Here is a 109,493-nt window from a genome sequence, read left to right on the forward strand (position 1 = left end):
TCTATCACAGCTTTAGGGAGCAGAAAGGCCAGAAGGTACTGAAGGGCCGTTTTTAAGTTCCTGAGAATCAGATAGACAGAGCGCACAATTTTTCTGAGGTAAGATATCCTGAAGATGTAGAGGGTCAGAAAGCCCCAGAGTATCAAAAAGATCCCAGCCGGAATGACGTGTCCAACAACGTCTATTCCATGCACCCCGGGGAGTATCAGGATGTGTCTCAGCTCATCCGATGGATAAAGCATTACCGCGCCCACGACGAGGAGGGACATGATGCCGTAGGTAACGAGAACAAGAAAAACCTGAACCCTGTTGAGCAGAACCCTGCCGAGGCCATCGAGGTAGGATTCGGTCTCGGCGTCAATGAAGAACACGAGAACAACGTAAAGGGCCGCTGCATAGGGCAGTATCGTAAACTTGGAAGTACTTCCAACTCCCGCCCAGAAGAGTGACCAGAGGGCATCCTTTCTGTTTCTATGCTTTACGTACCTGACGAAGTAGTAGAGGGAAAGCAGAGTGAAAAGCTCAATCGTGGTCTCGTGAAACACGAGGCCGTTCATATGAACCATTATGGGATCCATAGTAACAACGGCCGAGAAGAGAATTCCAGTTTTCCAATCGCGAAGCTCCCGGCCGACAAGGTAGGCGACTAAAGCAGCCAGAAGTCCCAGAAAAACGGAGAGGAGTCTTCCAACGACGTAGCTGTCTCCAAAAATGCGGAGCCAGAGGGCGAGAAGGTAGTAATAAAAAGGTGGATGAACAGCGTAAATATCGCGGTAAGGCAGCACTCCGTGGTTGATGAACCTGGCTATCATTAGGTATGTGCCCTCGTCGTAGTCGAAATACTCGTTCATAGCAGACGAGATTCCCCAGAGGCGGGTCACGAGGTAGTAGGCTAGAAGAATTGAAAGGAGCATCGCACTCTTTTTCCTGTCCTTCATTTCATCTCCTCCACACCGTGATGTAGAGCGCACATGGGAAGTCGTCCTCATGGAGGTGGACACCGTTTATCTTGTTTTTGCCCTCTATGCTTGATTGCCTCCTGCCCATCTGATACCCCCAAGAATCTGATATCGGAGAATAATAAACTTTTTCCAAACTTACGAATCGGCCAATAGTTTGATTTCCCTTATCAACAGGGGGCCACTTTCAACCGAGAGCGATACGAAGGTAAGCCTGTCCTCAGGCAAGGTAACGGGAATCTCCAGACGGTTTTCTCCGGCCTTAAGTTCAAAATCCTTTAGCACGGGTTTTCCATTTACGGTAACGTTTATGGCCTGCTCTGTGAAGGAGTAAAGTTCTATCAACAGACCCCGATAGTCTTTACAGGGGGCGAATCCCACGATACCTTTTCTACCACCCATCCAGGCATATTCAAGGCCTTCCAGATACATACTTCTCACACCAAAGTACTTCTTTTTAAAGCCGTAGACGAAGTACTTTCCGTATCTCTCAGTATTACCTGGTATGGAATCCTCACAGAGTCTCAGAGCCAAAGCCGCAGTTTTCTCGTTCATAGATGTGTCTAAAGATGAGAGATCAAAAATCCAGTTGTTTCCGTTTACTCTTAGAAGCCGATATTTTTGAAAGAAGTCAAGAGGGTTCAAACTGGGGGCGTTGGTGTCTATGTACGCTATATAGCCAGGAAGGATTTGACTTTCGTTCAACAGCTTTGCTGCAAATTTTGAAGGGGTCATATTCCAAATCCGGCATCTTTTAATCCTGCTGTTGAACATCACTGTTATGTTGCCCTGGGGCTCAAAGAAGGGCATCCACTGTGCTGAATCAAGGGTGCAGGAGTTCAACACGGTCACGTTGGGAAAGTTGATGGAAATCCAGCGGAAGTCCTCGAGGTTGTCGGCCCTGACGTAAAAGTTAGCCTCCGCCGCGAGGAGGTCATGAGCAGTGCCAACTGCGGGGATCAGGAAAAAGGCCCCTACAATGCTTAAATACAGAATTTTCTTGCTTATCTCTCTAACTGCGGGTTTGGATACAATCTCCCCAAACCAAAAAAGGCCCGCCCCGACGAAAAGGGGAAACACAGGGACCAGCCAGAGGAACATCCTCTCAATGGCCGCGGTGCTGTAGAAAGGTACGGGGACGTTTATTGTCAGTCTGTCAAGTATTAGAAACATAACAAAAGCGAAAAAGACCACGAGCGAGAGTCCCTTTCTCCTGAACTCTCTTTTGTACACAAGATAAGTTCCACCTAGGATCATGAAGAGCACTCCAAGGTAGTTGTCGTTTCTGACCGTTGCCCATCTGGTAAAGAGCTCGAAGTACCACCATGTGTCTCTAGGGTTCTTGCCTCGGAATACAGAAAGTTTAGAGACAACGACACTAACGGAAGAAGCCCATGGATACTCCAGTTTGACATGAGCCAATGAGGGGAACCAAACGTAGGGATTAATGACCGCGTGGATGAAAAGCGGGATGACAAAAAGAATGAAAGCACGTTTCAATAGGAAGATGAACCTGCGAACACTTAAACTTTCAGAGAGAAGCCTCAGGACAAGGTACACCAAAGCAACGAAAACGTAATTTTGGTAACTGTAAGGATGAACCAAGACGGCACCCACGCTTATGAGAACCAATATGAGGTATTTTTTCATATCGAGCTTTTCACCCATCTTGACGAAAAGAGCAAGGAGAACTGCGAAGAAGTAGAATCCCAGAAAGTTCGGCGCTATGTAAACGAGAAGGTAGTAGTGAAGCAAGTTCACACCGAGCATGGCTAAAAGGGTGTAATTGGCAACCTTTCGTCCGAGCCAGATGTACGAGAGGGCGTAAATACCCATGGCCAGAAAAGCCCACGCCCAGAGCCTCAGCTCCAGCATGATCTTGGGTATTACCTCCTCTCCACTTAGAATCATTACAAAAGACGCCAGAGAATGATAACCCGCCGGATATGTTAGAACATTGAAAATGGGAACCACTGGAGGATAAGTAGTGTCGTACCTCAGCATGTACTCGATTTTGGTTGCGTGGAAGAAGTTGTCAACGTTGTCCGTTGGATAAGTATAAACAGCCCAGTGTACAAGCACAATAATCAGTATTGGAACAGCCCACCTGAGAATATCACCCTTTTCGCGAACTGAACTCGTCACCAATTCCAAAAGCTCCGACCACGAACGAGCCAAAAGTATGATGGCCAGTATAACCAAAAAAACAGTCCCCGTTTTTATTCCAGCTCCAAACAGACTGAAGATATGGAAGGTTATTGCCAAAATCGATATTCCGACGGCCGGTGCAACTGAAAGCTTGATAGTCACTGGAAACTCAGGGAAAAAACAGTCCACCAAAGACAAACCAAGAAGCCAGACCAAGACAACCGCCCAGCAAGGGCAAAGAAAGCGAGAGAGAGCTACCATAGAAATCACTAGAAGAAAACTGACCGCAAGTGATCCCGGTGACTTTTTCAGTGTTTCACGTGCGACCATGGCGTGAGGTTAAGGAAGGAGAACCTTTTAAGTGTTAACATTGAAGCATTCTGATGGTGACCACAATGTCCTTCCTATCATTTGGCCCCAAAAAGGGTAAAGTCAGAAAGATGCTCGAGAGCGACCAGCTCCAGCTTGTGGTGGAGGAGGCAGCAAAGGACAAAAAGACGAGAGAGGCTCTCTTCGAGCTCCTCCAGGACGATAACCCCGGTGTTGTCGGTGATGCCCTTCTCACAATGGTCACACTGATGGACACTAACCCCGATGCAATCAGGCCCCACCTGAACGGGGGGGCCATCAAAAAGCTTCTGAGCCTCGTGGAGTCGAAGAACCCCTACGTCAGGGAAAACGCAATGATACTCCTCTACAGCCTAGCGAAGAGTCTCCCCGACCTGGCGTCAAAGTACCGCGGTCTTATAATAGAAGAGGCCGAAAGGGTCCTTGAAAGCGGCGACAAAAACCAGAAGGGCTTTATCTTGATCCTCATAGGCGAACTCGGCCTGAAGGAGCTCGAATCCAGGGTCAAGGAACTGGTCGGCGTGGAGGACAAGGTCATACTCCCCTTCGAGGGCAGGAAGTGGGTGAAGCTGGGGGACATAGCCAGCGAAACCCTTGAGAAACTATCGGAGGCATGAAAGTGCTGGAACTCTTGATCCTTCTCACCCTACTGGTGGCGGTTGGCTACGTAGTCCTAAAGCTGACACTGGCGGTTCTCAAGTGGTTAGCCGTCAACGCGATAACCGGGCTTCTGCTCATCGGGATACTGAACTTCCTTGGAATCACCCACATTCAGCTCAACCTAATCAACTTCCTGATAATAGCCGTTGGAGGCGTTGTCGGGGTTTTCATCCTGATCCTGCTCTCCCTCATTTAAACTCCAAACCTTTATAAATTCGCCTTTTCATGCTTTTACGGCGAGAGAATTTAGAGGTGATGCTCATGTCTCATAAATCCGCTGAGATGTACGAACTCAAAAAGAAGGTCGAGGAGCTCAAAAGCTATCGAGGTCGCGCAACGGAACTGGTGAGCCTCTACATTCCAGCCGGATACGACATAAACAAGGTCATGCAGCAGCTCCGCGAGGAGTACGGAACGGCCCAGAACATCAAGAGCAAGTCAACGCGAAAGAACGTCCTCGGCGCCCTCGAAAGGGCCATGCAACACCTTAAACTTTACAAGCAGACTCCAGAGAACGGTCTTGCTCTGTTCGTCGGCAACGTCAGCGAGCAGGAGGGGGTTAGCGACATAAGACTCTGGGCTATAGTCCCGCCCGAGCCGCTCAACGTCAGACTTTACCGATGCGACCAGACCTTTGTCACTGAACCTCTGGAAGAGATGCTCCGAGTTAAAGATGCTTACGGCCTCATCACGGTCGAGAAGAACGAAGCGACCATAGGCCTGCTCCGAGGGAAGAGGATTGAGGTAATCGACGAGCTCACATCAAACGTTCCGGGCAAGACAAGGGCCGGTGGTCAGTCGGCGAGGCGTTACGAGCGCATTAGGGAGCAGGAGACCCATGAGTTCATGAAGCGCATAGGCGAGCACGCCAACAAGGCCTTTCTCCCGCTCCTTGAGAAGGGCGAGCTCAAGGGTATAATAGTCGGCGGTCCCGGGCCGACCAAGGAGGAGTTCGTTGAGGGGGACTACCTCCACCACGAGCTGAAGAAGAAGATTATTGGTGTCGTTGACATAAGCTACAGCGGTGAGTACGGCCTCAGAGAGCTTGTCGAGAAGGCGAGCGATATCCTCAAAGATCACGAGGCTGTTAAGGAGAGGAAGCTTATCCAGGACTTCTTCAGGCATCTCGTAAAAGATACGGGCATGATAACCTACGGTGAGAAAGAGGTCAGGCAGGCCCTTGAGCTTGGAGCAGTAGATACTCTCCTGATCAGCGAGGGCTACGACAAGGTTCGCGTGAGGGTGAAGTGCAACAACTGTGGCTGGAGTGAGGAGAAGACCATGAGCGAGCAGGAGTTCCACGTCTACAGAAAGAAGCTCACTCACTGTCCCAAATGCGGCAGCCAGAACCTCACCTTCGAGAAGTGGGATGTTGCCGAGGAGCTCATAAAAATGGCCGAGGAGGCAGGCTCGAACGTTGAGATAATATCCCTCGATACTGAGGAAGGCCAGCAGTTCTACAAGGCCTTCGGTGGCCTTGGAGCGTTTTTGAGGTATAAGATAAGGTGACACCACTGCCCTCTACCCCTCTTTTCTTTGGGTGCCAAAATCAGCATGAACCACTTGTTTTTGGCCAGCATTTCATTAAGATTCAAATCTTCACGTTATCGCAACAGTTATATAGTTTGAAAACGGTTTCATAGTTTAGGTGTTCCCTATGGGCGATGAGGAAAGATTGTGGATTCTGGTAACCCCTGACAAGTGCAGCGGCTGCAGACTCTGCGAGATAGCCTGTTCCCTGGAGCACGAGGGAATAATATGGCCCGAGGCTTCCCGCATCAGGGTATACGAGTTCCTCCCCGGAGTCAACATCCCCCACACCTGCGTCCAGTGCCCGGATTATCCGTGCGTGAACGCGTGCAACTTCGATGCGCTGAGCGTGGACGAAGTGACCGGTGCCGTGCTGGTGAACGAGGAGAAGTGCACCGAGTGCGGAGCCTGCGTTCTGGCATGTCCCGGCAACGTCCCGAGGATTCCAGCAGGAAAGGGGAGCGTCGTGATATGCGACCTCTGCGGCGGGGAGCCGAAGTGCGTGGAGGTCTGCCACGAGGCCGGTCACGACGCTTTAACGCTCGTTAAGGGCAACTATCGCTCGATCTACAGGACATTCGCGAAGGATCCGGTCGAGAAGAGCGCCGAGCTTGCGAGAAAAATGTACGGGGAAGAGTTTCTGGGGTGATGGGAATGAAGGGCTACGCTGGAAAGCTCCTTGATGTTAATCTGAGCACGGGGAAGGTGAAAACCGTCGAGCTCGACGAGGACATGCTCCGCTTCTACGGCGGCAGGGGGCTCGGCACTTACCTCCTCTGGAGGGAGCTCGGCGAGAGGTGGGAGAGTATTGACCCGCTCGGCGAGGAGAACCTCCTCCTGATCCTCACCGGCCCGCTGACCGGCTACTATCCTGGAATGAAAACCACAGTGGTTTCAAAGTCCCCGGAGAGCAACGGTGTGGTGGGAAGCGTCCTGAGCAGCGAGGTGGGGATAGAGCTCAAGAGCGCGGGCTACGACGGGATAATAATCCGCGGAAAGGCCAGTGAGCCGGTTTACCTTTTCATCAACGACGACGAGGTGGAAATCAGGGACGCCTCAAAGTACTGGGGCATGGGGGGCCTTGAGCTCCACAAGACCCTGCTTAGGGAAGTCCACGAGGAGCTGAGGAAAAAGGGCAAACTGAAGGGAGTCCCGAAGGAGCCGGCGATGATGTACATTGGAAGAGGCGGAGAGGGGAAAGTGAGGTTCGCGGCGATAATGAGCAAGCTGATGCACGCCGCTGGTTACGGCGGCTTTGGGGCTGTCATGGGGAGCAAGAACCTCAAGGCGATTGTGGCTAAAGGCAACGGGCCGTTGCCTGAAGTCCACGACCCGGAGAGGTTCAAGGCAATGCTCCGCGAGTTCCAGAGGGAGCTTTTGACCCTCACCACCTTCCGCCAGTGGGGGACAGGGGCAGGCGGTTACAGCGTCGGTAAAGACCACTCAAGCCAGCCGATCAGAAACTGGCAGGAGGAGTACCACGACGACGAGAGGATAAGCGTGGTGAACTTTGAGCTCAAGGCCTGGGTGAAGAAGTACTGGGCCGACTACGGCTGTCCCGTCAACTGCATGAAGATATCCTACCTCCGCTACGGGCCGTATAAAGGCGCAATAACAGACGCGCCCGACTACGAGCTCATGGCATACATGGGGACCAACCTCGGGATATTCGAGCCCGAAAAGATTGTTTACCTCTCCTACCTAGTTGATGAGCTCGGCCTCGACGGGATAAACGCGGGCAACGTCCTCGGCTTCGCCGCGGAGCTCTACCAGAGGGGAATCCTCACGGAGGAAGACCTCGGCTTCAAGCTCGAATGGGGTGACGAGAAGGCCTTCGCGAGGCTCCTTGAGCTGATAGTCAGGGGAGAGGGCATCGGAAAAGTCCTCGCCGAAGGGACCTACCGCGCGGCGAAGCGCATCTCGGAGATGAAGGGCGTGGATGCTATGCGCTACGCTGTCCACGTCAAGGGGATTGGAGTGGGTGCCCACGGTGTCAGGAGCGGCCTTGACTACACTAGGGACATAAGCTACGCCGTCTCGGTCCAGGGAGGCGACCACACTGCAACCGCCGGCCTGCCCGCGAGGAGCTACGAGGGTGAGCTGGTGAATGCCTTCTACGACTCTGCCGTTATATGCATGTTCACGACGAGACCGGGCTTCGAGCGCATCATAGAGTTCGGAAACGCGGTTACGGGCTTTGAGCTGACGCCGGAGAAGTGGTTCAACGAGGTGGGTTTGAGAATAATCCACCTGCAGAGGATCCTTCTCCTCCTCGGAGGGCCCGACGTTTACTGGAACCCAAGAAAGGACGATGACAACCCGCCCAGGTTCTACGAACCACTGCCCAGCGGCCCGGTTAAGGGGGGTGCGCCTACCAAGGAGGAGATAAGGGAGAAGGTTCGCCAGTACTATGAAGAGGTCGGCTACGACGAGCACGGGATCCCAAGGGAGGACGTCTTGGAGGAACTCGGCCTGGGTGAGGCGAAGCGCGAGGTGAAGCGTATAAGAAAGCGCCTCGGCCTCTGATTTTCCTTTTGGTGGTTCTCATGAAGATAACTTTGATACTCTACGGCGAGCATGCCCTAAAACACGGCCCGCGAAAGGAGCTTGAGGTGGAAGAGGGGAAGAGCGTCAGAGAGCTGCTGCGGGAGCTTGGGGTAAGCCCGGCCGAGCACCACATCTTGGTGAACGAGAGGAAGGTCAATGACTGCAGGCTCAAAGACGGGGACGTCGTTAAGGTGCTCCCGGTTGTTTACGGGGGCTGAAAGGCTAAAAAAGAAGTAAGACGCTCAGCCCAACACCTCGTTCAACAATTCCTTTATCTTTTCCCTAACGGCCTCGCCGTCCATGGTGTAAGGCGGTCTCAGGACGGGTTTTATCGAGAAGCCCCGCAGAGACATTGCCAGCTTTATAGCCGAGCCGAAGGACGAAGCGAGGTCGTAAACCTTTGAGAGCTTCGCCAGCCTTCTCGCCCCTTCGAAGGCCTCTTCAAAGCGCTTCTCCTGGAAGGCCTTCCACACCGCGAGGTGTATCTCGGGGGCGAAGTTGGCGCAGGCCATTATCCCGCCGTCGCCGCCGAGGATGAGCGTGTTGAGGAAGTGCTGGTCAAGGCCCGTGAAGACCTTGAAATCCTTTCTCTCGCCTTTAACCTCAAGGATGACATCCCTGATGTGGTTTACACTGTCTATTGTCTCCTTCACGCCCGCGATGTTGGAGTACTCAAGGGCAAGGCGTTTGATAAGCGGGACGCTCAGGGGGTTGGCGCAGGAGGGGATGTTGTAGAGTATGATGGGGATGTCCGTTTTCTCGGCCACCATTGAGTAGTGTTTGAATAGCGCCTCTTCGCTCAGAGAACAGTAGTAGGGCGGTGCTATGACCGCGTAGTCCGCGCCTATGTCTTGAGCGTGCTTGGTGAGCTCGATGACCTCAAAGGTGTTTGAGGATGCCGTTCCCACGAGGTAGAAGGTGGAAGTGACCAGCTCACGGCCTTTCTCAGCGAGAAACTTCCTTTCCTCCGTGCTAAGGCTCGTGAACTCTCCGGTTGTCGCGTTGATGAATATCCCGTGGACGCCAGCCTTCTGAAGGTACTCAACGTGCTCCTCAAGTGCCGGGACGTCTATGGAGTAGTCCTCGTTGAAGGGGGTAACAAGGGGAACTGTAACACCGCGCATGGGACCACCGGAGGATTTAGGCGAAGGATGTATTTTAGGGTTGTCCATGGAAAGCCTTAAGTATCGGTACCGATACTTAGTATCGGGGGCGATACCTGTGCTGTTCGATCCGAGACCGAAGGAGAGGAGGAGTGAGATATTTGACAGGGATGAAGAAATAAAGGCTCTGCTAGAGGGTATGAAAAACTACCCAATAACACTCCTCATTGGAATACGACGAGTTGGCAAAAGCTCCATTCTCAGAGTGGCCCTAAACGAGTGCGAGGGGATTGGAATTTACATCGACGCTAGAAGGCTCTATTCCACAGGTGGAAGCGTGAGCCAGGCCGCATTGGTAGGGGAGATAAGAAACATTCTTGCAGGAAAGGGACACGTGGGTTTTTTGCGGGGAATCTCTGTGGAAAGGGTAACCATCGCGGGAGTGCAACTCAAACCAAGGGAGACCACCTTCGTTGACCTCTTGGAGTTCCTTAACTCCCTGGGAAGGAAAGCCGGCAAAAAAGTCATCATAGCCTTCGATGAGGCCCAGTATTTAAGGTTCTACGGTTCAAGGGGAGGAAAGGAACTTTTAGCTGCCATAGCGTATGCGTACGACTCCCTTGAGAGCCTGGGCTTCGTTTTCACTGGTTCCGAAGTTGGACTTCTTCACGACTTCCTGGGCCTCGAGGACTACTCCAGCCCGCTCTATGGGCGAATATACGAGGAAGTCGAGGTCAAACCTTTCCGAAGGGAGCTTTCTAGGGAGTTCCTCAGGAGGGGCTTTGAGGAGGTTAACATGAGAGTCCCCGCGGAGGAAATAGAAGCCGCCGTCGAGGAGCTTGACGGAATCCCCGGCTGGCTGGTCGAGTTCGGCTTCCATTACTGGAAGAGGGGGGACTTCGAGCGGGCCCTCGACATGACGATGAGAAAGGCCAGGGCCCTCATCAGGGAGGAACTCCTAGAGCTTGAGAAAAGGAGCGGGAGATACAAGCTCATACTCCATGCCGTGGCGATGGGGCTGACCAGCTGGAGTTCCATTAAAGACTACGTAGAGGCCAGGGCAGGCCCCATAACCAATGCACGGCTGAGTGAACTTTTGAGGAACCTGGAAAAAATGGGATGGATAACCAAGGAAGAAGGAAAATACCGGATTATAGACCCCATTGTGGAAAAAGTGCTGAAGGAGTAGCTCACATCCTCTCCGGTGCCTCGATTCCAAGTAACTCCAGTCCATTCCTGAGAACCTGCTTGACGGCCAGGACGAGCAGCAGACGCTCCTCCCTGATTCCCTCCTCGGCCTTGAGGACTGGGTGGTCCATGTAGAACCTGTTGAAGAGGCTTGCCAGCTCGTTGAGGTAGGCTGGGATCAGGTGGGGCTTGATGTCTCTTCCTGCTTGCTCTATGACCGTTGGGAACTTGGCGAGGAGCTTTATTAGTTCCTTCTCGCGGTTGGTGAGCTTCGAAAAGTCGGCTTTCTCAAGGAGGTTCTTCCAGTCTGTGTCTATGCCGCTCTCCTCGGCCTTCCTCATAATTGAGGCACAGCGCGCGTGGGCGTACTGGATGTATGGTGCGCTCTCTCCCTCGAAGTTCAGAACGTCGTCCCAGCGGAAGGTGATTATCTTGTCGGGACTGTACTTGACGAGGTTGAAGCGGACAGCGCCAACGCCAACCGCTTCCGCTATCTCGTCCTTCTCTTCCTCGCTCAGGTTCGGGTTCTTCTGCTCTACCAGCTCCCTTGCCCTCTGCACTGCCTCGTTGAGCACCTCGTCAACGGTGAAGCCGACCCACGTTCCCTTCCTGCCCGAGAATGAACCCTCCGGCCTTACCACGTGCTCGTAAGCCAAGTGGTGGAAGTTCTTCGCCGAATCCTCAAAGCCGAGGAGCTGGAGGGCGTACTTTATCGCCATCTGCGGATGCCTCTGTTCTGCTCCGATCACGTTTATGACTATATCTGCCCTCCCGAACTTACCGGGCATCTCTTTTCCATCTGGAGCGGTCGTCCAGGTCTCGTGGTTCTCCAGCTTATCCCAGAGCTTATAGAGCATGTCGGCTTTAACCTTGCCGAACTTCCAGAGGTGATAGGCTATGTCCTTGCCCGTGTAAGTTGCAGTTCCGTCGCTCCTCCTGAGCACCAAAAACGGGTTCTTCATGTCGGGGAAAAGCTTCCTCAAATCCATCACGAAGGCACCCTTATATTTGCCCTCCTCAGCCCAGAAGAAGTTCTCGTTGGCCTCTATAAGCTCGTAGGCCTCGTTGAAAATCCCGCTCTTCATTATGTCACTCTCCCAGCTGAGCAGGTCGTAGGCTATTCCCATGCGGTAGGTTGTGAGCATCTGGGCCTTAACAACCCTTTCGGCCAGCTTCCTGCCCATTTCTGCTATCTCGTTGTCCCCCTCTTCCAGCTTCTTCATGAGCTCGCGGACTTGCCTGTCCACGTCTGGATTCTCCTCTATGTGCTTGTTCACTTCAACGTAGAGCAGGCCCATCATGTGGTCTATGAAGTCCTCCTTGAGGCCCTTCTCCCTCAACTCGGCCTCAATCCTCTCGAACTCCTCCTTCAGGTTGAGGTAGCCCCAGAGGACTTGGGCAAACTGAACGCCAAGGTCGTCTATGTAGTTCTGAACCTCGACGGTGTAGCCGAGCTTTCTCATTATCCTCGCCATCGTGTCGCCCAAAACAGAGTTCCTCGCGTGTCCCATGTGGAGGGGCTTGGTCGGGTTTACAGAGGTGTGCTCGACGATGACCTTCTTGCCCTTCCCGATATCGCTCTCACCATAGGCCTCTCCCTTCCCAAGGATTTCCTCAACGAGGGCTTTTCCAAAGCGGTCGTAGTCGAGATAGAAGTTTATGTAGCCGTTCACGGCCTTGACCTCTGCAATCTCGTCGGGGAGCGTTCCTTTAAGCCTCTCCACGATCTCTTCCGCGATGAGCTTGGGGGCCTTCCTGAAGACTCTGGCCAGCTGGAAAGCAACTGCAGTTCCGAAGTCTCCGAGCTCAAGGCTTGGGGTATCGTCAAAGGTTATCTCGCCGTCCCACTCTTTTCCAGCCTCGATAAGCATTTCCTCAAGAGCATCCCGAAGGGCGGACTTTACCCTTTCCAGAACGTCTGTGTAGGCCATTCTCACCACCGGCCAAACTAGCACCGAACCTTTAAAAAGTTCTCCCGCAGAGTTACTAAGGGGGTGAGAACGTGAAACACCACATAGGTGAGCACAAGGCCAAGAAGGGACTCATAAGGATTGAGTTCGACGAGAAGAACGGTATCGCTGAGCACGTTAAGATAACGGGAGACTTCTTCATGCATCCCGAGGAGGCGGTTCACGAGCTGGAGAAGAAACTTGAGGGGCACAGGCTGGACGAGCTGGAGCACCTGATAGACGAGTTCTTTGCGATGAGGATGGACATTGAGATGCCCTACGTTAACGTCGAAGATTTTAAGGTAGCCCTCAAGAAGGCACTGGAAGGGTGAAGAAGTTGCCTTTCGCCTCCCATCGGACCAAAGATAAAGCAAAGGAGTACTTTGTTTTACTCACGCTGGGGTTTACTATAGCGATGGTCTTTGGTGTGATAACTGCCCTGACCGTACCCCAGAGAGCACTAGGGATTTTTGAGAACATCGGAAGGTCCATAGCCGGAAAAATCGACATCAAGAGCCAGTTTCACACGTTTCTTTCGATATACCTCAACAACCTAGGCGTTGCGACCTCGGCGTATGCCCTCGGAGTATTCTTCGGTATCGTCCCCTGGCTTGTAGTTATGTTCAACGGCTTCATTCTCGGTCTTGTCGTAACCTTGGTGATTTCCCAAGGACTCATGAGCCCGGTCCAGGCCCTTCTCGCCATAGTTCCCCACGGGATATTTGAAATACCTGCCATACTTCTCTCGGCAACGGCGGGCATAATGCTCTACAGAGGAGTACTCAAAAAAGAGGGTTTAGACGTAGTCTACTTCTCCCTAAGACTCTATGCCCTCTCGGCGGCAATCCTGCTCCTAGCGGCATTTATAGAGGCCTTCATAACCCCAGCAGTTGCTGGTATCGGGTGAGGGTTATGAGCCTTCCAGGAACTCGTTAAGCTGGGTCGCTATTTCCTTAGCTATCATCCTATAGGAATCTCCCTTTCTGAGCTTTCCTATCACGGCCCTCAGGTTCCACCAGTAGGCAACCGACATCGACTGGTTTAAAACGCGTTCCTCCTTCAGCCTCTCAACGCTTGAAGAACTGAGTTCGAGGGCCAGTTTTTCGATTGTTTCCCTGGTTTCCTCGGGAACGTTTCTGCTGCGCATAAGCTCGGCAAAGGTTTTGGCGTCGCCGGGGTAGGAGTAGTAAAGGATTCCCGAGACGCCGTACTCACTGCGGAGGAACCCGTCTTCCGAAAAGTCCATGGGGAGATAAACGATCACGATCCTTCCCTTAAGGTCGTAGTCGGCTATCGATCCGTTTACGTAAACCGGCTTCAGACCGTGGGAGCGGGTTACGTTGTCGAGGGCGCTTTTAATGGCTTCCCTGAGTTTGAGGTTTGGGACGACAATTGATATGTAAACGGTTTTGGGATCCTCTGGGGCACTTTTCCAGCCGGAATCACTCAGAATAGCGGAGGAGTACTGATGTTCCCCCGAAAGGTCCGAGAAAACACCGAGTTCACTGGCCAATGCCGCCGCAACGAGCGAAAGAACGATCACAACTGAGAAGCCGAGGACCGGGATCACGCGCCCCATGTTCTCACCTAAAATGAGATATTGGAAGATTACCTTTAAAATGGTTAAACCTCAGTCCCTATGTAAATCCCGTGCCTCGTCCTGACTATCCTGACCTTTATTCTGTCCCCCACTTCTGCCTTCGTGCCTATTACTTCAATGAGCCTGTTCCTAGCCTTGGCCAGCATTTCTCCCTCTATCCTCCCGGGCAGAACAACCTCGGCCTTGACGACTTCACCCGGCCTGAAGACGAGGGGTATGAATTCCCTCTTCTCCATTCCGAAGTGGCTCGGCTTGAGAACTAGGGGCCTCATGCCAGTTTTCTCTTCAAGGGCCCTTAGCCACGCGTAGAACTCCTTGAAGGGAACCACCTTTGCTATCGTCGGGTTTCTGCCGAACTTGTAGGGGACGTAGTTCTGGAAGCCAAGGGCGGGCCAGCGCTTTCCTGCCCCAATCTTCCTTGCGAACTCTATGAAAGCTTCGGCCTCATCGTCGTTGACCCCGAAGATTATGACAGGGGCTATGAGAACGTCGATTCCCGCGTTTACTAAGGCTTCGGCCATCTCGAGAACGTGCTCAAGGTCGTAGCTCTTCATCCCCATGAGCATCTTGGCCTTGTCTGGGTCGAGGGAGTGTATCGAGAGGTTCACCCTGTCGAGGCCAGCCTCCGCCAGCTCCTCAACCAGCTTGTCATTCAAGAGAGTCCCGTTGCTCTGCATCGAGATGACGGAGACGTTCGGGTGCTCGCGGAGGGCCTGAACGAGCTCGACGCGGAAGGGGTAGATGAGAGGCTCGCCCTGACCGTCGAGGTGAGCCTCAAGGCCTTTGCCCTTTATCCTGGCCACGTCATCAAACCACTTCATCAGGTAGTCGATGTCCACTACGTAGTCAAGCTTCCTTGTTCGCGAATAGGGGCCCTCATCGACGGAGCAGAAGACGCAGCTCAGGTTGCAGCCGCTGACGCCCCTCACCTGGATAAGGTTTGTCCCCCTGTCAATCAATCCAAAGGCGTTATAGCCGAGAAGAGGAACGTCCATGCCCTCATGGATGTAGAGGACCTTTCTGCCGGTGTAGCGGTTCCTCAAAAGTGCGCCGAGGTTGTTCTGGATATAGATAGCCAGGTACTTCTCGACGCCTGGATAGTCGGTATCAATGAAGAGTCTCCCGTCCCTAACGATTATCTCAGGTTTAACCCGATACTTTCTCCTCAAAATCCTTTGAAGCTCTTTCTTGTCGAAATCAGCGTAAAGAGTCTCCCTCCAGATGAGTCTCACGCTTTCATCCGTTTCCTCAAACTTTACATTGGGAAGAGAAACTTCTATCATGCCCAGTGATTTTTTGAAATCTCTTAAAAATTCGCCGATGGAGATTTTATCCATCTTAAGCTTTTTAAAGAATATTAACTGTCCCCATGCGGGCATGGAAACATTTTAATATTAGTGATGCAAAACGTCTAGTGATGGACTTAAGTGGGTGATGGATCATGTGGGGTAAGATTGAACACTACTTCGACGAATACCCGGTCAGAAAGCTCATAGCTAAGACCCTTCTCAAGTACGGCCTCAGGGTCTCCGATGACATGAAGATAAAGGCCGGAGACATAGAGGTTCCTTACACCAAGATAGCCAAGGCCCTCGACGTCGACAGGAGAGTCGTGAAAGAAACCGTTGGGATGATTCTCAAGATACCGGAGCTAAGGGAGATCTACACCAACCTTGAACCGACTGTCCACATGAAGTACGTGGGGAGACACGTTGGGTACGGTGTAATTGAGATCGAGCCTGAACCAAGGGCAGTTGGAATATTGGCAAAGATAGCTCAGAAGATAGCCGACAGGAACATAAACATCGTCCAGGTCGTTGCGGAGGATCCCGAACTATACCCCGAGGCTACCCTGACAATAATCACAGAGAAGCCAATTCCGGGTGACCTCATCAACGAGCTCTCGAAACTCGAAGGAGTCAAAAGGATATCGATCTATTAGTCGAATTTTTTCTGCTTGTACCTCTTCATTTTTAAAGATTTTTGGGAAACCAACCCCACAAGAATTCCCTAATGCTGTCTTTTTTGGAGTGATGGACAAATTAGGCCCCTCCATTTTAACCAAAAGTTCTGAACCTTTTTTCTTTGCAGATAACGTTTATAAGGTATCGTTGGGAACCTCCAGTTAGCAGTCTAGAACTGCTGAGACTCTCTGGAGGGTTGATGAATGGAGGAAGCAAGCAACGTTAGCAGGTACCTCTACACTCTTATAGTACTGTTTTTGATATGGCTGGCCCTAACAGCGAGCCTAGATCCTCAGGAGCTAACCTTTGGCCTCATTTTATCGGCGATAGTGGCAGCTATAACCTACCCAATCTTTACCACCAGGGGACTGGCAAACCTCCATCCAAAGAGGGTTACCTACGCAATAGCCTACGTGCCATATTTCCTCTGGGCAATGATAATGGCTAACCTTGACGTTGCCTACAGGGTTCTCCATCCCAAAAAGCCCATAAGGCCTGGAGTGGTCCACTGCAAGACGGTTCTCAAAACCAATCCAGGAAAACTCTCTTTAGCCAATTCAATAACTCTAACACCAGGTACCATAACCCTCGACGTCGACGGTGACGACTACTTCATACACTGGATCTGGGTTCCAGACGAGGTTCTTTCAGCTAAAAGCGAGGAGGAACACGTTGAAAGGGCTTCTGAAAACATAACTAGACCCTTTGAAAAATTCCTGAAGGTGATCTTCGGATGATAGGGATTGGGGTTTATCTGGCTCTAATAGCGATAGCAACCCTGCTAAGCATGTATCGGTTCATGGTCGGGCCAACGACACCAGACAGACTGGTAGCGGTGGACATAATGACAACGATAACGACGGGGCTAATGGTACTCTTTGCCCTCTACTACAGGCGCATGATATTCCTCGATGTTGCACTCGTCTACGCAATACTAGCCTTTGGTGGAGTTATAGCCTTCGCACGCTACATGGAGGGAGGCCTATGAACGCGCTCGCTGCTTTAGGTGAAGCACTCGTACTCATAGGAACGTTCTTCTACTTTCTCTCTGCATTAGGTTTAATCAGGATGCCCGACGTCTACAACAGAATGCAGACCTCAACAAAGAGCGCCACCCTTGGTTCGCTGGGAGTTCTCGTGGGAACCGGGCTCTGGGCTGTTGGAGACGGCCTCTCGTGGGCATGGTTCGTAAAGGCTACGGTCATCGCGGTTTTCCTTCTGCTGACAAACCCAATCAGCGCCCACGCGCTCATAAGGGCAGCCTACAAGAGCGGCATTCCCCTCTGGCAGGGCAGCGTTGTTGACAAGTACCGCGAGCACATTGAAGCCAAGGCCTCTCCCGGGGCCGCTGAGAGTGAAAGTACTGAGGAGGGTGGTGAGGAATGAACTGCGTTGCCTGCATTGAATACATTATAGTGGCGCTCATGGTAGCTTCAGCGATTTTTGCAGTGGAGTGGAGAGACCTCCTGGCGGCAGCCGTTGGAATGGCCGCGGTTAGTTTATTCGCCTCCATCCTGTTCTTCATCCTCCAGGCACCAGACGTTGCAATGACGGAAGCGGCCATAGGGGCAGCCCTAAGCGGTGCAGTTGTTGTTTTTGCCATTAAACGGACTAGGAGATTCGAAACCGAGGAAGAGGAGAAGCCCGGGTGGTGGGTGAGATGGTGAGCTTACTCAAGAGATCACTCGCGATAATCTCAATCCTGATAATAGGGTACTGGCTCGCCCAGGGATTGGCTGGAGTACCCTTCGGGCAGGATAAGATGTTGGTTGGTCACTATTACCTCCAGCACGTCAAAGAACAGACCGGAGCAGTCAACGCCGTCACCGCTATAGTTGTAAACTACCGTGGATTCGATACCCTTGGTGAGGTCACCGTTCTGTTCATAGCATCAACTGGCGTTGGAGCACTCCTCTGGAGAAAGAAGAGAGAACGGACTGCTAAAACTGAGGGTTCGGTAGTCCTCACCACCGGCGTCGAGCTTCTCTTCCCGTTCATAGTGATGTTCGGAAGCTACATCTTCATCCACGGACACCTGACACCGGGTGGAGGCTTTCCGGGCGGAGCCACCATAGCGACGGCATTCCTGTTGCTGTACATGGCCTTCATCAGCTACGAAATTCCGCACAGACTCTTTGAGAATCTCGAGGGCATTGCTGGAATGAGTTACGTCCTCGTTGGCCTCATAGGCCTTGCCATCGGCGGTTACTTCCTCTTCGACTGGATATGGCAGACCTGGCACTGGGGCACCAGCAACCTCGGTAGGCTCTTCAGCGGCGGATTCATACCAGTAATCTATACAATAATCGGCATTAAAGTCGGCACAGAGCTCAGCGGCATCGTTGATAACATGCTCAAGGAGGAGGTGGGAGAATGAGCCTTCCCAGCATAAGCGTTTACTACTTCGGGGCAATATCGCTGGTTCTCATAGGCCTCTACGGCGTTCTGGTAAAGAAGAACCTAATGAAGATACTCATCAGTCTGAGCATTATGGAAACCGGCGTGAATCTTCTTCTCATAAGCATAGGCTACGTTTCAGGAAAGAGCGCTCCAATACTCAGCGAAGGAATAGGGCCAGCTCAAGCAGTTGATCCCATCCCACAGGCGCTAGTCCTTACCGCAATAGTTATAGGCGTCGCAACAACGGCCCTCGCCCTTAGCACCGCCATGATAATCTATGAGAAGTACGGCACCCTCAATATCGAAGAGATAAGGAGGTTGAGAGGATGAACGGGCAGTACGCTTCACTCCTCATAGCCTTACCCCTCATAAGCGCTTTCTTTGTCCCTCTGATAAAAGGGCTGGGAAGAAAGGCTGTAATGGGATATCTCGTGCTGATAACTGCCATTCAAACGGGAATAGCTGGCTGGGTATTCAGCGAAGTATACTCCACCGGAAAGCCAATAATAGTCATGGCCGGCGGCTGGAAACCACCGGTTGGAATCAACCTCTACATCGGCCACTTCGCTGCGCTCTTCGTTTTAATAGTGGCTATAGTCAGCTTTTTCATGGCAATATTCAGTTACAAAGCAGTTACAGTTGAACCCATCGATAAGTACGCCATGCTGTTCCTGCTCCTCATGCTCGGAGCAACTGGAATGATAGCGACGGGAGACATCTTCAACCTCTTCGTCTTCATGGAGATAACCTCAATAACCGCTTATGCACTCACGGCCTATAACAAAACCGGTGAGGCAGCAGAGGCCTCAATGAAGTACATCGTTCTTGGTGGAATCGGCTCAAGCTTCTTCCTGATTGGTGTTGCCCTGATTTACGGTGCAACGGGAACCCTTAACATGGGCCACATAGCCCAGCTCGCCGGAACAATGAACGCCACTGCCGCTCAGGTTGGGCTGGCCCTGGTTATCTTTGGTCTGGCTGTCGAGGCCGAGCTGTTCCCGCTCAACGCGTGGGCGCCCGATGCTTATCAAGCCGCTCCACACCCGATAACGGCCATGTTCTCAGCATTTGTGGTCAAAGCTGGTCTATACGCAATGGCCAGGCTTATTTACATCCTCCAGAATGCAAACGGCTGGAGCGATATTTTAAAGCTCGTCATAGCCCTAGCCACTTTGACCGTTGTCGTCGCTGAGTTCTCGGCACTCAGACAGAGAGACGTCAAGAGGATGATAGCATATTCATCGATAAGCCAGGTGGGTATGATAGCCTTTGCCCTGGCCCTAGGAACACAGGCAGGAATCAGCGCAGGAGTCTTCCACATGGTGAACCATGCCATAGTCAAGGCTCTCCTTTTCCTCACCGTTGGCTACGTTGGGATAACCCTTGGAGGAACTAAAATTGAGAACTTCGCTGGGCTGGGCAAGAGAATGCCCCTAACGGCACTAACGCTGACAATAGGCTCTCTGGCCGCGGTGGGGATACCGCTGTTCAACATCTTCTGGAGCAAGGTCAGAATCCTGCTGGCAGGTGTCGAGGCGGGCTATTCGTGGAGCGTCGCATTAATCCTTGGAGCCAGTGTTGTCGAGGCCGTCTATTACCTCAGGCTCATTCACACCATGTGGTTCGTTGGAAATGGAGAAAGGATCAGGGAGAACTTCGCGATAGGGGTCATTGCGATATTCCTAGCAGCTTTGATAGTTGTAATAGGCATTTACCCTAACGACCTGTGGACCCTTGTACAAAAAGCCGGTCAGGACATCTTCAACGTGGCAAACTACATTAGCCACGTTCCCTTAATGGGGGTGGGATCATGAACGAGATTGCGGTTATGCTCTTCACTCCACTCATAGCTGGAATACTCGCTTGGATAATAAACGTCAAAGGAATTAGGGAAACGATAGGAGTTTTGGGAGCACTCGTGCCTTTTGCCCTCCTGGTGAAGGAATACTCCACAGTAGTCAACAACCTCTACAATCCACCAACATACCAGCTGACGGTAAGTGGCTTTAACATAACCTTCAAGCTGGGAACCCTCAACTGGTACTTTGCCGCGGTGGCTTCCTTGGTAGGAGTTGCCATGGCCTTCGGAATGATCTCGACAAGCAGAAACAGCTACGACTGGCTCTTCGCCATGATGAGCTACACCGGTGTCCTGGGAGTCTTCCTCAGCTGGGACTTTGTGAGCTTCTTCCTTCTCTGGGAGCTCATGACCTTTGCCAGCTTCATGATGGTGCTCAAGAGGAACAGGCACGAATCCCTCAAGTACTTCGTCCTCAGCGTCATAGGAGCCTACGCCATGCTCCTGGCGATAGCGCTCATATACGCCAAGACAGGCGCTTTAAACTTCGATGACATAAGACACGCCATGTACCTCGACGCCATAATGGGAGGAATGAGCAAGAGCGAAACGATACTCATCTTCGCCCTGTTTTTGACGGCCTTTGGCGTTAAGGCAGGTGCCTGGCCCCTCCACGTCTGGGCGCCTGGAGCTTACAGCGAGAACGACCAGAGCTACACAGCCTTTTTCAGCGGCGCCCTCAGCAAAGCTGGAGCCTACGGCTTTCTCCTGCTCTACATCCTGATGATGGTGAAGCTATACTACGTCATGGGACCCTTCCACGGTCACCTGACCTTCGCGTACATCATAGCATGGATAGGGGCCATAACAGTTGTAGTTGCAAGCTTCCTGGCAGTCCTTCAAGAAGACATCAGAAAGCTCTTTGCCTACTCCTCCATCGGACAGGTCGGCTACATTCTGCTGGCCTTTGGAGTGGGCACATGGATGGGATTCGCGGGTGGACTCTTCCACGTCCTCAGTCACGCGGTATTCAAGGGACTCTTCTGGCTTGTAACTGCTGCAATAATACTCCAGACTGGAAAGACCCGCTTTGAGGACTTTGGTGGATTAGCTGAGAAGATGCCAATAACGTTTGCAATGTCCCTTATAGCGGTGCTCAGTCTGGCTGGAATACCCCCGATGGCGGGCTTCGCCAGCAAGTGGCTCATCTACGAGGCAGCTATACAGGCACACATGCCGCTGGTTGCCGGTGCAATATTCCTCGGAAGTGCACTGGCATTCGCCTACGTCGTCAGGTTCCTCTATGCCGTATGGTTCGGACAGAGACCGAGCGACCTCGAGGACGTCCAGGAGGCCCCGCTACCGCTCCTCATAGGAATGGCTATACTGGCCATACCAAACGTAGTCTTTGGAGTCGCACCCGGCCTAGTTACGAAGTACATAAACAAGGTGCTCTCATACATGCTCTTCCTTTTCGGGGAGAGAAAAGTCGACGTAAGCATCGTCACCGGAAGCTACTATAAGCTGGTCACTCCAACTGGAACCTACAACGCCCTCACCGTTACCCTCATGCTGGTCGTTGGCCTCGCCATAGCCGGATTGATCTACATATACGGTGCTAAGGCCAGAAGAATACCCGTAACCAACACCTACCAGTCGGGTAACCCGGTTACAGAGGACTACAACCTCTCCATAAGGAGGAACTTCTACAGGCCTCTGGCGGAAGCCCTCGAGTTCTGGCTCAAGTACAGCTTCGACAGGTTCTACGAGAGACTAGCCGGCATAGCTGAAGACTTCGCCGACTGGCTAAGAGAGGGATTCTACAACGGAAACGTGCAGGCATACTCCTGGTACCTTGCAATAGTACTCCTAATCCTAGCTCTGTGGGGGGTGTTGTGAATGGTGGCATGGAAACTCATCCTTGAAGCCATAGGAATACTCATTTATGCCACGTTAATGGGCTTCATCTTCATGGGTATCGAGAGAAAGGCAATGGCGAGAATCCAGAGGAGGGTAGGACCTCCAATCTACCAGCCCCTCATCGATACCCTAAAACTACTCGGAAAGAAGGAAAGCGTCAGCCACGGCTTCATCTACGACTTCGGACCGGTCTTTGCTCTCGGAGCCAGCATAGCGGCGCTCCTCTTCATCCCGATAGCAAACTTCCAGCTCTTCAGCAGCAGCGCGGACTTAATCGTTGTTGCGTACCTCCTTGAGGTGCCAATGCTTGGAATAATGCTCGGTGCCATGAGCTCGGGCAACCCCTACTCGGCTTTAGGTGTCCAGCGTGGCCTTCTCACCATGGTTGCCATGCAGCTTCCCTACGGTCTGGCGATAATAGCACTCGTCCAGCACTGGGGAACCTTCAAGCTGAGCGAAATAGTGGCCCTCCAGCAACTCCACGGGTGGAGCATACTCGTTCCGGCCCTGCTCATAGCTATGATAGTCTTCGACATAGTCTTCCAGGCAATGCTAGGCCTCGAGCCCTTCGACATCATAACTGCACCTGCAGAAATCTCCATGGGTCCGATGGTCGAGTACGGCGGAAAGCACGCGGCTTTACTCTTCACCCAGCACGCGGTACAGCTCTTCGCCGAGACGGCCTTCTTCGCCGTGCTCTTCCTTGGTGGGGCAAGCAACCTCCTCGAGCTACTCATCAAGCAGATAGCCGTGCTCTTCATAGCGATATTCGTGGCCAGCATCTACCCGAGGTTTACCATCGATCAAGCCGCGAAGTTCTTCTGGAAGTGGCCGACCATACTCGGAATAATAGCCGTGCTCCTGACGATGTGAGGTGGTGGGGATGAGCGAGATGAATGAAATGAGAAACGAGAACGACGGAATCATAAGCTACGAGCTCAAGGAGTTCAAGCTCTTCGAGCCCCTCTTTAGATGGGCCCGGAAAAAGAGCCTCTGGATAGTGGCGTTCTGTACAGGCTGTGGCGGTATCGAGATGCCGCCTCTAGCCACTGCCAGGTACGACTTCGAGCGCTTCGGAATAATGCCCAACCCCGCTCCGAGGATGGCCGACCTGTTCCTCATCACGGGCTACGTGACGCCGAAGACGCTCAAGAGGATAATAATAACCTACGAGATGATGCAGGACCCCAAGTATGTCCTGGCCCACGGTTCCTGCCCGATCAACGGCGGTGTTTACTGGGACTCCTACAACGTGGTCAAACAGCTCGACAAGTACATACCCATCGATGTTGCCATAGCCGGCTGTATGCCGAGGCCAGAGGCGGTAATGGACGGCATAATGGAGATAATGCGCAAGATAGAGAGCGGTGAAGCCGACGGCTGGAAGCGCTACAGGGAGAACTACGAGTATTACAAGAAGAATCAGGACGAACTGTTTGGTGAAGGATGGCGCGAGAAGGAAGCCAAGAGGTGGTTGGCATGGATATGAACGAGAAAAAGGTTGAAGAAAAGATAGAGAACGCTCAGCCAGTTGAGGAGAAGCCGACCCTTCCTGACACCAAGGAGGGAAGGCTCGTAAAGCTCATCCTTGAGAAGGCCCCCTACGCTGAAGGCAACGTCAGGCGCGAGAGGCGCGTCGAGTTTAAAGTTCCGGCCGAGAGGATACACGAGTTCCTGGAGCTGGCAAGCGAGAAGTTTGAGATGCTCATGCAGATAAGCACCGTTGACTGGCTCAAGGAGGGCGAGTTCGAGCTCGTCTACCAGCTCTGGAGCGTCAGTGAGGGCGTCCACGCCTTCGTCAGGACGAGGGTACCAAGGGAGAACGCGAAACTCCCGACGGTCATGGACATATGGCCGGTCGCGGAGACCTACGAGAGGGAAGCCCACGAGTTCTTCGGGATAATCTTTGAGGGCAATCCACGCCTTGGACCCTTCATCCTCGAGCCGAGGGAGTACGAGAAGCACCCGCTCAGGAAGGACTTCAACACGCTCAGCTACGTCAAGACCATCTACGGCGAGGACTTCGACAGGTACGATGAGAGTAAGACGAACTACGTGATATGAGGTGATGATCATGGCTAACCTTGAAGTCCCAAAGGAATTGAGGGAAGAGGCAAAGAAGCATGACATGTATCTCCACCCCATAGCCAAGGACACCTACGAGCTGTTCTTCGGTCCACAGCACATGGCAACGGAGAACTTTAGCATAATCCTCAAGATGGACGGCAACAGGGTGGAGAAGGCCATAGTCAACCCCGGCTTCCTCCACAGAGGTTTCGAGAAGCTCGCCGAGCAGAGGCCCTACTTCACCAACATTGCTTTGCTCCTGCGTATCTGTGTCCCCGAGAGCGACGTTCCCGAGAACATCTACTCAATGGCCGTCGATGAGATCGTCGGATGGGAAGTACCTGAGAGGGCTATATGGATAAGGAACGTCGTCCTTGAGATGGCGAGGTTAAGTGCCTGGATGTTCTGGATAATGGGCTTTGGAAACGAGATAGGTCTCTACACAGCCGGTCAGTGGGCTGCCGCTTATCGTGAGAGGTTCATGCGTCTCTTCGAGGAGTTAACCGGTGGAAGGGTCTATCACATCTACACCGTCCCCGGTGGAGTCAGAAGGGACATACCAGGCGACCGCTGGCTTCGCCAGCTCCGCGACACCGTCGAGTATCTGAAGTCAAAGCTCAAGGACTTCGACGAGATACTCTTCGACAACTACGTCATGTTCGAGAGGACTGAGGGAGTTGGCGTTATGGACAAGAAGTTCGCCCTCAAGCACGCGGTAACCGGTCCAAACCTCAGGGCCGTCGGTGTCCCCTACGATGTCAGGAAGGACGACCCGTATTACCTCTATCCAGAGCTCGACTTCGAGGTTCCTGTCCTCAAAGAGGGCGACAGCCTCGCAAGAGTTCTCGTCAGGAGGTACGAGATGGAGCAGGACCTCTACATACTCGAGCAGCTGCTCGATATGGGACCGCCAAGTGGGCCCTACATGGTTCAGGACGCCAGACTCAAGGCCCTCCCGAGGTTCAAGCCGCCCAAGGGTGATGCCTACGCTCATGTCGAGAGCACGAAGGGTGACTTTGGAGCCTACGTTGTCAGTGATGGAACTCACAAGCCGTACAGGGTTCACATAAGGGGCCCGAGCCAGAGCCACGGCGTTACCGTACTTGAGGAGCTCCTGAAGGGAGCGCGCCTTGCAGATGTGCCGGTCATATTGAAGACCCTCGACAACTGCCCGCCTGACATAGACAGGTGATGAAGATGCCCGCGAGAGTTGTTGGCGAGGAAAAGGTCAAGCTCAAGAAGTCCTTCATCAAGCCCTGGATGGGCATCAAGTACCTGTTCAAGAAGCCGGTAACAATCAAGATACCCTTCGAGAAGATAGAGCCCGCGCCGAAGTACAGGGGTTTCCACACCCTCGACTGGAAGAAATGCATTGGCTGTAACTTCTGCGGCCAGATATGTCCTGCTAGAGCAATAGAGATGACGTGGATAGAGGGCGAGAAGAGGCCACACCCGAAGGTGGACTATGGAAGATGCACCTTCTGCCAGTTCTGCGTAGATGTGTGCCCGACGGGAGCGCTCGGCTTCAGCGAGAACTTCTACCTGACCACGGGTGGCCTGGAGGAAGACCTTGAGCTTTACGACTGGGTTCCCATCGATCCTCAGAAGGTTAGGGAGCTCAACGAGCGCTTTGGAGACTATCGCTTCCCTGTCGAGAGGATAAAGTTCAACAGGGAGACCAGGGAGGTAACGTACTACCTCAGGGACGGAACGGAGTTTAAGTTCAAGATCCTGGGCTACGGCCTCAAACCCCCTGCCGCCGCCAAGCCCAAGCCCGCTGCAAAGCCCGCGGCAAAAACTGCCCCCAAGCCAGCTGAGAAGAAAGAAGCCAAGACTGAGAAGCCAGCCGAAAAGCCGACCGAGAAGAAAGAAGAGCCCAAGGCCGAGGAAAAGAAGGAGTGAACCTTTTCCTTTTTTAACTTACTTTCCCAGAGTTTTTGAGGGAAAATAAAGAGAAGTTCAGAGGAGCCTGTCGAGGATTATAGCCGTTAAAGCTCCAACGGCCATCCCCGACTCAAGAATGCTGGCTATGAGTTTTGGAAAGTGCTCCAAGAACTCCTGCGGAAGTTGTGGTGCCCCGAGGCCCGCTATCAGCGCCGCAGCCAAGATGAGCGTGTTCCTGTCGGTGAACTCGACTTTCTCCTTTATCAATCTCAGCCCCGTGACGCTTATCATGCCGTAGAGGGCAAGCGTCAGCCCACCGAGGACGGGAGCCGGCATCGAGGCGAGTATTCCGGCGAACTTCGGCAAGAGGGAGAGGAATATCAGTATCACCGCACCCGCTTGCACTACGTGCCTGCTGCCAATCTTTGTGAGTGCAACGACTCCTATGTTCTCGGAGTAGCTTGTCGTTCCACAGGCGCCAAGGAGACCAGCTACCGAGCAGGCCAGACCCTCTGCACTTATACCCCTTGCGATGTGTTTTTCTGTTATCTCTGAACCCGTTACCGCGGCTATAGCATGGTAGTCTCCAACGCTCTCGATGATGCTCACCATGAAGGCAAACAGGAGTAGGACTATGGCGCTGGCATTGAAGACCGGTGTCCCCCACGGGAAGATAGAGGGAACACCAAGAACCGGCAGGCTCTTCACAAGGTCGAAGTCGGTTAGGCCGAGCGGGACGCTGATAAGGTAGCCGACGAGAGCACCCACCACTACGGGCATGGCCTTCAGGCTTCCCCTAGCCCTGAGCGCTACGAAGACAGTGGTGAGGAATGTTACCAGGGCCACAGCACTGGACTTCACAAGTGTTTCGCCGGCCGGATCGGCGTAGAAGTTGAAGAAGTTCTTTATCGCAACGTCTGCCAAGCTGAAGCCGATGAGGGTTATCGTTACGCCTGTAACCAGGGGAGTGAAGAGCTTCCTGACCTTTCCTATTATCCCGAGCCAGCCGATCATAGCCTCAATTAGACCGCCAATGAGTAGTGCACCCTGGACGGCGGCCATCCCGAGGGAAGAGCCTATCGATATAAGCCCCGGGATGAAGGCAAAGCTCGACCCCTGGACTATTGGATAGCGGGAACCTATCGTCGTCTGGAGCAGCGTCGCTATGCCCATCGCCAGCAGAACCGCCTGTATCATGAGGGCAATCTGGTCGCCGCTCAGTCCTATGGCCCCTCCGACAACGAGTGGCACTGTCACGGTCGCTCCAAACATCGCAAGAACGTGCTGAAGGCCAAAAACCAAAGCCTTCGCGGGCTCAACCTTTTCCTCAATTCCAACCTTCAAAACTGGATTTTCCACTACCTCGACGTTCTCCATTAAAGCCCGCTCAACCTGTGTAAAAGTTTGTTTAAAAAGTTTTCGATAGAGGGTAAGATTAACAGAAAAATGTTAAAAACGAGCTGCTTACCAGCCCTGAACCTTCTCCAGAACGCTGTCCGGAACCTTCCCCTCCTCGACGTCTTCTATTGCCTCCTCAAGCCTGTCAAGGCCTTCCTCCAGTAGTTCCTCCTCTATCGTTAGCGGTGGCTGAATCCTCAGGACGTTGCCCTGCAGGAAGGCAACTATGAGGCCCAGCTCGTAGGCCCTCCAGACGACCTTCTTGGCCTCGTCGTAGGCCCTCTCCTTGGTCTCCCTGTCCTTCACAAGCTCAACGCCGAGCATCAATCCAAGTCCCCTAACGTCGCCGATGAGCTCGTGCCTCTTCTTCATTTTCTCCAGCCTGCCCTTGGCTTTCTTGCCGAGCCTTTCGGCGCGCTCTAAGAGGTTTCGCTCCTCGATTTCCTCGATAACAGCCAAGGCCGCGGCACTCGCAACCGGGTTCCCGCTCAGGGTGAAGGCGTGGCCGAGAGGCGGCAGGGAATCCATTATCTCGCCTCTTCCGACGACGGCGCTTATGGGCAACCCACCGCCAAGGGGCTTGGCCAGGGTTATTATGTCGGGCTCAACTCCAAAGTGTTCTATGGCGAACCATTTTCCCGTCCTTCCGAGACCGCTCTGGACTTCATCCACGGCTAGGAGAATACCGTGCTCGTCTAAGATTTTCTTTAGCCTCCTAAAGTAGCCTTCGGGGGGAACGACCATCCCCGCATCGCCCTGTATAGGCTCCGCGAGGAGCAAAGCTACACCTTCAGCGTGAACTTCCCCTTCAAACTTCTCTTTGAGGTATTCCAAACACTCCATTCTGCACTTTCCAGGTTCCTTGCCAAAGGGACAGCGGTAGCAGTTTGGATACGGGATGAAGTGCACGTCGCTGAGCTGGCCGACCTTGGAGCGAACCTCGAAGTCGAGCCCGGTAACGCTCATCGCACCGTAGGTTGAACCGTAGTAGCTCCGCAGGTAGCCGATTACCGCTCTCCTGCCGGTGTAGGCCCTCGCGAACTTTATGGCCCCATCGTTTGCATCGCTTCCGCTCAGCCCAAAAGCCACCTTTGAGCTTTCTATGGGCGCTATTTCGGCCAGCTTTTTCGCCAGGAGGTAGGGCTCAACGGGAAAGCCGTAGATGAAAGTGAAGTGGAGCAATCTCTCTGCCGTTCCCTTCACGGCCTCCACAACGCGCGGGTTGTTGTGTCCGACGTTCTGAACGGCAGCATCGCTCAGGAAGTCTATGTACTCCCTCCCCTCAACGTCCCATACAAGGGCGTTCCGAGCTTTGTAGGGCACTATTGGGGCATAGGTAACATGCGAGGCCCTTGAAATGTAGAGGGAGTACCCTTCGATGACCTCCTCCTTTCGGGGCAACATGGGACCACCGTTGCTTATTTGCGTTTGAAATTAATAGATATTTCGGTTAATTTCTGCTGATTTTTTAGAAAATTTTAAAAATAACATGCTAAAAACTGAAAATTGGTGGATTAAAATGGCGGAAATAGAAAAGCTGGACGAGCTCGACAGGGCGATACTGCACATACTCCAGGAGGATGGCAGGGCGAGTTACTCTGAAATAGCAAGGCGCCTGAAAGTGCCCGAGTCAACGGTCAGGCTAAGGGTGAAGAAGCTCGTGGAGAAGGGAATCATAAGGAAGTTCGCCGCACTTATAAACCCCTTCAAAGCCGGCTATTCAATAGTGGCCTTCATAGCAGTTGACGTCGAGCCGAATAAAATCAAGGAGGCCGTTGAAAAGCTAAAGGAGTTGCCAGAGGTTGACGTCCTCGGCATAGCCACGGGTGCTCACGACATTCTAATGCAGGTTACAGTTAAGGATCTCCAAGAGCTTGAGAACTTCCTGATAGAAAAGCTCGGCAAGATTGATGGAATAAAGAGCACTGAAACGTCTATCCTCACGAGCGTCAAGAAGTGGGGCTACGCGAGGGTGTTCTGAAAAAGAGAAAAGTCAGCCGAGGAGGACCTGAAGGATTGCTTCCTCACCCGGCTTCAGCTCATCCACTTCCCATATCACTCTGGAACCCTCAATCCGGACTTTACCCCTCTTCGCCCTGACCTCGACGGCGTTCATGCCCCTCTCCCACCTGAAGTTCAGGAGCGGCCTCATCCTCGGCGCTTTCAGCTTGACGAAATAGTACCTGTCAAGTTCTTCCTCCACAACGTGGGGTCTAGCAAGGGCCAGATAAGAACTGCCTGCCAAGCCCATAAGAGAGAGTACAACCACGAGAATCGTCTTTAAATCTGGCAGTTGGGATTTTTCACCGCCTCCTCCAGGGAGAGTTGAAGTTGAAGTGGTGTTTTTTCCGGGACTTGTCGAAGTTTTTCCGAGGGTTGAGAGGTCAATTATCCTGCTGTACTTCAGGTAGCCCTTGGCCTCAGCGGTCAGGACGAACTTCTTGGAGCCCAGCTTATCGAGTGGGATGAAGATTTTGCCGTCATCATTGGTTCTGAAGGAAAGTGTCCCGTTGGAGAATGTTTCAATAACAACGGTGACGTTTGGAAGGGGGCTTCCGCTGGAATTGATGACCGTTAGGACGAGGACATCCGCGCTTACTTCGTGGACCACCAGCAGTTTATCCACCTTAACCGAAACCTTTTCAGTGCAGTGATTGAGATATAGCTCGGCTTCGTAAACGCCCGTTTGGTTGACTCTAAAGGCAGCCAGGCCATTTTCATCAGTGAACAGCGTCTGGCCAAGAAGATTGATCCGGATCCCCGAAACCGGGCTTCCGTTCTCATCGGTCACCCTGATCCAGACACTCCCGTTCTCGTACCAGGCCCGGTAGGAGTAGGAGCATTTAACATCGACGAGCTTTGTAACGATCACCCCATCCAGGTTTAATCTGACCAGATAAACTCCCTGCCTGGGAGGAACAAAAACCGCCTCACCGTTTTCATCGGTGTAGAGCGTTGTCCCGTTGATCCAGATTTCAATGTCTTTGGCTGGCCTTCCGTCAGCGAAAGAGACCTTAACGAGGATCACCCCTCCCTTAAATTCCGCCGAGTAGCTGTACTTCCTGGCCATGACCTTGAAGCTTTTCTCCAGTCTCTGGGAAACGTTTGAGAGATCCGCGAGTATAACCAGAGTATAATTCCCCGCGTCAAGGCTCGGTATCCTTATCATCTCGCTCCACTTCATTCCCGGATCAATGGAAACTGTGAAGTTCCAGGAGCTTACCACGGACTCGTTTCCGTTGAGAACAAAAACCCTGACTGTGCCTTGGATGGGCACGTTGGACTTCGAGATCACCTGGATGTGGGAGATTATATCCCAGCCAGCAGTGTAGAATCCACCGATATCTGAGCTTAGGGAGTAACGGATGAGCTTTTCAACCCTTACAGCAACACTGCGCTCAAGGGTGAAGTTTCCAAACTTCCCCTCGATCTTGACCGGGTACTCCCCCGGAGGTAAAAGGGGAACCTTCACCCTGAGATGTACTATAGTGCTCTCCGAGGGGCCCAGGGATAGCGTTTCATTGGCCGTTAAAGCCACATCCCCCGCTTTCCATACAAGGCTTACGGTCAAGCCAGAGAGGCTCTCGTTAAGGAGGTTGGTGACGTTGACCGGAACATCAAGTTCCTCGCCGGGGAAAGCATCAAAAACACCGATAACAGGGGCCATGCTGAAGGGGGGAGACTCTTCAGCAAATCCGGGAGAACTAAAGAATGCCCCTATGAGAACAACGATCATCAGGATCCTAGTCACTTTCATCCTTCAACACCTCCAGCAGGTTTCTCTGGACTCCCAGAAGTTCTTCAAGAGTCATTCCGCTGTTTGAGTACGTTATCTTGTAGTTTTTTCCAGATTTTACCAGATTGTCCAAGTCAAAAAAGCGCCACCCTCGATTTATGAACTTAACGGCCAGGACGGCCTTTCCGCCGAATCTTTTGGAGAACTCGGCAAGTTTTCTGACGTCTTCATCACCGAGGTAAACCCTGTCGGAGTGGGTACTCTTAACCTCGATGCAGAGGTAGAGCTTTCCGTTGCCCGCAATCACGTCAACCTTTTTGCTTCCTGCCGACCTAACGACTGCGAAGCCCTTCTCCTCAAGGGCTTTTATCAGCTCCCTTTCAGCGCTCGCTCCCCTGTGGTACCTCATAGTCCCAACCCCTCGTAACTTTGCAGGCCTGTATTTATCTTTTCCTGTCGTTCACGGTGGCCGAAGCATCAGAGTTCGTCGGGTTAACTTTTATAAAAGGGCCCTTCAACTTTAAATTGGTGATGATGAATGGCGATATACTCTCTAGGCGATAAAAAGCCGAAGATACACGAGACCGCTTACATTGACGAGAGTGCATCTGTTATAGGGGACGTTGTTCTTGAAGAGAACACGAGCGTTTGGCCCTCCGCGGTTCTAAGGGGAGACATCGAGCAGATATACATCGGTTGCTGCTCCAACGTCCAGGATAACGTGAGCATACACACCTCCCACGGCCTTCCGACAAAGATTGGCAAGTACGTGACGATAGGCCACAACGCCGTTGTCCACGGAGCGACCATCGGCGACTACACCATCATCGGCATGGGCGCGATAATCCTCGACGGGGCAAAGATTGGAAAACACGTCATCATAGGAGCGGGAGCGCTCGTCCCGCCGGGCAAGGAGATACCAGACTACAGCCTCGTCGTCGGCGTTCCTGGAAAGGTAGTCAGGCAGCTGAGCGAGGAGGAAATCGAGTGGACGAAGAAGAACGCCGAAATCTATATGGAGCTGGCCAAGCTGCACCGGGAAAAGAGAACGAAACTAGAGTGATCCCAATGCTCTACAGGTTAATATCCAAGGTTCCTCCCATTATTTTTAAGCCTGTCTATGACCTTTACGAGTCCTACCTACTTGAGAAGGTCAAATCTGGTGAGATCCCGAAGCACGTGGCCATAATTATGGACGGAAACAGGAGATGGGCCAGAAAGCTGGAGAAGCCCCCCTGGTACGGCCACCTGTTTGGTTCAAACAAACTGGAAGAGATACTGGAGTGGTGCAGAGAACTGGGCATAAGAACGCTGACAGCCTACGCCTTCTCCACAGAGAACTTCAAACGCTCCCCGGAAGAGGTTAACGCCCTCATGAACCTCTTCGAGCAGAAGTTTAAGGAGCTTATCAAAGACGAGAGGGTACACAGGTACGGTATCAGAGTCAACGTGATAGGCAGAAAAGAGCTCCTACCGGAGAACGTGAGAAAAGCAGCAGAAGAAGCAGAGAGAGTTACCAAAAAATACAACAATTACACTCTCAACCTGGCAATAGCCTACGGGGGAAGGAGCGAGATAACCGATGCGGTGAGGGAGATCGTTCGAGACGCACTTGAGGGGAAACTAAGCCCTGACGAGATAGACGAAGACCTGATAAAGCGCTACCTCTACCATCCCAACATGCCAGATCCCGACATCGTGATCCGAACCGGGGGAGAAGTGAGGATAAGCAACTTCCTCCTGTACCAGATAGCCTACAGTGAGCTCTTCTTCGTCGACGTCTACTTCCCCGAGTTCAGGAAGATAGATTTCCTGAGGATAATAAGGGAGTACCAGAAGAGGCAGAGAAGGTTTGGGAGATAAACAACCCCCGGTGATCTCATGAATAGAATAAAAGTTCTGGCGATTGTCTCCGCATTTTTAATAATCATATCAACGGGAATAGTGTGGCTGATCACGGCTGACATCAATATCACGCTGGCCGTGTTAACGTTGGCTTCAACGATAGCCACGGTGATGATGGCAGTCACGATATACGAACTCGACATAGCCATCAAAGAGCTCAACTTTGAAACAGTCTCAAAAACCTACGAGATGATGGATGAGAAACTGAAGAAACAGCTAGGAGAAATAAAATCCTGGAAACTAAAAAAACTTTCCGTCGAGGAGTTCCTGAGAGATTCAGAGAAAACGAAAACCGTGAGAGAAGCCAGTAAAACACTCAACAGGATTGGATACTTTGTCTACAGGGAGTTCATTGGAGATTGGTTCATCCAAGAACAGTACGCCGGGTTAGTACTCGATTCCTTCCTGGCCATGAAGGAGTACCTCAAGGCACTCCGTGATTCAGCTGAGTGTGAAAAAGACGGCCTCGGTAATAATGAAAAAGAGGCCTGTAAAAAAGGCCCCTGGTTCATGCGTCGTTTTTATCTTCTCCTCGTCGTAATCAGCTACGCTTACCTATGCGAGAGGTTTCCACAGCAATGTGAGGCACTCTTTAGAGGATACGGACTCGAACCAGACAACCCAGTCCCAAGTGAGTGGCTTGAAAAAGATGTAAAGAAGTGGCTCAAAAGAAAAGGGTACGGAAAGTACTTATGATTTCTCCACTCCCCTCCTCACCTTCACAGCTAAACCACTCTGGAAGACCTTAAGCTCCTCGCCGTTAAGGAGCGTCTGGCCCGTTGCTAAGAGCTCATCCTTCTCGTTCACAACCAAAACCTCGTCGTAGGGCCTTATCTCCGGGTCGGCATCTACCACGAACTTGGCGAAGACGTTCTTTCCCTTCCTCGCGAAGGGTTCGGCATCCTCATTGACCACGACGCGCATCCGTGGAAATGGCAGGAGTTCACGAAGCCTTCTCGCCCCTTCTATTCCGAGCGTTAATAGGCCATCCTCGGCCCTGAAGGTGGCGAGGTGCTTCCCCTTCGCCTTAACCTGCCTTGGCATGCCAGTTTTCCTCGAGAGCTCGACAAAGGCGTCTTTGAAGGCCTCACCAGCCCCCTCACCGAACTGGTATTCCGCAACGGCCATTACGTACTTTTTAGCCTCATCCTTCCGCGGCTTTTCTATCGTAAAGTCCTCCTCGCCCTCGCTCTGGGCGAAGGGGTAGCTCAGGCTCAGGTACTTAGGCACTTCATCGAATATCGGGTGCTCTACCGTCTCAGGGAACTTACCCTTAACGCGCTCCGCCCTCTCCTTAGCTCTCACCGCCGTCGGCCACCTCAGGGATTCCTCGCTCACCTTGAAGAAAGCGGAAGCCTTTGTTACCGGCTCGTTCTTCTCAAGGTAGTCCCTGTACTCAAGCAAGCGCTTGTAAGCAGCGAAGAGCTTCGGATGACTCCTCGCCCTCTCGTCCACCAGCTCCCAGAGGGTTCCCTCCTTTATGGCCTGCTTTACTCTGTTGAGCTCCTCTCTTATGACCCAGAGGTTGTGAATTGCGAGCAGTCTCGTTCTCTCTTCCTTCGGCATCTCCCTGAGCTCCTGGGGAGTGTAGCGCGAACAGACTGGACAGGAGCAGGGGAAGTACTCAAGCTCGTCCAAGCGTTTCGTTCCCTCTGGCGTTAGATAGCGGTCGTCTTTGGCATACAGGGCGTAGCTGGCAGAATCGAAGAGGTCTACTCCCATTGCCACCGCCAGCGCAAAAATCATGGGGTGACCAGCACCAAAGAGGTGAACGGGTCTGTCCGGCCTGAGACCCCGCTTTGAAGCGATTACGACGTCAACCAAGTCGCGGTAGCGGTAGCTCTCCATCAGCGGGACGACGGCACCGATGGGGTGAATTTCGAAGTTCATCTCGCTCAGCTTCTTTGCCGCGTAGGTTCTAAGGTCCGGGTAGGTAGAACCCTGCACCGCCGCGTTCATTGCTATTTTCTTTATCTCCTCCGCCTCCTTTGCCCTTTCCAGCGTTATCCTAAGGTCTTCCTCTGCCTTTTCCCTCGAGGCGCCTGGCGGAGTAGGTATGTCGAGAAAAGTCCCTACATCAACGCCTATGTCGTGCTGGAACTGGACTATCTCGCGGTTGGTGACCTCAACATCACCGTAGCGCATAAGCTGGAAAGAGCCGGAATCAACCTCGATTATTCCGTCGTAGTCGAGCAGCTTATGGATTCCAACCTCAAGGGCTCTCTCCCTCAGCTCGGGCGTCTTGTAAATTATGTAGGAGTTCGTGATGATCATACCAAAGCCCATTTCCTTAAGCTCTTTCGGCGTCACGATGAGCTGTTTCGGGTTGATGACCGGCATTATGGCCGGCGTCTCTATCGTCTTCCCGTTAACGGTCAGCTTTCCAATTCTTCCAGCCGCGTCTCTCGCCCGGATCTCGAACCTGAAGTCGGTCATTTTTCTCACCTCCAGGGGAGTTGGCACCTTTTGTTTAAAAAGCTTCAAAGGCTGGAAAAGAGCCTTATCAGGGCAAAAGCCAGAAGGCCAGCTCCTAGGGGAGCCGTTACCCAACCTCTCAGGATCCCCTCTAGGGCCTTTTTGTTAACCGGTTCTCCCTTGTAAACGCTCACCCCAGATATAGCCCCAACAATGGCCTGGCCCGAACTCACAGGTATTCCAAAGAAATTGGCCATTGTAACTGCTAGTGAGGCGCCCATCTGGGCGGAAAAGCCCGAAGTTGGATCCAGTGGTGCCAGATCCTTACCGACGGTCATCATGACCTTATAGCTAAAAGTCAACGTCCCCAGTCCCAGGGAAAGAGCCAAAAAGACCCTGCTGGAAAACCCTCCGTCTATAAGGCCAATAACGTTGGCAAGCTCGTTCGTTCCGAGGTTGAAGGAGGCGTAAGCCGCCGCTGTAAACGCCAGCCACTTTTGCGTCAGTTCCAGCACTCCCAGATGCTTTATTCTGTTGAGAACTCTTTTGTAGGCGATGTATATTGCAATTGAAAACGCCCCCGCCAGTACAGGTGATACAACCCAGGTCAGAGTTATTTTACCAGTTACTCCCCAGTTTACGGGGAGCCCTGACGCCAGGGAAGCCCCAACGAGGGCTCCTATTATGGCCTGGGTCGTTGATATGGGATTGCCCCACAGGCTGGCAAGGGTTACGGCAGAGGCGGCGCTGAAGAGAACGAGCCCAATCCTAGACCAGCCCATGCCACTGGCTAACCCGGCCACCGTGTTTGAAACGCTGGAACTGCCGATAAGGGCTCCTACGGTAACAAAGGCCCAGATCAGCAGGACTGCCCTTTTAAATCCGATTATTCCCGAACCAACGGCTGTTCCAACTGCCTTTGCACTGTCGTTGGCCCCTATCGCCCAGGCCATGAAGGCAGCTGTCAATAACACGAGCATAAGCTATCACTATAGTTCACTTGTCAATAAATAATCTATATAGTCTCAGTCCACATTGTTCAGCTCAAGTTTGTTTAAAAAGATTGCGGCCCCAACATTGGTTGAGTTCAGCACGAGTTGTTGAGCAATTAAAGAAGAAACAGAAACCGGCAAAATGAACAATAAAAGGACATAATCATCTGCCCAGTTCCTTGTGGGCCTTGGCTAGGTGCTTCGCCGCTATCGCCGCGAGGAGCGAGAGTTCCCCAGCGAGGACCGCACCTGCGACTATCTCGGCGAATTTTTTGGCGTTTGTTCCAGGCGGGTCCCCTCCGCCGGCGACGCCCATAATGCTCAAAGCCTCCCTCTGCGTTGGGACTCTCGTTCCACCGCCCACGGTTCCTATCTCAAGGCTCGGCATGGTTACGCTTATGTAGAGGTCCCCCTCTGGAGTAACTTCCGCCAAAGTTATACCGTGCGAGCCCTCGGTTATCTGGGCCTCGTCCTGGCCCGTAGCTAAGAAAATGGCCCCAACTATGTTGCCGAAGTGGGCGTTGAAGCCGTAGGAACCGGCCTGGGCCGAGCCGACGAGGTTTTTGCGATAGTTGACTTCGGCTATGAGCTCCGGCGTTGTCTTGAGCTTCCTCTCAACTATCTCCCTCGGTACTATCGCCTCGGCTATGACGGTCTTGCCCCTTCCAAGGATGAAGTTGGCTGCGTTCGGTTTCTTGTCCACGCAGAGGTTGCCCGAGAGGGCAAGGTACTTCACGTCCGGAAACTCTTCCTCTATGACCTTCATTATCTCCTCGCTCGCTATCGTCACCATGTTCATGCCCATTGCATCGCCCGTTTCGAATTCAAAGCGGAGGTAGAGGTTGTTGCCGACTATGAAGGGTTTAACGCCGCGGAGCTTTCCGTGCCTGGTAACCTTGCTTACCGCCTTCTCCTGGAGGTAGTCGAGGTTGTTCTTAACCCACTCCGCTACTTCCCTTGCCCTTCTTGCGTCTGGGCACTTGAGTAAAGGAGCGCGAGTCATTTTGTCATCTATGAGCGTCGTCTTAACCCCACCGGCTTCAGTTAAAGCGGAACAGCCGCGGTTTACACTGGCGACGAGCGCTCCTTCAGTTGTGGCAAGTGGGATGTAGAACTCTCCCTTCGCGTATTCACCATTAATTTTAAGCGGTCCGGCGACGCCCATTGGTATCTGAACGACACCGATCATGTTTTCGATGTTCTTACCTATGAGCTGGTTTGGATCTAGGGAGTAGTGTCCGATGTTGTCAAGCTTCACCCCAAGCTTCTTCTCGAGGGCTTTTCTCCTTATTTCAGTGGCGAGCTTCTTGTCGCCGTTGGTGTACTTCTCAACCTGGTGCAGTTTTATTTCGCCATTTGCAACTTTCTCAACAAGCTCTTCAAACTCCATTACAACACCCCCAGAAGTGATCATCCGAAGATCCAGCTTTCGAGAACTTCTCCGGCTTCGGCAAAAGCCAAAGCGGCGTCACTTTTCGGTTTGTACGCGAGAACTGGAATTCCGACGTTAATTGACTCTGGAACGGCCTCGTCAAAGGGAATCCAGCTCAAAACAGGAACCCCCAGCTCGTTTTCGATGATGTCGATTATCTTGTCGACAAAGTCAGCACTTTCCCTAACTTTGTTTAGTACCACACCGATTTTAAGGCCATACTCCTCGCCGAGGGCCTTTAGTTTGTTCACTTCGTTCTCAACCATGACTTCAAAGGAATATATCGGAGACCTCTCGATTTCAACCACTATTATCTGATAATCAGCAACCTCAAAAGTTGGAAGGGTATCAAACGGGACCCCTGTTGGAGAATCAACGAAGACAACACCGAACTTGTACTTTATTTCCTCAACAAGATCCCTGAGTCTTTGAGGAGAAATGCCAACTACATCCTTAAGGTTAGTACTCCCGGGCATTACGTAAACACCAGTTTCCTGGTGCCTGTATATAGCCCATTCCGGATTCAGACTTGGGTCTCTAAGAATTGAATGAACAGTGTACTTAACGTTGTCCATCCCAAAATGGAAGCCGAGATTGGGCAGATAGAGATCACCATCAATTGCCAGAACACGATACTCCCTTTGAGCCAGGTATGTGCTTAGATTGGCGGTTGTGGTCGTCTTCCCTGCCCCGCCTCTCCCGGTCATGACTATTACTGCCATCTGCTCCCCTCCACCCCTTAGGTTTTTGAAATTCGTTTTTATTAACTTTTCCTCTGCCTTACCCAACTCAATGCAAAAACTGTCCGGGAACAGATAGAAAAAAGAGAATAAAACTTAAAAAATTCATCCAACAACCTCGGCAAAGGCAAAACGCTCTTTCACGTTCTTTATCTCAATCTCCACCTCGTCCCCAACGTTGGTTTTGGGAACGAATATCACAAAGCCTTTAATCCTGGCGATGCCATCTCCTCCCCTGCCGAGGGATTCAATCCGAACCCTGTAGTGCTCCCCCCTCTTAACAGGGGGCTTCCTGCTTTGGAATCCACTCCTCTCCAACTTAGACACCACCCAAGCGATGTCTCTTAAGATAGAGAAAGAAGGGTATTTAACGTCTATGTCAGACTAATGAATGAGAAAAGGCAGAAATAGACGAAATTCAAACTTAATTTTAATTGAAAGTTCGAATCTCGATAAAATCTTAAGGGCGATGTCCAACAGAGTTCAACCGTAAAAAAGTTTATATCCACGACAAATCTATGCATCAGTGTAGGAGATGATAGCCATGACCGAAAAGATGCAGGCCATTATGAAGACGAAGCCGGCTTACGGAGCCGAGCTCGTCGAGGTTGACGTTCCAAAGCCAGGTCCGGGCGAGGTTCTCATAAAGGTTCTCGCAACAAGCATCTGTGGAACCGACTTGCACATCTACGAGTGGAACGAGTGGGCGCAGAGCAGAATCAAACCGCCCCAGATAATGGGCCATGAAGTGGCCGGGGAGGTCGTTGAAGTCGGTCCCGGCGTTGAAGACCTTCAGGAGGGCGACTACATCAGCGTTGAAACCCACATCGTCTGCGGCAAGTGCTACGCTTGCAAGCACAACCGCTACCACGTCTGCCAGAACACGAAGATATTCGGCGTTGACATGGATGGTGTTTTTGCCCACTATGCCATAGTTCCGGCCAAAAACGCCTGGAAGAACCCAAAGGACATGCCGCCGGAATACGCAACCCTTCAGGAACCCCTCGGAAACGCCGTTGATACAGTTTTAGCCGGCCCAATAGCGGGGAGGAGCACGCTCATCACCGGAGCGGGCCCGCTCGGACTCCTCGGAATAGCGGTTGCAAAAGCTTCGGGAGCTTACCCCGTCATCGTGAGCGAGCCGAGCGACTTCAGGAGGAAGCTGGCCAAGAAGGTCGGCGCCGACTACGTCATCAACCCCTTCGAGGAGGACCCCGTTGAGGTGGTCATGAGCATAACCGATGGTGCAGGCGTTGAGGTCTTCCTCGAGTTCAGTGGCGCTCCCAAAGCCCTTGAACAGGGCCTCAAGGCAGTAACTTCTGGCGGAAGGGTCTCCCTGCTCGGCCTCTTCCCGAGGGAAGTGACGATAGACTTCAACAACCTCATCATCTTCAAGGCCCTTGAAGTCCACGGCATCACCGGAAGGCACCTCTGGGAGACCTGGTATACTGTCTCAAGCCTCATACAGAGCGGAAAGCTCAACCTCGACCCGATAATCACCCACAAGTACAAGGGCTTCGACAAGTTTGAGGAAGCCTTCGAGCTCATGCGCGCTGGCAAGACCGGAAAGGTCGTCTTCTTCCCGCACAAGGGTTGAAGTCTTCCTTTACCTCGCAACCTTTTTTAGCATGAAGAACGAATAAGCTAAGCGGTGAGAACATGGCAGAGAGCATTCACGTGCTCATCAGTCGCATCGAGAGGATAGAGAAAGAACTCGAAGACCTAAAACAAGAGCTCCTCAAACTCAAGGCGGAAAAAGAGGAAGCCGAAATTATTCCAGAAGAAGAGTATCAGGAACTGAAACGAAAAGCCGAACACCTCAAAAACAACCCCTCGGAAGGACTAACCGCAGATGAGGCCATTCGAGAACTCATGGGTTAGGTGGGGAGATTGTACACGGTCATCGTGGACAAGAGAGTCATCAAGAAGGCCAAGAAATATCTCAAGCCAGCCCAGCGACAAAAACTGGCCGAGTTCATTGAGACCCTTAAAACAAATCCCTATCCAAAGCCCCCATACGACTTGAAACCTGTAAGAGGGGAGAGAACGGAACAAACCAACACCTATCGCCTTAGAATTGGCGACTACAGGCTTTTCTATACCGTGTACTGGGACGAAAAAATTATCATCGTAACGACCTGAAACCACGGGAAACCGCGTACAAGAGGTAAAACAACACCTCCCATAGAATTTCACGAAAGACTTAATCACCGCAATTCTCTTAAGCTCCCTTACCCACCCACACCGGGAGGTGGCACTATGGAGCTTAGCTATCAGGAAAAACTCACGCTCATAAAACTTGGAGAGCTCAAGAAGGCTAAATTCGAGGAGCTGGTGGAGAAGACGGGCCTCGACCAGGTCGCCGTTATGCGCTCCGTCCTAGGTCTGCAGGCTAAGGGTCTGGCAAAGCTCCACGAGAGGAGCGAGAAGGTCGTTAGACTCACCGAGACCGGGAAGGAATACGCCAGAATCGGTCTTCCCGAGTGGAGAGCCCTGAAGGTTCTGAAGGAGAAGAAAAAGGTTACGCTCGACGACCTTTCGGAGGTTCTCAGCGAGGACGAACTCAAGCCCATCGTTGGCCTTCTCCGGAAGGAAGGCTGGGCAAACGTGAGGAAGGAAGAAGGAAAGTTAATCCTTGAGATTACTGAGAAAGGCCTTAACGCCGAGGAGAGGCCCATTGATAAAGCACTAAAACTTCTGGCCGAGAGGGGAAGCGTCCCAGTGAGGGATATTGAAAAGCTTATCCCGGCCAAAGAACTCAAGAGAAGGAAGATAGCCGAGGAAGAAACCGTCACCGAGAGGGAAGTTAAGATAACCCCCTCTGGAGAGGAGCTGGTAAGGAAGGGCATCGAGCTGAAGAGGGAAGTTTCCGTTCTAACGCCCGAGCTCATAAAGTCGGGAAAATGGCGCGAGGTCGAGTTCAGGCGCTTTGACATCAAGACCCCCGTGAGGAGGATCTACCCGGGTAAGAAGCAGCCTTACCGCGCTTTCCTCGACAAGATAAGGAGAAGGCTCATCGAGATGGGCTTCATCGAGATGACCGTCGAGAGCCTCATAGAGACCCAGTTCTGGAACTTCGACGCGCTCTTCCAGCCCCAGAACCACCCGGCTCGTGAGTGGACCGACACCTACCAGCTCAAGTACCCGAAGAGCGGCTACTTGCCAGAGAAAGAGCTAGTCGAGAGGGTCAAAGAAGCACATGAGAGGGGTTTAGCTGGCTCGCGCGGCTGGGGCTACGTCTGGTCGCCGGAGAGGGCGATGCTCCTGATGCCCCGTGCCCATGGAACAGCCCTCAGCGGGAGACAGCTGGCTAAAGGCGTCGAGATACCGGGCAAGTACTTCACGATTCAGCGCGTCTTCCGTCCAGACGTCCTCGACAGGACACACCTCATCGAGTTCAACCAGGTGGACGGCTTCGTTGTCGGTGAAGACCTAAACTTCAGGCACCTCCTTGGGATCCTCAAGCGCTTCGCCGTTGAGATAGCTGGAGCAAAGAAGGTCAAGTTCCTGCCTGATTACTACCCGTTCACTGAGCCGAGTGTCCAGATGAGCGCCTACCACCCAGAGCTCGGATGGGTCGAGTTCGGCGGAGCTGGAATATTCCGCGAGGAGATGACAAAGGCCCTTGGAATAGACGCACCGGTTATAGCTTGGGGAATAGGAATCGACAGATTAGCCATGTTCAAGCTCGGAATAGACGACATCCGCTACCTCTTCAGCTACGACCTACGCTGGTTGAGGGAAGCGAAGCTGGTCTGGTGAGGTGATACCATGCCGAAGTTCGACGTTTCAAAGTCTGACCTTGAGAGGCTCATCGGGAAGAGCTTCACCGTCGAGGAGTGGGAGGACCTCTTCCTCTATGCGAAATGTGAGCTCGACGACGTCTGGGAGGAGAACGGTGAAATCTACTTCAAGGCAGATTCCAAGGACACAAACAGGCCCGACCTCTGGAGCGCCGAGGGGATAGCAAGGCAGATTAAGTGGGCGCTTGGAATGGGGAGGGGCCTGCCGAAGTACGAAGTTGAGAAAAGCGACGTTGTGGTTTACGTTGACGAGAAGCTGAAGGACATCCGTCCCTACGGTGTCTACGCCATAGTTGAGGGCCTTCACCTCGATGAAGAGGCTCTCAAGCAGATGATAAACCTCCAGGAGAAAGTGGCCTTAACCTTTGGAAGGCGCAGAAGGGAAGTGGCCATTGGTATCTTCGACTTCGACAAGGTTAAACCGCCGATCTACTACCGCGCCGCCGAGAAGACTGAGAAGTTCGTCCCCCTCGGCTTCACCGAGGAGCTAACGCTCGAGGAAATCCTCGAAAAGCATGAAAAAGGGAAAGAATACGGGCACCTGATAAAGGACAAGCCCTATTACCCGCTCCTCGTCGACAGCGAGGGTAAGGTCCTCTCGATGCCACCGATCATAAACTCAGAGATAACTGGACGAGTAACGACCGAGACGAGGAACGTCTTCGTTGACGTGACCGGCTGGGACTTGAGAAAGATTATGCTGGCCCTCAACGTCGTCGTTACAGCCCTAGCCGAGCGCGGTGGGAAGATAAAGAGCGTCAAGGTGGTTTATCCTGACTTTGAAATCGAGACGCCAGACCTAACTCCAAAGCCCTTTGAAGTCGAGCTGAATTACATAAGGAAACTGGCCGGCCTTGAGCTGAGCGACGAAGAAATCAAAGACCTCCTCGAGAGGATGATGTACGAGGTTGAGCTCGAAGGTGGAAAGGCAAAGCTCCTCTATCCGGCCTTCCGCGACGACATAATGCACGCAAGGGACGTTCTGGAGGACGTTCTCATAGCCTACGGCTACAACGAGATTGAGCCGGAGGAGCCGAAGATTGCCGTCCAGGGCAGGGGCGACAAGTTCGTTGAGTTCGAAGATGCCGTGAGGGAACTCATGGTCGGCTTTGGTTTGCAGGAGGTAATGACCTTCAACCTCACCAACAAGGAGGCCCAGTATGATAAAATGAATCTCAAATACGGCAACGATTACTTCAACCATCCCCCCGCTGAGCTCGTCGAGATAGCGAACCCGATAAGCCCCAAGTGGTCAGCCCTTAGGAACTGGTTGCTTCCGAGTCTGCTCGACTTCCTGAGCCAGAACACCCACGAGGAGTATCCGCAGAGGATCTTTGAAGTGGGCAAGGCTACACTGATAGATGAGAGCAGGGAGACCAAAACGGTAAGCGAGAGCAAATTAGCGGTTGCTCTGGCACATCCGCGCGTCACCTTCACCGAGGCCAAGGAGATACTTGACTCGGTAATGAGACATCTCGGCTTTGAGTACGAGCTGGAAGAAGTCGAACATCCGAGCTTCATCCCGGGCAGGGCTGGGAAAATAGTCGTTGGAGGGAAAGCGATAGGAGTTATAGGGGAGATACATCCTGCGGTGCTGGAAAACTGGGGTCTAGAGATGCCCGTCGCGGGCTTTGAGCTCTTCCTTAGGCCCCTCTATACAGAGCCCTACCTATGAGCCCTCCCCCAGATTTTTCTTTACTATTGTATACATCAACTCGAAATTTGTCAAGTTTACCAAGAGTTCTACATCGAGTGTCTCAACCATAGCTGATCACTGTATCAAGTTTGAGAGAGGAGTTTATCAATCTTCTGCTGGAAATGCTGAACAAGTGTCAAATAAGACAGAAAACTTCAGAAAATTTTGATGATGTGACAAAAATCGTCAACCTTTTTTTGCTGTGGAAATCAGCATCTTCCACTTCTCCCTCGTCCTCTTCCAGCAGCCAGGCGGCATGAGCTCGCCCTCCGGACAGTAACCGATTTGGATACACCGCGGTCCCAGCTTCGCCCACTTTATAATCGGCCTCAGCTCCTCGTTCTTCGCTATCTCCTCCAGCATCTTCCAAGCGACTTCCCTTATCTCCCACTGGGCCCTCTCGCAGGCTCTTAAACCGAGGAAGTGCTTGAGCTCGCGGAGGTTCATCGTGACGACAATCTTCGTTCTTACTGCTTGAGGCAGGATGAAGCGGGCGTCCTCCTGGTGAACACCGGCCTTATAACTCTCCTCGTAGAGCTCGATGGAGTTTTTCAGGAATTCCTTCCACTTTTGGTAGAGCTCGGGCTTTTCCTTAACGCTCTCAGGGATTACAAAGGTCTCTTCCACATCATTTGGGTTTAATTTGATATAGCGCTGTGACTGCTGGGTATAGCTCGCAAGCCTGTGGCGGACTAGTTGATGACTACAAACACGAGAACAGCCCTCAATTGCAAAGGTTAGCGTCGCGTGCTCAAGAATTGACTCATGGCCGTAGCCAAGAACCCTTGGCAGGTGCATCTCGACGTCATTCGTGGTCATCCGCTCAAAGGCCTCTGTTTCCCAGCTCTCCCAGTAGCTTATCAGGGCTGACCATGTGACAGTTTCGAGCGGTTTTTTTGTATAGTTGACAAGAGTCACGCGGATTTTATCGTTCATATTTTTCACCTCATCTCAAGGGGCCCCTCCCCCTTATTATGATTTCCGCTTCCATTTTTGAACCGCTGGCAGGAGTATCCGTACAATCGGATCTGATGTGCAAAACCATCACCTAAAACTTGCCGTACTGCCCTTACGTTTGGAAACATTATCGAACCTTTGACTTAAAACTCTCCAGTGCCAAGGTTATTTTGCCGACGAAAGGGTTATTAAATTCAGAAGACAGCTTTAGACGGTGATGCACATGGTGGTTAGCCTCGCAGGAAGGGATGTTCTCTGCCTCCAGGACTTCACGAGGGAGGAAATTGAAACTATTCTCAAGACGGCCGAGATGATGAAGATATGGAACAAGATTGGAAAGCCCCACCGCGTTCTCGAGGGCAAGACCCTCGCCATGATATTCCAGAAGCCCTCTACGAGGACGAGGATTTCCTTCGAGGTCGGCATTTATCAGCTCGGAGGCTACGGCCTCTACCTCAACGCCCAGGACCTTCAGCTCAGGCGCGGTGAGACCATCGCCGACACCGCCAGGGTTCTCAGCAGATACGTCGACGGGATAATGGCGAGGGTTTATGCCCACAAGGACGTGGAAGACCTCGCCAAGTATGCGAGCGTCCCGGTCATAAACGGTCTGAGCGACTTCTCCCACCCGTGCCAGGCTCTGGCCGACTATCAGACCATACTCGAAAAGAAGGGCAGGATTGCCGGCCTCAAGATCGTCTACGTCGGTGACGGAAACAACGTCGCCCACTCCCTCATGATAGCGGGAACCAAGCTTGGAGCTAACGTTGTTGTCGCCACACCGGAAGGCTACGAGCCCGATCCGAAGGTCATTAAGTGGGCGGAGCAGAACGCGGCCGAGAGCGGCGGAAGCTTCGAGCTCCTCCACGACCCCGTTAAGGCCGTCAAAGATGCGGACGTCATCTACACTGACGTCTGGGCGAGCATGGGTCAGGAAGCCGAGGCCGAGGAGAGGAGAAAGATATTCATGCCCTTCCAGGTCAACAAGGAACTCGTCAAGCACGCTAAACCTGACTACATCTTCATGCACTGCCTCCCAGCCCACCGCGGAGAAGAGGTCACCGACGACGTCATAGACAGCCCCAACAGCGTCGTCTTTGACCAGGCCGAGAACAGGCTTCACGCTCAGAAGGCCGTTATGGCCCTCGTCATGGGCGGGATTAAGGTTTAATCCGTTTATCCCCTTTTTCTCTTATGTGCACTGTAAGAATAAACAAAGATAGGAGTAGAATCAGCTTTTCATCACCTTCCAAACCAATATCGGGAACACCAATGTCGCATCGGCCCATATCTCGACGTAATCGGCTTTGGCCCTTATCTTGCCCCAGCTGACACCTTCGCTCGGCGGCGCGCCGCTCAGCGAGCCGTCCCAGGGAATGGCAGTGGTAACGTAAATCGCGTAGTCCGTCCCTCCACGGAAGAGGTTGGCGTTGATTATCGCGTGCTTCGGTAGTGAACCGCCGAGGATTATTGATGCCGTCTCCTTTGCCGTAACCGCGAGGTTGTTGAGCTTCACTATGTCGTTGGCGATGTCTATGATCAGCTCTCTATCTCCTCTCTCCTCCTTGAAGAAGTAGAGCATGTCTCCTATCGAGCCGTCTGTTATAGCTGGACAGAATATCGGCACGTTCCGCTTGTAGGCCCAGTAGATGATTGAGCGCTCTTTCTCCTCTCCGAGCTTCTCGTCCATGTAGCGGCCCATCTCATAGATGAACTCGCTTGCCGTGAGCGGTTTGCCTCTTTCACGCTCCATCTCCAGAACCCACTCGAAGAAGGGTATCATGTACTTCTCGAACTCGATATACCTATCATTGGGCACGAAAATGTTGCCTATCCTGTTTATCCCCTTCTCGCGCATTAAGGCGTCGTTAACGTTCCAGTCGCCCAGAATGAAGGGCTTGAGGGCCTTTATGAAGTCTTCCTCAACTCCTCCGGCCGTGGTTACGATTACGTCAACCTTGCCCTCCTTCACGAGCCACGCGATCAGTTCGCGCAGGCCGGAGGAGACTATGTTGGAGGTATAGCCGAGGAAGACGCGGACTTCCGTCCCTTCGGTGCGCTTCCGCTCGACTTTCCTCCAAATCTCTATCGCCTTCCCGAGGTGGGTAGCTTGAAAGCCTATTCTCTCGTAATAATCCAAAACCTCCTCAAGGCTCGAAACTTCATCCAACCACGGCCCCTCTATCGGCGTTCCCTCGACCTCTTCGCTCTCCTTAAGGACGATGTCTTTCGGCTCGGTCATGGAGGAAAGTTTTAGGGAGAGGCGTTTAAAGCTTTCGTCAGCACTTGCCGTTGACAACTGAGCTTATCAGCTTTGCCGTTACTGGGACGGGGAAGACCCTTCTCGGAGCTTTGTTGAAGAGCCACTCCTCGATTTCCTTCGCTTTTGCCCTGCCTTCCCTCATGGCGGTGCCGATGTTCCTCGGAGCAACAACGTCACCTGCAAAGAATATACCCGCCTCCTTCAGTATTTCCTCGTTGGCGCAGACGACCTCCCTTATTGGGCTCGTCGGTAGCTGACCAATGGCATAGGCAACTACGTCGGCATCGAGGATAAAGCGCTCGTCGGTGGTTACGACGCTCCCCTCGACTATTCTTGTCTTCGCGAACTCAACCCCCTGGGCTCTTTTCTCTCCGAGTATTCTGACTGGAGTCGCGTACTCTATAAATTCCACGCCCTCACTGATCAGCTTTCTGATTTCAGTCTTCGCGTAGCTGTGCTCAAGGGAACGGCGGTAGGCCATCGTGACCTTCTCAGCCCCGAGGAGCCTCGCTTCGATGGCCACGTCAACGGCGGTATAGCCAGCGCCGATTATCACGACGTGCCGTCCCTTGAGGTCAGGAACCCTCTCCCATGGGTAGTAGCCTATTCTGGCCATCTTTATGTGGTGGAGGAGTGTTAAGGCGTCGTAAACGCCGGGCAGTTCAACGCCAGGAACCTTGAGCTTCCTCGGCTTCCATGCGCCAGTTGCGATGAGGAGCGCATCAAACTCGCTCAGAAGCCTCTCAAGGGAGACGAAGTGCTCCGCCCACTCGTCACCGAGCTCTCTGGGTGAATCGTAGACCACCTTCGTCCTGAAGTGGAAGTGCACGCCGAGCCTTTCAAGGTCTTTCACGCCTTCCCTAACCGCTTTTATTGGAATTCTAACCTCTGGAATGGCAAAGGCCACCATCCCACCGCCTTCGGGCATCTTCTCATAGACATGAACCTCGTAGCCCCTGCAGGCAAGGTAGCCAGCGGCCGTTAATCCAGCTGGACCAGCGCCGATGATCGCTATCTTGAACGGCTTTGGTTCGGCCTTCTCCCTGCAGATGTAGAACTTCACCTCATCACCCCCAAAGTTTTTTGAGAAACCTGTTTAAAACCGAAGGTTTTACACTTTAAGTTTCTTTTCCTGAAGTTTTTGGCAAAACGACATGGATTCTCCAAATTCGGGAAGCCTAATTCGTCAACGGGACAAAAGTTATTAGCTGATTAAATAACTGAAATCCATGATCGAGATAGACCTGAACGGAATGGGAGTCCTCGTAACAGCTTCCTCCCGAGGGGTAGGCTTCAACGTCGCGAGGGAGCTTTTGAAGAGAAACGCGAGGGTTGTTATAAGCTCCTCCAGAGAAGGAAACCTCCAGAAGGCCGGGGAAGACCTCTCCCGGTTTGGGGAAGTTTATGGAGTGAAGGCAAACCTTAAAGAGAGAGAAGACCTGGAAAACCTCATCAGAGAGGCGTGGAATCTTTTAGGCGGTATTGACGCCCTCGTCTGGAACGCCCCGAACGTGCCCTGCGAACCCTGCCTTCTCCACGATGCTCGCTATAACGACTGGCTAGAAGCTTCCCTGCTACACACCGTCGCCCCGGGCTACATCACGACCCTGCTCGTTAAGAAGTGGCTGGAAAAAAAGATGGCCGGAGTTCTGGTTTACCTCAACTCCGTCTCGATAAAAGAGCCGATGCCTCCGCTGGTTCTGGCGGACGTTACGAGGGCTGGACTGGTTCAGCTGGCAAAGAGCGTTTCGAGAACCTACGGGAAGTTCGGGATAAGGGCCTATTCAGTTCTGCTGGGGAGCTTTGATACCCCCGGCGCAAGGGAGAACCTGAGAAAGGTAGCTGAAGAGAGAAGAGAACTCTTTGAAAAAGTCTGGGAACAGGAGGTTCTCGGCAGGACTCCGCTACACAGGACTGGAAAGTGGGACGAGCTGGGTTCTCTGATAGCGTTTCTTCTGAGCAATGAAGCCGAATACATGCTCGGTTCGACGGTTGTTATCGATGGGGCGATGACGAGGGGCGTTTTCCTCTGAGAATTTAAGAGAAACCTACCAAAAGCAGGAAAAATAGGGGGAATCAGAAGTAAATCCCCATCTCCTCGGCTATCTTCCTGAGCCTCTCTATTCTTGCCTCGGTCGGCGGGTGAGTTGAAAAGAGGTTCACTATGCTCATTCCTCTGAATGGGTTTACAATGAACATGTGGGCTGTCGCGGGGTTGCCGTTTCTCATCGGCCTGTAGCGAACCGCCTGCTCTATCTTCATCAGAGCGCTGGCGAGGGCGTGTGGCTTGCCGCTGATCTTTGCACCTCCTTCATCAGCTAAGAACTCCCTTGAGCGGCTTATTGCCGCTTGGATGAGCATTGCCGCTATTGGAGCTAAAATCGCCACGAGTACCGCCGCTATGACATCACCACCCTCGTCCCTGTCCCTGCTGAAGCCGCCGAAGATGGCTATCCATCTCGCCCAGTATGCGAGCTGCATTATCGCGCCAGCCATAGCCGCGGCTACCGTGCCTATCAGTATGTCCCTGTTCTTGATGTGGGTCAGCTCGTGGCCGATGACACCCTCAAGCTCGTCCCTGTTGAGTATCCTGAGGAGGCCTTGGGTTACCGCAACGACTGCATGTTTGGGATCCCTCCCCGTTGCGAAGGCGTTTGGTGTGTCCGTTGGGATTATCGCAACCCTGGGCGTTGGAAGGCCTGCCCTCTCCGCGAGCTTCCTGACTATAGCGTAGAGCTCAGGCGCCTCGTACTCGTCAACCAGCCTCGCGTTGTACCAGCTCAGCACGATTTTGTCACTGTACCAGTAAGTGATGAAGTTGAAGAACATGGAGAATAGGAACATGATGAACGCCACATTGGGGCCGCCGAAGAGGTAGCCTATCCCCATCAGCAGGCCCGTGAGTATGGCCATAAGCAGGCCAGTTCTGAGCCACATTACGAGTCCCATACCCTCTCACCTCCAACTTAAAATCACCGATTGATACTAAAACTTTTTGGTTGATTTTATACTGAAAGTTTTTTCCTGCACTCCTCGATCTTTTCCATGAACTCCTCTCTGGTTAGACATTCCTGACCGCGTTTTAGCTTCACCGCCGCCACCTTGTAGTTGCCCTTTCCAAAGAAGCGACAGGCCTTTTCGGGCTCATCGACAAGCCTTGCAACTGCCAGGACTTCTTTTCCACACTCGACGTAGTCTATAACAGTGTCCTGAAAGCCGGTGAATACCACAACGCATTTCCTTGAAGGGTTGAGCGGTTTCAGGTCTTCCTCTATCGGGGGAAGTTTCTTGACGACGCAGGACTCCGGATAATTCCCGGACTTAATGGCCTTTATCAAATCCGGAAGCTCTCCAATCTCTTCAAACCGCTCTATCTCCTCCTTAGAAACGTCCACAGGCTTTAATGAATAGCAGAGCGTCTTTTCATCGTGGTACATCAGGTAGGTGCCGTCCTTAAGGAACATAAACGCTATTCTCTCCCGGGGGAGGTCGAAGATGTAGCCAGCAGAGCTCTTCTTTACTTGATACATTTCATCACCCAATCAACGCTTGTAGAAACGACTTATAAGACTCTCTGGACAGAAAAGGGAAGTGGAAGGGGCATCACATGCCCATGTCCATACCGCCCATTCCACCCATGCCGCCAGGCATTCCGCCCTCGCCCTTCTCGGGCTTGCTTGCTTTGGCGGCAATAACGTCGTCTATGCGGAGGATCATTATGGCGGCCTCGCTGGCGCTCTTGATGGCCTGCTTCTTAACCCTCAGCGGCTCGATGATGCCCTTTTCGAGCATGTCTGCAGGCTTGCCCTCGAAGACGTCGATGCCTATCCCAACGCCCTTGTTCTTGTGCTCGCTGATAACTTTGACGAGCATCTCGACGGTGTCGAGACCGGCGTTTTCAGCGAGAGTCTTCGGGATTATCTTGAGGGCGTCTGCAAAGGCCTCTATAGCGAGGGCCTCCTTTCCGCCAACGGCTTTAGCATACTCGTCGAGCTTGATGGCCAGCTCGATCTCCGGGGCACCGCCCGCTGGAAGTATGTAGCCGTCTTCCATGACATCCTTGACGACCTTGAGGGCATCCTCAAGGGCTCTCTCGACTTCATCGATGACGTGCTCGGTGCCGCCGCGGATGAGTATGGTCACGGCCTTCGGGTTCTTGCAGCCCTCGACAAAGATCATGCTCTCGCCGGCGATCTTGCGCTCCTCAACGAGCTCGGCATAGCCGAGATCTTCAGGGGTGAGATCCTTGACGTTGGTAACGATCTTTGCTCCCGTAGCTTTCGCGAGCTTCTCCATGTCGCTCTTCTTGACCCTTCTAACTGCCATTATGCCCTTCTTGGCCAGGTAGTGCTGGGCGAGGTCGTCAATACCCTTCTGAACGAAGACGACGTTGGCACCCGTTTCTGCTATTTTCTCGACCATTTCCTTGAGCATCTTCTCCTCCTGCTCTATGAAGCTCATGAGCTGGTCCGGGCTGGTGATGTTTATCTTCGCATCGGTCTCGGTCTTCTTAACCTCAAGGGCCTCGTTGATGAGGGCTATCTTGGCGTTTTCAACCCTCTTGGGCATCCTCGGGTGGACGACCTCCTTGTCGATGACGACACCGCGGATGAGCTCGCTCTCCTCCACGCTCTCGCCGGCCTTCTTCTCGATCTTGATGTTGTCGATGTCAACCATGTATCTACCGTCCTTCTTCTCGGCAACCTGCTTGACGGCCTCAACGGCAAGCCTTGCAAAGAGTTCCTTGTGGCTCTCGGCGTTCTTGCCCGTTATTGAGGTCATGGCTATCTTCATGAGGGTCTCCTCATCGTCCGGATCAACCTCAATGGCTATCTCATCGAGTATTTCCTGGGCCTTCTCCGCGGCCAGTTCATAACCCTTGATGATTATGCTCGGGTGGATGTTCTGGTCGAGCAACTCTTCAGCCTTCCTGAGGAGTTCTCCAGCGATGACAACGGCAGTGGTGGTTCCATCACCGGCCTCCTTGTCCTGAGTCTTCGCAACCTCAACCATCATTTTAGCGGCCGGGTGCTGGAGATCGATCTTATCAAGAATTGTGGCACCATCGTTCGTAACAACTATATCTCCGAGGCTGTCGACGAGCATCTTGTCCATGCCCTTCGGGCCGAGGGTGGTTCTCACTGTCTCGGCTATTATCCTTGCGGCCAGAATGTTGAGCCTCTGGGCGTCCCTTCCGACGTACCTCTGGGTCCCCTCGGGCAGAATAACAACCGGCTGTCCACTAAGCTGTGCCATTTGACATTCCTCCTATCAGATTCCTTTTTGCAGAAACGCTTCGTCAGCGTTCTATAAAAAGTTTTGGTTCAAAAATTTCAAAAAAAAGCTTTAAAATTGTAATAATGACAAAAATTCTAGGAATTATGGGGGAAAGGACTAAAACCCTTTCCAGGAAGTTCTAATGGAGGAGAGAGAAAGGGGTGATATCGTGAAACTCATAGCTCAAGGAGCCGAGGCAAAGATCTACGAGGCCACTTTTGAAGAGGTGTTCGGTGCGCCTCTGCTAAAGGAGAGGGTAATAGTCAAGCACAGGATCCCAAAGCGTTACAGGATAAGGGAGATAGACCTCAAGCTGAGAAAAGAGAGAACTGTAAGGGAGGCAAGGATACTCCACAGGGCAAAAGAATTCGGCGTAAACTGCCCCCACGTGTACGAAGTTGACCTTAGAGACATGAAGATTATAATGGAATTCATAGAGGGACATCGCCTTAAAGAGCTGCTGGAAAAAGTCGAAATGGAAGAGAGGCTGAGCCTTTGCAGGGAAATCGGGAGGCAGATAGGAAGGCTTCACAAGGCAGGGATAGTCCACGGCGACTTAACGACAAGCAACATGATACTTAGGAATGGTAAAGTCTATCTAATCGACTTTGGTCTGGCGGATTTTGATTCAACTCTCGAAGCTAGGGGTGTTGACCTCCACCTCCTGAAAAGGGCAATGGAGAGCACCCACTACAACTGGTTCGAAAAGGGCTTTGAGGCTGTCTTAGAGGGCTATGCTGAGATTATGGGCGAAGACCTCAGGGACGAAGTGGAAGAAAAGATACGGGAAATAGAGAGCAGGGGACGCTATAGGGAGAGAAGCTGGATATCTGGGTGAATTTCTCAATTTTGAGTTTCGGTACTTCAGTTTATGGTGGAGAGGGAAGGTTTTTAAATGGAGTGAAAGAGAGGGCCCCAGGTGGTGGAGGTGAAGTTTAAAGGCTGGGCCTTCGGCTCAACCGCAAGGATTGAATTTGACATAATGACTCTGGGCGAGCTTAAAGTTGAAGACTTCCGGGACTTCGACATTGATTCAATTAGGCTAGAATTCAGGCCCAGCTCGTCCGGGATAAAGATAATCGGGATATGGGAAGGTCCCATTGAGAAAGCCGGTGAGGGCATTAAAAAAGCCCTCGAGGAGAGCTCGAAGTTAAGGGAGAGAATAATGCGCAGGATAAAAGCCAAAACCGATTCAATAAGAGGTACTATGCTTCAGCTGGGTTTCAAGGAAGAGGTTGTGGGGTATGGAAGCGCTCTTCGCTTCACAAAAAAGATAGGGTCGTATGAAATAGTAGTCGTTGTCTCAACAACAGACAACGTGGTTCGGGTTGAGGTCTACGGAAACGACAGAAAGGTCATCAGTCCCGAGCTGGAGAGTATATTTGGGGAAGTTGAAGTTGAGGAACTTGAGGTCTACGACTTGGAAGACAGCCGTGAAGAGCGCCTTGTAATAAACCTCGAGATCCCCAAAGACGATGAAAAACCTGAAAAGAAAATAGCAGAAGCTATCAAGATCATTGAAAACATGCTCATGACCTAAGACAAACTTTTTATGTTCAAAACCTTAACTTTTTTATAGATCGAGTTGCTAAAATATAGTAGTGGTTCCAGTGAACGTGGAGAAAATTGAAGACTTGTTTAAGACTATAACCCCTGGAACAACGGTCTCGTTCATCTATGAAACGTACTCAATGAGCTGGGAGCTCCCACTTGTTCTGATAAAATATCACATAGAAAATGGAAACGCCGCCGTGATCTCAAACTATTCACGGCCTGTCGGGCACCTTTTCAGAGATTTAAAAATCCTTGGGATGAACGTAAAAGAGGTTATTAAAGAGGACAGGCTATTCATAATTGATGTTTTTGGTTCAAGACATCGTATAATAGAGGGCGGAAAAAACATCTTCTACCTTGACAGTGTGGAGCCAGAAACTCTAAACCCCAAAATCTGGCGTATTTACGAGGAAAACATTATACCCAGAATCAAAGACAAATGGCTTCTACGGGTCATATATCCCCTCCATGGTGTTGTTCACTTTGCCGGAGAGGAACCCACAATCAAGATAATGAGTCAGGTAATAGCCAAATACTCTTTGAACCTCCCAAACAGCACCATGGTACTGGTCTTCAACAGGGACACCGTTTCGAAAAACTTCACGGCATGGACAGTAGAACTAAGCGACTACGTCTTCTTATCAAAGGTCTTCCTTGGGAAGGGGGCCATTGAGGAACATCTTTACTTCCTGAAGGCACCGGTTCCAGGATTTAAACCCAAAGAATACCGTCTGATAAAGACTGGAAAAAGGGGAAGTGGAATGTTCAGAATAAAGAAGGTGGGGGAATCATCCCCTGAACTTCGGCCTCCTGCTGATGAGAAGCGGTAGGGGCCTTGGTTTGTATGGGAAGCCCTCGGTTTTTTGCCTTATCTCCCTTATCAGGTCTTCCAGCTGCATCTCGAGTTGTTTGCCGTCCTCTCTTCTTCTCACCGTCACGGTGTTCTGCTCCCTCTCGTTCTTGCCGACGACGATGATGTAGGGAATCCACTCCTTCTCGGCCTTCCTTATCTTCTTGTTGAGCCTGTCGTTGGTGTCGTCAACGTCCACCCTTATCTTAGCGCCTTCGAGCTTGCCGGCGACGTAGAGGGCGTAGTCCATTACATCGTCGCTGACCGGTATAACCCTAACCTGTATCGGGCTGAGCCAGAGCGGGAACATCGGTTTCTTGCCCTGAGCCTGCAGCTTTGCCTGCTTCTCGAGTATCGCGTACATCACGCGCTCAATGGCACCGCTCGGGGAGCAGTGGAGTATGAGCGGGTAGCGCTCCTTGCCCTCCTCGTCGTAGTAGGTTATTCCGAAGCGCTCGGCGTTCTCGACGTCGATCTGGACGGTGCTCAGAGCTGCAGCTTTGTCGAGGTTGTCGACGAAGTTGAACTCAAACTTGAGGATGAAGTAGAAGAACCTCTGGTCCCACATCTCAATGAGGACGGGCTTGCCTATGATCTTGGCCAGCTCGACGATGAAGTCTCTGTTCTCCTCCCAGAAGTCTCTGGTAAAGCGTATAGCGACCTCGTAGTCATCTGGCGTTAGGCCAACTCCCTTAAGGACTTCCATGCTGAGCTTGTACTGCTTCTTGAACTCGTCCATGGCCTGCTTGAGGTCCTTCGCTACGGTGTGCATATCGGGCATCGTGAAGGCCCTTAACCTTCTCAGACCGCTGAGCTCACCACTCTTTTCGCGCCTGAAGGAGTAGCGCGTAAGCTCGTACATCCTGAGCGGCAGGTTGCGGTAGCTTATGGTCGCGTCCTTCTTTATGAGGAACTGACCGAAGCACGCGGCAAACCTAAGGAAGAACTTCTTGTCGCCGCTCTTAACTATGTACTGCCTCGCTGGGAAGCGGTTGAGATACTTCTCAAGCGCCGGGTGCTCGAAGTCGTACATGATCGGCGTTTCCACTTCCATTGCACCGTACTCAACGACTTTCTCAGTTACGTACTGCTCAAGGAGGCCCTTTATCAGTCTGCCCTTTGGATAATACCTGAGGTTGCCCTGATCGCTTCCGGGCTCATAATCAACGAGCTCGTGTTCCAGCATGAGCTTAACGTGCGGAGGCTCCCTGTCGGCAACCCTGTTCTTGCTTATCTCGTAGTTGGCGAACTTCTTGAGGTTCTCGTGGCCGGTGAAGTCGAACTTGTCAACCTCGATGAGCTCACCTTCAGGAGTGAGGATGTACCAGTAGCTCTTCAGCTCTTCCTCCTTCTCAAGGGCTATGTTGCGTTCCTCCTTGCTCACCTCTTCCCCGCTCGGGACTACCGTCCTGCTGAGCTCAGCGAGTGGGTGTCCCTTGCAGCTCAGCTTGAAGGCCTTGTAGTAGCCGAAGGGCGCTCTCTTAACCTCGAAGCCCTCTTCCTTGAGCTTCTCTTCGATCTTCTGGAGAACCTTGAGTGCAACGTCCGGCTTTGCCAGCTCACTGCTCAGGTGAGCGAAGGGATAGACAAAGACCCTCTCGGCTTTGACCTGCTCTGCTACGTCCTTGATCTCCTTCACGGCTTTCTCAACGACCTCGTCCGGGTTTGACTCATCGACCTTCTCGACGCTTATGAAAACCGCCAGAACTTCGTCAAGTCTTCCCTTCTTCTGCTCTTCACTTATTGGCTCGGGGTTCTTCAGGGCCTTGTCCTTGACCTCGTATTCGAGGTAGTCTGAGTGTATTAGAAGCATTCTCATCCTCAACCACCACCCATAGCTGGAGGTAAATTACTAAAAGTTTTCCCTTTGGCTTATAAACCTGTCCAAAGAGGAGGAAAAATGTTGCTCAGCTTTCCCCCTCCCCCTCGACCTTTATCCTTATGGGCTCCGCGAACCAGTTGACCCTCTGCGGGAACGGTATCTCTATGCCCTCTCTGTCAAGGGCTTCTTTGACCCTCTGGACTATCTGAGTCCTCACGTCAAACCACTTCTCGCTGGGCACCCATGCCCTAACGGCTATGTTGACGCTGTTGTCCCCGAGATTGTCCACGAAAACAAGAGGCTCTGGCTCTGCCAAAACGTAGGGCATCTCGTCAAGGGTTTTCTTTATCACGTCTATCGCTTTCCCCGCATCCTCTTTGTAGGCTATGCCAACTATAATATCAACTCTCCTCGCCGGGTACTTTTGCAGGTTTTTTATCTCGCTGTTGAAGAGCTTCTCGTTTGGAATCCTCACGAGAAGGCCGTCCCACGTCCTTATCCTGGTTGAGAGGATTCTGATGTCGTGCACTATTCCGGAATAGCCGGCCACCTCAACGGGGTCGCCTATCCTGAGGGGCTTATCAAAGTACATGAATATGCCCGAGATGAAGTTGGACACGACAGTTTGAGAGGCAAAACCGAGGACGATACCTGTTATACCAGCCGCCGCGAGGAGCGTTGTCAGCCTGCCCGTGAAGCCAGCAATGTTGAGGGCTATGAAGAACGCAAGGGTAACGAGGGTGTAGTAGAAGAGCTTCGCCTTGACCTGAACCTCCGGAAGATTTTTCGTTGAAGAACGCATTATCATGTAGTCTTTTGACTTCTTGGCAAGGAGGTAAGAGAAATAGAACACGAGGAAGGCCGTGAGGAGGTTGCTTATATTTACTCCCCCAATCTTAAAGGACGTAACCCCAAGGGCATCAAAGGCATAAACGAGGGTTATAACCACTATCAGGTTGTGGAGCGTTGATGCAGTGTCCTCGTTGATTATCCAGACGTACTTGGTACTCCTGGAGAGGTTGAGGAGATACCTCCTTACCAGCCTTGCAATTATGAAACCCGCGATGAGTATGAGCAGTGCTTTGGTGATCTCTCCGATGGTTATACCGAGGATTAGGGTCTGGCCAAAAGCACCCTGCTCCCAGAATGAAGTCGTGTTCTGAACCACTGTAGAGTTCATCCTCACCACCTCATCAGAAAGTTTGGAAGCGAAAGCTGGTTGCCCAAGGCGTTCAGCCCCTCCTTGGGTGGTTTCCCCGTGTTGTTGACCTCCGGAATGTGGTTTTTAATTGTAACAACAAGCAGGGGATAATACGCCTTATCCTCCGTATAATACATTGGGCTCCCTTTTATTGGGACTATAACCTTCTCAAGGGATTTCCACTCGCTTGAGGGATTCGAGATGATCAGCTTAACCACGCCTAAACTCTCGGGCTCTTCCAGGTAGAACGGGCTCACATGATAGCGGCATATAACCCCCGCCTCAAGCGTTCCGTAGAGGGCGTATTTTTCCTTTCCGACAATAAAGTGATCTACGCTCAGATCACCAACCTTAACATCAATCTCCACTGGGGCTTCAATAAACCCCACCAGAGAATCCCGAGGGGGAACCACAACGGGTTCCCTGAACTTCACCATGAGGAGCCTGACTCCATAACCCACCGCTGGGGAAGGCAGAATTTTGAGTTTTTCCCCGTTGCTCTTGATGAGTTTTTCAATTTCATCCCGCCTGTACCTGATGATACCACTTTTGTCCTCAAGCAGGTGTATCTTTTTATCGCCGATTTTTATGAACCCTGTTTTTAGTTCATGTTCTCCAAACATGGCAAAGGTCTATTCATCCAATATAAATTTAAAAGTATCGCCCTGGCAAAGGCTTAAAAAATCTCCCAGAAATTTCCTAAGTGGGTGAGGGGATGGAGGTTAAAAAGACACCAAAAGAAGGCGATTTAGTGCTCCCCGGGGATCACCTGGGAGTTATTGAAGAGTATCTCCCGGGTGAGGGCGTGAAAGAAGAAAACGGCGAGTTAATAGCTACAAGAGCAGGAAGGGTTAGAATAGATAAGGAGAAAATGGAAATCCACGTCGAGCCCGTGACGGATATACCACCCCTTCCAAAAGTTGGGGACATAGTTCTGGCACAGGTCATTGATGTTAAGCCCCAGGCGGTTATAGCCCATCTTCTTAGAATAGAGGGAGAAGGCGGAAGAGAAATCGCTACTTCAAAACTGGCCGGAATCCATGTCTCCCAGATCAAAAACGGTTTTGTCGAGGACATAAGCAACGAGTTCAAAATAGGCGATATAGTCCGCGCTAGGGTAATCTCTAACGAAAAGAGCCCAATTCAGCTTACTACAAAAGATCCAGACTTGGGAGTAGTTTACGCATTCTGCTCCAAATGCAGAACGCCTCTCATAAGAAGAGGGGACAAACTGATCTGCCCCAAGTGCGGAAACGTTGAAACAAGAAAGCTCTCAAGGCTCTACCGCAAGCTGGTGATCTGAATGTCCAGGGCAAAGAGGGTTATAACAATACACGTGAGGAGCGAGGAGGAGAAGGAGGAACTGCTTAAGGAGATTCAGAAGCTCAGACTGCCGGCTTTCATATACGTTCACGGAAAGCTGGATTCAATCAAGATAAACGTCCAGGGAACAAAAGATGAGATAAGAGAAGCCATAGGAAAAATAAGGGCCATCCACAATAGGGTCAGGGCGAAGCTCTACCCGGATAAGAGGGGACTCTACCACTACTCTCCCGATGACCTGTTCAGGGAAGCGGGAACCAGCGTCTCTCTGCCGGTTCTCCTCAGGACACTCCGGCTAAAGGGAGAAACCGTGATTTTCGATGAAGACAAGAAAGAGCTCGTAACATCGCTCCCCTGGACAGAAGCCCTAAGGCTAGTTAGAGAGCTGGGGCAAGCTCTGGCAGAGATATCCCTCCAAACAACCCGCCAGATAAGAGAGGTAGTCCTCCCTGTGTCTGTGGTCTACGGTATCCCGGCGGAAGACGTTCTTGAACTCTTGGTAGAGCTTGGCCTGGCAGAGTGGAAGGAGGATAAGTTTAAATACGAACTTATAAAGAACAAGGAGCAGGCCTTAGAAGAGGTCATCAAACACCTCTCCAAAGAGGGTGAGGAAGATGAAGATTGAGGTCATCAAAAGGGAAGACAACAAACTTGAGTTTTACCTAGAGGGTGAGGATCACACCTTCGCCAACCTACTGGTCGAGGTTCTCCACGAGGACGAACACGTTAAATTCGCGGCTTACTCAATAGATCACCCAATTCTCATGGCCAGAAAACCGAGGTTCAAGGTTGTAACGGACGGCAATGAAAGTCCCGAGGAAGCACTTGAAAAAGCTGCCCAGAAGATATTCGACAGGGCCAGGGAAGTTCTTGAGGCCTGGAAGAGCGCAATTTCCTCTTGAGTTTCTGGCGACAATTTTTTAAATTCTTAAAGTATACCACTCACCATGAGAAAGTTAAAATTAAGCCAGGGGAAAGAGCGTTCGTTTTACATTCTCTTGGTTATACTACTCCTGTCACTCTCGATCAGGCTTTATATAGCGCCCCACTCGACCGGAAGCGATATTACCCAGTTCTATGGCTTCGCCGGAACGATGCTCCACCACCCCCTTGACTTCTATTCCTACGCCGATGGGGAACACTGGCAAGAAGAAGGATGGCCCTACAACTGGCCCTACGTCTACGGTCCGGTTTTGGCATATTTGCTGGCCCTTCTGAGGATTATCGTGGGCGAGGGAGCCGTTAAGTTCTTCTGGGACGCCTCCGGCTATCATGTCTTCGCCTCCAGATCGTGGATTATGGCCGTAAAATCACTGTTCATCCTCGCTGATGCAGGGACAGGAATCCTTCTTTATATCCTCCTGAGGAAAAAATCGGAAAAGCTTGCTCTGGTTGTTTCCTCGCTGTACCTTTTCAACCCCATGGTTATCTACGTCTCCTCGGTATACGGCATGTTCGATGGGCTTGCACTTCTTCCCTTCCTGCTCGGGCTTTATTTTGTTGAGAAAGGAAGGAAAAACCTTGGTTATGGCCTGATTGGCTTCGGCCTGGCGGTCAAGCATACGCTAATTTTTCCAGCCCTGATAGTTCTCTGGGATGAACTACTCGACAGCTGGAAAAACCCGGAGGCACTCAAAAAATCCCTCAGGAGTTTTGTGGCCGGGATAGTTATTCCGTTCCTGCCCTTCCTCCTCAAACCATCATCTTTGCTTGAGATACCCGATCTGCTTCAGGGTATGAAGCCGGACTACACCTACCCAATAGCTTACAACCTCAACGGAATAGTTTCCCTCCTGACCTTCATTCACGAAATTGGAAACCTGGACACGCTTTTCTACATGAAGCACTGGGTTATTTTCTCAGTTTTAGCCCTAACAGTCGTTCTTTTCATCCACTACAGGCTAAGAAACCTGCGAGTTTCTATCGCCCTTGCCTATGCAGCGTTCCTCCTCACCTACTGGAGGGTTAACACCCAGTACACCCTTCCACTAATAGCGTTCCTCCTTCTTGCCCTGCCTGAACTTGACTGGCCGTCGAGGGTAGTAATGTTCCTCCCGATAATACCCCCCACCATCTGGCCCATAGCCTTCCCCACCAGCTTCTGGTTCCACGTTCACATTGAACATCCAAACTGGGACATGGTTAAGATGGTGGACAGGCTAACCTTCATGATCTTTGAGACGGGGCCCTTTGTGGTGATATCGGTTTTATTCACGCTTTCGCTCTTTGCCCTAATGGTCTGGATGCTCGCAATTTCGTTCGAACTGAGGAGGTGCAACGGTTGAAGGAAAGACCCAGGATAAATTACTCAAGGGATTTCAGAGACAAGGGACTCTCAACCCTCGGTGATTCGCTCGTGAACTTCATTTACTCCATAGCTCTCAGCGGATACACCGGAAAGCCAACCGGTGGAAGGGTTCCAAACGCTTCGCTGGCAATCGCCCTCGAGAGAGCAGGGTTAAGGCACCTTGTTCCGCCGAGGACGGACAAGCACGGCAAGGGCGATATAGCAGAGGCAATAATGGCCTACGCGTGGCTCGAAGGAGTCATAACGATTGAAGAATGCGTTAGAATCCTCATTGAGAACTTTGAGGAGGACGTTCTCCACCCCTACCGAAGAAAAGAGGCCCTTGGCAAGGCCTTCGGGGAGCTCCTCAAGGTTGTAAAGGATAGGCTTTCCCTCTGATCAAACCTTCGGCTCTATCAGTCCCCTCTTTCTGAGCTCCTCGTAGGCCCTTCGCAGGGCGTTTCTTATGAGATACCTTTTGTTTAACCCACCCAGCCGATAGGCAGCCTTTCTAAGGCTCCCGGTTTTCAAAAAGAGCTCTATCAGCTTTCTATCTTCCTCCGGAAGATCCAGGTATTTCAGGGCTTTCTCAGCTATCTCAACCGGGAGGTTCCCCTCGTATGCGTAGTCAGAACTCGTAACGGGCTTATCGAACTTCTCTATCAACCTAAAGACCACCACATGGGCCTTTGAGTCTTCGTTTACCCACTTGTAGTGTTCTTTGAGGGCATTTATGAGTTCCTCCCTGCTGGAAAAACCATCTAAAAAGGCGTCCTCATCGGTCAGCTCTCCAACGGTCTTGCTCTCGATACGCTCTATAATAGCCTTTCCCAGGACGTAGCCGCCCGAGTGAATGAGAACCACGTCCCCTTCTTTCAGGTTGGGCCTTTTACCGAGCCTAACGGTTGCCCGCTTCTTCCCCTTCAAGATAGCCCCGGCGTATTTTCCGTCGAACTCAAGGTGCTTCATTTTTCACCACCGATGAGCTTGAACTTTATGGCCATCACCCCATACCGGTTCTCCTTCCACTTTGGGTACATTCCGTGGAAACGCTTCAGGGCCCTCTCAAAGCTGGGCTCGTCTGGAAAGATCTTTTTTATGGGCTCTTCCCTCAGCACCTGCCTGAAGGTTTCGTACCTCTTAACCTCTGTAACAACGGCTGGGATGGAGTCGTTGAATATTATTCTGTCTCCTGGTTTGATGCCCCTCAGCTGGGGGTACGCTACCCTGACCTCAATTCTCTTCTCACCAGAGCGTATAAACTCGAGATACTCCTCGTGCACCTTTAATCGATAAACCCTCATGGTCCCTCACAGTTTAGAGGTGGGAATGATTTAAAAAGATTGGCAGGGAAACCCTTAAATCATGGGAACGCCAGAGATAGATGTAGGTGGATGATGATGAAGCGGGCTCAAACTGCCATAGAGTATCTCTTCATGCTCGCAGCTGCCCTGATTCTTGTGAGTATAGCAATGAAAACCGTTATTGACACAAGCAAACAGCTCGAGACTACGATTTCCAACTACACAAAGACCGTTAGAGAGAGGGTTCTGGAAAACCTTTGATACTGGAGGGAAAGGAATGGAGTGGTACAGTGTACTCATTATCCTAGTTGGATCACTGATGGGGATTTTTACTTCATACACTGACATCAAAACTGGGTTCATATTCGATAATCATGTCTTCCCCACCCTTTTTCTTGTGGAAAAGGCAAAAGGACTGGAAAACGAAGAGGAAGAAGTCCAGCTTCCGAAATGGATGGAAAAAATAATAATCCCTGCAACGGAGATCGGTTTTATAGTCTACCTCTACCTCGGGCTCATCAAAGGAGACTATCTGCTGGCAATTTCCGGAATCCTGGGCTTTTTCATCGGGCTGGTTCTTGGGCTGATTCTGTATTACACGGGAGCGTGGGCTTCTGGAGATGTCCTGATTTTGGCCGCATTCTCAGCTCTCCTGCCGTACCCACTAAGCTTAGCCAAGGTTGTTGCCCCTTACGAAACTTCTTACCCCCTCTATCCTATAGCAATCCTCTTTAACAGCGTACTCGCCGTTTTTCCGTTTCTTTTCGTCTACGCCCTGGGCGTGCTCCTGGTTAGAAAAAACACCAAGAGACTTAAGGACGTCTTCTCGGAGAAGGCATATCTCTCAGTTGAGGTAACCCTCTGGCTTTTGGTTGGAACTGCCCTGGCCGTCTTTCTAAATCAGATCGGCTTTTCAGTGGGGAGAATTTACCAGTACGTCCTCACGATTGTTCTTTTTGTGGTCTTTGGAAAGTACAGAAAAGCTGGAGACGTTGCGGGTCTTGTCTCTCTTGCCTACCTGGTTTACCTCGTAGGAACAGACGCCCTTTATGCATTTGTCAAACTACTGGCTGTGATGTATTCATTCAAAGTATTCTTCTCCGTAGTTCGGGTTCTTAGGGAGGAAGCCCTTGTTGAGGAAGTTCCCGTTGAGGAGTTGAGGGAATGGGACATACTGGGGGAGACCATATACATTGAGAGGGATGTTGTTAAGAGGGACAGGAGAGGCTTCTTTGAGGTTCTCAGAGATGCCATAAGAACCGGAAGCATCAAATCCCAGAACGTCTATAGAGGCGAGATAATAGCATCCCCAACGGCAGAAGGACTCAAGAAGGAGCAGATAGAGAAGCTGAAGGAACTCGTGAGGGAAGGAAAACTGGACAACAGATTCCTGAGGAAGAAAGCGATGCCCTTCGCACCAAGCATCTTTCTGGGGTTCCTAATCGCGGCCCTCTGGGGGGACGTGTTCTGGTGGCTTGTCCTAAAGACGGCGGGACTGTAGCGGGGGTCAGTGAAGGGCGTGGTCATCAACTTTCAGCAAAGCAAAAGCTCCTCATCCCCCCTGTGGGTTCGGCAGGAAGCCCCGCTTCATGTTTCTGCGGGGAGGGCGGGAGGCCGAACCCAGGAGGGTTTGGAGGAACCCATTAAAAACCTCACTCCTCTATCAGGCCCCTGATTATTTCGATCACTTCGTACAGGTTCTCAACAACATGATCTCCCTCAACCCCTTCGTGAGGGTTTATTGCTATACTAACATCTGCCTCTGCAAACATTGAAAGATCGTTGTACCCATCTCCGACAGCCACGGTTAGTTCAGGAGAGAGTTCTTTCTTGAGGGCCCTCAGGATCGACCCCTTTCCAACAAAATCCACCCTGGGGATAACTTTTCCTGTTATGACGCCGTTCTCGTCGAAAACTAGCTCGTTGGCGAACACATAATCTGCCCCAAGATCGTCCGCGATTTTTCTGGCCAGACACATAAGACCACTGCTCAAGATGGCCATTTTAAAATTGTTCTCCCGCAGGAAATCAAAAAGTTCATACGCCCCTTCCATGAGCTCCACTGATTCAACCCACTCGAGGATCTCTTCCTTTGTGTGTCCCTTCCAGAGGGATGCATCCAGTTCAGCCCAAGTGGCGTAGTCTATCCTACCCTCAAAGAACATTTCGGCGTATTCCTTTCCCTTTTCCCAAGTTCCGAACTTTTTGTGAAGTTCAACCCAGCCGGAAACTGATTTTACCAGCGTTCCCTCGAGGTCAAAAGCGGCCAGCCTTACCATAACACCCACCACCAACCAGATTAAATGCATCAATAAAAATGTTGCTGGAGAGGCAACTTTAAATACAAAAATTTCAGAATTAAAAGTCAGGGTGAATTAGATGTACGTTGGTGAGCTCCTCAAGAGCCTTGACAGAGTTCCCTCCGGTGTTCCGGGACTCGACGACATCATAGGCGGGGGATTCCTGCCCGGAAGGGTCTACCTTGTAACTGGCCCTCCGGGAAGTGGAAAGACTACCATCGGAATACAGTTTCTCGTTGAAGGTGCAAAAAACGGAGAAAAAGGGGCCTTCATCTCCCTGGTTGAAAACCCGAAAATAATAATCCAGGACATGCTCAGGTACAACTTTGGCCTTCTGGGATACGTGAAATCCAAGATGATAACGTTTCACGACCTTGGGAGCTACCTGCTAAGGGCTGAGTACAAGATGAGCTGGACCGAGCTCTTCAACGCCATTCTAAAGGCTATAAATGAGGAAGAGATAAAGAGAGTTGTGATAGACTCGTTCACCTCCCTAGAGCATCTCGTCAAGGATTCCGAAAACAAACGATGGGCACTTGGAAGATTCATCCGCGCACTCCAGGAGCTTGAAGTAACAACCATAATAACCGCCGAAATGCTCCAAGGCGACTCCTACACGGACGAGCACTACCTAGCCGATGGCGTCATAGTGATCCACCACTTCATGAGGAACTACCAGATGATCCGCGCCCTCCAAGTGCTGAAAATGCGTGGTGTCCCCCACGACAGCAACCTGAAGAGAATACACTTCACCGAGGACGGCATACAGGTCTACCCAGAAGCCCCCTTCTGAGGTGGTGGTTATGGGAGAGAAAAAATCCAGTGAAGATGTGAAGAAGGAGATAAAAGCCCTTCTTGAGGACGCTTACTCCTTCGGTTATTTTGTTGGCTACAGAGGACACAGTGAATGGGTTGGATGGGTCAGAGAAAGAAAGGAAGAACTATATCGAAAGGCGGAAAAGCTGGGCGTGTATGACCTGGTGAGGAGCGCATACAGACGGGGGAGAGAAGAAGGAGCCAAGAAAAGGGAGGAGGAAATAAACCTGGGACTTATCGAAAAGGGAAGAATAGAGGTAGAAGAAAAGCTCAGGGTAGAGACGCCACCGCAGGAAGAGGGTGAAAGATTTGAAGTCGAGTTCGCACGCTTTCTCCAGACCACTAAACTCCTCCTTCCCCCAGAGTTCTTAGACACTCTGAAGCATCTGGAAATTCCAAAAATGCTCAAGATGGGTGAAATGTGAATGTACGAGTCCGCAGAAAAACTTAAGCCGGAGAGGATTCTCCACCGGGTTGAGGAGCTAACCCAGTTCCACAGGATTCAAGGATCCAGAGGATTAGTCGATGCCGTTGAGTATCTCCGAGACGAGCTTTCAAACATTGGACTGTCCCCTAAAACACACTACGAAAAATACGACGGAAAGAGCTGGTATCTAACCCTTCAGAGCCCAATAGCCTGGGATCTCCTTGAAGGAGAGGTGAGGTTCAACGAAAAAACTCTTAGCTCGGAGGAAACCCCTCTTGTCGTTATGGCGCACTCCCCGCCGGGGGAAGGGGAAGCCGAGATAGTGCCGATTCTGAATGACTCCGACTGGGAGCAGGCCCACGAAAAGGTCGTTCTTGTGGGGAAGAACTGGAGAAAAGCCTACAGAAAAGCCAACGAGATCGGTGCCGTCGCTTTTGTCTCATACAGGGAAGGAACCGACAATGCAGTCCCGTACATAGGTCTCTTTCTCACTAAAGAGGATCTAAAATGGGCGAAAATTCCCGCATTTGCTGTTCCCGAGAGCTGGGCCAAGAAGATGATCTCAGACTACCTCTCAGGAAAGAAACCCCGGCTTAGTTTTAGAGCTGTAACTGAGATAAAAAGCTCGGAAAAACTTCCAATTTTGTACACTGAAATCGGGGAACCGCCTTTTATATTGCTCACTGCCCATGTCTGCCACCCAAAACCCGGGGCAAACGACAACGCAAGCGGTAGTGCGATGCTGGTTGAGCTCGCTGAAATACTTTCAAAGGTCTATAAGAGCGATTTCCGCTTTGGATTTGCCTTCCTGTGGATCCCAGAGTACTATGGAAGCCAAGCGTTTATCGGGAGGAAAGGAGAGTCCAATGACTACTACTCGGCGATAAACCTCGACATGGTTGGTGGGAGCGAAGACCGCTCAGGTTCCACTATAATGCTAGTAAGGACACCCCTTTCAAGGTTCTCTATTGTTTCCGGCGTATTGGAATACTTTCTCCAGAGACACAACGTCTCAAGCAAAAAGAGCCTTTCCGGTTCAGGAATCCCGGCAGTGAAAGTCAGAGCTTATCCTTACGAGATGGGAAGCGATCACGACGTTTTCAACTTTTTCGGAATTCCCGCAGTGATGCCAATAACCTGGCCGGACAGATTTTATCACTCAAATATGGACACGCCTGAGAAACTGAGCATGGAGTCTTTGGCGATAATAGGGAGATCAGTTCTCTCGTCCGTTATCTTCCTGGCAAGTGAGGATGAGAAGAAACTCAGGCGGTTTGCAAGAGGATACTCCCTCAAATACCTCGGCGAACTTGCTATGGAACGGGAGACGGAGACGGCAGAAAGGCTCGTTATGCTCGGCCTTTCCAGGGATTCAAAGTTCATAGGAATGGACATCGGATACGAATTTGAAAAAACTCCATGGCTCAGGTGGAGGCTGAGGGGAAGGATTAGTGAGGACGTAATAAAAAACAAAGCCCCAAGGAAGCTTGATGAGTTCGAAAAGTTAACGGAGGACAGAAAAACTCTTCTCCACCTCCACGAGCTCGTTATGCTGGGCGAACTCCTCCCGAGGGACGAAGCCTACAAAGCCCTTTCAGAGGAATACGGAGGAATCGAAAAGAGTAAGCTGGAGGTACTTATTACCCTCCTGGAAAAGGCGAAGATCATTGAAACTGTCTAGCCGGATTTCATTATCTCTTTTTCGAGCTCGTCTATCTTTTGTAGTATGTTCTCCTTTATACGCTCAAGCAGTTCCACGGGAGAAACGGCGGTGTAGGCGTATCCAAGCCATCCTCTCTCAATAAGCTTTCTTCTGAGAATACCCTTACGATAGAGGCTAAGAACGTACTCCCTAACCGATCTTTCACTCATCCCAAGTTCCTTCTGGATTTCCGTAATTCTCATGGGTCGTTTCTTTTCCAAAAGGAGACGGTATACCCTCAGCTCAGTTTTTTTGAGTCCAAGGTTCCGAAGGAAGCCCTCCAGCTTTTCGTAGAGCTCCTCGCCTGAAGCCATTAATTCCTCCCTCTGAACTATTATCTTCATAGGTATTTAAAAGTCTTGTGATCGAGCCTTATGCCCCAAAGAGGACGCAAAGTGTGGGCCGGGCACAGAGGCCCGCGTTCATTTGCTCGCGCGGGTGGATGCTCCCGGCCCTGTGGGCTCGGCGTGAGCACACTCCGCTCATTGAACCCGACAACCTTGCGGAGGCGGGAAAACCGAGCCCGTGCGAGGAGACTGTATTGTCCCCTCGCTGTCGGCATGAATAATAGGAAAACCGAGTTTAAAAAAATGGAGGTCACTCAATTGGAAGGTCAACCCCCTCCTTGTGTACCTTGAGAACCACCATGGTATGGGTGGATTCAACGCCTTCCACGTCACCGATCTTGTCTAGAAATTCGTTGAGCTCTTCACTGTCCCTGGCGCGGATTTTAACCACCATATCGTAGTCCCCAGTGGTCTCGTAAACTTCGACGATTTTTGGATTCTTTTTAAGCTCCTCGGCAACTTTAGAGTACATACCCGCCTTGGCCTTTATCAGGACGAAAGCCAGCATGTTGAGACCGAGGGCGTTGGGGTTGAGAACGACGCTGAACCTCTTTATTATTCCCTTCTCCCGCATTTTCTTTATCCTCTCATAGACCGTAGACTCCGCGAGGTCAACTTCCTTGGATATCTCTCTCAGTGGAGTTCTGCTATCCTTCTGAAGAATCATCAGAATCTTCTTATCAGTGGCATCCAGCGACCCACCCTTCAACGCCACCACCACTAAAAATTTTCGAACCAGTATATAAACCTGCCGATTACTCGTGTTGTGACAGAACATAGAATGCAAACTCCACCATACTTTTATAAAACTCATCCCCCGTGCATATTCTGGGAGCAGAGGGTGGTGCAGGATGCCAACGAACGTAACCGCTGAGTACCTTGCCGCAGAGGAGGAGTATAGAAACGCCAAAACGATCCCGGAGAAGATACGGGCACTTGAAAAAATGTATGCCACCGTTCCAAAGCACAAGGGAACGGAAAAGCTCAGATTGCAGATAAAGAGAAAGCTGGCAGAGCTCAGAAAGGAGCTTGAGAAGCAGCGCCAGATGAAGAAGGGTGGTGGCGGGCCCTCGATGGCCGTTAGAAAGGAAGGAGCGGCGCAGATAGTCTTAGCAGGCCTTCCAAACGTCGGCAAAAGCTCCCTCCTGAGGGCCCTCACGAACGTTGATGCAGACGTGGCCGACTACGCTTTCACGACTGTGGAGCCCATCCCGGGTATGATGCACCACAAGGACGTTCAGATACAGCTGGTCGAGGTTCCCGGCCTGGTTGAAGGTGCTGCCCTCGGGAAGGGAATGGGACCTCAGCTCCTGAGCGTCATAAGGAACGCCGATGCCATAGCGATAGTGGTTGATCTCTCGCAGGACCCGGTAAGGCAGATGGAAATCCTTCTAAGGGAGTTTGAGAGGGCAGGAATTAAGGTTAACAAGAGAAAACCCAGGGTCGAAATCAAGAGAACGGCCAGCGGTGGGATTGTGATCAACGGCCAGGAGAACATCAAAGGCGATATCCAGGAAGTCATGAAGATGCTCCGGGAGGAGAGGATTCACTCCGCGGAGATAACGGTCAAAGAGCCAGTAACCTTAGAGGAGTTTGCCGATGCAATAGATGACAGTCTGGTGTGGAGGAGAGCGATAATCATAGCCAACAAGGGCGATGCCCCCGGCAGTAAGGAGAACTACGAGAAGCTCGTCAAAGCCTACGGTGACCGATTTAAGATAGTTCCCGTCTCGGCAAGGAGGAAAATAAACCTCGACAAGCTCAAGGACGAGCTCTACGAGCTGGCTGGAATAATCAGAGTTTTTACGAAGAGCCCCGGCGAAGAGCCTGCTTATCCGCCGGTTGCCCTCAAGAAGGGCTCAACCGTTATGGATTTGGCGGAGAGAATCCACAAGGACTTCGCCAAGAACTTCAGATACGCTCGCGTCTGGGGCAAGAGCGTCAAGTTCCCCGGCCAGAGGGTCGGAGCCGACCACGTGCTGGAAGACGGCGATATAGTTGAAATCCATGCACGTTAGCGGCAGAACGGCCCCTTACAGCTTCTCCCGTTCTTTCCAACAATTGCGCTCAGGGAATACTCCTTCCCGTCGAGGCTGTCCATGATCAGCTTCTCCCCGTTCCTTTCGTATATCCAGAAGACCTTGTAGGCCATCTCCTGCCTCACGACCTCTATCCTGGGGAGCCACCAAGAGATTACCCTTGAGTTCCCCCACGTTATGGCGCTCTCAAAGGCCTTCTTTTCAGCCTCCTCGTAGCCGACAAGGGGTTCCATGAGTTTCCGCTCATCAACGTTCCACTCTTCAAGGGGTATGAAATCGTCACCTCTCTCTGCCCCCAAACGGTAGAGGTCAACGTAGGCAAAGTAGTCCATAACCCTGTCCTTCATGCCAAGGCGCCTGTAGAAGAGCCTTAGGTGAAAGATGTGGTACGGGTAGAGCACGAAATCTTTCTCCTCTGTGTCGGGATAGAATATTGGGCGCATTACTTTAACCTTAATCATTTCAAACACCGTTACAAATTGTTTTAATTGGATGTTTTTCTGACTTCAGCCAAAGTTTTCACATTTAGTTTAAAACGATAGGTTTATAACTTTTTGGCAACAATATACAGTGCTGACCATTGGCCAGCATATATATTCAGGGGGGTTCAAGATGGGGCTTAGCGGTGCAGCTTGGGCAACTCTGTTGGTTCCAACGATTTTGGGTTTTTTGACGATGCTCCTCTACGGTTTCTGGGACATAATAACGGGAAAGGAATACTATGTTGACGAAGAGATTCTCGCATACGACGAAGACCTGGTTGAAGAGCTGAGGAAGGAGGGTAAGCTATGAACGCGGGAGTGCTCTTTGGTTTTCTGGTGTACCTCGCCCTCCTGGCTTACATCGGCTGGTGGGCCAACAAGTACACCAAGACCGAGGACCAGTACTTCGTTGGGGGTAGAAAGGTTAACGTCTTAGCCGCGGCCCTCTCAGACAAGGCGAGCGACTTCTCCGGCTGGCTGATGCTCGGCTATCCTGGAAGCGCCTTTAAAGCCGGTTTGGGGGCATTCTGGGCTGGAATAGGCTGTCTCTTCGGTACGCTGGCTGACTACGTCCTCATAGGCCCGAGACTTAGAATATACGCAGGTAAATTCAGGGCAATCACAGTCCCGGACTACCTTGAGGCCCGTCTTAAAGACGACACCAAGCTGATAAGAATTCTGAGCGCCCTGATAATCATAATCTTCATGACCGCCTACGTCGCGGCACAATTTACAGCGGGAGGAAAGACCTTTGCGGAGGGCTTTGGCGTAAGCGTCAACACGGGAATACTCGTAACCGTCATCGTCCTCACGGCATACGTTATTACCGGGGGATTCTTTGCTGTCGTCTGGACGGACGTCGTTCAGGCCCTCTTCATGCTGCTGACGCTTATAGTGGTGCCATTCCTCGCCCTCGCGAAGATCGGTGGGCTAGATAAAGCTACGGAAATAATAGCCTCCGCCGACCCCACCAAGCTTCATCCCTTCGGAGGGGCTACCGGCTGGGCGGCTATAATCTTCGCCATCGGCTATGCTTCATGGATAGTCGGCTACCTCGGACAGCCGCACATAGTAACCCGTTACATGAGCGTTGAGGACCCGAGGAAGCTCAGAAGGCCGGGTATCTTCATCAGCGGTATCTGGACAACCATCGTCCTGTGGGGTGCCTTCTTCGCTGGGTTCCTCGGCTTTGCGCTCTACCAAGCAGGGATGCTCAATGTCAGCGACCCCGAGAGGGTTATCCCGGCAATTGCGGTTGAGCTCATGCCCAGCTGGCTCGCGGGATTCGTCATAGCTGGCATCATCTCGGCCGTCATGAGCACCGCCGATTCCCAGCTCCTCGTGGCTTCCTCGGCCATAGCGAGGGACTTCTACCACAAGGTTCTCGGCAAGGAGCTTGGTAAGAAGCAGATGGTCAACATCTCGAGGGTTGTAGTTGCCATCGTAGCACTCTTCGGCCTCTGGTTTGCCATAAGCGGTCCGGGAATCATCTATCAGATGGTGGCAACGGCCTGGGGAGGCTTAGCAGTCGGCTTTGGCCCGATACTCACGCTCAGCCTCTGGTGGAAGCGCGTTACCAAGGAGGGCGGAATCGTAGGAATGGCCTACGGTCTGGTCAGCGAGGTCATCTTCGAGGCCAAGATATACGGCTGGGCCTTCAACCCCGACGCACCGAGTATCTGGGGCACGATCGGTGGCTGGTTCAACGGAGTTCCAGTGTTCTTCATCAACTTCTTCATAACGCTCTTCATCATCATAATCGTCAGCCTCCTCACTAAGCCGCCGGAAGATGTGGTCAAGCTCCACGAGGAGTTATTCAGAAAGGTGCCCATCGAGACCGGCAGGAAGAGCATCACCGAGACCAGGGCCAAGAGCCAGGTCGAGAACGTCGCCGAGTTCGTCATGGCAAAGGGACTCGCCTGATTTTTGCCCCTCCTTATTTTTGGTTTCCCCGGCCGTCTTCTGTCCGGTGTTTTGAGTCATCGAGATACTGAACCAAAGGTTCTAAACCATCTTTGGTCAGCTTAACATTTATAAACATCGGTGTATAAGGAAGAGCGCCGATTGTAAAATTTTCGAGGTGGGAGCATGAGACCGCTCGACCTGACCGAGAAGGACCCTTCTAAGAAAGTCACGATTTATTTTGAGGGGAAGCCCTACGAAGCTTATGAGGGCGAGAAGTTCCCCGTTGCCATGCTCGCCAACGGCGTCTACTGGCTCACCACAAGCACCGAGGGAAGGCACAGGGGAGCCTTCACCTTCGGCCCGGTTCCCGTTAAGGTAAACGGCGTCAAGAACGTTAACGGCAGGAAGCTAAAGCTCAAGGACGGTATGAAAATCGAGAGGCAGCGCTACGATGAGTTTCAGGAGCAAGTTGAGATAGACGAGGGGAAGCCCGTTCTCCGCTATGTCGTTGACGTCGCTGTTGTCGGTGCTGGCCCAGCTGGACTTGGCGTAGTCGAAGAGATTGGAGGAAAGCTCACCGTTGCGCTCATTGAGGAAAAGGACTGGCTCGGTGGCGACATGTGGCTCAAGGGAGTCGAGCAGGAGGACTTTGGAAACCCGAGGGAGGCGATAGAAAGGCTCACGAACTTCCCGGAGAACGTCAGGGTTTTCCTCAAGACCACTGCGCTGGGAGTTTTCGACAAGGGGGAGTACTTCCTCGTTCCGGCAGTTAGAAACGACCAGCTGATAGAGTTCATGGCCAAGCGCGTTGTTCTTGCTACTGGGGCGGTTGATTCGATAATGCTCTTCGAGAACAACGATTGGCCTGGAGTCTTCAGGAGGAGTGACGCCCTCGAAGTCATGAACGTCTGGGGCGTCGCGCCCGGAAGGAAGGTCGCTGTAGTTGGGGCCTTCCCGGAGGAGATAACGGCCGAACTCGACCGCTGGGGCATAGAGTATGTGGTCGTTCCCAATCCGAAGAGGGTTGAGGGTAACGACAAGGTTGAGCGCCTCATAGACGAGAACGGCAACGTTTACGAAGTTGACGCGGTGATTATGGCCGACGGCAGGATTCCCGACATAAACCCGATAACTCAGGCAGGAGGAAAACTGTACTTCAAGCGCGGCTACTACAGGCCCGTCATAGACTCAAACCACAGAATCCGCGAGGGAATCTACGTCGCCGGAAGCGCGGTTAGCATAAAGCCCCACTACGCGAACTACCTAGAGGGCAAGCTGGTTGGTGCCTACATCCTCAGCGAGTTCGGTCTTGAGGCAGAACCCTGCATTTACGAGGGCAAACTTAAGGACTACGAACCGGTGGCGAGGCCGGTTCCAAAGCTTCCGCTCGACGGCTTCAACGGCGAAGACGTCCAGATATGCGGCTGTGGGGTCACGCTGAAGAAAGTGGACGACGTTGTAAAGAGCGGCATAACAGACCTGCAGATCATAAAGAGGCTCACTCACCTTGCGATGGGCTTCTGCCAAGGACGCTTCTGCCTCTTCAACGGAGCTTTACTTGTCTCTCAGAGAAGTGGAACGCCGATGGACAGGCTCGACATACCCGTTGCGAGGCCGCCCATAAAGAACGTCAAGATGAAGGTCGTTGCCGGGAGGGAGTGAATATGCCGACGAAAACTCTCCCAGAAAAGAGTGAGATAACGGTCATCGGTGGGGGAATAGTTGGAGTTACGATAGCCCACGAGTTAGCTAAGCGCGGAGAGGAAGTTACAGTCATCGAGAAGCGCTTTATCGGCTCGGGTTCCACCTTCCGCTGCGGGACGGGGATAAGGCAGCAGTTCAACGACGAGGCCAACGTTCAGGTCATGAAGCGCTCGGTCGAGCTCTGGAAGAAGTACAGCGAGGAGTATGGCTTCCCCTTCGAGCAGACGGGCTACCTCTTCCTTCTCTACGACGATGACGAAGTCGAGACCTTCAAGAGGAACATCGCGATACAGAACAAGTTCGGTGTTCCTACTAGGCTCATAACGCCAGAGGAGGCCAAAGAGATAGTCCCGCTTTTGGACATCAGCGAGGTCGTTGCCGCATCCTGGAACCCCACAGACGGAAAGGCCAGCCCGTTCCATTCAACGGCGGCATTTGCCCTCCATGCTGAAGAGTTTGGAGCCAAGTTAGTAGAGTACACGGAAGTGAAGGACTTCATCATAGAAAACGGCGAGATTAAGGGCCTCAAGACGAACAGGGGAACGATAAAGACAGGAATAGTCATCAACGCCACCAACGCCTGGGCCAAGCTCATCAACGCTATGGCGGGTATAAGGACAAAAATCCCGATAGAGCCCTACAAACACCAGGCGGTTATAACTCAGCCCATAAAGAGGGGCTCGGTTAAGCCGATGGTAATCTCATTCCGCTACAGCCATGCATACCTCACCCAGACGAACCACGGCGGAATAATAGGCGGCGTCGGTTACGAGGAGGGGCCGACATACGACCTGAACCCAACCTACGAGTTCATGCGCCAGGTGAGCTACTACTTCACCAAGATAATTCCCGCCCTGAGGGAGCTCCTCATCCTGAGGACGTGGGCAGGCTACTACGCCAAAACACCGGACAGCAACCCGGCCATAGGCAAAATCAAGGAGCTGAGCGACTACTACATAGCGGCTGGCTTCTCCGGCCACGGCTTTATGATGGCGCCGGCAGTTGCTGAGATGGTTGCCGACTTGATAACGAAGGGCAGGACAGACCTCCCGGTTGAATGGTACGACCCGTACCGCTTCGAGCGCGGCGAACTTCGCGGTCAGGCCCTCCAGATGGGCTGACTTCAACCCTTTTCTTATCCTTTCGACGGAAATTTTATAAAGCCTCCATCGTTCTTTCGGCTGATGCCGAAGCGTGAAAGGGTCGTCATCCAGGGAAAGCGCGAGAGGACTCTAAAACTCAAAAAGCTCCGGGTTAAGCGGAGAAATATTTTAATCCTGGCCATAGCGATGTTTATCGCAAACGTCGCCTTTGGCATGGCCTTTCCCTATCTGAGCGTTTATATGAGCCTCCTCGGCGCGAGCATGTTCATGGTCGGCCTTCTCAGTGTCGCCTTCAACCTAACCTCTACCGTCTTCCAGTACCCCTTCGGCTGGCTTTCCGACTCAACCGGCAACAGAAAGGCCTTCATAGCCTTTGGCGTAGCCTCGATCGGAGTTTTCTACACTGCAATAGCCTTCGTCAACTCTGCAACCGGCGTTTTGATTCTGAGAACCCTCCAGGGCATTTTCGGCTCGGCAATGACGCCCGCTCACTCGGCCCTCATTTCGGAGCTTTCAACGAGAGCTGGCTCGATATTCGGCCTCTTCAACTCGATAGAGAACGCCGGTTATATGGTGGGCAACTTTTTGGGGTCCTTCGTCGTCGAGTACTTCGGCATAAAAAGCGTTTTCGTCATCGCTGGCTTTCTGCTCTTCCTCTCCGCGGGTTTGGTTCTTTTGATAAGAGAGAGGCCGACCGGAAAGCGTTCCATCTTCGGCATGATACTCGTCCAAGAGGGCAGGGAAAGCTGGCGCGCGACCGTTAAGGGCTCGGCCTTTAAAAAACTCATGCGCGGCCACCTCGGCCTTTTCTACGTTACGGTTTTTCTTGTCATGATAGCGAGCGGGCAGTTCTACAGCGTCTCATCGGTTTACTTCAAGGAGGCCTTCGGCGAGTGGAGCGTTGGAGTTATTTTTGGGGTTGAAAGCCTTGCCGCGGCCTTAACCGGCTACTTCCTTGGAAGGCTAATAGACAGGTACGGTGCCAAGAGGTTCTACCTACTGGCCATAGCGGGCTACGGCCTGGCCTTCCTGCTCTACGCCTTCGTTAAAAACGTCTGGCTGGTCTTTGGAGTGGCTTTCCTCTCAGGTGTGAAGTGGATTCTAACGATAAACTCGACATCAGCCTACGTCGCCCAGAACGTTAAGGTTAGCGAGAGGGCGCAGGGGATGGGCCTGCTAAACGCCATGATGAGCCTCGGATGGGTTGTTGGCCCGCTCATCGGCGGCTACCTGTCCGGCATAAGCTTCCAGCTCAATTTCGTGAGCACGTTGATTCCTCTAGGACTGGCTTTTCTGCTTGCACTCAAACTGCCCGGGTAACTCCGTTAACCTCTTAAAAACCTCTACCACAATAACACGGGTGATAAAATGTCCCTGGAGGAGCTCTACTCGTACCTTAGGAGTTATATGGATCCCGATAGCGAAACCGCCAGGAAAAGGTACATGGCGCTGAAAGCCTTCTTCAACTGGACCGTCAAGAAAACCCTTCTCCCCGATGGAAGAAGGCTGAGGATACTGGATCTATGCGCCGGCACTGGAATAGCTGGGGCGGCTCTTCTCGAGGTCCTAACAGAGTGGGGCGTCGAGGCTTCTCTTACCTTAGTGGACAAACGAAAAGAGGACATCCTAAAAGTTGAGAGCTGGCTTAACGGCGAGAGGGAAGTTTACGGGGCCGTTATGGATTGCCTCGACGATCTGAGTAAGCTCGGGGAATTCGACGTTGTCCTCTTGTGGGGCTACACAATGCCTCACTTCGATCCGTATCAAGCGGCAGACCTCTTCACGAACGTTTCGAGGATTCTCACGCCCTCCGGAGTCTTCATGATCGAAGAAATGGACCGCTTCGGTACGTTCTTCTACAGGAAGGCATATCGGGAGATAGTTCCCGAAGTCAAAGGAGAAAACTACACGGTAGTTTCCCTCGATGAGGGCTACGACCCGCTGAGGGGAGTCATCATTAGGGGCTACTACCGGCTTCCTGGCTGGGAAAAAATAGGAGAGATAGAAACCCGTTATTGGGATCTCGCCGGACTGGCGGGCATGGGAAAACTCGTTTTTGAGAGGGTGAGGATAATACCAAGAAAAGAGCACGGCAATGCCGGCGTTGGCGATATTCTCTATTTCAGGGAACCAAAAACTCAACGGGCATAGTACTGGGGCCGTCTATCCCTGAAAATATCGTTGTAGTCGTTAAGCCGTTTGTTCCGCGCAAGGCTTAGATCTATCTCCGCTGTTCCAACCTCCTCTCCGTCTTCGCTCCCTTCCACCAGGGTCTCGGCCAGGGGGGAGTTTATCTGGCTCCTCCCTATGAACCTCAGGCCCCTCTCCTCGCCGACGCGGTCGGCCGTTATCGTGTACACCCTGTTCTCAAGAGCCCTTATCGGCATGGCCCTTGGAGCGTAGGGCATGACCAGGTTAGCGGGATGGGCTATGATCTCGGCTCCCTTGAGGGCCAGCGTTCTCGCGCTTTCGGGGAAGAACCAGTCGAAGCATATCATCACTCCAATCCTTGCGAAGCCAAGTTGAAACACCTCGAAGCCAAGGTTACCGGGTTCAAAGAACTCTTTTTCTCGGGCAAAGAGATGTATCTTACGGTACTTGCCCACGTAACCTTGCGGCCCGACGACGACTGCGGAGTTGTAAAGCCTTCCCAGGTTGTCCTTTTCTGCAGTCCCGGCAACTATGGAAATGCTGTATTTTTTTGCCACCTTAACAAGAAATCTGGTGGTTTTTCCGTTTGGAATGGGCTGGGCAACCGATTCGACTTCCTCTCTGTTCTCAAAGTTGTATCCCGTATCGAAGAGCTCAGGAAGGACTATAAGCTTGGCACCATTCTCCGCGGCCTTCTCGATTAGGCTTTCTGCCTTTAGGTAGTTCTCTTCAGGCTCCAGCAGTTTTGGGTACATCTGCCCGAAGGCAACCCTGATCACGTGTTCCACCTAACTGGGAACATGCAACAAAGGTACATAAGTATTATCGTTCAACGCAGGCGATTTTTACGGGATTAACCAGGCGTTATTTAAGAATTGCACGATTTGAAAACTGTTTTTTGTCAATGCTTTTTTATAACTAACGCATCAAGTCAAATTAACCTTTAAATCACATATAACTGGAAAAGAAACCCAAAGCCACAGTAATTTTTTGCAGGGCAAAACTTTTCCAGTTAGCAGGTTTTATCTAAAACCACCTTCAAAATCCGCTCACTAGCACTGGCAGGCAATCTCTTGGGAAAAACTTAAAAACATGCCTCTAAACTTCTCCAGGAATAGGAGGTGACGATCATGAAGAGGAGACCAAGGAAGTGGAAGAAAAAAGGGAGAATGAGGTGGAAGTGGATTAAGAAGAGAATAAGGCGCCTTAAGAGGCAGCGCAGAAAAGAGCGCGGCCTGATTTGATTCCATTCATTCTCTTTTTTGGTGATTCCAAGATGGACTTTATGGAACTCAGAAAGTTTTCGCTTTCTTTGAACACTTCCCTTGGCAAGACCCTTATAATGGCCGATCCTCACCTCGGGTTTGAGCTCTCCCGGGGCCTCAGGATAAGAACCCATTTTGAGGAAATCCTGTCCGAGTTCATCCTTTTAGAGGATCCCGATTTGGTGATAATCCTGGGCGATCTAAAAGAGCCCCTTGGATTGAGCTTCGAAATGAAATCAATTCTCAACCGTTTTTTCGAGAAGATCAGAGATTTTAACGTGGTGATGACAAAGGGAAATCACGACGGAAGACTGGAGGAGGTTACCTCAAAGTTCCCCAATGTGAAGGTTGTCGACCACTTTCTGCTGGATGGTCTTCTTTTTTTACATGGACACAAGCAGTTGCCAAGCGTGGAGTTTTTCGAGGGTTATTTGGGCCACGTTCATCCTGCTTACACCTTTAAAGGGGTAACCGCGAAGAAAATCAAGGTATTCGTCCGTATCGGGAAGTTCCTGATATTCCCCACGATAAACCCCTTCCTAGAGGGATTCGATATAAGAAGTGGAATAAAATTAGTCCCATTTTTAAGAGAAGCCAAGAACGCAGATTTGTTCCTCCCTGAGGGAACGTACATTGGAAGGATTGAGCTGTAGAGAAATTAAGAAGGCGGGCCTCAAGCCCACCGGACCCGCTTTGATTTCAACCCACGAAGAGGCCTATTTAAACCATTCATGACGTGATTTATATCATGGCTGCAAGTTAAGCTTTATTTGGATTTGAGCCGATTACTCAGGCATTAAAACATTCAAGAACCCCTATTTAAGTTTTTTCATTTGAATTCCGCAAAGATCATCTTAGGACATTGGTGATGACCTATTAGACATCCAAAATGTTTTCACGAAAAAACTGGAGCATTGTGAATTATGTAAACAAGAGTTAAACATCTCGGAAAATCAATAAATGGGTCAAAGTAAACGCCCAGAGTCACTTCTGAAGTTCCTGGGCTTTTTTAGCGAGCTCCTGAAGCTGAAGCTCAAGCTTCTTGAGGGCTTCTTGAGTTCTCGCTATGGCCTCATCGTACTCCCGGATTCTTCTCTCCAGGTAGGACACTGCATCCCTTATTTCCTTCTCCACAGCATAACCTGCCCCAACGCTGATTATGGCGTGTTCTTTATCCACTACGACCCCCTTAAGAAACGATCCCGCCCCGACTGGAACAAGAATCTCGGGTTTTTCATCTTCCACTTTTTCAAGCTTCTCCAGGGTCTCCTTGACAGCTAGGAACTCGTTTCTTCCCAGCGTCAAAAGTTCCAAGTTCTGGGCCAGCAGCTGTGCCTGTGCCTGGAGAAGCTGATACTCGTAAGCCAAACGCTCAAGCTTCTCGTTTCTCTCTGCCATTATCATCACCACGCTGCCATACTCCCAACCCTTTAAAGGGTTTTTCACCCCTTTCTTTTAAAGATATCAACCCTCGTGATTATGCCAACAATCTTTCCGTTTTTATCCTGAACAAGCACTGCCGGATGTTCTTCAAGGAGGTATTTGACAACCTCTAAGTCTTCATCCTCATTTACTATCGGGAAAGGCTCGTCCATAACCTCGATGACCTTCCTGTCGTAGATATCTTCGTACTCCAGGCTGCGCCTCACCAGGGATCGTTCTGTTACCGAGCCCACGACCTTATTGCCGCTTATTACCGGTATCTGGGAAATATTATGGGCATTCATGAGTTTTATAACGTCTTCGACTTTCTCATAGGGCTTAACTGAGATAACGGGGGAAGACATTACGTCAGCAGCCTTAGGCAGGGCCTTTTTACACTCCAGAAGAGCCTGAAGAATCCTGTTAAAGGTCGAAAGCCTCGGATCAACTTTACCGTTCTCGAGTTTGGCTATATAAGCCTGTGTAACCCCTGCCTTTCTGGCCAGCTCGTCTTGGGTTATCCCGAGTTCCTGGCGTATCTTCCTGATGATTGAGGGATCAATTGGACGGGGTATCACGACCGTAACTACCACCGGTTATATCAGGATCACTGAGGTTAATAAACCTTAGCTCGGAAGGGCTTTGATGAAGTGAAGATACGTCAACCAGATTATGAAAATCAGCCGGCTGATCTTATCGTACTCTGGAGAAGATCCTCAGCGATTTGTTCCTCCTGTGCTATGCCCTGACCTTCCTCCGTATAAGGCAAGGGTTCCAAGAGAAAAAGATAAAAACTGGTCTCCAACTTCACTCCCGCTGAGAATGGGTCCTAGCGTACCACTCCACCGTCTTCTTGAGGCCTTCCTCCAGCGACCACTCCGGCTCGAAGCCAAGCTTCCTTATCTCACTTATGTCCGCGAGGCTGTGCCTTATGTCGCCAGGCCTTGGCTTATCGAAGATTATCGAGCTCGTAGTTCCCGTTATCTCGATCACCTTCATTGCCAGCTCAAGAATACTTGTCTGCTTGCCCGTAGCCACGTTGAAAACCCTGCCGTTCGCCTTCCTGCTCTCCGCGGCGAGAAGGTTCGCCTTAACGACGTCCCTAACGTAGATGAAATCGCGCGTCTGCTTTCCATCGCCGAAAATTACAAGGGGTTCCCCAGCCAGGGCCCGGTTTATGAAGATGCTTATTACTCCAGCGTACTGGTTAAACCCCTGCCTCGGGCCGAAGACGTTGAAGTAGCGGAGGGCCACAACGGGCAAACCATAGAGCTCGTGGAAGACCCTGAGGTATTCCTCAGCAGTTGCCTTCGTGACGCCGTAGGGTGAGAGGGGCCTCGGTCTCTCTGTTTCTTTAAGCGGCAGGTTGGGGTTGTCTCCGTAGACTGCCGCAGAAGAGGCAAATATCAGCTTCCCGTGGCCCTCAATAAGGGCCTTGAGGATGTTGAGCGTCCCCAAAACGTTGACCTCCTCGGTAAAGATCGGATCGCGAACGCTCTCGACGACGCTGACCTGAGCCGCCTCGTGGAAGACGTAGTCCGCGTTGCTTATCAGCTCGGCTATGCTCTGATAGTCCCTTATGTCCGCCTTTATCAGTTTCGCCCCGGGCGGGACGTTCTCCTCCTTCCCGGTGTAGAGGTTGTCGATCACTATGACCTCGTTGTCCTTGACGAGCTCCCAGGCTATGTGGGAGCCTATGAAGCCTGCACCGCCAGTAACGACTACCAGCTTGTTTTTCACCTTTAATCCCCCACCTTTGGTTTTTGTCGCAAGTTTTAACCTTTTGGAATCTGGTCTGTTTTATTTTAACATTTTCATGCCAAACTCGAAACCATTATAAACCCCTTCTTGACTTAAATATGGGTAAGGAGCCATGCCGAGCTACATCGTTGTTGGCGGCCAATGGGGTGACGAGGGCAAGGGGTCAATAATAGCTTACCTCGCCCTGAAGGACAAACCGGACGTTATAGCACGCGGTGGAGTCGGAACGAACGCAGGACACAGCGTTTTTATAAACGGCAGAAAATACGCAGTGAGGCAGCTTCCAACGGGCTTCATGCAGACGAAGGCGCGGCTTTTAGTTGGTGCAGGCGTTCTGGTTGATCCCGAAGTGTTTTTCCAAGAGCTCGAAGCGCTTAAGGACTTTAAAGTTGCTGAGAGGGTCGGCATTGACTACCGCTGTGCAATAATCGAGGAGAAGCACAAACAGCTTGATAGAACGAACGGACACCTCCACGATAAGATAGGAACAACAGGAAGCGGTTGCGGGCCGGCGAACGCAGATAGGGTAATGAGAAGGGCAAAGCTCGCGAGAGATATCCCGGAACTTGAGCCTTACCTGACAGACGTTGCCGCCGAGGTCAACGACGCCCTGGATGAAGGCAAGCTCGTCCTAGTTGAGGGGACCCAGGGCTTCGGGCTGAGCCTCTACTACGGAACTTACCCCTACGTAACATCAAAGGATACGACCGCTTCAGCCATTGCGAGCGACGTTGGAATTGGTCCGACGAGGGTTGATGACGTCATAGTCGTCTTCAAGAGTTTTCCGACAAGGGTTGGAGCCGGCCCGTTCCCGACAGAGATGAGCCAGGAAGAGGCTGAAAAGCTCGGCTTGGTTGAGTACGGGACAGTTACAGGGAGGAGGCGCCGCGTCGGCTGGTTTAACTTCGAGTTTGCCCGCTACTCCGCCAGGCTCAACGGGGCGACGATGCTCGCTTTGACGATGCTCGACAAGTACGACAAAAGGGCTTTCGGCGTCACTGACTACGATAAGCTCCCAAAGAAGGCAAAGGAGTTCGTGGAGGAAATAGAAGAAAGGGTTGGCGTTCCAGTGGCTTTAATCAAGACCGGGCCAGAGCTGGAGCACATAATAGACAGGAGGGAGAACGTTTAGTCATTCATTCCAATTCAATAATCAACTAGGCAAGATTATTACTCTTCATTCTTCATGATCTCGGGAATTAACGAGGACAACCTCAAAGTGAGCCTCTTTACCAATGTCTCTGTGCATGGGAACGTCGATGACGAGCCTTATCCCGTACTTTCCATGTCCCATCAAGTACTCACCCATGCCGAAGAGCCTTCTGAAATCCTTTGGAGAGAAATCTTGGAGGGTCACAATAACGGTCTTTTCACCCGGCTTCAGCCATCTGAATGGGTTGAATGAAAAAGCATAGTTCAGTCCCTCAGCTATTTTAAAGCGATTGGAGGGGTAATCCTCATGATAAAGCTCCACCTTGCTCTTCCTGGCCTTTCTAATGAATGAACTTACCTTTCCCTCAAGGATGTTTCCCTTTCCTTCAAAATTTAATGTGGCATAGTCATCTCCATAGGTTACGGTTAAAGTTCCACTCCCCCTAACGGCCCCTCTGGGCTCGAGAACCATTACGATAACCCCTTCATACTTACCTCCCAGCTTAACTGCCGGAGCGGAGATGTAACCCTCGTCATCGCGTTTCACACTGACCACGAACTTCCCGGAGGGAAGTGGAACCCTTGAGGCCTTGCCCTTCTCGTTTTCCTGAAACTTTGAGTACACACGGTACGTCCTGTTCCTTCCCGAGCTGCTCCAGTAGCCCTTAGCGGAGTAAACCCCGGTTTCATAGTCAACTTCCTCCTGGAGGTAGATTCCATCATCCTCTATCCGGGCTTTTGAGAGGAAGGCATCAAGGTGGGCAAGGCGGCGCTTGACAATGGCTAAACCAAGAACGAAAGAAGCAACAACAAAGACCGCTGTGATTCCAAGCGCCAAGAGAACATTCTGGGAGATGTGAAGGGATATCTCAAGTCCCTTGTAAACGAATATCCCTGCAACGGCGCCAATTATTATGAATGGCCCGATAATGTTGCCCTTTGAGGGTTTTCCCACGATCACCTCAACCATTCTCAAGACCTCTGGAGGAGCCACTCAACTATCTTCCTGTGGAACTCCTCCCCCCACTCGGGGTCCTCGAATATCTCGTGGTAAGCTCCTGGAAACTCCTTTAGCTCTTTGTCTTCTACCTTGAGCTCCTCGAAGAGCCTCCTCGAGCCTTCTGGTGGAGTGATAACATCCCCAGTCCCAACGAGGAGTAGAACCGGGACTTTTATTCTCCCCGCCTCCCTGTGGGCAAGCTCCATGTTCTCGAAGATGCTCCTCCCAAGCTTGGCCGAGACTCTGTCGTGGACAAGCGGGTCCTCCACGTAGGCCTTAACGGCCTCTGGGTTCCTTGAGAGGAGTTCTGGCTTTATGCCGTTAGAGAGCGTCAGGCCTGGAGCAACCCTCCCGAGGAACTTTGCCAGAGCCACCATGAAGCCCGGCGTTTCAGGACTCTTGGCGAGGGCCGGTGAAGAAGCCACTACACCTCTGATTTTGTCGGGCCTCGTCTCGGCGTACCTTACAACCGTCAAACCGCCGAGGCTGTGGCCGAAGAGGAAGGGTTTTTCACCTAATTCTTCAATTATGGAATCAATTATTTCCATAGCCTCTTCGACGCTTGTGTGCCCCCTCTTGCCCGGGCTTTTCCCGTGTCCGGGCCAGTCGAAGGTGTAGACGGCGAAGCCGGCATCGTTCAGCATCCCTATCAGCTTTCCATACCTCCCGCTGTGCTCTCCGAGGCCGTGAACTAAAATGACCCAGCCCCTTTCAGGGGTTCCGAACTTGGCCTTGTAAACATCCATCCTCAACCCTCCAACCAGAGCCTTTTGATAGAAAGCCTAGCGGGAAATTTAGAAACAAAAGGAAATAGTTCACTCCTCAGCCCTTAGCTTCAGTGAGGTGTGCTCTTCCTTAAGGCGCTCAAGCTTTTCTATCAGTTCCTCAGAGAGGGCTTTGAGCCGGACTGCCACGTCCTCAAGTTCCTTGATTCTCTCCTCCAGCTGCTTTTCCCTTTCTTCAACCTCCTCCATAGCCTTGGCAAGCTTTTCTTCCTCGCTCTTTCTGTAAACCTCAACGTGAAGGTTTTCGTAGTCCCACGCTATTCTCCCGTCTTCAATTTTGAACGGCACGGTAATCCTGACAACGTCGCTCTTCTCAACACTGAGTTCCTGGAGCTTCTCGAATATTCTCTGGTTGAGCTCTCCGGCGGCCCTAACCACCTCCTTGGGCTCAACCTTTCCTCGCGTTAGTGCAAAGAGAACCCTTCTAACTTTGTGGGCGTAGCCTGAGGCTCGAACGTAGCCGGTACTCAGCTTCATGGACATCACCAAAAATTTATTCTACCTAGGTACATAAATCCTTATTGGTGGTCACCGGTGAACATATTGATCTTCGGACCTCCGGGTTCCGGAAAGAGCACTCACTCGAGGAGAATCGTCGAGGACTACGGCCTGACCTACATATCCTCGGGCGATCTGATAAGGCATGAGATAGAGCGAAAAAGCTCCCTGGGCCTTGAGATGGAAGCTTACCTCAGCAGGGGCGACCTGATACCGGACACGATAGTCAACACCCTGATAATATCGAAACTCAGAAGGCAGAGGGAAAACTTCATCCTCGACGGCTATCCACGAACGCCCGAACAGGTAATAGCCCTCGAAAACTACCTCTACGACCACGGTATAAAGTTGGATCTCGCTCTAGAGATCTTCATCGACGAAGAGACAAGCATTGAAAGGATTTCAGGGAGAAGGATATGTCCAAACTGCGGCGCCGTTTATCACGTGAAATATAACCCACCCAAGGTGCCGGGGGTCTGCGACCTCTGTGGGTCAAAGCTCATCCAGAGGCCGGACGACAGGGAAGACGTCGTTAGAAAGCGCTACAGGATTTACACGAAGAATATGGAACCCATAATAAAGTTCTACCGCGGAAAAGGCATTTACGTTCGCGTCGATGGAGACGGGTCAATAGAGGAGGTCTGGAAAAGGATAAAACCGTTGCTCGACTACATCAGATCCAGAGAGGAAAAGAGAAAAGAACACGAGTAATATGGAGGGTCAGCTGCCCTCCCATATCGTGTACTCTTTTTGGGCCAAGAATACCGGCTCGAGCCTCTTCCTGTAGACCACGAAGTTGTCACCGTACTTCTCCTTGAGCTTCTCTATGTATGTCGAGAAGACGTCTTCAGGGACGCTGACGTGGGCTTTTATCACGTTGTTGTTCCCTGCCTTAACGGCAAGACCCTCCTTGACCGGAATGTACGCCACGATCTCCTGATAAGGATCGAGGTAGAAATCATCCTTGTAAATGTCGTTGCCGTTCGGAGTGAGGTAGTAGACGATGCTGGCCCTCAGGGCGAGGGTCACATTGGCGTAGTCTTTCCTAAATGCCGCTGTAAGCTCCATGTCTCCGCTCTCGCCTGGAGCCACTGGAAAGCTCGGATTGACTTCCTTACCGTTCACCTTCACCGGCCCGTCCAAAACGCCAACGGGGCCCTCCTGAACAAGCACCAGCCTGTAATCGGTGGCGTTGGGAACGTCGATGCTGAGTGTGATCGGAGTCTCGTTGAGGTGGTTGATGTAAAGCCCGGTTGCAAGCGTTTCCCTCTCTATAAGGCTTCCGTTGTTGTAGGCCTCGAATATTAGCGTCCCGTCCTTAACGTCCCTTCCGAAGGCCGATATGTAGATCCTGAAGGTGTGGTTGCCGACCGGAAGCTTCGTGGGCAGGAACGTTGAGTAAACCTGCTGCCACGTCCCGTTCTCGACGGTTCCGTTGGTCAGCATGTCTATCCTGTAGACGGCGAAGGGCTGGAACCGGTAAGTGTTAACCCCGCCCTCGGCTTTAACGAGCTTGAAGTTGGCCCTGAGCTTCATGGAGTCGGTTATGTTCCTCGGGTCGAGGTAGTTGAAGGCGAGCTGGACGAAGTTGCTGAAGGCTATCTTGTCGTAGGCGAGTAGTCCAAAGTTCGGGGAGAACCTGTAGAGGACGTAAGGAACGTTGGGCTGCTTGTTCTGGTAGACAGAACCCGTAGAGAGGTCGACTATGGTGTCGGGCACGTACTGGAGCACCTGGCCGTTCCTGTTCACCACCCTAACGTAGTAGGTCTTGCTCTGGTTGTCGAAGACCATGGTGGAGCCGTACTGGGGCCCGACGGGCATGAACATCGGGTTGTGCTCGTACTCACCGTAGGTTATGGCACCGCCGAGATAGCTTATGGCGTTGAACTTGTATATGTCACTCTGCCAAGTTATGAGGTAGTTCAGGCCCCAGGCCTCAAAGTCCTGTTCCGCTTCGTTTCCGCTGTGCGAGAAGAAGTCCGCGAGGATGTACCTCCTGTCGTAGGCATGACCACCGTCCGTTGATGCCCTCCTGTGTGAAAGAAGGCTCGACTCAATCCAGTAGCCGTAGTCCCACCAGCTGGTCGCGCTGTCGAGGGGGTTCGTGTTGTCCTTCATCCAGAGGAGTGTGTTCTGCCAGCTCTCGGGAACCTGTTCGCCCGCGGCCATACTGTCGGCCATCTTGCCCATGTCCCTCGCGCCTATTACTGGGAGGGGCAGGAAGAGCAGTATCAGGACGAGGGCGTACATTGCCTTGGTTCCAAGTCTCTCATCCATCCTCTCGATGGCCACTATGAACTCCCCAAGGAGAAGACCTGCAAGGAGTATCACCGCACCCGAGGCCTGGAAGCTGAACCTAACGGCAGTCCAGAGGAAATAGGTGGCCGCTGCGTAGTAAGTAGCTAGGAAGACCTCCTTGTAGCCGGTTATGTCACCTCTGTAGAGCTTCCAGCCCATCCTGGACAGGAGAATGAGGAAGCCGACCAGCGAGAATATGTACAGAATGCCGTCCTGACCGGTCCCGTTGACGTAGTGGATGCTGAAGACGTTCTTTACGTAGGCCCAGTTAGGTCTGGCGAGTTCCGCAACGGTCTGGTAGAGCGGGTTCGACTGGTACGCACCTCTCAGGAACTTCCAGAGGTCTCTTCCGAAGTAGACGTACGCCGCTATGAGGCCGAGGAGGCCGATCCCTAAGACCGTCCCAAACCTATGCTTCTTATCGGAGTAGTTGAGGCCTACCTTTTCTCCGAAGAGCATCACCGCAGTCAGTGCCACTATGAAAAGGTAGACTTCAAGAGCGAAGATTATAAACGGTCTGTAGCCAATTAGGGGAATGCCCGTCATAGGCAGGGCGCCTAGGAGGACTATGAGCATCAGCGGGTAAAACTCGTAGGCGAACCTCTTGAGCTCTTTGATCCTTCCAAAGGTGAACAGGATTATCGGGTGGATCCCCATGAAGGCTATGAGCACACCAAGACCGAACTGGCTTCCATCCCAGCTCATCATAAAGAGCCAGCTGAAGAGTATGAAGAGCACTCCCCAGAGGAGTTTCTTCCAGGCCTTCCGGAGATCCCTCAAGTCAGCCCTCTCATCAAGGTAGTACGCCATAGCCAGGACAGCGAAGACGAAGAACATGAGGAACGGCGCCTCACCCCTGGCGTTGCCCGAGTAGGTCTTGGTATAGTTGGAGTAGGAGAAAGCAAGGAACACCGCTGCCCAGAAGCCTGCCCAATCGGAGTGGAGCTTCCTTCCCAGGAGGTACACTCCTATTATGGTTATGGCGCCAACCAGCGGAGTCCACATCTTGAAGAAGTCGAGCTCTGAGTAGCCCAGATGGCTGAATACAAGGTTGTAGACTTTAGCCGGGATGACGTAAAGACCGAGCGAGCCGCCGAGTTTTATTCCGGTCGGGGGATCTGCATAGGCGAAGTAGCTTGGTATGCCGTGCTTCACGGCCTCCTTAAAGATCTCGAAGTGATAGAAAGTGTCCGGATCAACCAGATACTTCAGTTTCGCCGTTTTCATTCTTATGATGTATCCGTAGTAAGCAACCAGCAGGACAATAAGTGCTAGCCCGTAGGCTTTAAGCTTAGGATAAATCCCTGCGAGCTTTTTAAGGAATTCCGACTCTTTCTGGGGGGTTTTGGTTTGTTTTATCTTTTCCTTCTTTTTCTTCTTATCAACGTTCTTCACCATTTCAGCAACCCCCTTTACTCAACTGTGACGGACTTGGCAAGATTTCTCGGTTTATCGGGATCGTTGCCCCTCAACACGGCCAGATGGTAAGCGAGAAGCTGGAGGGGGACAACGTAAATTATAGGGGTCAAAAGCTCATCGACAGGAGGCATCTCTATTAGAACGTCGGAAACCCTTTCAAGTTCTTTCCTGTCGGAGAGAGCTATTATCATGGCCCCCCTTGCCCTGGCCTCCTCCATGTTGCTGACCATCTTTTCGAAAACTCTGCCGCTTGGATTTATCGCGATCACGGGAACACCGTCCTCAAGGAGGGCCAGCGGGCCGTGTTTGAGCTCGCCTGCGGAAATGCCTTCGGCGTGGATGTAGCTTATCTCCTTTAGCTTGAGAGCACCTTCAAGGGCTGTGGGGACGCTTATCCCCCTGCCGATGTAGAAGAAGTCCTTCCTGTCCTTTAGTGTTTCAGCAAGCTCCCTGAGGGAGCTGTTATAGCCAAGAACCTGCTCCACCAGTTCTGGGGCCCTTTCAAGTGTCCTCTCAAGCTCTTCCAGATACTTTTCATCGGCCGTTCCAAGAATCCTGGCCAGCTCTATGGCGAGCATTGTGAGAACCGTGAGCTGAGTGGTGTAGGTCTTTGTTGCCGCAACACCTATCTCAGGTCCTGCATGGGTGTAGAGGGTTAAATCCGCTATCCTCGTCGCCATACTGCCAACAACGTTGACGATAGCGAGTACTTTGGCCCCTTTCCTCTTAGCGAGCTTCATCGCCGCGAGCGTGTCAGCGGTTTCCCCGCTCTGGGTTATGGCTATTACGAGCGTGTTCTCATCTATGAGGTCCTCGAACTCGTACCTGAACTCGCTCGCTTCTTCAACGAGGGGGGCTTTCTTAGCGAGCCGCTGGAGGAGGTATTTGCCCGCGAGGGCAGCGTGATAGGAAGTCCCCATGGCCACAAAGATGACCTTTTCATACTTCGCTATCTCCTCAGCAACCGACTTTATCACTTCCCTGTTGCCGTGTATGGCATCCCTTATGGCCCCTGGCTGCTCGTAAATTTCCTTCAGCATGAAGTGAGGAAAGCCGGCCTTTTCGGCCATCTCCAGCGTCCACTCTATCTCGTGGATTGGTTTCTCGACTATTTCACCGGTGTCAATCCGCTTCACGACGTAGGAGTCCTTAGTTATAACAGCGTACTCACCATCGTCCAGAAAAACGGCTTTGTTTGTGTACTCCAGAAAAGCGGGAACGTCGCTGGCGGCGAACATCTCGCCGTCCCCGATTCCGAGGACAAGGGGGCTCTCGTTTCTGACAACATAGAGCCTGTCGGGTTCATCAGCATACACTATGGCAAGTGCAAAAGAGCCCTTGAGCCTCTTTAAGGCCCTCCTAAGGGCTTCCTCAAAGTTTTCCGAGTTTTTGAGTTCCTCCTCTATAAGGTGGGCGATCACCTCGGTATCGGTGTCGCTCTCGAATCTGTGGCCCTTTTTCAAGAGCTCTTCCTTCAGCTCGGCAAAATTCTCAATTATTCCATTGTGCACGAGGACTATTTTTCCAGTGCAGTCCTTCTGGGGGTGAGCGTTAATATCGTTGGGAACGCCGTGAGTTGCCCATCTTGTGTGGCCGATCCCCCTGTTGCCATTCATTTCAAGGAAGCCAAGCCTCTCTGCGAGGTCATCTATCCTCCCGGCGCCCTTTCTAACATCAAGCTTCCCGCCGTCGTCAATTACAACGCCTGCAGAATCATAACCTCTGTATTCGAGTCTCTTTAGACCTTTCAATATGACTTCAGCCGCATTTCTATCGCCAATGTACCCTATTATTCCACACATGACCAAATCCCCCTTCGTCTTTTACTCTCTGAGTACATAAAGGTATGCCGTTAAAAGAGTTTCTGAGGAAAGGCGCAGAAAAGAGAAAGAAAAATCAGACCTTGAGCTCGCCTATATGCTCAAGGACTTTAACCATGAGCTTAACCCCAGCGTCTACATCCCTTTCATCCACAACTTCAGCGTTCGAGTGTATGTAGCGCGCTGGAACGCTTATCGCTCCCGTTGGAACGCCAGCCTTGTTAAGGTGTATCGCCCCGGCGTCGGTTCCACCGCCGAGGAGAATGTCCCACTGGTAGGGTATCTCGTACTTCTTAGCGAGCTCCTCCATCCATCTGACTATCGTCGGGTGGCAGATCACCGAGCGGTCCATAATCTTTATCGCCGTTCCCTTTCCGAGCTGGGTTACCTGTTTGTGCTCAGGCGTACCTGGAACATCGGCCGCTATGGTGACATCGATGGCAAAGCCGTAGTCGGGGTCGATTCCAAAGGCCGAAACCCTGGCACCGCGGAGGCCAACCTCTTCTTGGACGGTTGCGACGAAGTATATATCAGCGTCGCTCTTCTCAAGCTCCTGGGCGGCCTTAACGAGGGTGTAAACCGCTATCCTGTCGTCGAAGGCGATGCTAACGAGCCTGTGCTTTCCGAGGCGCTCAAGCCTGCCGTCCCAGGTGATAATGGTGCCTACCTTAACTCCCATCTCCTCGGCCTCTTCCTTGCTCTCTGCCCCGATGTCAAGGAAGACCTGATCCCAGGTCGGGGCCTTGCTCCTCTCCTCGGGCTTCTGGATGTGTGGCGGGACGCTTCCGCCGACACCGTAGATGTACTCGTTCGGTCCGATCCAGACTTTAAACCTCTGGGCTATCAGGGTTCTTGGGTCAACACCGCCGACCGGGGCGACGCGGAGGAATCCGTTCTTCTCGATGTGCGTTACCATAAGGCCTATCTGGTCCATGTGAGCCGCAAGCATTACCTTTGGCCCACTTCCCTTTTTGTGCGCTATAACGTTGCCGAGCTTATCGACCTTTATCTCGTCAACGTAGGGCTTGAAGGCCTCTATAACAACGTCCCTTACTCCAAGAAACTCGTAGCCGGAAACCCCCGGGGCTTCGACGATTTTCTTGAGAAGTTCAAAGTCCACCATTCTCATCACCTTCCGTTTAGATTTCCGTCTAAATGTTGTTCGCGAGATATTTAAGGTTTTCCAAAATCGAGACTAGTTCCCAGAGGCTAACAGTCGCTAATCTCATAAAAAATCCTCCTCATGGGTAGATCCTCACCCCCATGGCATCCTCGCTGTTGTCATAAATCTCGCGGATTCTGAATAGGTACGCTGGCGTTCTACTCCAGTCCCTTGGCTTTTTCGGCCTGTGGAATACGTCGTGGACGGCGTTGGTGTACTCCCAAATCTCATCCCCAGCGTGAACTTCGACCTCACAACGCACCTCGTATGAAGTGCTCGGAGGAGTGAAGAACAGTATAGTCGCTTCCCTGCTCCCCGAGATGACGTTTTCCCATGTGTGCTTCTTCGCGAGCTCAAGGGAGACGAACTTCGTGAAGTCTATCTTTTCGCGGACGTATATCTCGTTCAGGAGGAACTCAAGGGCTTTCCTTGGATTGTAGGGTTTTCTCAGCTCTTCTCTCAGCTTCTCTATCGTTTCGGACAAAAACTCCTCGCGGTGGACGAAGCCAATCCCCTTTATTGAACCGTTTACCCCGGCTTTTCCGCAGGTTATTATGGCGGCATTGTGCCGGGTGAAGCCTATTAACATCATCAGGGCCAAACTTTCCCTCCGCTAGCTTTCTTATTCCCTCAACCCTCTCCTCAAAGGCGTAACGGATGAACTCCTCCGGTATCATTGGACCACCTTTCAGAGTTCACCCCCAAAGTTAAAAACGTCTTTCGGTCTAATATCGTCCATGAAAAAGCCAGGACTACTCGAACTAGACACCGTCCCGTGCACCTTCATCGAGAGGCTCAACCGCTTCGTCGCTTTGGTGGAAGTTAAAGGGGAAACCAAAAGGGCCCTCGTCACGAACACTGGAAGGCTGGAGGAGTTCATGGTTCCGGGGAGGAAGGTTTTCTGTGTCCCAAAAACAGGCGGAAAGACGGACTTCATTTTGGTCGCCTTCGAAGACTTGGGAGGAAAAGGAGCTGTGATAGACACGAGAACTCAAGCCAAGGCTTTTGAGAGGGCTGTTGAGCTGGGTCTAATCCCATGGCTAAAGGACTGCTTTATAAAGAGGAAAGAGGTAACTGTAGGGAAATCCCGCCTCGACTACCTATTCGGGTGTCCCAATGAAGAGGTCTACGCCGAGATGAAGAGCGCGGTTCTGAGGGGTGGAGAGCGCGGGGAATACGCAATGTACCCGGACTGCCCTTCAACGAGAGGTCAGAAGCATATAAGGGAGCTGATAGAGCTAAGAAGAAGCGGGAAACGGGCGATGATATTCTTCATCGGTGCCATGCCGGGCGTGGAGAAGTTTAAACCCTACGAGAAAGGTGACCCAGAGATAGCGAGGCTTTTGAGGGAAGCGAGAAAAGCTGGCGTTGAGATCCACGCCCTAAGTATCTCCCTAATTCCAGGAAAGGGCATCGTCCTTGAGAGGCCCGAGCTTGAAATCGAAATATAGAGGTCAGATGGCTTTAACCCTTCTTGCAACCTTTGGCCTCGGCTTGTAGAGTATCTTACTGCCGCAGTACGGGCAGCGAACTTCTCTGGCTGTGGCGAGGTCAAGCTCAACCTCCCTACCACACTTGGCACAGCGGTAGATTGCCTTTACCATGGTCATCACCCTGCGAAAAAAGAAGAAGGGCCTCACGCCTTGGAGACAACAACACGCTTTGCGACCTTTCCGGCCGGAGTGGTCGGCAGGTATGCGCCGCCGGCGAAAGTGGCACCACACTTCTGGCACTGCCAGATTCCGGTGCTTATTCTCCTGACGGCCTTCCTTCCGCAGACCGGGCAGACGTGCTTCTGCTTCATCTTGGCTTCAACGGCGGCCACTCTTCTTCTTATCTTGAGACCGTACCTGGGACCAAACCTTCCGGCGGAACCGACCTTTGTGGTTCTTCCCATGAGCATCACCCCTAATTATCAACCTGTTTTCACGACTGTTGGGTTTTTTCGGGGACGTTTTATAAACCTTTGCATAGGGGAAACCCAGTCGGGTTTATAAGGTTTCTTTCTCAGATCAAACCGGTGGTAAGGATGATCAGGGTAAAAGTGCTCGGAAGGGGAATAGAGAGGGAGATAGAATGGAAAAAAGGCATGCTCGTCAAGGACGTGCTCAGAGAGATTGGCTTCAACACCGAGAGCGCAATAGCGAGGGTGAACGGAAGGGTAGCCCTTGAGGATGAAGCCGTTGAAGACGGGGCCAACGTTGAGGTAATACCCGTGGTCTCCGGCGGGTAGTTATTTCGCCTATTGACGAAAGCCACATTGGCAGTAAGCGAAAACCTTTTAAACTTTTGGATACCTACCATTCTCCAGGTGAACTGTATGAACGGGATAAACCTGCTCAGGAGGAAATTAAACGTCGTTAAAAAGCAGAAGGAGTTGCTCATTCTCGAGGAGGCAAAGCTTGTGAGGATGGCACGTCAGAGGAAGGACGTGGCCAAGAAGCTTGAAAAGGTCAAGAAAGAAAAGTTCAGAGTTCTTGCCGAGGAGGCCAAACTGATTCGCGTCATAAAGCAGAGTGCCAAACCTGCCTGATTCTTTTTTTGCTGTACTTTAATTCGCGGGGAATTCAACTCCCCCATTCAACAAGCTTAAAAAGGCCTTTCTCCTATGTGCTTGAGGAGTAAAAGGAGAGGTGATTCTCATGCCAAGGAAAGCCAAGGAGTATCCTGAGGAAGGGGAGTTCGTTGTTGCCACGGTTAAAAATATTCACCCTTACGGTGCGTTCCTCACGCTGGATGAGTACCCCGGCAAAGAGGGCTTCATGCACATAAGCGAGGTCGCTCCCACCTGGGTCAAGAACATAAGGGACTACATCAAAGAGGGGCAGAAGATAGTGGCGAAGGTCATAAGGGTCGATCCCAGCAAGGGACATATTGATCTGAGTTTAAAGCGCGTCAACCAGCAGCAGAGAAAGGCCAAGCTCCAGGAGTACAAGAGAGCCCAGAAGGCCGAGAACCTGCTCAAGATGGCGGCCGAGAAGATAGGAAAGGACTTTGAGACCGCCTGGCGGGAGGTCTGGGTTCCGCTTGAGGAGGAGTACGGGGAAGTTTACGCAGCCTTCGAAGATGCCGCCCAGAACGGAATAGAGGTTCTCAAGGGACTCATTCCCGACGAGTGGCTCAAGGCCCTCAAGCCCATAATCGAGGCCTACGTTGAGATACCGACAGTTACCATCGACGCCGAGTTTGAGATAACGGTTCCAAAACCCAATGGAATCGAGATAATCAAAGAGGCCCTGATAAAGGCCAGGGACAGGGCAAATCAGGAAAAGGACATCGAAGTAAAGTTCTCCTACCAGGGAGCACCGAGGTACAGAATAGACATCACGGCCCCAGACTACTATAAGGCTGAGGAAGTGCTGGAAGACATAGCCGAGGAGATACTAAGGGTGATTAAAGAAGCGGGCGGAGAGGCCACGCTGATCAGGAAGGAGAAGAGGATAAAGAAAGTCAAGAAGAGGGGTAAGTGATGAACTTCAGGATAAGGAAGTGCCCCAACTGCGGCAGATACACGCTCAAGGAAATCTGCCCGGTCTGCGGAACCAAGACCAAGGTAGCACACCCGCCGCGCTTCTCGCCGGAGGACCCCTACGGCGAATATCGGAGAAGGCTGAAGCGTGAGCTTTTAGGGATAACCAGGAGGGAGTGAGATGAAAGAAACCATGATTTACCTCCTTGAAAGGCCCAAGCTCAGGGACCCCGTGTTCATCGAGGGGCTCCCTGGAATAGGTTTGGTTGGAAAGCTGGCAGCGGATCATCTCATTCAGGAGCTCAACGCGGTCAAGTTTGCGGAGCTTTACTCGCCTCATTTCATGCACCAGGTTCTCATCAGGAAGAACTCAGTTGTCGAGCTCATGAAGAACGAATTCTATTACTGGAAGAATCCAGACGAGAACGGAAGGGACCTGATAATCATCACTGGCGACCAGCAGGTTCCGCCCACGGACAGCCCGGGCCACTATGAAGTTGTCGGCAAGATGCTCGACTTCGTTCAGGAGCTCGGTGTGAGGGAGATAATCACCATGGGCGGCTACCAGGTTCCAGAGCTCCAGGGAGAGCCAAAGGTTCTCGCTGCTGTAACACACGAGGAACTCATAGAGCACTACAAAGCAAAACTCGAAGGCTGCCAGGTTGAAGTTATCTGGAGGGAGGACGAGGGTGGAGCTATAGTCGGCGCCGCCGGTCTACTCCTTGGAATGGGCAAGCTCCGCTCGATGTACGGTATAAGCCTGCTCGGCGAGAGCCTTGGGTACATCGTTGATCCTAAAGCGGCTAAAGCCGTTCTCTCGGCTGTCACAAAGATACTGGGCATAGAACTCGACATGTCCGCCCTCGATGAAAGGGCAAAGGAAACCGAAGAGATACTCAGGAAGGTTCAGGAGATGCAGAGGGCGATGCTTGAGCAGAGCATGCCCCCACAGCAGGAGGAAGAGGACAGGGGCTACCTCTGACTTAAGTTCTCCTCTCTTTACTCAACTTTGAAACAAAAAACAGAAAAGCGAGAAATCAGCTCCTGAGAACTTCCTCTAACAACTTCAGTCCCAGCTCAAGGTATTCCCTCGCCTTCTCCTCACTTTTGGCTTCGCTGAAGACCCTTATTATCGGCTCCGTTCCGCTTGCCCTCACGAGAACCCAGCCGTCGTCGAAGATTATCTTGGTTCCGTCTGTCGTGTCCGTCTTGTAGCCCCTCTTTTCAGCGAGCTCGGCAACCTTGGCCACTATGGCCTTCCTGTCGCCCCCAACGTGCCTCTTTGTCTTAAACTGGTAGTACTTGGGGAGTTCATCAATCAGCTCGCTGAACTTCTTGCCCGATTTGGCAAATATCTCAACTATCTTGGCAGTAGTCATCGCACCGTCCCTGCCGAGAACGAAGTCCGGGAAGATAACGCCGCCGTTCTCTTCGCCGCCGATGGTGCCGTTGTTCTCCAGAAGGGCTCTGGCAACGATAAGGTCACCTACCTTGGTTCTCATCACTTTTGCCCCGTTACGCTTCGCTATGTCATCGAGCAGGTTTGAAGTAGCTATGGTGGTAACGAGAAGCCCACCGCTTTTCTCCCTCAGCACGGCGTCGGCAACGAGCGCAAAGGTCTTGTCTCCCTGTATAAAGCGGCCGTTCTCGTCTATGAAGACCGCCCTGTCAGCGTCGCCGTCTTGGGCAACGCCGAAGTCAGCACCAAGGGCTTTGACTATCTCCTTGAACTCCTTCAGGTTCTCTTCGTTTGGTTCAGGGTTTCTGGCCGGGAAGTGGCCGTCCGGGTGGGCGTTAACACTGACGACTTTACAGCCGAGCTCTCTGAGAAGGTAGGGAAGCGTAAGCGAGCCGGCGCCGTTGGAGGTGTCGACAACGACAAAGGGCCTTCTGGCCTTTATCGCCTCGACGTCCACTCTGCTCTTTATTGCCTCGATGTAGGGCTTTATGATGTTCTCCTCGCGAACCTCGCCTATCTCGTCCCATCTGGCCCTGTCAAAGTCCTCGTTGAAGAATATTTCCTCGACGACTGCCTCGCGCTCCTTCTTCAGACCCATGCCGTTTGGCTCGAGGAGCTTTATCCCGTTGTACTCGGGTGGGTTGTGGCTGGCTGTTATGACCGCTCCACCGTCGGCCTTGAAGTGGTTGGTGGCCCACTGTATTGCAGGAGTTGGAGCTATGCCGACGTCGATAACATCACAGCCTACACTCAGCAGGCCGCTGATTAAAGCGTCCTTCAGCATTTCACCGCTTACCCTGGTGTCCCTGCCGACAACGACGAGCGGTCTTTTCCTTCCCTCCCTCTTGAGCATCGTCCCAAAGGCCATGCCCATCTTAAGGGCGAACTCCGGCGTTATCTTCTCGTTCGCTATTCCGCGGACTCCGAAGGTCCCAAAGAGCTTTCCCATTTCAATCCCTCCCGAAATCGTCCTCAAAGCGGACTATGTCATCCTCACCGAGGTATTCTCCTATCTGGGTCTCGATAACCTCAAGAACAACCTTTCCAGGGTTTTCAAGGCGGTGGATGACTCCGGCCGGGATGAAAGTGCTCTCGCCGGGCCTTAGGAGTATCTCCTCGTCCCCGACGCGGACTTTGGCTGTTCCCCTCACCACGACCCAGTGCTCCGAACGATGGTAGTGCATCTGGAGGGAAAGCTTCTTGCCCGGCAGAACGGTAAGGCGCTTTATCTTGTAGCGCTCTCCTTCCTCAAGGACTGTGTAGCTTCCCCATGGTCTGTAAGCCGTTCTGTGGACAATTGCCCTCTCGTCGTTCTTCTCCTTTAGAACCTTGTAAATCTCCTTAACCTTCTGGCTCTCGCCCTTCTTCGCCACGAGGAGAGCATCGTCGGTGTCAATTATGATGAGGTCTTCAACGCCCACCGTTGCGGTGAGACGTTCGGATATTATGAGGTTGTTCTTTGAGTCAACCCCGATGTGATAAGCGTTTTTGCTCGTTATCCTTATGGCGTTCCCATCCTCGTCCTTCTCCAAAACCTCGTATATCGCGTCGAAACTGCCAAGGTCGTTCCAATAGGTGTTGAGCGGGACTACCGCCGCCTTGTCGGTCTTCTCCATGACTCCGTAGTCGATGCTTATATCCGGGGCCAGCTCGTAGGCCTTCTCTATGCTCTCCTCCTCGAAGGCCTTTACAACCTCGGGCGCGTGCCTCTCTGCCTCCTCAAGGAAGAGCGACGTCGAGAAGGCAAACATCCCGCTGTTCCAGTAGTAACCGCTCTCAACGTATTTTTTAGCCGTCTCAAGGTCTGGCTTCTCCTTGAACTCGGCAACGGTATAGCCGAGAACCTTCTCACCTTCCTTGATTGCCTCACCCGGCCTTATGTAGCCGTAGCCGGTGTGTGGCCTAGTCGGCTTTATGCCGAAGGTCACCAGATAATTCCTGGCCAGCTTCTCTGCCCTAACGAAGGCAGTCTCGTAGGCCCCGTTCACCTCGATGAGGTGGTCGCTGGGCAGTACCGCAACGACGGAGTCGCCAAAGATTTCATCTACCGTCTTAACCCCCCAGTAGATGGCCGGAAGGGTGTTTTTGCCAACCGGTTCAAGGAGAATGTTCTCGGCTGGAAGCTCAACGCCGAGCTCCCCCAGGTCGTCGAGAACCCTGAATTTGTACTCCTTGTTGGTAACGACGAATATTTCCGCCGGCCTTGAGAACTTAAGCGCTCTCTCGACGGTCTTCTGGAAGAGGCTTCTATCGTCAAGAAAGCGGACGAACTGTTTGGGCATCAGTTCCCTGCTGAGCGGCCACAGGCGGGTCCCCTTACCCCCAGCCAAGATCAGCATCTTCATAGTAACCACCTTTTAGCTTCTGCCCACTGTTTTGTTTTACTGGTTTTTAACTTTGGCGAAAGGAAAAAAATCAGCGAAGTGCAAACTCACCGACGAAGGCCGAGCTTGAGATGGTGTCTCCAATGCCAACTGTTGACTTTGGCTTCGCAACTATCTTCGTCGGGACAAAGGCAAGCTGATAGGCACCAACCTCAGCTATGCCATCTTTCATGCCATACTCCTTCACAAGGGCCTCCTCCACAGGCTTGGCCTTCTCGTTGACCGGAACGTCCATGGCCTTGACGACATCGTCTATCGAGCGCACATCACCTAGCTTCGCCTTTGCTGCAGCAGCTAAAGCCGCGAAGAGGAGGGCATCGCGGACGAAGTCGCCCTCGTATTCCGTTAGTGCAAGGTAGTAGCCGTAGGTGTGGAAGTGTATCCTCTTCACGCCGGTTTTTTCAGCGAGCTTGAGCATGGCCTCTGTAACCGCTATCGGATCAACGGGGTCGTGAGAGAGAAGCTTCTCAGCAAGGCCTTTCTCACCCATTACCTCCATTATCGAAGCCAGCTCAACTTCGTTCAGTCCAACGCTCCAGAACTTTCCGAGCAAATCAATGATGGCTTTTCTCACAGTCTCATCCGGTGTAAAGGCGAACTCAAGGTGGACGGGGATGCCCTTCTCATTCAGAACCTCCAGGTGTTGTTCAATGATTTCAAACGGCTCGCGGTAGTTTTCCTTCGTAAGCGCCTGGAGGCCGCTGATAATGGCAAGTTGGGCCTCTGAGGCTATCTCACCAAAGTGTTTGAGGAACTCGGGCCTTATGTAGACGTTCGGGTTGTAGTCGTCGGCCGAGCCTATGAAGCGGTTCTCCCTCGGTGCCTCAAGGTCAAAAACGGTAAAGCCCCTTGGAAACTCGTAGATGTAGTGGAGGCAGTTCTCCTCGTCTCCTCCGAAGTCCCTCGGGTGGACGAGCTTTAGTCTTCCCTCCTCAACCTTCGGAACGTATATTGGGCCGTCTTTGAAGAGGCTCGCCTGAAGGCCGGAAAGCTGGGGGACGTGCGCTATAACTGGAACGCCGTACACACCGCCGAGGAGGTTTGCCATTATGCCGACCTGACCGCCCATCCTGAGCTCGTCCCAGCCCCAGCGCTTCATGTAAAAGCGCGTTGAACAGCTCTCGACGAAGAGCTCGGCAGCTTTTCCCCTCTTTATGCTCCAGAGGATTGAGCCGAGCAACTGGGGGACGTTCTCTATCCTTTTGGGAAGCTCCTCAGCGTACTGGAAAACCTCCTCTTTACCGGCCTTCTCAACGCGCTCCTCCAAGTCTTTTCGCTCCAGATACTTGACGGCGTCGATGTTGGTGTTGTAAGCTAAGAGAACCCTTCCGGTGCTGCCAATCCTAGCCCTAACCTTCTCGAAGGCAGAAGCGTAAAGGTTATCCCAGGCCACATGTATCACCGGGAGTGAAAAAGATGGGAGAGCTAATAAGAGTTTCGCTGGCTTTTTCCGCGGAGGTATTTACGACCACCCACTTCCACAACTTTATAGATCTCCCCTTCAAGTACTTCAAAATCTGGCTTTTCTATCTCGTAGGTTTCGTAGCTCTCCATGTCCATAAGCTGGATTTCCTCACGGCCGATGCTTGTAACCATTGCCTCGCTCTCAGTGGCCTCGACCACGTCTATCTCCTCTCTCTTTACGGTTTTCCAATCAATGTGCTCGCTCTCCCCTGTGCTGAGGTTCTTTACCGACATTCCCCTTCCATCAACTCTCTCGACTTCGTAGACCCTGCCCGCTCTATCCGAAACTATGTCACCCTTCCTGAACTTTGGCAGTCTAACACTCACACTCGTACGGTAGACCTCTTTACTGGTCTGTCTGTCGAGGCCGACCAGCTCATAGGCCTCGCTGATCGTTCCGCCAAAGCGCTCCTTTATCGCCTGGGCCAGCTTTCTCGCGGCACTTGTGGAGCCCATGTAGAAGTCCAACCCTTCTTCCTTCTCGATGGTGTCCTGAATAAAGCCCATCCTGTCCTTCCTCATTATCTCGTCGACTTTTTTCTCAACGAGATCATCTATGGCTTTCCGCTCTTCACTGCTTAGCTCTCTGCCCTCTGCGCGAACCTGCAAAATGGCCTCGAAATAGCCACCAAGAAACTTTTGACAGCGGGGACACACCGTCTGGCGGACGTAAACAGTAACGTACTTTCTCTCATCGTGCAGCTCACGCTGAAGCTCGTGTATCCTCGCTTTAACCCGGACTTCATACGTTATTATGGCCGGGAAGTATTCAATGTGCCAATCAACCGGCTCAAAAGAAACCACCGCCTTTCCAACAGGGAGTTCTTGAGTTGATTCCAGCTCCTCGGGGGACACCAGCTCAAAGGTTTTGACCCTCTCATCGAGGGAATTTTCAATGGCCTCAAGCAAAGCGCTCTCCGCCACCTCAAAGATCAGCTCTTCGAGTTCGTAAGTTTTTGGATCAACCCAGACGCCCCTCTTTTTATAGCTCCCGCAGTTCTGACAGAGTTCCGTGTTGAGTTCATCATCGATGAGAAGGACCGGATTCTCCTTCCTAAAGCACACCTGGCAGAGGCCCTCAATTAAGGGACCACCTTCGCTCTCGCTTATACCACACCTGTAACAGAAGCGCTCACCCATAACCATCACCACATCAGCTTTGCCATCTGGGCGTGAGGTATTCCTTCAATCCTCAGAACCCTTTCGGGGTCAACGTAACCGAGTTCTATCGCCTTTGAGACGCATCTCTCCCCGGTCAGGTTGGCTATGGTGGCCTCTTCCAGGAGGGACTCCAGGGCGTCTTCATCCATCAGCTCGCCTTTGTAGAACCTCTCCCTGACCTCAAGCTTAAGCTTACCCTCCCTGAACGTCTTTCCAAGCAGTTCTTCATCACATGCTGCCAAGAGAACCTCGCCCTGAACACGATAGATTTTAACGTATATCATGACCCTTCCCGGACGCCCTAAAGGCGAAGGGTTTATAAACCCTGCCGGGCGAAAAGTTTAAAGCAATTTTTTCTAACATTATGTTAGAGAAGAAGGAGGTGGTAGAGATGGAATCAGATATGGGGAAGCTCCTCGATATCCTCGGGAACGAAACTAGGAGGAGAATACTCCTCCTGCTCACGAGAAGACCTTACTTTGTGAGTGAACTGAGCCAGGAACTTGGAGTAGGACAGAAGGCCGTGCTCGAACACCTCCGAATACTAAAGAGCGCAGGGTTAATCGAAGAACGGGTTGAAAAAATCCCCCGCGGGAGGCCAAGAAAGTACTACACGATAAAAAGGGGCTTTAGGCTGGAGGTGCTCCTAACTCCCTACACCTTCGGCACTGAAATTTACGAGCCCAGGAAACCCGGAACTAGAGAAGTTTACTCAAGGGCCAGAGCCCTAATCAAGGCCCATGAGCCAGTGGAAGAGAAGATAGGAGAGCTTGTGGATTTCCTGGGCGAGATAGAAGTAAAGCTGAACGAACTACTTGAGGCCAAGAGAGAACTGGAAGAGGTCAGGCTTCTGATTGAGACGTACATAGAGAACCTCCTGAGAAGGGTTGCACAGGAAGACGAGAAGCTCGTCGAGGAGATAATACACGAGATCGAGCCTAAGCTGCCGAAGAGAATACTGGAAAGAATCAACGACTTTTAGGAAGCGGGAAGAAAAGAAGGCTTAGGTCAGAGTATCTTGCCTTCTTCCTTCATCCTCACGAGCCTGGTTATGTAGCCCGCTATCCTGTTCCTGATGGTTTTGCTCTGGACTGTGGTGAGCTCCTGAACCATCCTCTTGTTGTGCTCAAAGTCCCTCGTGAACTTATCCGGATAGCGGTCAAACAGCTCGCGAGCAACCCTCTTGATGAAAGCCTGCTTGATGTTCCCCATTTCGATCCCTCCGTTATCTTGACTGAAACCATAGCCAAATTCAGGCACTCGTTTTAAAACTTTTCCCTCAAGGGAGAAGCTCCTCTATCCTCTTCCCAAGCCTCACAAAGTAGCCCCTCTCGTAGACCACCTCTCCATTAACAAGGACCGCCTCCACGTCGCTTCCCCTCGCTGAATAGACAATATGGGAGTACGGATTCTCCGGAGGTGTAAACCACGGCTTTCTGCCGTTTATCAGTAGAAGATCCGCGAGGTAGCCCGGCCTAATCAGGCCAACGGCAATACCCAAAGCTCTGGCCCCGTTAACCGTTGCCAGCCTCAGAACTTCCCTGGCGGAGATAGAACGAGGTTTCCCTGACATCAGATTCGAGAACAGGGCCATGCACCTCATCTCCGCAAACATGTCGATGGAACCAACAGGGTTGGGAGAATCTGTTCCAAGGGCCACGTTAAGGCCGAGCTCCACCAACCGGGGGAGATTTACCGTTTTTGCTTCGAGCTCAACGTTGCTGGAGGGGCAGTGGACAAGGGTAGAACCCGAGGAAGAAAGCGCTTTCATTTCGTTCTCTAACAGGTAGACCCCGTGAACACCAATGAGGCGCTCGTTGAGAACGCCCGCCCTATGCAGGAACTCAACGGGCTTCAGGTTGTATCTTCTGCGAAGTTCCCTTACCTCCCCTCTGCTCTGGGCCAGATGTATGTGAACCCTGCCATCTTCCTCTTCAGAAACTTTCGAGATCTCCGACATCAGTTCCAGGCTTACCGTGTTGGTTGCGTGGGGTGCAAGGGTTGGGACAACAAGGTCGCTCCTTCCGCGCCATCTCTTAAAAAACCTGAAACCCTCTTCGGGAGCAGCGTGTGGAAAATCCACAAGATCAATTATCGTGTGCCCGACAAAAGCCCTGATGCCTATCGTTTCGGCCGTTCGGGCTATTTCTTCCGCAAAAAAGTAGTGGTCGTTTATCGTAGTTGAGCCGTTTGCAATGGCTTCCGTCATTCCAAGGAGGGTCCAGTTCCGTATTTCCTCTCTGGTCCATTCCCTTTCCCTTGGCCAGATTATCTTCTCCAGCCATTCCTGAGTTGGCATGCTTTCACCGATGCCTCTAAACCTAGCCATCGCCACATGAGTGTGAGCGTTGATCAACCCGGGCATCACAAAGAACCCGTTCCCGCCGTAAACCCTCTCCGGGCCGAACTCTCCAACCCTCTCAGCGGGCACGACTTTGGCTATTTTGTTGCCCTCCACCAAAACGGCGTGATCCGGAAGGACCTTCTCGGCATCGACGATGGTTCCAACCAAGGCCAGCACTGTCCACCACCCTCTGTTGTATTGGCAATCCATTGATTAAACCTTTTGTCGTTTTGTCATCTAAAGACCCAAAGGATTTAAATCCCCGATCACAAAGGGAATACCATGCCCCCGGTAGTTGAGATAAACGACAGAATCACGGTACTTTTGCTCTGGCTTAATTGACGCTCTTCTCCAATACACTTGTCTGGACCAAATTAGTTAGCGTTATAAACTCGAGTTCAAAGCCTTTGGAGGTGGTAACTGTGATCGATAAGATTTACTGCGCCGATGTTAGGCCCGAACTGGAGGGTAAGAGGGTTAAACTCGCTGGCTGGGTTTACAGGAAGAGGGAAGTCGGAAAAAAGGTCTTCATAGTCCTCAGAGACTCCAGTGGAATAGTCCAGGTGGTCTTCTCAAAAGACCTGAGCGAAGAGGCCTACAGGGAAGCGAAGAAACTCGGCATCGAATCGAGTGTAATCATCGAGGGGACTGTTAAGGCCGACCCGCGCGCCCCCACTGGTGCGGAAGTTCAGGCAGACAAACTTGAGGTAATCCAGAACGTCGAGTTCTTCCCGATCACCAAGGATGCAAGCCAGGAGTTCTTACTGGACGTGAGGCACCTCCACCTCCGCTCTCCAAAGGTAGCGGTCATAATGAAGGTCAAGGCCACGCTGATGCAGGCAGCCAGAGAATGGCTCCTTCAGGACGGCTGGTACGAGGTCTTCCCGCCGATATTGGTTACGGGAGCGGTTGAAGGCGGTGCCACGCTCTTCAAGCTCAAATACTTCGACAAAACTGCTTACCTCAGCCAGTCCGCACAGCTCTACCTTGAGGCGGCAATCTTCGGCCTCGAAAAGGTCTGGTCGCTCACGCCTAGCTTTAGGGCCGAGAAGAGCAGAACGAGGAGGCACTTAACTGAGTTCTGGCACCTCGAGCTCGAAGCCGCCTGGATGGACCTCTGGGACATCATGAAAGTCGAGGAAGAGCTGGTAAGCTACATGGTGCAGAGAACCCTGGAGCTCAGGAGGAGCGAGATCGAACTCTACAGGAAGGACGACATCAAAACCCTCAAGAACACTGTCCCTCCCTTCCCGAGGATAAGCTACGACGAGGCGATAGAGGTACTCCAGAGCAAGGGCGTCAACATAGAATGGGGCGATGACATGGGAGCAGATGAAGAGAGAGTCCTAACTGAGGAGTTCGAGAGCCCGTTCTTCGTCTACGGCTATCCAAAGCACATCAAGGCATTCTACATGAAGGAAGACCCGAGCGACCCGAGAAAAGTCCTCGCGGCAGACATGCTGGCTCCAGAAGGCTACGGCGAAATCATCGGCGGTTCCCAGCGTGAGGACGACTACGACAAGCTGGTGCAGAGAATCCTTGAGGAGGGCATGAAGCCGGAGGACTACCAGTGGTACCTCGACCTCAGGAAGTACGGCTCGGTTCCGCACAGCGGCTTCGGTCTCGGCCTGGAGAGGCTCGTTGCATGGGTTCTCAAGCTCGACCATGTCCGCTGGGCCACGCTCTTCCCGAGGACGCCGAGCAGGCTCTACCCCTGATCTAATGTGTTACATCTTTTTGATTTTTCTTCTCTGCTTTTGTCGTCAGATCTTTTTTCGATAAAGGTCAAGGTGTTAAATTGATGAGGCAACAATCGGTTTCTAGTCCTCCCAAATTTATACCCCACTAGTACTACTAAGACCATGCCAAAGAGAAATAATATATAAACTCCCTTAACAGTTCCCACAGATATTAGATTTACAATTGAAGATCCTTGATTTGAGGTTATAGTCTTCAAAATAGTCCCAACCTCATCAATTGAGTGGGAAACAAAAGAATAAATTTTCTCAAATCTTAAACTGGGAAGGATTGCTATTAAAATAGTCAATACAGAAGAAAACACGTTCTTTTTTGTAAAAATTCCCCCCGATATAAATAACAGCAGTACCCATGATGTAAGAAAACCCAAGAAGATCCCAGTTAGAAAAATTAGCAACACAATCAACACCAAGGATGAAAGATTAAAATGCCTCACAACTCCTGAAATGCCTATTGCTACATATTCAAAAAGTTTCGCACTAAGAAAAACAGATGCCTCATAAATAAAAAGAAGCAGAATGATTTCACCAATAATTCCCATTTTAGAGTTTAACTTAAGGAGTAAACCCCATATCGTATTTTTAAGTAGTTCATTTCCTCTAGCTCTCCTGCATACTACTGGAGAGTTAGAGCGCGGTGCATAGTACCAGAAAAGTTTGCATAACACCCAAATACTCCCCAATAAACCCAAGATCCAACCTGCCAATACTGCTACCAACATTAGCCATCCATCATGTCCCATAACCATTAAATGTTATGCCTAGCTTATGGATATAAATAACTTTCTATTCCAAATCATTGTTAGAACCTCAAAAAGCAGTAGTCAACGACATTCCGCCAGCGCTTTCGTCAGAAAGGGCTGATTGGGGGGTGTGGGGGCGTCAGCCCCCCAGTGGTTTAAGAAAAACGGGGTTGCGGGGTGAAACCCCGCATCGGGGGTTTGAGAGTACAGGAAGCTTTTAGAAAAAGCTTCACCAAAGTTTGTGATTCCTAATTGAGATTCTACTCCCAGAGGATTTCAAGTGAATTCGTAGCATTAACGAGGGATTCTCTGGAGAGACTCCCATTGAAAGGGTTCACTCTCACCGCGCTCCTTTGGAGCGCTAAAAAGGCGAACCCACTTGAAAAACGCTCCGGATAAAGAATCCACTCTCAAAAAGCAACTTTAACGAGAAATCCTGCCAAAATTGCCATTTTAAACAAGAATCACAAATTTTCCGTCAACGCTTTGCGTCAGCAAAGGGTTGTATGGTGGGCCCGCGGGGATTCGAACCCCGGACCTCCGCCGTGTGAGGGCGGCGTCATAACCAGTCTAGACCACGGGCCCGTCCCGTCTAATGGAACGGGAACGCCGTTATAAATTTTTCGTCATCTCAACCGCGGAAACTTTTTAACCCTCCCGTCCATCCCCCGCCGGAGGTGAGAGCTTGAAAATACTGTGGGCACCATGGAGAATAGAGTACATACGCTCACCAAAGCATGAAGGCTGCATATTCTGCGACTTTCCAAAAGAGAACCGCGATAGGGAAAGGTTAATCCTCTACCGCGGGAAGCACAGCTTCGTGATAATGAACAACTACCCCTACAACCCGGGCCATGTCATGATCGCCCCATACAGGCACGTTGGGAAGTGGGAAGACCTCACTGATGAAGAGCTCCTCGAGATTATGAAGCTCTCCCAGCTCATGATAAGGGCCCTAAAGAAGGCCATGAACCCGGACGGCTTTAACCTCGGAGTTAACCTCGGTCGCGTTGCCGGGGCAGGTATAGACGACCACGTCCACCTCCACATAGTGCCAAGGTGGAACGGGGACACTAACTTCATGCCAGTAATAGCGGACACGAAGGTCATCCCCGAGTCCCTGCAGGAAGCCTACGACGAACTGAAAAAGGCAATAGAAGAAGTACTAAAGGAGTAATGGCCTCAGGAGTGGTGGCCCTCAGCACTTCTCAGTGCCGGGCCAACCGCTCATCATCGGCCTTTCCCTTTTAGCTAAGCCTCTTTCTCATGAACTCCTCGAACCTGCTCATTGCCTCCTCAAGTATCTCCACCGGCGGCAGGAAGACTATCCTGAAGTGCCATTCACCGGCCCTTCCAAACCCTGACCCGTGGACGAAGAGAACATGGGCCTCGTGGAGAACATCAAGAACGAACTCCTTATCGCTCTTCCACTTCGAGCGCTCCTCTATCCTCGGGAAGATGTAGAATGCTCCCTGGGGCTTCTGAGTGCTTACTCCGGGAATTTCTGTCAGGCGTTTGTAGATGTAGTCCCTCCTCTCACGGAGCTTTTTCATGTACTCTTCGAGGTAATCCATCGGGCCGGTCAGGCCGGCTATGGCAGCGAACTGAGCCGGTGTGCTCGGGCATATTCTTATACGCATGAGCTTGTCAATAGCTTCTCTGACCTCAGAGAGTTTGTCCTCGGGGTCAACGTAGTAGAAGTAGCCCAAACGCCAGCCGGTTGCGAAATAAACCTTTGAGAGACCGTTCATAACTATTACCGGGACGTCCTTAGTGAGCGAGCCGGGGGAAACATGCTTTCCTTCATAGGTCATGAGATCGTATATCTCGTCGCTTATAACGGGTAAATCGTACTCTCCTGCAAGATCAAGGATGGCTTTTACGGTTTTCTTTTCGTAGAGTGCACCCGTCGGGTTGTTGGGGTTTATCACAGCTATAGCCTTCGTCCTCTCGTTTATTCTCTTCCTCATATCGTCTATATCGGGCTGCCAGCCGTTCTCCTCTATTGTATCATACTCGTTGGGGATTCCCCCATAAAACTTAACCAAGCCAGTATACGGTGGATAGCTCGGACTCGGTACGAGGATGTTGTCACCGGGGTCAAGTAAACCACCGAATATGAGCTGAAGTGCTT

At 51.8% G+C, this 109,493-nt stretch carries 118 protein-coding genes and 1 tRNA gene (2 of these 119 cut by a window edge); 66 read left to right on the forward strand and 53 right to left on the reverse strand.

Going from position 1 to position 109,493, the window contains the following annotated elements:
* A protein-coding gene (locus tag A3K92_RS05250) for a glycosyltransferase family 39 protein (RefSeq protein WP_157722430.1) crosses the window boundary here: on the reverse strand, positions 1-938 show its 5' portion. It extends 1,270 nt beyond the left edge of the window; 938 of the gene's 2,208 nt are visible here — the first part of the coding sequence; its start codon is at positions 936-938; its stop codon lies off the left edge, out of view.
* A gap of 159 nt (positions 939-1,097) precedes the next feature.
* On the reverse strand, positions 1,098-3,437 hold the full coding sequence (locus A3K92_RS05255) for a DUF6541 family protein (RefSeq protein WP_157722431.1): 2,340 nt from the start codon (positions 3,435-3,437) through the stop codon (positions 1,098-1,100).
* Positions 3,438-3,502: 65 nt separating this feature from the next.
* On the opposite strand from A3K92_RS05255, the gene A3K92_RS05260 reads away from it, so the two are divergent.
* The 6 genes from A3K92_RS05260 to A3K92_RS05285 all read left to right on the forward strand — a co-directional run bounded on the left by A3K92_RS05260 (position 3,503) and on the right by A3K92_RS05285 (position 8,410).
* Entirely contained in the window at positions 3,503-4,072 is a 570-nt protein-coding gene (locus A3K92_RS05260; RefSeq protein WP_088885263.1) for a hypothetical protein, read from the forward strand.
* Positions 4,069-4,311, forward strand: coding sequence for a pro-sigmaK processing inhibitor BofA family protein (locus A3K92_RS05265; protein WP_088885264.1), 243 nt, complete (start codon positions 4,069-4,071; stop codon positions 4,309-4,311). The genes A3K92_RS05260 and A3K92_RS05265 overlap by 4 nt, the downstream gene beginning before the upstream one ends.
* A gap of 65 nt (positions 4,312-4,376) precedes the next feature.
* A complete protein-coding gene (prf1, locus tag A3K92_RS05270; protein WP_088885265.1) occupies positions 4,377-5,624 on the forward strand; it encodes a peptide chain release factor aRF-1 in 1,248 nt (415 codons plus the stop codon).
* 148 nt (positions 5,625-5,772) lie between these two features.
* Positions 5,773-6,294, forward strand: coding sequence for a 4Fe-4S dicluster domain-containing protein (locus A3K92_RS05275; protein ID WP_088885266.1), 522 nt, complete (start codon positions 5,773-5,775; stop codon positions 6,292-6,294).
* 5 nt (positions 6,295-6,299) lie between these two features.
* Positions 6,300-8,171: an aldehyde ferredoxin oxidoreductase family protein gene (locus A3K92_RS05280; RefSeq protein ID WP_088885267.1), complete on the forward strand. Its 1,872-nt coding sequence runs from the start codon at positions 6,300-6,302 to the stop codon at positions 8,169-8,171.
* Positions 8,172-8,191: 20 nt separating this feature from the next.
* Positions 8,192-8,410 carry a MoaD/ThiS family protein gene (locus A3K92_RS05285; RefSeq protein ID WP_088885268.1) on the forward strand — a complete coding sequence of 73 codons (219 nt, stop codon included), beginning with the start codon at positions 8,192-8,194 and terminating at the stop codon, positions 8,408-8,410.
* A gap of 24 nt (positions 8,411-8,434) precedes the next feature.
* Here the strand turns inward: A3K92_RS05285 and A3K92_RS05290 are convergent, their stop codons facing one another.
* Entirely contained in the window at positions 8,435-9,316 is an 882-nt protein-coding gene (locus tag A3K92_RS05290; protein WP_088885269.1) for a dihydrodipicolinate synthase family protein, read from the reverse strand.
* Between the two features lie 97 nt (positions 9,317-9,413).
* Between A3K92_RS05290 and A3K92_RS05295 the strand changes: the two genes are divergently transcribed.
* Complete coding sequence (locus A3K92_RS05295; protein ID WP_088885270.1) at positions 9,414-10,484, forward strand: AAA family ATPase; 1,071 nt, start codon at positions 9,414-9,416, stop codon at positions 10,482-10,484.
* Between the two features lies 1 nt (position 10,485).
* Here A3K92_RS05295 and A3K92_RS05300 read toward each other — a convergent pair whose 3' ends face one another.
* Positions 10,486-12,414, reverse strand: a complete 1,929-nt coding sequence (locus A3K92_RS05300; RefSeq protein WP_088885271.1) for an arginine--tRNA ligase — start codon at positions 12,412-12,414, stop codon at positions 10,486-10,488.
* Between the two features lie 71 nt (positions 12,415-12,485).
* On the opposite strand from A3K92_RS05300, the gene A3K92_RS05305 reads away from it, so the two are divergent.
* Complete coding sequence (locus A3K92_RS05305; protein ID WP_088885272.1) at positions 12,486-12,764, forward strand: lipoate protein ligase C-terminal domain-containing protein; 279 nt, start codon at positions 12,486-12,488, stop codon at positions 12,762-12,764.
* The gene (locus tag A3K92_RS05310; protein ID WP_232460837.1) at positions 12,761-13,339 is read left to right on the forward strand and encodes a stage II sporulation protein M; all 579 of its coding nucleotides are present in this window, start codon (positions 12,761-12,763) and stop codon (positions 13,337-13,339) included. The genes A3K92_RS05305 and A3K92_RS05310 overlap by 4 nt, the downstream gene beginning before the upstream one ends.
* A gap of 3 nt (positions 13,340-13,342) precedes the next feature.
* Here the strand turns inward: A3K92_RS05310 and A3K92_RS05315 are convergent, their stop codons facing one another.
* Positions 13,343-14,011 carry a hypothetical protein gene (locus A3K92_RS05315; protein WP_088885274.1) on the reverse strand — a complete coding sequence of 223 codons (669 nt, stop codon included), beginning with the start codon at positions 14,009-14,011 and terminating at the stop codon, positions 13,343-13,345.
* 44 nt (positions 14,012-14,055) lie between these two features.
* Positions 14,056-15,315 (reverse strand): radical SAM protein, encoded by a 1,260-nt coding sequence (locus A3K92_RS05320; RefSeq protein WP_088886046.1) that lies wholly within the window; start codon positions 15,313-15,315, stop codon positions 14,056-14,058.
* A gap of 158 nt (positions 15,316-15,473) precedes the next feature.
* Between A3K92_RS05320 and A3K92_RS05325 the strand changes: the two genes are divergently transcribed.
* The 14 genes from A3K92_RS05325 (at position 15,474) to nuoI (ending at position 26,083) form a co-directional block, all read left to right on the forward strand.
* Positions 15,474-15,974: an ACT domain-containing protein gene (locus tag A3K92_RS05325; RefSeq protein ID WP_088885275.1), complete on the forward strand. Its 501-nt coding sequence runs from the start codon at positions 15,474-15,476 to the stop codon at positions 15,972-15,974.
* A gap of 225 nt (positions 15,975-16,199) precedes the next feature.
* Positions 16,200-16,733, forward strand: a complete 534-nt coding sequence (locus A3K92_RS05330; protein ID WP_088885276.1) for a Na+/H+ antiporter subunit E — start codon at positions 16,200-16,202, stop codon at positions 16,731-16,733.
* Complete coding sequence (locus tag A3K92_RS05335; RefSeq protein WP_088885277.1) at positions 16,730-16,984, forward strand: monovalent cation/H+ antiporter complex subunit F; 255 nt, start codon at positions 16,730-16,732, stop codon at positions 16,982-16,984. Before A3K92_RS05330 ends, A3K92_RS05335 begins: the two co-directional genes overlap by 4 nt.
* Positions 16,981-17,382 carry a monovalent cation/H(+) antiporter subunit G gene (mnhG, locus tag A3K92_RS05340; RefSeq protein ID WP_088885278.1) on the forward strand — a complete coding sequence of 134 codons (402 nt, stop codon included), beginning with the start codon at positions 16,981-16,983 and terminating at the stop codon, positions 17,380-17,382. Before A3K92_RS05335 ends, mnhG begins: the two co-directional genes overlap by 4 nt.
* On the forward strand, positions 17,379-17,663 hold the full coding sequence (locus A3K92_RS05345; protein ID WP_088885279.1) for a DUF4040 domain-containing protein: 285 nt from the start codon (positions 17,379-17,381) through the stop codon (positions 17,661-17,663). Before mnhG ends, A3K92_RS05345 begins: the two co-directional genes overlap by 4 nt.
* A complete protein-coding gene (locus tag A3K92_RS05350) occupies positions 17,657-18,373 on the forward strand; it encodes a Na(+)/H(+) antiporter subunit B (RefSeq protein ID WP_088885280.1) in 717 nt (238 codons plus the stop codon). The genes A3K92_RS05345 and A3K92_RS05350 overlap by 7 nt, the downstream gene beginning before the upstream one ends.
* A complete protein-coding gene (locus tag A3K92_RS05355) occupies positions 18,370-18,726 on the forward strand; it encodes an NADH-quinone oxidoreductase subunit K (RefSeq protein ID WP_088885281.1) in 357 nt (118 codons plus the stop codon). The genes A3K92_RS05350 and A3K92_RS05355 overlap by 4 nt, the downstream gene beginning before the upstream one ends.
* The gene (locus tag A3K92_RS05360; protein WP_088885282.1) at positions 18,723-20,210 is read left to right on the forward strand and encodes a proton-conducting transporter transmembrane domain-containing protein; all 1,488 of its coding nucleotides are present in this window, start codon (positions 18,723-18,725) and stop codon (positions 20,208-20,210) included. The genes A3K92_RS05355 and A3K92_RS05360 overlap by 4 nt, the downstream gene beginning before the upstream one ends.
* Positions 20,207-22,093, forward strand: a complete 1,887-nt coding sequence (locus A3K92_RS05365; protein ID WP_198361926.1) for a proton-conducting transporter transmembrane domain-containing protein — start codon at positions 20,207-20,209, stop codon at positions 22,091-22,093. Before A3K92_RS05360 ends, A3K92_RS05365 begins: the two co-directional genes overlap by 4 nt.
* Positions 22,094-22,987 (forward strand): respiratory chain complex I subunit 1 family protein, encoded by an 894-nt coding sequence (locus tag A3K92_RS05370; RefSeq protein ID WP_088885284.1) that lies wholly within the window; start codon positions 22,094-22,096, stop codon positions 22,985-22,987.
* A 10-nt stretch (positions 22,988-22,997) separates the two neighbouring features.
* Complete coding sequence (locus tag A3K92_RS05375) at positions 22,998-23,603, forward strand: NuoB/complex I 20 kDa subunit family protein (RefSeq protein ID WP_394335173.1); 606 nt, start codon at positions 22,998-23,000, stop codon at positions 23,601-23,603.
* Positions 23,594-24,178, forward strand: a complete 585-nt coding sequence (locus A3K92_RS05380; protein ID WP_088885285.1) for an NADH-quinone oxidoreductase subunit C — start codon at positions 23,594-23,596, stop codon at positions 24,176-24,178. The genes A3K92_RS05375 and A3K92_RS05380 overlap by 10 nt, the downstream gene beginning before the upstream one ends.
* Positions 24,179-24,188: 10 nt before the next feature.
* A complete protein-coding gene (locus A3K92_RS05385; protein WP_088885286.1) occupies positions 24,189-25,373 on the forward strand; it encodes an NADH-quinone oxidoreductase subunit D in 1,185 nt (394 codons plus the stop codon).
* 5 nt (positions 25,374-25,378) lie between these two features.
* A complete protein-coding gene (nuoI, locus tag A3K92_RS05390; RefSeq protein WP_198361927.1) occupies positions 25,379-26,083 on the forward strand; it encodes an NADH-quinone oxidoreductase subunit NuoI in 705 nt (234 codons plus the stop codon).
* A gap of 57 nt (positions 26,084-26,140) precedes the next feature.
* Here nuoI and A3K92_RS05395 read toward each other — a convergent pair whose 3' ends face one another.
* Positions 26,141-27,442, reverse strand: a complete 1,302-nt coding sequence (locus A3K92_RS05395) for a uracil-xanthine permease family protein (RefSeq protein ID WP_088885288.1) — start codon at positions 27,440-27,442, stop codon at positions 26,141-26,143.
* Between the two features lie 87 nt (positions 27,443-27,529).
* Positions 27,530-28,867: a leucine/methionine racemase gene (locus A3K92_RS05400; RefSeq protein WP_088885289.1), complete on the reverse strand. Its 1,338-nt coding sequence runs from the start codon at positions 28,865-28,867 to the stop codon at positions 27,530-27,532.
* Between the two features lie 115 nt (positions 28,868-28,982).
* Between A3K92_RS05400 and A3K92_RS05405 the strand changes: the two genes are divergently transcribed.
* Positions 28,983-29,444 carry an Lrp/AsnC family transcriptional regulator gene (locus A3K92_RS05405; protein ID WP_088885290.1) on the forward strand — a complete coding sequence of 154 codons (462 nt, stop codon included), beginning with the start codon at positions 28,983-28,985 and terminating at the stop codon, positions 29,442-29,444.
* Between the two features lie 12 nt (positions 29,445-29,456).
* Here A3K92_RS05405 and A3K92_RS05410 read toward each other — a convergent pair whose 3' ends face one another.
* Both A3K92_RS05410 and hjc read right to left on the reverse strand, forming a co-directional pair.
* Positions 29,457-31,220 (reverse strand): hypothetical protein, encoded by a 1,764-nt coding sequence (locus A3K92_RS05410; RefSeq protein WP_088885291.1) that lies wholly within the window; start codon positions 31,218-31,220, stop codon positions 29,457-29,459.
* Entirely contained in the window at positions 31,207-31,608 is a 402-nt protein-coding gene (gene hjc / locus A3K92_RS05415; protein WP_088885292.1) for a Holliday junction resolvase Hjc, read from the reverse strand. The genes A3K92_RS05410 and hjc overlap by 14 nt, the downstream gene beginning before the upstream one ends.
* Positions 31,609-31,737: 129 nt before the next feature.
* On the opposite strand from hjc, the gene A3K92_RS05420 reads away from it, so the two are divergent.
* Genes A3K92_RS05420 through A3K92_RS05430 form a run of 3 tightly spaced genes read left to right on the forward strand, consistent with a single transcriptional unit; the run spans position 31,738 to position 33,800 of the window.
* A complete protein-coding gene (locus A3K92_RS05420; RefSeq protein WP_088885293.1) occupies positions 31,738-32,262 on the forward strand; it encodes a gamma carbonic anhydrase family protein in 525 nt (174 codons plus the stop codon).
* 5 nt (positions 32,263-32,267) lie between these two features.
* Entirely contained in the window at positions 32,268-33,062 is a 795-nt protein-coding gene (gene uppS, locus A3K92_RS05425; protein ID WP_088885294.1) for a polyprenyl diphosphate synthase, read from the forward strand.
* Between the two features lie 18 nt (positions 33,063-33,080).
* Complete coding sequence (locus A3K92_RS05430; protein WP_088885295.1) at positions 33,081-33,800, forward strand: hypothetical protein; 720 nt, start codon at positions 33,081-33,083, stop codon at positions 33,798-33,800.
* Here A3K92_RS05430 and tgtA read toward each other — a convergent pair.
* From tgtA to A3K92_RS05455, 5 genes are all read right to left on the reverse strand, one after another.
* A complete protein-coding gene (gene tgtA, locus A3K92_RS05435) occupies positions 33,795-35,540 on the reverse strand; it encodes a tRNA guanosine(15) transglycosylase TgtA (RefSeq protein ID WP_088885296.1) in 1,746 nt (581 codons plus the stop codon). The genes A3K92_RS05430 and tgtA overlap by 6 nt on opposite strands.
* 44 nt (positions 35,541-35,584) lie before the next feature.
* Entirely contained in the window at positions 35,585-36,499 is a 915-nt protein-coding gene (locus tag A3K92_RS05440) for an inorganic phosphate transporter (protein ID WP_088885297.1), read from the reverse strand.
* A 175-nt stretch (positions 36,500-36,674) separates the two neighbouring features.
* Positions 36,675-37,901 (reverse strand): hydroxymethylglutaryl-CoA reductase (NADPH), encoded by a 1,227-nt coding sequence (hmgA, locus tag A3K92_RS05445; RefSeq protein WP_088885298.1) that lies wholly within the window; start codon positions 37,899-37,901, stop codon positions 36,675-36,677.
* A 20-nt stretch (positions 37,902-37,921) separates the two neighbouring features.
* A complete protein-coding gene (locus A3K92_RS05450) occupies positions 37,922-38,665 on the reverse strand; it encodes a MinD/ParA family ATP-binding protein (RefSeq protein ID WP_088885299.1) in 744 nt (247 codons plus the stop codon).
* Between the two features lie 123 nt (positions 38,666-38,788).
* On the reverse strand, positions 38,789-39,001 hold the full coding sequence (locus A3K92_RS05455) for a TRAM domain-containing protein (protein ID WP_088885300.1): 213 nt from the start codon (positions 38,999-39,001) through the stop codon (positions 38,789-38,791).
* A gap of 226 nt (positions 39,002-39,227) precedes the next feature.
* Here A3K92_RS05455 and tdh point away from each other — a divergent pair, with 226 nt between their 5' ends.
* From tdh to pheT, 5 genes are all read left to right on the forward strand, one after another.
* Positions 39,228-40,280 (forward strand): L-threonine 3-dehydrogenase, encoded by a 1,053-nt coding sequence (gene tdh, locus A3K92_RS05460; protein ID WP_088885301.1) that lies wholly within the window; start codon positions 39,228-39,230, stop codon positions 40,278-40,280.
* A gap of 62 nt (positions 40,281-40,342) precedes the next feature.
* Positions 40,343-40,564, forward strand: coding sequence for a hypothetical protein (locus A3K92_RS05465; protein WP_088885302.1), 222 nt, complete (start codon positions 40,343-40,345; stop codon positions 40,562-40,564).
* Between the two features lie 9 nt (positions 40,565-40,573).
* On the forward strand, positions 40,574-40,825 hold the full coding sequence (locus tag A3K92_RS05470) for a type II toxin-antitoxin system RelE family toxin (RefSeq protein WP_232460838.1): 252 nt from the start codon (positions 40,574-40,576) through the stop codon (positions 40,823-40,825).
* A gap of 117 nt (positions 40,826-40,942) precedes the next feature.
* Positions 40,943-42,445 carry a phenylalanine--tRNA ligase subunit alpha gene (pheS, locus tag A3K92_RS05475; RefSeq protein WP_088885303.1) on the forward strand — a complete coding sequence of 501 codons (1,503 nt, stop codon included), beginning with the start codon at positions 40,943-40,945 and terminating at the stop codon, positions 42,443-42,445.
* A 9-nt stretch (positions 42,446-42,454) separates the two neighbouring features.
* A complete protein-coding gene (pheT, locus tag A3K92_RS05480; protein WP_088885304.1) occupies positions 42,455-44,161 on the forward strand; it encodes a phenylalanine--tRNA ligase subunit beta in 1,707 nt (568 codons plus the stop codon).
* Positions 44,162-44,368: 207 nt separating this feature from the next.
* Here the strand turns inward: pheT and thyX are convergent, their stop codons facing one another.
* Complete coding sequence (thyX, locus tag A3K92_RS05485; RefSeq protein WP_088885305.1) at positions 44,369-45,118, reverse strand: FAD-dependent thymidylate synthase; 750 nt, start codon at positions 45,116-45,118, stop codon at positions 44,369-44,371.
* 244 nt (positions 45,119-45,362) lie between these two features.
* Between thyX and argF the strand changes: the two genes are divergently transcribed.
* Positions 45,363-46,310 (forward strand): ornithine carbamoyltransferase, encoded by a 948-nt coding sequence (argF, locus tag A3K92_RS05490; RefSeq protein ID WP_088885306.1) that lies wholly within the window; start codon positions 45,363-45,365, stop codon positions 46,308-46,310.
* A 60-nt stretch (positions 46,311-46,370) separates the two neighbouring features.
* On the opposite strand, the gene A3K92_RS05495 is transcribed toward argF, so the two are convergent.
* Entirely contained in the window at positions 46,371-47,381 is a 1,011-nt protein-coding gene (locus tag A3K92_RS05495) for a deoxyhypusine synthase (protein ID WP_088886048.1), read from the reverse strand.
* A 37-nt stretch (positions 47,382-47,418) separates the two neighbouring features.
* Entirely contained in the window at positions 47,419-48,465 is a 1,047-nt protein-coding gene (locus tag A3K92_RS05500; RefSeq protein ID WP_088885307.1) for an FAD-dependent oxidoreductase, read from the reverse strand.
* A 190-nt stretch (positions 48,466-48,655) separates the two neighbouring features.
* Here A3K92_RS05500 and A3K92_RS05505 point away from each other — a divergent pair, with 190 nt between their 5' ends.
* Positions 48,656-49,435: an SDR family oxidoreductase gene (locus A3K92_RS05505; protein ID WP_088886049.1), complete on the forward strand. Its 780-nt coding sequence runs from the start codon at positions 48,656-48,658 to the stop codon at positions 49,433-49,435.
* Positions 49,436-49,478: 43 nt separating this feature from the next.
* Here the strand turns inward: A3K92_RS05505 and A3K92_RS05510 are convergent, their stop codons facing one another.
* The 3 genes from A3K92_RS05510 to thsB form a co-directional block, all read right to left on the reverse strand.
* On the reverse strand, positions 49,479-50,351 hold the full coding sequence (locus A3K92_RS05510; protein ID WP_088885308.1) for a zinc metalloprotease HtpX: 873 nt from the start codon (positions 50,349-50,351) through the stop codon (positions 49,479-49,481).
* Positions 50,352-50,407: 56 nt separating this feature from the next.
* Entirely contained in the window at positions 50,408-50,932 is a 525-nt protein-coding gene (locus A3K92_RS05515; RefSeq protein WP_088885309.1) for a hypothetical protein, read from the reverse strand.
* 73 nt (positions 50,933-51,005) lie between these two features.
* Positions 51,006-52,658: a thermosome subunit beta gene (gene thsB, locus A3K92_RS05520; RefSeq protein ID WP_088885310.1), complete on the reverse strand. Its 1,653-nt coding sequence runs from the start codon at positions 52,656-52,658 to the stop codon at positions 51,006-51,008.
* A gap of 190 nt (positions 52,659-52,848) precedes the next feature.
* Here thsB and A3K92_RS05525 point away from each other — a divergent pair, with 190 nt between their 5' ends.
* From A3K92_RS05525 to A3K92_RS05535, 3 genes are all read left to right on the forward strand, one after another.
* A complete protein-coding gene (locus A3K92_RS05525; RefSeq protein ID WP_088886050.1) occupies positions 52,849-53,517 on the forward strand; it encodes a Kae1-associated kinase Bud32 in 669 nt (222 codons plus the stop codon).
* A gap of 90 nt (positions 53,518-53,607) precedes the next feature.
* A complete protein-coding gene (locus A3K92_RS05530; RefSeq protein WP_088885311.1) occupies positions 53,608-54,219 on the forward strand; it encodes a hypothetical protein in 612 nt (203 codons plus the stop codon).
* A gap of 61 nt (positions 54,220-54,280) precedes the next feature.
* Positions 54,281-55,063 (forward strand): hypothetical protein, encoded by a 783-nt coding sequence (locus tag A3K92_RS05535; protein ID WP_088885312.1) that lies wholly within the window; start codon positions 54,281-54,283, stop codon positions 55,061-55,063.
* Here the strand turns inward: A3K92_RS05535 and A3K92_RS05540 are convergent.
* The 3 genes from A3K92_RS05540 to A3K92_RS05550 all read right to left on the reverse strand — a co-directional run bounded on the left by A3K92_RS05540 (position 55,022) and on the right by A3K92_RS05550 (position 58,729).
* Positions 55,022-56,902, reverse strand: coding sequence for a threonine--tRNA ligase (locus A3K92_RS05540; protein WP_088885313.1), 1,881 nt, complete (start codon positions 56,900-56,902; stop codon positions 55,022-55,024). The two genes, A3K92_RS05535 and A3K92_RS05540, sit on opposite strands and share 42 nt — an antisense overlap.
* A gap of 88 nt (positions 56,903-56,990) precedes the next feature.
* Positions 56,991-58,085: a mechanosensitive ion channel family protein gene (locus A3K92_RS05545; RefSeq protein WP_088885314.1), complete on the reverse strand. Its 1,095-nt coding sequence runs from the start codon at positions 58,083-58,085 to the stop codon at positions 56,991-56,993.
* 2 nt (positions 58,086-58,087) lie between these two features.
* The gene (locus A3K92_RS05550; RefSeq protein ID WP_088885315.1) at positions 58,088-58,729 is read right to left on the reverse strand and encodes a DUF432 domain-containing protein; all 642 of its coding nucleotides are present in this window, start codon (positions 58,727-58,729) and stop codon (positions 58,088-58,090) included.
* A gap of 92 nt (positions 58,730-58,821) precedes the next feature.
* Here A3K92_RS05550 and A3K92_RS05555 point away from each other — a divergent pair, with 92 nt between their 5' ends.
* From A3K92_RS05555 to A3K92_RS05575, 5 genes are read left to right on the forward strand one after another with little or no spacing between them, the layout of a single operon-like run.
* Positions 58,822-59,409, forward strand: a complete 588-nt coding sequence (locus A3K92_RS05555; protein ID WP_088885316.1) for an exosome complex RNA-binding protein Csl4 — start codon at positions 58,822-58,824, stop codon at positions 59,407-59,409.
* Positions 59,410-60,054, forward strand: coding sequence for a DUF2067 family protein (locus A3K92_RS05560; RefSeq protein ID WP_088885317.1), 645 nt, complete (start codon positions 59,410-59,412; stop codon positions 60,052-60,054). It begins immediately after the preceding gene.
* Entirely contained in the window at positions 60,044-60,331 is a 288-nt protein-coding gene (locus A3K92_RS05565; protein ID WP_088885318.1) for a DNA-directed RNA polymerase subunit L, read from the forward strand. Before A3K92_RS05560 ends, A3K92_RS05565 begins: the two co-directional genes overlap by 11 nt.
* 45 nt (positions 60,332-60,376) lie before the next feature.
* Positions 60,377-61,714 (forward strand): glycosyltransferase family protein, encoded by a 1,338-nt coding sequence (locus A3K92_RS05570; RefSeq protein WP_088885319.1) that lies wholly within the window; start codon positions 60,377-60,379, stop codon positions 61,712-61,714.
* A 14-nt stretch (positions 61,715-61,728) separates the two neighbouring features.
* Complete coding sequence (locus A3K92_RS05575) at positions 61,729-62,115, forward strand: ribonuclease III family protein (protein WP_088886051.1); 387 nt, start codon at positions 61,729-61,731, stop codon at positions 62,113-62,115.
* Here the strand turns inward: A3K92_RS05575 and A3K92_RS05580 are convergent, their stop codons facing one another.
* Together A3K92_RS05580 and A3K92_RS05585 are read right to left on the reverse strand one after the other, a co-directional pair.
* The gene (locus A3K92_RS05580) at positions 62,116-62,685 is read right to left on the reverse strand and encodes an ASCH domain-containing protein (protein ID WP_088885320.1); all 570 of its coding nucleotides are present in this window, start codon (positions 62,683-62,685) and stop codon (positions 62,116-62,118) included. It lies immediately after the preceding gene.
* Positions 62,682-63,020, reverse strand: a complete 339-nt coding sequence (locus tag A3K92_RS05585) for an ASCH domain-containing protein (RefSeq protein ID WP_088885321.1) — start codon at positions 63,018-63,020, stop codon at positions 62,682-62,684. The genes A3K92_RS05580 and A3K92_RS05585 overlap by 4 nt, the downstream gene beginning before the upstream one ends.
* Positions 63,021-63,116: 96 nt before the next feature.
* Between A3K92_RS05585 and A3K92_RS05590 the strand changes: the two genes are divergently transcribed.
* Positions 63,117-63,281 carry a class III signal peptide-containing protein gene (locus A3K92_RS05590; protein WP_088885322.1) on the forward strand — a complete coding sequence of 55 codons (165 nt, stop codon included), beginning with the start codon at positions 63,117-63,119 and terminating at the stop codon, positions 63,279-63,281.
* 16 nt (positions 63,282-63,297) lie between these two features.
* Positions 63,298-64,521 (forward strand): A24 family peptidase C-terminal domain-containing protein, encoded by a 1,224-nt coding sequence (locus tag A3K92_RS05595; RefSeq protein ID WP_088885323.1) that lies wholly within the window; start codon positions 63,298-63,300, stop codon positions 64,519-64,521.
* Between the two features lie 151 nt (positions 64,522-64,672).
* On the opposite strand, the gene A3K92_RS05600 is transcribed toward A3K92_RS05595, so the two are convergent.
* Positions 64,673-65,299, reverse strand: a complete 627-nt coding sequence (locus A3K92_RS05600) for an HAD-IB family phosphatase (RefSeq protein ID WP_088885324.1) — start codon at positions 65,297-65,299, stop codon at positions 64,673-64,675.
* A gap of 100 nt (positions 65,300-65,399) precedes the next feature.
* Here A3K92_RS05600 and A3K92_RS05605 point away from each other — a divergent pair, with 100 nt between their 5' ends.
* The 3 genes from A3K92_RS05605 to A3K92_RS05615 are packed head-to-tail and all read left to right on the forward strand — an operon-like array spanning position 65,400 to position 68,244.
* Complete coding sequence (locus tag A3K92_RS05605; protein ID WP_088885325.1) at positions 65,400-66,113, forward strand: RAD55 family ATPase; 714 nt, start codon at positions 65,400-65,402, stop codon at positions 66,111-66,113.
* A gap of 10 nt (positions 66,114-66,123) precedes the next feature.
* Positions 66,124-66,561, forward strand: coding sequence for a hypothetical protein (locus A3K92_RS05610; RefSeq protein WP_088885326.1), 438 nt, complete (start codon positions 66,124-66,126; stop codon positions 66,559-66,561).
* Complete coding sequence (locus A3K92_RS05615; protein WP_088885327.1) at positions 66,562-68,244, forward strand: DUF4910 domain-containing protein; 1,683 nt, start codon at positions 66,562-66,564, stop codon at positions 68,242-68,244.
* On the opposite strand, the gene A3K92_RS05620 is transcribed toward A3K92_RS05615, so the two are convergent.
* Together A3K92_RS05620 and A3K92_RS05625 are read right to left on the reverse strand one after the other, a co-directional pair.
* Positions 68,241-68,579: a transcriptional regulator gene (locus tag A3K92_RS05620; RefSeq protein ID WP_088885328.1), complete on the reverse strand. Its 339-nt coding sequence runs from the start codon at positions 68,577-68,579 to the stop codon at positions 68,241-68,243. The genes A3K92_RS05615 and A3K92_RS05620 overlap by 4 nt on opposite strands.
* Before the next feature lie 283 nt (positions 68,580-68,862).
* The gene (locus tag A3K92_RS05625; protein ID WP_232460937.1) at positions 68,863-69,279 is read right to left on the reverse strand and encodes an Lrp/AsnC family transcriptional regulator; all 417 of its coding nucleotides are present in this window, start codon (positions 69,277-69,279) and stop codon (positions 68,863-68,865) included.
* Positions 69,280-69,463: 184 nt separating this feature from the next.
* On the opposite strand from A3K92_RS05625, the gene A3K92_RS05630 reads away from it, so the two are divergent.
* Positions 69,464-70,630 carry an OBG GTPase family GTP-binding protein gene (locus A3K92_RS05630; protein ID WP_088885330.1) on the forward strand — a complete coding sequence of 389 codons (1,167 nt, stop codon included), beginning with the start codon at positions 69,464-69,466 and terminating at the stop codon, positions 70,628-70,630.
* Here A3K92_RS05630 and A3K92_RS05635 read toward each other — a convergent pair.
* Entirely contained in the window at positions 70,627-71,112 is a 486-nt protein-coding gene (locus tag A3K92_RS05635; protein ID WP_088885331.1) for a hypothetical protein, read from the reverse strand. The genes A3K92_RS05630 and A3K92_RS05635 overlap by 4 nt on opposite strands.
* 151 nt (positions 71,113-71,263) lie before the next feature.
* On the opposite strand from A3K92_RS05635, the gene A3K92_RS05640 reads away from it, so the two are divergent.
* The 6 genes from A3K92_RS05640 (at position 71,264) to A3K92_RS05665 (ending at position 77,996) form a co-directional block, all read left to right on the forward strand.
* Positions 71,264-71,443, forward strand: a complete 180-nt coding sequence (locus tag A3K92_RS05640) for a hypothetical protein (RefSeq protein ID WP_088885332.1) — start codon at positions 71,264-71,266, stop codon at positions 71,441-71,443.
* The gene (locus A3K92_RS05645) at positions 71,440-73,056 is read left to right on the forward strand and encodes a sodium/proline symporter (RefSeq protein ID WP_088885333.1); all 1,617 of its coding nucleotides are present in this window, start codon (positions 71,440-71,442) and stop codon (positions 73,054-73,056) included. Before A3K92_RS05640 ends, A3K92_RS05645 begins: the two co-directional genes overlap by 4 nt.
* 165 nt (positions 73,057-73,221) lie before the next feature.
* Positions 73,222-74,700, forward strand: coding sequence for an FAD-dependent oxidoreductase (locus A3K92_RS05650; protein ID WP_088885334.1), 1,479 nt, complete (start codon positions 73,222-73,224; stop codon positions 74,698-74,700).
* A gap of 2 nt (positions 74,701-74,702) precedes the next feature.
* Complete coding sequence (locus tag A3K92_RS05655; protein ID WP_088885335.1) at positions 74,703-75,863, forward strand: NAD(P)/FAD-dependent oxidoreductase; 1,161 nt, start codon at positions 74,703-74,705, stop codon at positions 75,861-75,863.
* Positions 75,864-75,926: 63 nt separating this feature from the next.
* Positions 75,927-77,165, forward strand: a complete 1,239-nt coding sequence (locus A3K92_RS05660) for an MFS transporter (protein WP_088885336.1) — start codon at positions 75,927-75,929, stop codon at positions 77,163-77,165.
* A 48-nt stretch (positions 77,166-77,213) separates the two neighbouring features.
* Positions 77,214-77,996 (forward strand): methyltransferase domain-containing protein, encoded by a 783-nt coding sequence (locus A3K92_RS05665; protein WP_088885337.1) that lies wholly within the window; start codon positions 77,214-77,216, stop codon positions 77,994-77,996.
* On the opposite strand, the gene A3K92_RS05670 is transcribed toward A3K92_RS05665, so the two are convergent.
* Positions 77,984-78,775, reverse strand: a complete 792-nt coding sequence (locus A3K92_RS05670) for a nitrilase (RefSeq protein WP_088885338.1) — start codon at positions 78,773-78,775, stop codon at positions 77,984-77,986. The two genes, A3K92_RS05665 and A3K92_RS05670, sit on opposite strands and share 13 nt — an antisense overlap.
* 563 nt (positions 78,776-79,338) lie before the next feature.
* Between A3K92_RS05670 and A3K92_RS05675 the strand changes: the two genes are divergently transcribed.
* Positions 79,339-79,914: a metallophosphoesterase gene (locus A3K92_RS05675; RefSeq protein ID WP_335755196.1), complete on the forward strand. Its 576-nt coding sequence runs from the start codon at positions 79,339-79,341 to the stop codon at positions 79,912-79,914.
* Between the two features lie 331 nt (positions 79,915-80,245).
* Here A3K92_RS05675 and pfdA read toward each other — a convergent pair whose 3' ends face one another.
* From pfdA to A3K92_RS05690, 3 genes are all read right to left on the reverse strand, one after another.
* Positions 80,246-80,659: a prefoldin subunit alpha gene (pfdA, locus tag A3K92_RS05680; protein ID WP_088885340.1), complete on the reverse strand. Its 414-nt coding sequence runs from the start codon at positions 80,657-80,659 to the stop codon at positions 80,246-80,248.
* 44 nt (positions 80,660-80,703) lie between these two features.
* Positions 80,704-81,276, reverse strand: a complete 573-nt coding sequence (locus A3K92_RS05685) for a CBS domain-containing protein (protein WP_088885341.1) — start codon at positions 81,274-81,276, stop codon at positions 80,704-80,706.
* Positions 81,277-81,490: 214 nt separating this feature from the next.
* Positions 81,491-82,423: an SDR family oxidoreductase gene (locus A3K92_RS05690; protein WP_088885342.1), complete on the reverse strand. Its 933-nt coding sequence runs from the start codon at positions 82,421-82,423 to the stop codon at positions 81,491-81,493.
* Between the two features lie 133 nt (positions 82,424-82,556).
* On the opposite strand from A3K92_RS05690, the gene A3K92_RS05695 reads away from it, so the two are divergent.
* Complete coding sequence (locus A3K92_RS05695) at positions 82,557-83,576, forward strand: adenylosuccinate synthetase (RefSeq protein WP_088885343.1); 1,020 nt, start codon at positions 82,557-82,559, stop codon at positions 83,574-83,576.
* 45 nt (positions 83,577-83,621) lie between these two features.
* Here A3K92_RS05695 and A3K92_RS05700 read toward each other — a convergent pair whose 3' ends face one another.
* From A3K92_RS05700 to A3K92_RS05710, 3 genes are all read right to left on the reverse strand, one after another.
* Positions 83,622-84,566 carry a hypothetical protein gene (locus A3K92_RS05700; RefSeq protein WP_088885344.1) on the reverse strand — a complete coding sequence of 315 codons (945 nt, stop codon included), beginning with the start codon at positions 84,564-84,566 and terminating at the stop codon, positions 83,622-83,624.
* 2 nt (positions 84,567-84,568) lie between these two features.
* Positions 84,569-85,342 carry an alpha/beta hydrolase gene (locus A3K92_RS05705; protein ID WP_088885345.1) on the reverse strand — a complete coding sequence of 258 codons (774 nt, stop codon included), beginning with the start codon at positions 85,340-85,342 and terminating at the stop codon, positions 84,569-84,571.
* A gap of 69 nt (positions 85,343-85,411) precedes the next feature.
* Positions 85,412-85,858: a single- stranded DNA-binding family protein gene (locus tag A3K92_RS05710; RefSeq protein WP_088885346.1), complete on the reverse strand. Its 447-nt coding sequence runs from the start codon at positions 85,856-85,858 to the stop codon at positions 85,412-85,414.
* 57 nt (positions 85,859-85,915) lie between these two features.
* Between A3K92_RS05710 and A3K92_RS05715 the strand changes: the two genes are divergently transcribed.
* Positions 85,916-86,590, forward strand: a complete 675-nt coding sequence (locus A3K92_RS05715) for an adenylate kinase (protein ID WP_088885347.1) — start codon at positions 85,916-85,918, stop codon at positions 86,588-86,590.
* A gap of 9 nt (positions 86,591-86,599) precedes the next feature.
* Here A3K92_RS05715 and A3K92_RS05720 read toward each other — a convergent pair whose 3' ends face one another.
* The 4 genes from A3K92_RS05720 to A3K92_RS05735 all read right to left on the reverse strand — a co-directional run bounded on the left by A3K92_RS05720 (position 86,600) and on the right by A3K92_RS05735 (position 93,170).
* Entirely contained in the window at positions 86,600-89,575 is a 2,976-nt protein-coding gene (locus A3K92_RS05720; RefSeq protein ID WP_088885348.1) for a glycosyltransferase family 39 protein, read from the reverse strand.
* Between the two features lie 14 nt (positions 89,576-89,589).
* Entirely contained in the window at positions 89,590-91,398 is a 1,809-nt protein-coding gene (glmS, locus tag A3K92_RS05725; protein ID WP_088885349.1) for a glutamine--fructose-6-phosphate transaminase (isomerizing), read from the reverse strand.
* A 94-nt stretch (positions 91,399-91,492) separates the two neighbouring features.
* Positions 91,493-92,539 (reverse strand): M42 family metallopeptidase, encoded by a 1,047-nt coding sequence (locus tag A3K92_RS05730; RefSeq protein ID WP_088885350.1) that lies wholly within the window; start codon positions 92,537-92,539, stop codon positions 91,493-91,495.
* 118 nt (positions 92,540-92,657) lie between these two features.
* Positions 92,658-93,170: a hypothetical protein gene (locus A3K92_RS05735; RefSeq protein WP_232460938.1), complete on the reverse strand. Its 513-nt coding sequence runs from the start codon at positions 93,168-93,170 to the stop codon at positions 92,658-92,660.
* A 145-nt stretch (positions 93,171-93,315) separates the two neighbouring features.
* Here A3K92_RS05735 and sfsA point away from each other — a divergent pair, with 145 nt between their 5' ends.
* Positions 93,316-94,029, forward strand: coding sequence for a DNA/RNA nuclease SfsA (sfsA, locus tag A3K92_RS05740; RefSeq protein ID WP_088885351.1), 714 nt, complete (start codon positions 93,316-93,318; stop codon positions 94,027-94,029).
* A gap of 3 nt (positions 94,030-94,032) precedes the next feature.
* Here sfsA and A3K92_RS05745 read toward each other — a convergent pair whose 3' ends face one another.
* Positions 94,033-94,182 (reverse strand): DNA-directed RNA polymerase subunit P, encoded by a 150-nt coding sequence (locus A3K92_RS05745; RefSeq protein WP_088885352.1) that lies wholly within the window; start codon positions 94,180-94,182, stop codon positions 94,033-94,035.
* A gap of 32 nt (positions 94,183-94,214) precedes the next feature.
* A complete protein-coding gene (locus tag A3K92_RS05750; RefSeq protein WP_088885353.1) occupies positions 94,215-94,475 on the reverse strand; it encodes a 50S ribosomal protein L37ae in 261 nt (86 codons plus the stop codon).
* A gap of 132 nt (positions 94,476-94,607) precedes the next feature.
* Between A3K92_RS05750 and A3K92_RS05755 the strand changes: the two genes are divergently transcribed.
* The 5 genes from A3K92_RS05755 to A3K92_RS05775 all read left to right on the forward strand — a co-directional run bounded on the left by A3K92_RS05755 (position 94,608) and on the right by A3K92_RS05775 (position 97,029).
* Positions 94,608-94,811, forward strand: coding sequence for a MoaD/ThiS family protein (locus tag A3K92_RS05755; protein WP_088885354.1), 204 nt, complete (start codon positions 94,608-94,610; stop codon positions 94,809-94,811).
* An 87-nt stretch (positions 94,812-94,898) separates the two neighbouring features.
* The gene (locus A3K92_RS05760) at positions 94,899-95,111 is read left to right on the forward strand and encodes a hypothetical protein (RefSeq protein ID WP_088885355.1); all 213 of its coding nucleotides are present in this window, start codon (positions 94,899-94,901) and stop codon (positions 95,109-95,111) included.
* Between the two features lie 109 nt (positions 95,112-95,220).
* Entirely contained in the window at positions 95,221-96,048 is an 828-nt protein-coding gene (locus A3K92_RS05765; RefSeq protein ID WP_088885356.1) for a translation initiation factor IF-2 subunit alpha, read from the forward strand.
* The gene (locus tag A3K92_RS05770; RefSeq protein WP_088885357.1) at positions 96,048-96,227 is read left to right on the forward strand and encodes an RNA-protein complex protein Nop10; all 180 of its coding nucleotides are present in this window, start codon (positions 96,048-96,050) and stop codon (positions 96,225-96,227) included. The genes A3K92_RS05765 and A3K92_RS05770 overlap by 1 nt, the downstream gene beginning before the upstream one ends.
* A gap of 1 nt (position 96,228) precedes the next feature.
* Positions 96,229-97,029 carry a proteasome assembly chaperone family protein gene (locus A3K92_RS05775; RefSeq protein WP_088885358.1) on the forward strand — a complete coding sequence of 267 codons (801 nt, stop codon included), beginning with the start codon at positions 96,229-96,231 and terminating at the stop codon, positions 97,027-97,029.
* Positions 97,030-97,084: 55 nt separating this feature from the next.
* Here the strand turns inward: A3K92_RS05775 and glmM are convergent, their stop codons facing one another.
* The 5 genes from glmM to A3K92_RS05800 form a co-directional block, all read right to left on the reverse strand.
* Positions 97,085-98,455 carry a phosphoglucosamine mutase gene (gene glmM, locus A3K92_RS05780; protein ID WP_088885359.1) on the reverse strand — a complete coding sequence of 457 codons (1,371 nt, stop codon included), beginning with the start codon at positions 98,453-98,455 and terminating at the stop codon, positions 97,085-97,087.
* A 1-nt stretch (position 98,456) separates the two neighbouring features.
* Positions 98,457-99,851 carry a mannose-1-phosphate guanylyltransferase/mannose-6-phosphate isomerase gene (locus tag A3K92_RS05785; protein WP_088885360.1) on the reverse strand — a complete coding sequence of 465 codons (1,395 nt, stop codon included), beginning with the start codon at positions 99,849-99,851 and terminating at the stop codon, positions 98,457-98,459.
* Positions 99,852-99,921: 70 nt separating this feature from the next.
* On the reverse strand, positions 99,922-101,283 hold the full coding sequence (locus A3K92_RS05790) for an ADP-specific glucokinase (protein ID WP_088885361.1): 1,362 nt from the start codon (positions 101,281-101,283) through the stop codon (positions 99,922-99,924).
* A 32-nt stretch (positions 101,284-101,315) separates the two neighbouring features.
* A complete protein-coding gene (locus A3K92_RS05795) occupies positions 101,316-102,494 on the reverse strand; it encodes a 60S ribosomal export protein NMD3 (RefSeq protein WP_088885362.1) in 1,179 nt (392 codons plus the stop codon).
* A 5-nt stretch (positions 102,495-102,499) separates the two neighbouring features.
* Positions 102,500-102,799 (reverse strand): DUF424 domain-containing protein, encoded by a 300-nt coding sequence (locus A3K92_RS05800; protein WP_088885363.1) that lies wholly within the window; start codon positions 102,797-102,799, stop codon positions 102,500-102,502.
* A 107-nt stretch (positions 102,800-102,906) separates the two neighbouring features.
* Between A3K92_RS05800 and A3K92_RS05805 the strand changes: the two genes are divergently transcribed.
* Positions 102,907-103,497, forward strand: a complete 591-nt coding sequence (locus tag A3K92_RS05805; protein WP_088885364.1) for an ArsR/SmtB family transcription factor — start codon at positions 102,907-102,909, stop codon at positions 103,495-103,497.
* Positions 103,498-103,523: 26 nt separating this feature from the next.
* Here A3K92_RS05805 and A3K92_RS05810 read toward each other — a convergent pair whose 3' ends face one another.
* Both A3K92_RS05810 and A3K92_RS05815 read right to left on the reverse strand, forming a co-directional pair.
* Complete coding sequence (locus A3K92_RS05810; RefSeq protein WP_088885365.1) at positions 103,524-103,727, reverse strand: 30S ribosomal protein S17e; 204 nt, start codon at positions 103,725-103,727, stop codon at positions 103,524-103,526.
* Positions 103,728-103,794: 67 nt separating this feature from the next.
* The gene (locus A3K92_RS05815) at positions 103,795-105,036 is read right to left on the reverse strand and encodes an amidohydrolase family protein (RefSeq protein ID WP_088885366.1); all 1,242 of its coding nucleotides are present in this window, start codon (positions 105,034-105,036) and stop codon (positions 103,795-103,797) included.
* A 245-nt stretch (positions 105,037-105,281) separates the two neighbouring features.
* Here A3K92_RS05815 and asnS point away from each other — a divergent pair, with 245 nt between their 5' ends.
* Positions 105,282-106,577 (forward strand): asparagine--tRNA ligase, encoded by a 1,296-nt coding sequence (gene asnS, locus A3K92_RS05820; RefSeq protein ID WP_088885367.1) that lies wholly within the window; start codon positions 105,282-105,284, stop codon positions 106,575-106,577.
* Here the strand turns inward: asnS and A3K92_RS05825 are convergent.
* Both A3K92_RS05825 and A3K92_RS05830 read right to left on the reverse strand, forming a co-directional pair.
* A complete protein-coding gene (locus A3K92_RS05825) occupies positions 106,568-107,365 on the reverse strand; it encodes a hypothetical protein (protein WP_157722432.1) in 798 nt (265 codons plus the stop codon). The two genes, asnS and A3K92_RS05825, sit on opposite strands and share 10 nt — an antisense overlap.
* Before the next feature lie 501 nt (positions 107,366-107,866).
* A tRNA-Val gene (locus A3K92_RS05830) sits at positions 107,867-107,944 on the reverse strand.
* A 100-nt stretch (positions 107,945-108,044) separates the two neighbouring features.
* Here A3K92_RS05830 and A3K92_RS05835 point away from each other — a divergent pair.
* Positions 108,045-108,536: an HIT family protein gene (locus A3K92_RS05835; RefSeq protein ID WP_088885369.1), complete on the forward strand. Its 492-nt coding sequence runs from the start codon at positions 108,045-108,047 to the stop codon at positions 108,534-108,536.
* Positions 108,537-108,606: 70 nt separating this feature from the next.
* Here A3K92_RS05835 and A3K92_RS05840 read toward each other — a convergent pair whose 3' ends face one another.
* Positions 108,607-109,493: the 3' portion of a pyridoxal phosphate-dependent aminotransferase gene (locus A3K92_RS05840; protein ID WP_088885370.1), read on the reverse strand. Its footprint extends 310 nt past the window's final position; 887 of the gene's 1,197 nt are visible here — the last part of the coding sequence; the start codon falls outside the window, past its right edge — the gene reads right to left on this strand; its stop codon occupies positions 108,607-108,609.

The organism is Thermococcus gorgonarius (genome assembly GCF_002214385.1).
Classification (GTDB): domain Archaea; phylum Methanobacteriota_B; class Thermococci; order Thermococcales; family Thermococcaceae; genus Thermococcus; species Thermococcus gorgonarius.

What these genes read in the sequence shown, in the direction of transcription:
- A3K92_RS05255 (WP_157722431.1), bottom strand. Translation starts at nt 3,437, where the DNA reads ATGGTCGCACGTGAAACACTGAAAAAGTCACCGGGATCACTTGCGGTC.
- A3K92_RS05260 (WP_088885263.1), top strand. Translation starts at nt 3,503, where the DNA reads ATGTCCTTCCTATCATTTGGCCCCAAAAAGGGTAAAGTCAGAAAGATG.
- A3K92_RS05265 (WP_088885264.1), top strand. Translation starts at nt 4,069, where the DNA reads ATGAAAGTGCTGGAACTCTTGATCCTTCTCACCCTACTGGTGGCGGTT.
- prf1 (WP_088885265.1), top strand. Translation starts at nt 4,377, where the DNA reads ATGTCTCATAAATCCGCTGAGATGTACGAACTCAAAAAGAAGGTCGAG.
- A3K92_RS05275 (WP_088885266.1), top strand. Translation starts at nt 5,773, where the DNA reads ATGGGCGATGAGGAAAGATTGTGGATTCTGGTAACCCCTGACAAGTGC.
- A3K92_RS05280 (WP_088885267.1), top strand. Translation starts at nt 6,300, where the DNA reads ATGAAGGGCTACGCTGGAAAGCTCCTTGATGTTAATCTGAGCACGGGG.
- A3K92_RS05285 (WP_088885268.1), top strand. Translation starts at nt 8,192, where the DNA reads ATGAAGATAACTTTGATACTCTACGGCGAGCATGCCCTAAAACACGGC.
- A3K92_RS05290 (WP_088885269.1), bottom strand. Translation starts at nt 9,316, where the DNA reads ATGCGCGGTGTTACAGTTCCCCTTGTTACCCCCTTCAACGAGGACTAC.
- A3K92_RS05300 (WP_088885271.1), bottom strand. Translation starts at nt 12,414, where the DNA reads ATGGCCTACACAGACGTTCTGGAAAGGGTAAAGTCCGCCCTTCGGGAT.
- A3K92_RS05315 (WP_088885274.1), bottom strand. Translation starts at nt 14,011, where the DNA reads ATGGGGCGCGTGATCCCGGTCCTCGGCTTCTCAGTTGTGATCGTTCTT.
- A3K92_RS05320 (WP_088886046.1), bottom strand. Translation starts at nt 15,315, where the DNA reads ATGATAGAAGTTTCTCTTCCCAATGTAAAGTTTGAGGAAACGGATGAA.
- A3K92_RS05325 (WP_088885275.1), top strand. Translation starts at nt 15,474, where the DNA reads ATGTGGGGTAAGATTGAACACTACTTCGACGAATACCCGGTCAGAAAG.
- A3K92_RS05330 (WP_088885276.1), top strand. Translation starts at nt 16,200, where the DNA reads ATGGAGGAAGCAAGCAACGTTAGCAGGTACCTCTACACTCTTATAGTA.
- A3K92_RS05335 (WP_088885277.1), top strand. Translation starts at nt 16,730, where the DNA reads ATGATAGGGATTGGGGTTTATCTGGCTCTAATAGCGATAGCAACCCTG.
- mnhG (WP_088885278.1), top strand. Translation starts at nt 16,981, where the DNA reads ATGAACGCGCTCGCTGCTTTAGGTGAAGCACTCGTACTCATAGGAACG.
- A3K92_RS05345 (WP_088885279.1), top strand. Translation starts at nt 17,379, where the DNA reads ATGAACTGCGTTGCCTGCATTGAATACATTATAGTGGCGCTCATGGTA.
- A3K92_RS05350 (WP_088885280.1), top strand. Translation starts at nt 17,657, where the DNA reads ATGGTGAGCTTACTCAAGAGATCACTCGCGATAATCTCAATCCTGATA.
- A3K92_RS05355 (WP_088885281.1), top strand. Translation starts at nt 18,370, where the DNA reads ATGAGCCTTCCCAGCATAAGCGTTTACTACTTCGGGGCAATATCGCTG.
- A3K92_RS05360 (WP_088885282.1), top strand. Translation starts at nt 18,723, where the DNA reads ATGAACGGGCAGTACGCTTCACTCCTCATAGCCTTACCCCTCATAAGC.
- A3K92_RS05365 (WP_198361926.1), top strand. Translation starts at nt 20,207, where the DNA reads ATGAACGAGATTGCGGTTATGCTCTTCACTCCACTCATAGCTGGAATA.
- A3K92_RS05370 (WP_088885284.1), top strand. Translation starts at nt 22,094, where the DNA reads ATGGTGGCATGGAAACTCATCCTTGAAGCCATAGGAATACTCATTTAT.
- A3K92_RS05375 (WP_394335173.1), top strand. Translation starts at nt 22,998, where the DNA reads ATGAGCGAGATGAATGAAATGAGAAACGAGAACGACGGAATCATAAGC.
- A3K92_RS05380 (WP_088885285.1), top strand. Translation starts at nt 23,594, where the DNA reads ATGGATATGAACGAGAAAAAGGTTGAAGAAAAGATAGAGAACGCTCAG.
- A3K92_RS05385 (WP_088885286.1), top strand. Translation starts at nt 24,189, where the DNA reads ATGGCTAACCTTGAAGTCCCAAAGGAATTGAGGGAAGAGGCAAAGAAG.
- nuoI (WP_198361927.1), top strand. Translation starts at nt 25,379, where the DNA reads ATGCCCGCGAGAGTTGTTGGCGAGGAAAAGGTCAAGCTCAAGAAGTCC.
- A3K92_RS05395 (WP_088885288.1), bottom strand. Translation starts at nt 27,442, where the DNA reads ATGGAGAACGTCGAGGTAGTGGAAAATCCAGTTTTGAAGGTTGGAATT.
- A3K92_RS05400 (WP_088885289.1), bottom strand. Translation starts at nt 28,867, where the DNA reads ATGTTGCCCCGAAAGGAGGAGGTCATCGAAGGGTACTCCCTCTACATT.
- A3K92_RS05405 (WP_088885290.1), top strand. Translation starts at nt 28,983, where the DNA reads ATGGCGGAAATAGAAAAGCTGGACGAGCTCGACAGGGCGATACTGCAC.
- A3K92_RS05410 (WP_088885291.1), bottom strand. Translation starts at nt 31,220, where the DNA reads ATGAAAGTGACTAGGATCCTGATGATCGTTGTTCTCATAGGGGCATTC.
- hjc (WP_088885292.1), bottom strand. Translation starts at nt 31,608, where the DNA reads ATGAGGTACCACAGGGGAGCGAGCGCTGAAAGGGAGCTGATAAAAGCC.
- A3K92_RS05420 (WP_088885293.1), top strand. Translation starts at nt 31,738, where the DNA reads ATGGCGATATACTCTCTAGGCGATAAAAAGCCGAAGATACACGAGACC.
- uppS (WP_088885294.1), top strand. Translation starts at nt 32,268, where the DNA reads ATGCTCTACAGGTTAATATCCAAGGTTCCTCCCATTATTTTTAAGCCT.
- A3K92_RS05430 (WP_088885295.1), top strand. Translation starts at nt 33,081, where the DNA reads ATGAATAGAATAAAAGTTCTGGCGATTGTCTCCGCATTTTTAATAATC.
- tgtA (WP_088885296.1), bottom strand. Translation starts at nt 35,540, where the DNA reads ATGACCGACTTCAGGTTCGAGATCCGGGCGAGAGACGCGGCTGGAAGA.
- A3K92_RS05440 (WP_088885297.1), bottom strand. Translation starts at nt 36,499, where the DNA reads ATGCTCGTGTTATTGACAGCTGCCTTCATGGCCTGGGCGATAGGGGCC.
- hmgA (WP_088885298.1), bottom strand. Translation starts at nt 37,901, where the DNA reads ATGGAGTTTGAAGAGCTTGTTGAGAAAGTTGCAAATGGCGAAATAAAA.
- A3K92_RS05450 (WP_088885299.1), bottom strand. Translation starts at nt 38,665, where the DNA reads ATGGCAGTAATAGTCATGACCGGGAGAGGCGGGGCAGGGAAGACGACC.
- tdh (WP_088885301.1), top strand. Translation starts at nt 39,228, where the DNA reads ATGACCGAAAAGATGCAGGCCATTATGAAGACGAAGCCGGCTTACGGA.
- A3K92_RS05465 (WP_088885302.1), top strand. Translation starts at nt 40,343, where the DNA reads ATGGCAGAGAGCATTCACGTGCTCATCAGTCGCATCGAGAGGATAGAG.
- pheS (WP_088885303.1), top strand. Translation starts at nt 40,943, where the DNA reads ATGGAGCTTAGCTATCAGGAAAAACTCACGCTCATAAAACTTGGAGAG.
- pheT (WP_088885304.1), top strand. Translation starts at nt 42,455, where the DNA reads ATGCCGAAGTTCGACGTTTCAAAGTCTGACCTTGAGAGGCTCATCGGG.
- thyX (WP_088885305.1), bottom strand. Translation starts at nt 45,118, where the DNA reads ATGAACGATAAAATCCGCGTGACTCTTGTCAACTATACAAAAAAACCG.
- argF (WP_088885306.1), top strand. Translation starts at nt 45,363, where the DNA reads ATGGTGGTTAGCCTCGCAGGAAGGGATGTTCTCTGCCTCCAGGACTTC.
- A3K92_RS05495 (WP_088886048.1), bottom strand. Translation starts at nt 47,381, where the DNA reads ATGACCGAGCCGAAAGACATCGTCCTTAAGGAGAGCGAAGAGGTCGAG.
- A3K92_RS05505 (WP_088886049.1), top strand. Translation starts at nt 48,656, where the DNA reads ATGGGAGTCCTCGTAACAGCTTCCTCCCGAGGGGTAGGCTTCAACGTC.
- A3K92_RS05510 (WP_088885308.1), bottom strand. Translation starts at nt 50,351, where the DNA reads ATGGGACTCGTAATGTGGCTCAGAACTGGCCTGCTTATGGCCATACTC.
- A3K92_RS05515 (WP_088885309.1), bottom strand. Translation starts at nt 50,932, where the DNA reads ATGTATCAAGTAAAGAAGAGCTCTGCTGGCTACATCTTCGACCTCCCC.
- thsB (WP_088885310.1), bottom strand. Translation starts at nt 52,658, where the DNA reads ATGGCACAGCTTAGTGGACAGCCGGTTGTTATTCTGCCCGAGGGGACC.
- A3K92_RS05540 (WP_088885313.1), bottom strand. Translation starts at nt 56,902, where the DNA reads ATGAGAATGCTTCTAATACACTCAGACTACCTCGAATACGAGGTCAAG.
- A3K92_RS05545 (WP_088885314.1), bottom strand. Translation starts at nt 58,085, where the DNA reads ATGAACTCTACAGTGGTTCAGAACACGACTTCATTCTGGGAGCAGGGT.
- A3K92_RS05550 (WP_088885315.1), bottom strand. Translation starts at nt 58,729, where the DNA reads ATGTTTGGAGAACATGAACTAAAAACAGGGTTCATAAAAATCGGCGAT.
- A3K92_RS05555 (WP_088885316.1), top strand. Translation starts at nt 58,822, where the DNA reads ATGGAGGTTAAAAAGACACCAAAAGAAGGCGATTTAGTGCTCCCCGGG.
- A3K92_RS05560 (WP_088885317.1), top strand. Translation starts at nt 59,410, where the DNA reads ATGTCCAGGGCAAAGAGGGTTATAACAATACACGTGAGGAGCGAGGAG.
- A3K92_RS05565 (WP_088885318.1), top strand. Translation starts at nt 60,044, where the DNA reads ATGAAGATTGAGGTCATCAAAAGGGAAGACAACAAACTTGAGTTTTAC.
- A3K92_RS05570 (WP_088885319.1), top strand. Translation starts at nt 60,377, where the DNA reads ATGAGAAAGTTAAAATTAAGCCAGGGGAAAGAGCGTTCGTTTTACATT.
- A3K92_RS05580 (WP_088885320.1), bottom strand. Translation starts at nt 62,685, where the DNA reads ATGAAGCACCTTGAGTTCGACGGAAAATACGCCGGGGCTATCTTGAAG.
- A3K92_RS05585 (WP_088885321.1), bottom strand. Translation starts at nt 63,020, where the DNA reads ATGAGGGTTTATCGATTAAAGGTGCACGAGGAGTATCTCGAGTTTATA.
- A3K92_RS05590 (WP_088885322.1), top strand. Translation starts at nt 63,117, where the DNA reads ATGAAGCGGGCTCAAACTGCCATAGAGTATCTCTTCATGCTCGCAGCT.
- A3K92_RS05595 (WP_088885323.1), top strand. Translation starts at nt 63,298, where the DNA reads ATGGAGTGGTACAGTGTACTCATTATCCTAGTTGGATCACTGATGGGG.
- A3K92_RS05600 (WP_088885324.1), bottom strand. Translation starts at nt 65,299, where the DNA reads ATGGTAAGGCTGGCCGCTTTTGACCTCGAGGGAACGCTGGTAAAATCA.
- A3K92_RS05605 (WP_088885325.1), top strand. Translation starts at nt 65,400, where the DNA reads ATGTACGTTGGTGAGCTCCTCAAGAGCCTTGACAGAGTTCCCTCCGGT.
- A3K92_RS05610 (WP_088885326.1), top strand. Translation starts at nt 66,124, where the DNA reads ATGGGAGAGAAAAAATCCAGTGAAGATGTGAAGAAGGAGATAAAAGCC.
- A3K92_RS05615 (WP_088885327.1), top strand. Translation starts at nt 66,562, where the DNA reads ATGTACGAGTCCGCAGAAAAACTTAAGCCGGAGAGGATTCTCCACCGG.
- A3K92_RS05620 (WP_088885328.1), bottom strand. Translation starts at nt 68,579, where the DNA reads ATGGCTTCAGGCGAGGAGCTCTACGAAAAGCTGGAGGGCTTCCTTCGG.
- A3K92_RS05625 (WP_232460937.1), bottom strand. Translation starts at nt 69,279, where the DNA reads ATGATTCTTCAGAAGGATAGCAGAACTCCACTGAGAGAGATATCCAAG.
- A3K92_RS05630 (WP_088885330.1), top strand. Translation starts at nt 69,464, where the DNA reads ATGCCAACGAACGTAACCGCTGAGTACCTTGCCGCAGAGGAGGAGTAT.
- A3K92_RS05635 (WP_088885331.1), bottom strand. Translation starts at nt 71,112, where the DNA reads ATGATTAAGGTTAAAGTAATGCGCCCAATATTCTATCCCGACACAGAG.
- A3K92_RS05640 (WP_088885332.1), top strand. Translation starts at nt 71,264, where the DNA reads ATGGGGCTTAGCGGTGCAGCTTGGGCAACTCTGTTGGTTCCAACGATT.
- A3K92_RS05645 (WP_088885333.1), top strand. Translation starts at nt 71,440, where the DNA reads ATGAACGCGGGAGTGCTCTTTGGTTTTCTGGTGTACCTCGCCCTCCTG.
- A3K92_RS05650 (WP_088885334.1), top strand. Translation starts at nt 73,222, where the DNA reads ATGAGACCGCTCGACCTGACCGAGAAGGACCCTTCTAAGAAAGTCACG.
- A3K92_RS05655 (WP_088885335.1), top strand. Translation starts at nt 74,703, where the DNA reads ATGCCGACGAAAACTCTCCCAGAAAAGAGTGAGATAACGGTCATCGGT.
- A3K92_RS05660 (WP_088885336.1), top strand. Translation starts at nt 75,927, where the DNA reads ATGCCGAAGCGTGAAAGGGTCGTCATCCAGGGAAAGCGCGAGAGGACT.
- A3K92_RS05665 (WP_088885337.1), top strand. Translation starts at nt 77,214, where the DNA reads ATGTCCCTGGAGGAGCTCTACTCGTACCTTAGGAGTTATATGGATCCC.
- A3K92_RS05675 (WP_335755196.1), top strand. Translation starts at nt 79,339, where the DNA reads ATGGCCGATCCTCACCTCGGGTTTGAGCTCTCCCGGGGCCTCAGGATA.
- pfdA (WP_088885340.1), bottom strand. Translation starts at nt 80,659, where the DNA reads ATGGCAGAGAGAAACGAGAAGCTTGAGCGTTTGGCTTACGAGTATCAG.
- A3K92_RS05695 (WP_088885343.1), top strand. Translation starts at nt 82,557, where the DNA reads ATGCCGAGCTACATCGTTGTTGGCGGCCAATGGGGTGACGAGGGCAAG.
- A3K92_RS05700 (WP_088885344.1), bottom strand. Translation starts at nt 84,566, where the DNA reads ATGGTTGAGGTGATCGTGGGAAAACCCTCAAAGGGCAACATTATCGGG.
- A3K92_RS05705 (WP_088885345.1), bottom strand. Translation starts at nt 85,342, where the DNA reads ATGGATGTTTACAAGGCCAAGTTCGGAACCCCTGAAAGGGGCTGGGTC.
- A3K92_RS05710 (WP_088885346.1), bottom strand. Translation starts at nt 85,858, where the DNA reads ATGAAGCTGAGTACCGGCTACGTTCGAGCCTCAGGCTACGCCCACAAA.
- A3K92_RS05720 (WP_088885348.1), bottom strand. Translation starts at nt 89,575, where the DNA reads ATGGTGAAGAACGTTGATAAGAAGAAAAAGAAGGAAAAGATAAAACAA.
- glmS (WP_088885349.1), bottom strand. Translation starts at nt 91,398, where the DNA reads ATGTGTGGAATAATAGGGTACATTGGCGATAGAAATGCGGCTGAAGTC.
- A3K92_RS05730 (WP_088885350.1), bottom strand. Translation starts at nt 92,539, where the DNA reads ATGGTGGACTTTGAACTTCTCAAGAAAATCGTCGAAGCCCCGGGGGTT.
- A3K92_RS05735 (WP_232460938.1), bottom strand. Translation starts at nt 93,170, where the DNA reads ATGATGTTAATAGGCTTCACCCGGCACAATGCCGCCATAATAACCTGC.
- sfsA (WP_088885351.1), top strand. Translation starts at nt 93,316, where the DNA reads ATGAAAAAGCCAGGACTACTCGAACTAGACACCGTCCCGTGCACCTTC.
- A3K92_RS05745 (WP_088885352.1), bottom strand. Translation starts at nt 94,182, where the DNA reads ATGGTAAAGGCAATCTACCGCTGTGCCAAGTGTGGTAGGGAGGTTGAG.
- A3K92_RS05750 (WP_088885353.1), bottom strand. Translation starts at nt 94,475, where the DNA reads ATGGGAAGAACCACAAAGGTCGGTTCCGCCGGAAGGTTTGGTCCCAGG.
- A3K92_RS05755 (WP_088885354.1), top strand. Translation starts at nt 94,608, where the DNA reads ATGATCAGGGTAAAAGTGCTCGGAAGGGGAATAGAGAGGGAGATAGAA.
- A3K92_RS05760 (WP_088885355.1), top strand. Translation starts at nt 94,899, where the DNA reads ATGAACGGGATAAACCTGCTCAGGAGGAAATTAAACGTCGTTAAAAAG.
- A3K92_RS05765 (WP_088885356.1), top strand. Translation starts at nt 95,221, where the DNA reads ATGCCAAGGAAAGCCAAGGAGTATCCTGAGGAAGGGGAGTTCGTTGTT.
- A3K92_RS05770 (WP_088885357.1), top strand. Translation starts at nt 96,048, where the DNA reads ATGAACTTCAGGATAAGGAAGTGCCCCAACTGCGGCAGATACACGCTC.
- A3K92_RS05775 (WP_088885358.1), top strand. Translation starts at nt 96,229, where the DNA reads ATGAAAGAAACCATGATTTACCTCCTTGAAAGGCCCAAGCTCAGGGAC.
- glmM (WP_088885359.1), bottom strand. Translation starts at nt 98,455, where the DNA reads ATGGGAAAGCTCTTTGGGACCTTCGGAGTCCGCGGAATAGCGAACGAG.
- A3K92_RS05785 (WP_088885360.1), bottom strand. Translation starts at nt 99,851, where the DNA reads ATGAAGATGCTGATCTTGGCTGGGGGTAAGGGGACCCGCCTGTGGCCG.
- A3K92_RS05795 (WP_088885362.1), bottom strand. Translation starts at nt 102,494, where the DNA reads ATGGGTGAGCGCTTCTGTTACAGGTGTGGTATAAGCGAGAGCGAAGGT.
- A3K92_RS05800 (WP_088885363.1), bottom strand. Translation starts at nt 102,799, where the DNA reads ATGATATACGTTAAAATCTATCGTGTTCAGGGCGAGGTTCTCTTGGCA.
- A3K92_RS05805 (WP_088885364.1), top strand. Translation starts at nt 102,907, where the DNA reads ATGGAATCAGATATGGGGAAGCTCCTCGATATCCTCGGGAACGAAACT.
- A3K92_RS05810 (WP_088885365.1), bottom strand. Translation starts at nt 103,727, where the DNA reads ATGGGGAACATCAAGCAGGCTTTCATCAAGAGGGTTGCTCGCGAGCTG.
- A3K92_RS05825 (WP_157722432.1), bottom strand. Translation starts at nt 107,365, where the DNA reads ATGGTTATGGGACATGATGGATGGCTAATGTTGGTAGCAGTATTGGCA.